Here is a 106,913-nt window from a genome sequence, read left to right as displayed (position 1 = left end):
ATCGTTATTACAGCCCCATTAAACAAAAGCCCCGGTCTTACGACCAGGGCTTTTGAAGGTACTTTGTCAGCAGTCTGAGCCGGCTTGAAGCCGGCTTTTTTGTTTCTGCGCCAGTACTGCCTACTTCTGCCTACCGCCCCCGACAGGCAGGGGCGGCCGCGGTGACTCAGCTGGCCTTGCGGGCATCCTCCTCGTCCTTCAGGGCGTGGAAGTTCTCCACCATGCTCTGCTCGTAGTTCTGGGCCTCCTCGGTATCCAGCGGGCGCTCCAGCGCCGCCCAGTCGATATCGCCATCAGTGGCGGCATTCTCGAACTCCAGGATCCCCAGTTCCTCGAACTTGGGCCGGATACGGTCGGTGAGCAGGCCGATACGCTTGAGATTGGGAATCACCCGCTGGAACAGCAGGTTGCGGAAGGTGGACATCACAAAGCCTTCCAGCACCTGTTTGCGGGTGGCCTCCACGTCCCAGCCAAAGTGGCGGAACACATCGGTGGCCACCAGTCGCTCGCGGCTCACTACGCAGGCCTCATAGGCAAACTGGGCGCGCTCCTCGCGCTCCTCATCCGACAGGGTTTTGACGAACTCCTCCAGGTAGTTCACGCCGAAGGTCACGTGGCGGGCCTCGTCCCGGGTGACCAGGTAAACCACGTCCTTGAGGACCGGGTCCGGGGTGGTTTCACGGGTGGTGTTGAAAGCCGACAGGGCCAGCCCCTCGATCACAATCTGCATGCCGATGAATTTCATGTCCCAGCGGGCATCGGTGAGAATCTTGTCGATGATGCTCTTGAGGTGGGTATTGACGGGATACATCAAGCCGATGCGCTGCTGCAGGTACTTGTTGAACACCTCGACATGGCGGGCCTCGTCGAAAGTCTGGGAGCCGGCGTAGAGCTTGGCGTTCAGCGTCGGCGCACAGGAGCAGAGCTGGGAGGCCACCAGCAGGGCGCCCTGCTCGCCGTGGAGGAACTGGGACAGGCTCCAGGCGTTCATGTGCAGCCAGAATTCCTTGCGCCCTTTTTCATCCAGGTCCAGGTAGGGCTGGTAGGTGTGCAGGTTGAACAGCTCCGGCATCCGCTCCTCTTCCGGCCAGGGGCGATCCCAGTTGATGTCCATTTCCGGATCCCAGTTGAGCTGCTTGCCGAGGTCGTAGAGTTTCTTGATCCGGTCGTCCTGCACCTTGTAGTCCCAGTTGTAGGACCCGGTCAGGGGGGTCTGGAAAATCTCGGCGATGTGGTCCACGTCACCGGCGGTCAGCAGGTCCTCCAGGTCGGGGTTGTCGCTGGGGTAGTCCGCCCCGGCAAACTTCTGGATCTTGCGCGGACTCTGGTCCTTCCATTCAACTTTCATCGGCCATCTCCTTAGCGTTATCGAAGCCTGTCACCACTATGGGTGAATCACCGACCTGGCAGCAAGGTGAAGTCTTGTCATTATAGGGTCATTTATGGCCAAATGCCCCCATGCCCAAGACCAGCACCCCAGCCCAGTACATCCTGATCCTCATCGACATGGTCGAAGAGCAGGGATTTGCCCGCGATGCCGTGCTGGCGGGAACGACACTGGCCCGCACCGGCCTCCAGGGCATCGGCGCCAGGGTCAGCGAGGAGGACTTCGCCCGCCTGGTCGGCAACGCCTTCCAACTCACCGGCGACCCGGCGCTGGGGCTCAAGCTGGGACTGCGCTGCAATCTCAGTGCCCACGCCGTGCTGGGACAGGCCTTCATGACCTGCCGCGACCTGCGCCAGGTGATGGAGCTGTTCCTCAAGTACTACCACCTGCTGTCGCCCGCGCTGTACCTGGAGTTCGAAACCCGGGATGGACGCTGCTACCTGACGACGGTCAGCACCCCGGTGGAAAATCCCCTGACCTTCGCCTACGAACTGATGTACTCCGCGATCCTCAACACCCTGCGCGGCTTGCTCAACCTGCCGGAACTGGCGTTGCGCATCGAGGTCCCCTACCCCGAGCCGGGGCACAGCGCCGAGTACTTCCGGGTGTTTGGCGAAGACGTGCACTTCAACGCCGTGCGCGGCCGGATCTCCTTTGACGCCGCCCTGCTGGAGACCGCGCTGCCCTCCTCCAACGCCGCCCTGCGGACCCTGTACGAAGAGGAGTGCGCCCGCCTGCTGGCCGACCTGGAGGAAGAGGACGCGGTAGCGGAACAGGCCCTGCGCCTGCTGCGCAAGCTGGAGGGGCAGTATCCGCAGATGCCGCAGATTGCCCGCATGCTGAATTTCAGCCCCCGCACCTTCCGCCGCCGGCTGGAGCAGGAGGGCGTGTCGTTCCAGCAACTGCTGGACAAGGTGCGCGCGGAGCACGCCACCCGCCACCTGCAGAACAGCCGCCTGCCACTGTCCACCATCGCCTACCTGGTGGGCTTCAACGACGCCTCCAACTTCCGTCGCGCCTACCAGAAATGGACCGGCCGCTCACCCCGCGAGGTGCGCGGTGGCGGTTAGGGCACTCTCGCTATACCTCGGCAGCAAAGCGGCGCAACGCATTTCCCGGGAGGGCTGGAATCCCGACCTGTTCAGCCTGCTGCTGGGCGCCTCCGGCGGACCCAAGTGGTTCATCCTGAGCGAGCTCGACAAGGTACTGTTCGGCGACTTCCTGCAACGCGGCTCGGCCCGGCTGGCCACCCTGGGCTCCTCGGTCGGGTCCTGGCGCAATACCTGCCTGGCCCTTGAAGACCCCGCTGCGGCAGTCACCCGCCTGCAGCAGGCCTACCTCTACCAGCAGTACTCTGCCAAACCCGACATCGCCGAGGTCAGCACCGCCAGCGGACGCATCCTGCAGGAGTTGCTGGGGGAACGGGGCGAGATTCAGGTGGCGGCAAACCCGCGCATTCACAGCCATATTGTCACCGCCCGCGGGCGCGGCCCCGCCGCCGCGGACGCCGGCCCCCTGCTGGCCTCGGCCATGGCGGCCGCGGCACTGGGCAACACCCTGCACCGCCAGGTGCTGCGCCTCGGTTTTCAGCGCGTGGTATTCCACAGCGACAGTCGGCCGGCCCCCGGGCTCCGTCTGGCGGACTTCCAGACCCGCTACAGCCCGCTCGGCGAAGACAACCTGAAGGCGGCGCTGCACGCCAGTGGCGCCATCCCCTTCGTGCTGACAGGCGAGCGCGACATTCCCGGCGCCCCCCGTGGTCAGTACTGGGACGGCGGCATCATCGACTATCATTTCGACCTGGCCCAATACCGCGGCGACGGCCTGCTGCTGTACCCGCACTTCCGCCCCGACATCACCCCGGGCTGGTTTGACAAGTTCCTGCCCTGGCGCACCCGCCCCCTGCAGCGCCAGGCGGTGGACAACCTGGTGCTGCTGTGCCCGAACCCGGACTGGGTCGCCCAGCTGCCGCTGGGCAAGATTCCCGACCGCAGTGACTTCCAGCGCCTGCCCGCCGAGGAGCGGGTGCGCTACTGGGAAACCTGTGTTGAACAGAGTCGTGCGCTGGCGGAGGAATTCGCCGCGCTGGTGGCGGGCAGTGACCCGCTGGCAGGCGTTACGGTACTGGAGCCGGGCGCAGGCGCCGCCTGATCAGCTCACGTGCTCGTCGAGGTAGCGCTGCACCTCGGCCTGCAACATGCCTTTGAAAGGCGATGCCAGCAGGCCCAGGCGCACCGAGACATCCACCACCCCGCCGGCGAAGGACAGCTCACCATCGACCCCTGCACCCTTGATGCGGACACAGTCCCCCTCCCAGCTCGAGCGCACACCGTGTTGCCGTTCGAGTTGCCGGGCCAGGCCTTCGGCGGCCTCCCGCAACTGCTCCTTGGGCATGGTGTAGTGCTTGCTCAGGCGGAATCCGGCCACAGGTATCGTCCTTTGTTTCTTTTTGCGTAGTATAAGTCAGGCGGCCCCGCGGCGCATGACCAGCCAGTTCCCGGCCAACACCAGCGCCAGCCCCAGTAGCGCCAGCACGCTCCACTGATAACCCTCCGCGAAGGTGGATATCAGCAGTGCGACGACCGGGAACAGCAGGGAGCTGTAGGCGGCGCGATCCGGGCCGATCCGGCCGATCAGGGTCACGTAGGCCCAGAACGCCACCACCGAACCGAACACGGCCAGGTACAACAGCGACAGCAGGTACTGGGGCTGCCACTGCAGGCGGATTTCGTGGCCCAGCACCACCGCACTCAGGTAGAGCGCCACGGCGCCGTAGAACATCCCCCAGGCGTTGCAGACCAGCACCGGCAGACCGGCCCGGGTATTGCGGGCGGCGAACAGGTTACCGACGGACGCGCAGCAGGTGCCGGCAAAGCACAACAACAAGGCCCGGAAACTGTTGTCCGAGAGGCTGAAGACCTGCAATTCCGGCAGGAACAGGGCCGCCATACCGGTGAGGCCCAGGGCGCCGCCCACCGCCACCATGGCGCTGGCCGGAATCCCCAGGAACAGGGCTCCGCCCACCATGTTGAGAATCACCATGGTCGAAAACACCACCGCCACCAGGCCGCTGGTCAGCTCGGCGGTGGCGGGATAAATGAACACGTAGTTGCCGCTGAACAACAGCAGGCCCTGGGCCAGGACAAAGGCATGCTGACGCAGGGGCAGGCGCAGTGACTGGCGCCGCAGTAACAGGAAAGCGAACACCAGCAGGGCCGCCAGCATGGAGCGGTGACCGATCGATACCAGCACCGAGACTTCGCCAAGCTGGTATTTGATGGCAATCCAGGTGGACCCCCAGATCAGGACCGTGAGGATGTAGAGCGCAACGTTGTTCATGGCCACCGTGTCAAAGGCCGCCATCGTTTAAGATTCCGGGGCCCCGGCAAAAGACGCACTTTAGCACCGGGGCACGGGAAGCCGCGGGGCTTATTTTGTGATGAATTCCCCGGCGTACCAGTTGAGCATGGCGATCTTTTCGTCCAGAGGCTTGTCCGGCTCCATCTCGTAAACGTTGCGGAACCCGATGATCACATCGGTAATGCCAATGGACTCAAGCTCCTCGATGCCCTCCCGGGTGAAAGCGTCCTGGCCGGTGGTATAGAAACGGAACGGACGGTCCGCTGTACCGTACTCATCGCGCAGGTCGTTGATTCGCCCGATGTACCCGCGCAGGTCATCCATCGATGCCCCCGCACACATCCAGCCGTCACCCACCCGGGCCGCACGCTTGAGCGCCACCTCGGCGTGACCGCCGATCAGCAGGGGCGTTGGCTTGCTCGGCGCCGGGCACATCTTGTTGGCCGGCATGGAAATCAGCTCGCCCTCGTAGCCGAAGAACTCCCCGGTCTCCAGCCCGCGCAGGATATCGATCTGCTCGTCAAAACGCTTGCCACGCTTTTCCCAGGGGATATCGCAGACCGCGAAATCCTCCTCCCACGGGCTGATGCCGATACCGAAGTCGAAGCGGTTACCGGAGAGCACCTGGATACTCTGGACCTGCTTGGCCACCACCGCGGCCTGGCGTACCGCCAGCTTGTAGACGAAGGTGGCAAAGCGAATGTTCTCCGTTACCGCCGCCATATGGGCCACCGCGATCAGGCTCTCCACGAAGGGCACCGCTTCGAGGAACTCCCGGCTGCCATCCTTGTTATAGGGGTACTTGGAGCTGGCCTCCTTGGGGTAACAGATGCTATCGGGAATGCTAATGCCATCGTAGCCCGCCGCTTCTGCAGCTTTGGCCAGCGGCAGGTAATGCTCCGGTTCGCTCATACCCACCTGGTAGCTGAATCTCATAGTTTGGCTCCTGTAAAATCACGCTGTGTCGATTGAGGCCTACAATGTAGCGGCAGGCTCCCCCCCGGTCATGGTTCCCTTGAATTTTCAGCACCCTGGCCTCAAATACTGAACCCTTCGAGCATGATACGATCACCCTCCGTGCCGGGATCACCGGCAGGGCAGCACAAGGCCGCAGCAATGACCGACAGCAGCACCCGACATCCCGCCGACAACACCCTGCGATTCCTGTTCGAGGAGGCCGATCTGCGCGGCGAAATCGTGCAGCTGGACCGCGCCTACACCGACATCCTGGCCCTGCATCACTACGGGCCTGGCGTCAGCCGTCTGCTGGGTGAATTCCTGGCGGCCGCGGTACTGCTGGCCACCACCCTCAAGTTCGAGGGCAAGTTGATCCTGCAGGCCCGCAGCGAGGGCCAGATTCCGCTGTTGATGGTGGAGTGCAGCAGCGACCTGGAAGTGCGCGGTATTGTGCGCGGAGCCGAGCAGGCCACCGCAGAGCGCTTCGACATGTTGCTGACCAATGGCCAACTGGCCATCACCATCGACCCCCTCAAGGGCAAGCGCTACCAGGGCGTGGTACCACTGGACGGCGACAGCCTGGCCAGCTGCCTGCAAAACTACTTCGAGCAGTCGGAGCAGCTGCGCACCCGCCTGTGGCTGGCCGCCGACGGGCAGCGCGCGGCCGGCCTGCTGCTGCAGCAACTGCCGGCCCAATTGGTGTCCGAGAGCGCGGTGCGCGACGAGCAGTGGAACCATGCCTGCACCCTGGCCCATACGGTCGGCGAAGAAGAACTGCTGGGGCTGGTACCGGCCGACCTCCTGCATCGTCTGTACCACGAGGAGGCCCTGCGCCTGTTCACCCCCCGGGATACCCGTTTCCGCTGCAGCTGTTCCCGTGAGCGCACCCTGAATGCGCTGGCCTCGCTGGGCGTCGACGAGCTGGAGTCCATTCTCGAAGAGCAGGGCGCCATCACCATGGACTGCGAGTTCTGCAACACCCGCTACGAGTACCTGAGAGATGACCTGTCGGCGTTGCTACCGGGGGCGCAGGACGGCCCGCTGCACTGATGACCCGGATGCGGCAGCCGTTCCTGTAAAATGGCCGCGAGATCGACGATTTTTTCACCAGTCAAGTTCGCAAAAAGGCCGGTTTCTGACATAATGGCGCCCCCCCGAGCCCCAACACATTGGCAGTACCGGTCCAATGCAGGCTGGCACGCTGAACACAGGAAACACGATGACCGCCGACATTAAAGCCCCCCAGGAACTGGTTGACCTGGGTACCTCGCAACTGATTGAAGAGTCCCTGAAACGCAACGAAGGCATTCTCGCCGACACCGGCGCACTGCTGGTTACCACCGGCAAGCGCACCGGGCGCTCCCCCGCCGACCGCTTCGTGGTTCGCGAACCCAGCACCGAAGAAGCCATCGACTGGGGCCCGGTCAACCGCCCCTTCGACGGCGACCAGTTTGACGCCCTCTGGGATCGCGTCGAATCCTATATTGCCGAGCGCGACCGTTTCGTTTCCCACCTGCACGTGGGTGAGCACAACGACCACTACCTTCCGGTCAAGGTCATCACCGAGACTGCCTGGCAGGGCCTGTTCGGCCGCAACATGTTTATCCGCCCCCAGCAGTACAACGTGGGTCGCAAGCCGGAGTGGACCATCCTCAACTGTGCGGGTTTCGAGTGCGACCCCGAGCGCGACGGTACCAACTCCGACGGCGTGGTCATCATCAACTTTGCCCGCCGCAAGGTCCTGCTGGCCGGTATGCGCTACGCCGGCGAAATGAAAAAAGCCATGTTCTCCGTGCAGAACTTCCTGCTGCCCGAGAAGGACGTGATGCCCATGCACTGCTCCGCCAACGTCGGCGACGAGGGCGACACCACCCTGTTCTTCGGCCTGTCCGGCACTGGCAAGACCACCCTGTCTGCCGACCCGGAGCGCTACCTGATTGGCGACGACGAGCACGGCTGGGCCAAGGGCTCCGTGTTCAATATCGAAGGCGGCTGCTACGCCAAGACCATCGACCTGAGCCAGAAAAACGAGCCGGTGATCTGGGACGCTATCCGTTTCGGCAGCATCATCGAGAACGTGGTGCTGGACGATAACCGCCACGCCGACTACTGCGACACCAGCCTGACCGAAAACGGCCGCTGCTGCTACCCGCTGGAGCACGTGGAAAAACGCACTGAATCCAACGCCGGCGGCGAGCCGAAGTGCGTGATCTTCCTGACCTGTGACGTGTCCGGTGTACTGCCGCCGATCTCGATCCTGAGCAAGGAAGCGGCGGCCTTCCACTTCCTGTCCGGTTACACCGCCCGCGTGGGCTCTACCGAACTCGGCGCCGAAGCCGGCATCCACCCGACCTTCTCCACCTGTTTTGGTGCGCCTTTCATGCCGCGCCCGGCCAGCGCCTATGCCGAGCTGCTGATGAAACGCATCGAGGATTTTGGCAGCCAGGTTTACCTGATCAACACCGGCTGGACCGGTGGCTCCGGCGCGCCCGGCGGCAATGGTGCCCGCTTCCCGATCCCGGTCACCCGCGCGGTGGTGGCAGCGGCCCAGAGCGGCGCCCTGCTGAATGCCCCGACCGAGCACCTGGACATCCTCAACCTGGACTTCCCCACTGCCATCCCCGGTGTGGATCCGAAGTACGTCAACCCGCGCAACAGCTGGGGCGACGTGGCAGCCTACGACGAACAGGCACGCAAACTGGCGGCCCTGTTTGCCGACAACATCGGCAAATTCGATGTCTCCGCTGCGATTGTCGAGGCCGGCCCCCAGGCCAGCTAAGCCCCGGGGTGGCCGCCAGCGGCGGTCACCCTCAACTCTCTTCTACCACCAGCCCGGCATTGCGCGGCCGGGACAGGCGCCGGGCCACCTGTTCTCCCATCAGGTACAGGCAGGGCACCAGCAACAGCGTAATACCGGTGGCAAACAACACGCCAAACGCGAGCGATGTCACCATGGGTATGAGGAACTGGGCCTGAACGCTGGTTTCGGACATGATCGGGACCAGGCCGATAAAGGTGGTTAACGAGGTCAGGATGATCGGCCGGAACCGGTCCTGACCAGCCTGGCCAAGGGCTTCCAGCACACCGTGCCCGGCGGCGCGCAGCTGGTTGATCCGGTCGATCAGCACCAGGTTGTCATTCACCACCACCCCCGCGCAGGCGATCACTCCCAGCAGCGAAAACATGCTGATCTGCCAGTTGAGTATCAGGTGGCCGAAGATGGCACCCATCACCCCGAACGGCACCGCCGTGAGCACCAGGATGGGCTGGAAATAGGAGCGAAAGGGAATTGCCATCAGAGCATAGATGGCCAGCATGGCCAGGGCGGTGTACTTGAGCATGGCGCCCATGAAGGCGCCCTCCTCTTCCAGTTCGCCGTCCAGCGCGAGCGTGAGCCCGGGGTAGCGCTGCTGCCACTGGGGCAGGTAGCGCGCAACGATGTCGTCGACCACGGCCCGCGGATCCGACGCCCCCTCGGTGACATCGGCACTGACCTCTAGCGTGCGCTTGCGATCCAGTCGTTCGATGGTCATGTAACCCGGTTCAAAACGCATCTCGGCGACGGTCGCAAAGGGTACCTGGGCACCGGCGGGCGTGCGCACCCGCAGTTCCTGCAGGTTGGCCACCGAGAGCCGCTCCTCCTCGGGGTAGCGAACCATCACCCGCACGTCCTCCTTGGTACGGGGAATACGCTGGGCCTCGGCACCGTAGAAGGCTTCCCGCACCTGCCGCGCCAGATCGGCCAGGGTGATGCCAAGGTTTTCCGCCGCGGGCTTCAGGTCGAGCACAATTTCCTGCCGCGGTGCCTGCAGGCTGTCGTTGACGTTGAATACGCCAGGGTAGGACTCCAGCACCTGGCGCAACTCCTCGGAAACGGCGTTCAGTGCAGCGACCTCCGGGGCCGCCAGCACCAGGCGGATAGGCTTGCCGCGCTCGTTGATGGTGTAGTCCATGTTGAAGTCTTCCACCGGGCCCAGCTCACCGATGGCATCGCGCCAGTCGCGCGCCAGGGCGGCGGTATCCACCCCCTCCGACTGGGTCTCCATCACTACCTTGAGGCTGCTTTCATTGGCCCTGGAGTCAATATGGCCAATGGCCTGCTGGCCACCATAGGCAGGGTCGGCGTTGTAGCGGGTCTTGACCCGCAGGGCGGCAGACTCGATCTGGCGCAGCGCCGCCAGGGAATCGGCAAAGGCCCCGCCCTCAGGCAGTTCCACCTCGGCCTCCACGTAGTCGGAGTTGACCGACGGAAAAAACCCGGCACGGATCCAGCCACCGGCGTAAATCGCCAGGCTCACCAGCAGCAGGCAAAGGAACAGGGCACTCACCAACACATTGTGCCGCAGGCAGCGCTCGAGAAAGGGGCGGTAGCGTTCGCTGGCAAAGCGGGTCATGCCATCGGCGCAGCGCAGGCGCAGTGACTCCAGGAACCGCAACAGGGCGAACCGGCTGGGGCGTGGTGGGCGCATGTGCGCCAGGTGCGGCGGCAATATCAGCAGGCACTCCACCAGCGACAGGGCCAGGGCGATAATCACCACGACCGGGATGGCCATGGCTGCCCGGGCCATATCACCGGGCATGAAGAACATGGGCACGAAGAAAATCATGGTGCTGATCACCGCGAACATGACCGGCTTGATCACACTCTGGGCACCGGACAGGGCGCCGTTGGCGCCCGCCTCCCCAACGCTCTGGCGGGAGTGAATGGCCTCACCCACGATGATGGCGTCATCCACCACGATGCCCAGGATCAGCAGGAAGGCGAACAGCGAAATCATGTTCAGGCTGACGCCCGTGTATTGCAGCAGGAACAGGGTACCCATGAAGGCCACCCCAATACCGACGCAAACCCACATCGCCAGCAGCGGGCGCAGGAAAAGCACCAGCACGGCAAACACCAGTACCAGGCCGCCGAGGCCGTTTTTCAGCAGCGTATCCACCCGGGCCTTGAAAGGGTCGGAGGAGTCGCGCCACATTACCAGTTCCACCCCCTCCGGCAAGCCGGCTCGGGTGGACTCGACCCAGGCTTTTACCCGCTCGGAGGTCGCCAGGGTGTTGGGATGGGACGTTACGAACACATGCATGTTCAGCGAGGGCTTGTCGTTGAAGCGGTTGCGGACGTCCACATCCTGGAAACCGTCCACGATGGTTGCCACCTCGCCCAGCAGCATCTGGGTGCCATCGCGGCGGGTCATCAGGGGAATGCGGGCGAAGTCACTGCCGGTATAGGCCTGGCCGCGGGTCTGCAGGCGGATATCCCCCCCCTCGTCCTTGATGGCGCCGGCGGGCAGGTTGAGGGACGCGGCGCGAATGGCGTTGGCGACGTCATCGAAGGTCAGGCCGTAGCGCCGCAGGGTCACCTCGGAAATCTCCACCGCCAGCTCATAGGGCCTGGGGGTATCCAGTTCCACCACCGACACGTCCGGCTGGGCGGACAGGTCATCCCGCAGGCGCTCCCCCAGTTGCTTCAGGTTGCGCTCGCCGATGTCTCCCGCCAGGGTCACGATAGCCATGTGATGGCGGAAGGCCATCTCGGTCACCACCGGGCGCTCGGCATCTACCGGAAAGGTATTGATGGCATCGACCCGGGTTTTCACCTCGGCGGTGAGGCGCTGCATGTCGTAGCCCGGCTCGGCCTCGACCACCACCTCGCCCATCCCCTCCCGGGCCTTGGAACGAATCTCCTTCACGCCGGTGAGGTCGTGCACCGCCTCCTCGATGCGCTGGCAGATCTGCTCCTCGACTTCCCTCGGCCCCGCCCCCGGATAGGCCAGGCTTACCCGCACCTTGTTGATCTCGAACTCGGGGAAAAACTGCTTGTCCAGCGCCGGCAGGCCAAACAGGCCTCCGATCACCAGGAAGACCATCAGCAGGTTGGCGGCTATCGGGTTGTGGATGAACCAGCGCACGGGCCCGCCCATCATCAGTACTTCACTCCCGCCACCGTGCTGACCTCCTGGGGGGTCACCACGTTACCGGCGGTGAGGCTTGGCGGCTGGCGTACCACTACCCGCTCGCTCCGCTCGAGACCCTGCACCCATACCTGCCCGGGGGACTCCTGCAGAATCTGTACCGCCCGCGCCCGCACCCGGTCGCGGCTGTCGACCACCAGTACCCCGTTGTCGTCGCGCAGCGCACTGCGCGGCAACACCGTCACCCCGGACAGTTGCCGCCCCTCAATCGTGGCGTGCACGAACAGCCCCGGGGCCAGCGGCGGGCGCCGACTTCCGGGCTCGCGACTGAAGGGCCTGGGAACCTCAACCACGGCGTAAACCATGCGACTGTCGACATCGATACTGGCGTCGGTGCGCACAATGCTGCCCTGCCACTGCCACAACTGATTGCCGAACCGGGCCTCGAGGGTCACCGGTACTGGCGCCGCGGAGGAATCCGCCTCCTCGGCATAGGTCAGGGGGAGATCCAGCAGGGCAATCTGGCGATCCGTCAACGGCAGGCGCACCTGGACCACATCAGTCGCGTAGGCCTCGGCCACCACAGTACCGGGGGTGACGTACTGCCCCACATCGACGTGCTTGGCACTGATCCTGCCATTGAAAGGCAGGCTGATACGGGTCCGCTCCAGGTCCAGCCGGGCCGACTCCAGATCAGCGCGGGCCGCTGCCAGCGCCGCCTCCGCAGCCGTCACCTGGGGCTCACGCAGGAACAGGGCATTGGCCTCCTCGGTACCGAGATCGCGCCATTCCCGTTGCGCCTGCCGGGCGCGACCACGCTCCTCGGCGAGGCGCTGCTCCGCCGCGGCAACCTGCGACCGGGCGCGGGCAATCGCCAGTTCGTAATTAACCGTTTCGACCAGCAGGAGCTGTTCACCCGCACGGAAAAAACCGCCAGCGGCAAAATTTTCCGCTGTCTGCTCGACGCGTCCAGCCACCCGGCTCACCAGGCTGACCATGCGCAGGGCTTCCACCGACCCCTGCGTGCGCACGGCGATGGCGCGGGAGGCCGGCTCCGCCGCCACCACGTCCACCGCCGGCGGGGGCAGTTCCGGCATCACCTGGGGCACCGGCGCGGGCTTGCCCACCAGCAACAGCCAGGATAGACCGAGGCCTACCGCCAGTGCGATCGCCGTCAGCAGCGCCTGTTTTCGGCCGGATTCAATCATGGGAACGGGTTCCTTGGGCACGGTACATGCCAGTCTGTCGCCTCCGCCTTAACCATCGCTGAAAATGCCGCGTTATGGCGCATCTGGTAGCGGCAGGAATTGACCACATTCTAGTATGTTTATTCTAATTTTCTTACGTAGTCTGACGGCCAATGGATGAGTACAGCTCGTCCCAATACCACGACACAGGAGTCGAGACATGGCCGAAGAAACCACCGCCAAGGTAGCCCCCAAGCGCAAAGCCGCTGCTCGCAAAGCACCCGCGAAGAAAAAAGCTGCTGCCAAGCGCAAAAGCACTGCCAGCAAGTCCACCGTGCGCTCAACCGTGCGTAAAGTGGAAAACAAGGCTGCCGCCTACGAGCGCGATGTGCGCAAGGCTGCCAAGAAGGCAGAAAAAGAGATCGACGCCGCCGAGAAGTCGATGGCCAAGTTCGCCAAGAAAGCCCAGGAAACCAGCCGCAGCGCCTTCCTGGCCGGCCTCGGCTTCTACGGCAAAGCCTTCGACCAGGCCCAGGAGCAGATCGAAACCCTGCAGGGCCGTATCGATGCCCGCCGCAGCAAGGCTTCCGACATGTACGCTGACCTGGTCAAGCGCGGTGAGAAGGTCGAAGCTGACGCTCGCGAGGCCATCGACGACATCGAGCTGCCCACCATCGCCGATCGCAAGGCGCTGGAAGCCAAACTGGAGAAGGCCCGCGAGCGCTTCACCGAGCTGAAAGAAACCATCAGCGCGAAGATCGCAGCGTAACTTCGAGCACACTTTTCCCCGGAGTTTCCGGGGTACTTTTTCAGGGGCCGCGAGGCCCCTTTTTTTATGTTCATACCACCCTCTCCCCCAAACCTGCTTTAATGCCAGCACACGCAAGTCAGACTGCAGGAGGCTTTACCGAATGAGCGACGAAAAAGGCAAGGTGGGCGATATCGCGAAAAACATCTGGTTGGCCGGTGTTGGCGCCTACGGCCGCGCCGTGGACGAAGCCCAGGAGCGGCTGGAAAAGGCGGGAGTGGAAACCCCCAAGCTGTTTCGCGACCTGGTCAAGGCGGGGGCCGCCCTGGAAGAAGAGGCCCGCAGCGCCGGCGAAGAAGCGAGGAACTCGGTGGAGGAGCGTATCGCGAGAGTGCGAGAGAACTTTCGCCTGCAACGGCAGGGCGATGACCTGCAGGCCCTGCACGACAAAATTGACCGCCTGACAGAACAGGTGGAAGCCCTCACCGCCACACTGGCCGGTGCGAAGACGAGCGGACGCAAAGCCGCAGCAACGAAGAAAAGTCCCACGGGCAAGAAGGCCCCGGTGAAACGCAAAGCCGCCGCAAAAACCGGGGCGGCGACAACTGCCACGCCCACTCGGAAAAAGGCCACTGCCAAGCGCAAGGTGGCCGCCAAAAAAACCACGCGCCGCAGTTAATAACGCGTGAAAACCCGGGACCGGATTCTGTTCACCAGCCTCGCCCTTTTCAATGAGGAGGGGGAAGCGCACACCACCACGGTGGACATCGCCAATGAGATGGACATCAGCCCCGGCAACCTCTACTACCATTTCAAGGGCAAGGAACAGATTATCACCGAGCTGTTCGAACAGTATCAGCTCGCCCTGGGTTCGACGCTTTCCGCCCCGATTGAACAACCACTGTCGGCCGAGGGCCGCGATGTTGAAAGCAACTGGTTCTTCCTCTACGTGGTGATGGAGGAGATGTACCAGTACCGCTTTTTCTACCACAACCTGGACAACCTTCTGCAGCGCTACCCGGATATCCGCCGCGGCTTCCAACGGCTGGTACAGCTCAAGCGGGCAGCCCTGCTGGCCATCTGCGAGGCGCTACTGGAGCAATCGGTGATAGATACCCGCGGCCAACAGCTGGCAGGTCTGGTGGAGAACATGACCCTCACCCTGAATTTCTGGCTCAACTACGACCAGCTCATGTACGGCAATCGCCGACCCCAGCTCACCATCCACCAGGGCGTGTTGCAGCTGATGACAATGATCGCGCCCTACCTGGGCGATGAGGAGCTGAGTTTCTACCGGGACTGTGAGCAGATCTACGCGACAATGCTTGAGCAGGCGGGTTAAACCGCGGACTTTACCTTGGGGTGCCTTACATCCCACATGAATTTCAGGCCGCCAAGGCCGTGAAATAAACGGACACCCGGCCCATCATCAATTCCTGGTGATGACTCCGGCAGGAAAGCCCGGGACGGGCGCTAGGATAGCCCTGCGCCTGGAGGGTCCGTTGCCTTCCCCAGGAACCGATGGGCCACATACAATACGACCGCACCGGTGGCCAGCAGCATCCACCAGGGCAAGCCGTAGCCGGCCGGCAACGTGCAGATGACCACCGCCACAGTCCCACCCAGCAACGCATAGGGTAGTTGTGTGGTCACGTGGTCCATGTGGTCACAGCCCGTCGCCAGCGACGACAACACGGTGGTATCCGAGATGGGAGAACAGTGATCCGACCAGACGGCGCCGCACAGGACACAGGCGATGCAGGAATAGAGAATATGCATGTGCGCGGCGTCAGCGATGCCGTTACTCTGCAGTACCGCCCAGCACAGAGGAATAACCAGCGGCATCAGGATAGCCATGACACCCCAGCTCGAACCGGCGGCAAAACCGGCGCCCGCCGCCAGCAGAAACACGATGGTGGGCAAGGTATAGGGTGAGAGCGTATCACCCAGGATCGATATCAGATACGGGGCTGTCTGCAGGACACGGGTGACATCCGCGATGGCCCAGGCCATCACCAGCAAAAGCAGGCCCGCAAGCATAAACTGCGCGCCGGCTATCCAGGCCTGCACGCATTCTTCCAGCCGCAATATTCCCTGGCCGAGGGATAGAAAAAAAGCCACCATGCACGACAGCAGCGAGGCCCAGATCAGCACTACGTATGCGTCCGCGCTGCCGACAATTTCCTGCAGCGAGTCCCCTTCCCCGCTGATGTACATCCCGCCAATAACACCGGCCACAAGGCAGACTATGGGTAACACGGCGTTTCTCGCCCGGCACGGAATACCCGGTTCATGCCCGAATTCGCCCGAAGACTGGTCTGTCGACTGAAGCGCAGCGTCCCGCGTAACCCTGCCCGAGGACCGTGCGCGCCTTTCAGCACGATACATAGGGCCGAAGTCCTTGCCGCTCAACACGATCAGGAACACGAAGAACACCGCCAGGAACGGGTAAAAGCTGTAGGGGATGGACTGCAGGAACAGGCTGTAGGCCGGCTGGTCGATACCCGTGAGACCTGCCATGGCATCCTCGATCAGGCCGACCTGGAAGCCTATCCACGTGGTGATGACGGCGACGGTGGCGACGGGAGCGGCAGTGGAGTCCACCAGGTAGGCTAGCTTTTCCCGGGATATCTTCAGATGGTCACTGACCGGCCGGGCGGCGTTACCGACGATCAGGGTATTGGCGTAATCGTCGAAAAAGATGCCGAGGCCGAGGCAGGCGATGACGGTCTGGCCGCGCTTGGGCGTTCTGGCTATGGGCAGGACCCTGTTGACGATTCCGACCATGCCACCGTTGCGGGAAACAATACCCACCATGCCGCCGATCAGCAAAGTGAACAGGATAATGGCGCCATGATCCCGGTCGATCATGGCATTGAGAATATAGATCGTCATGGTGTCGAAAACACCGGTAACGGCGCCCTGCCAGGTCATGCCGTTAATCATCCAGGCTCCGAGAATGAGCCCGGCAAACAGAGAGGGAATGACGGAACGCAGCAGGAAGGACAGTAAAATGGCCACCAGGGGCGGCAGGACTGAAACCCAGCCCGGCACCACGTGAATCTCCTGCGAGTGTAGCAACTGGTCGTGCCGGGTGACTTCGAGTCTGACGACTCCCGTTGCATCCTCGGCCAGCACGGCAGTGGTCAGGTCGTCACTCTCCACCCGTGACGGAAGCGCCCGGCCATCGAGCGTTAAACCAATGCCGTCCGTGCCCGCAGTATCGACCGAAATGCCCGCGGGAACACCCGTCAGCAGCACGCGGGGGGAATCGACGATGATATCGGCGGCGAACAGGGCCGGTGCTGACGCCAGCAGTAGTAAGGCAATACTGAGTATTCGACCTGGCAATCGGATCATCCCTGTTTTTCCGTCGTGTTCCTGATCGTACTCAAGGCGCCAATGATTGCTTCAATTGCTTCGTTGGCGCCTCAATGGCTCAATAGTACCCCAGCGTTGTTGAGCCGCACCACGCTTTTCACTGGTGGCTGCACGACTGCAGGTGGTGGAGAAATTTATGGCCCCGGAGCGCTGCCCACTGGCTTGTGCAGTAACATCACATCCGCACCAATGAACTCCAGCAACGCGCCCTGCTGCGCCGCCCACCACCGCCAGGTTGCTTCGCTGTAGAAACACACATGGGTTGGGTCATTTTTGTAGTGCCATCCGGCAAAGGCCTCCCGGTCGCGCACCAGCTTGGTCATCACCCCCAGCCAGCCATCGGGCCGCAGGCATTGCCAAAGTCGCGCCAGTTCCGCACCCGGGCGGTGCAGGTGCTCCACGACTTCCGTCGCACAGATGAAATCGTAGTCGCACTCCAGCACGGTTGAATCGGGGGCATAGAACACGTCGTAAAGCGCCACTGAATGTCCTGCCTCCTCCAGCATGGCCGCCAGCGCCGGGCCGGGGCCACAACCAAAATCCAGGCCGCGGGCATTGAGCGGCAGGCGCTCCAGCAGGGGCCCGGCCAGGCGCGACAGGAAGCGCCGGTAGCCAGGGTCATCCACCTGATTGTCGTGCAGGTCGTACTCGGCTTTTTCTGCGTCCCGGTCCAGGTAGTAGGCCGGCGGCACGAACACCAGCTCACAGCGGCTGCATCGCCGGTAGGGGCGGCGCCGGTCCCGATAGAACAATTCCGTCGTTCCGTTATCGCAAAGTGGGCAGTGCACGCTGTCACTCATCTGCTATGCTTGCCGGCGTTCCATAACAATGACCTCATCCAGCAATCCAGGAGATACACCATGACCATCAAGGCCGGTGACACCATTCCCGCATGCACCCTGAAAACCATGGGTGCCGAAGGCCCCGTGGACATCACGACCGACGAGATTTTCAAGGGCAAGAAGGTCCTGTTGTTCGCCGTACCCGGCGCCTTTACCCCCGGTTGCAGCAAAGCCCACCTGCCGGGCTATGTGGTCAACGCCGACAAGATCAAGGCCAAGGGCGTCGATACCATCGCCTGTATGGCGGTCAACGATGCCTTCGTGATGGACGCCTGGGGCAAGGCCCAGAACGCCGAGGAACTGCTCATGCTGGGCGACGGCAACGGTGACTTCACCGCGGCCCTCGGCCTGGAACTGGACGGTAGCGGATTTGGTCTTGGCAAGCGCAGCCAGCGTTTTGCCATGCTGGTGGAGGATGGCACCATCACCCACCTGAACGTGGAGCCGGGCCCCGGCATCGACGTCAGTTCCGCCGAAACCATGATGGCCCTGCTGTAGGGTCATCAGCCGCTGGCGGGCATTACGGTCACCCTGCCCGCCAGCCGTTCCCGGTCTGCATCGGTGGCCGGTTGCCCCGTTTCGTAGTAGTAGATCAACCCCGCCAGCACCCCGGTTAGCTCCTGTTCCATCGGTGCTCTGGCAACACTCTCTCCCAGCACACTGCCCAGCGCACCGAAGGGCAATTCCACCACAATCGCCAACGTTACCCGGGTCGCCTGATCCGTCAGTGGCTCCATGTGGTAGCGGAATTCCGCCTGGCGGAAGGGGCTCATCGGTTCCTCACCCTTGTGCAGGCGAATAACGAATCCCTCACCCTCGTTCCATGCCGTCACGGTCTCCTCAAGGTAGTTGCTACCGCTCTGGTATACCTTGCGCGAGGCGCCAACCCCCGTGGCGTAGGGTGTAGTGATTTCAGTCGCGGTCAGGCCCGGAACATAGTTGTGGGCTACGGACAGGTCACTCATGCGCTGCCAGGCCTCGGTGTGGGGGACTTCCACCTCGGCGCTGACCACCACTTCGATCGGTTTTCCCGGTCGCATGGCAGCCACCGCCATGGCAGCGACAATGGCCACCAGGCACAACAGAATCCATTTCACGACTTTAGGCATTGGCGTACTCCCGACGCACCAGGGCGGAAGCCCCGATGGAAAACAGACAATAGGCGAGGAAAAACCAGAATCCCGGCTGCAACTGCGCCTCCATGATCAGCAGGTCACCCATCTGGCCCGAGGCGGCGCCGGCCATGTAAGCCACCAGCATGGCCATCACGAAGACATCCGCCATGGACCACTTGCTCAGGGCGGCATTGAAAGCCAGCAGGGGCTGGCGCAGGTTGCCCACAACAGGGGTCAGGGCAAGCGCCTGCAACAGCAGCTTGAACACGGGAATCACCAGGCTGAACAGCACAATCAGCAGGGCGACCAGCAGGTTGCCGGTGCGGGCCAACTCGTTGACCGTGCCCCAGATAGAACGGGTATTGTCATACACCGTGACCTGGCCTTCGATCTGGTCGAGCCCGAGGAACCGGGAAAAGGCCCCCAACATGTTCCGGCTCTGGGTATCGGCCTGGTCGCCGGCCAGCAACTCGATACCGAGGTTGGCGATTTCGGATTTTTCAATGCTGCCGGTCAGGGTCAACACCGGCTGTGTCACCCCCGGGTACAGCAGGGCGATGGACACCGCCATCAGCAACAGGACCGTCAGGCCGCGGGATCTGGTCATGGCTCCTCCTCAATGAGGGGGCATGATACCGGAATGCCGCCGGCGGGAAAGCGCCGGCGGCGAGTGCCATTACATGTTGGCGGCGTCGAAGCTGGAGTAGAACTGGCCGTACCACTTGCGGAACTTGGCGATCGGGCCGTCGCCGTCACACAGCACCGGCAGGGGACGGTAGATCTTGTGCTCCCAGATGGGCTTGTCTTCCTCCAGCTGGCCGACGATGTTGGCGATGATGGCGTCATTCACCCCGCTGCTTTTCACTTCGCCATCCACCTTGGGCTGGGTGAAAGCAAAACGCAGCTGCACGTTTTCCTCGTCGATAGGTGTCACCAGGCCCATGAGGAAGGTGTCGGCGATGCCCTCGAACTTGGTAAAGCCCTGCCCCGGCCCCTGGGACCCAGTGTGAATGGCACCGTCCACTTCACCGCGTGGAGTGGGCATCTTCGCCCGCTGGATACCACGAGCGGTGGGGCCGTCGTAGGTGGTTTCCCATTTGGGCATATCGGCGGTGCGGTGGACGAAGAGGAAGTGGGCCGGGTCGGCCGCGTTCTCCGCCATTTCCTGGGTGTGGGTGGCCAGGTGCCACTCATAGCGCTTGAGGGGAGCCCAGTCCTCGCTGTTGGCCTCCTCGTGCTCGATAACCTCCCACAGCGGGTCGATACCATCGGGGTGATACCAGGCCCAGATCACCTGGTTGAGCTCGGTGACGGGGAAGGATTTCAGGCACTGCTTGCCCTGTACCTTGGGCGGCATATTGCGGGCGTAGGGCACTTCGGTGCACTCACCCTCACCGTTGAACTTCCAGGCGTGGAAAGGGCAGACGATGGACTCGCCCTCGATGCGACCGCCGCCGCCGGTATTCTCGTGAATGCCGTAACCCAGGTGGGCGCCCAGGTGCGGGCAGTAGGCGTCCAGCAGGCAGGCCTGGCCCGATTCGGTGCGAAACAGCACCAGGTCCTGGCCGAAGTAGCGGACTGCGCGGGACTCGCCCACAGCGAGTTCATCGGAATAACTCACGGCGAACCAGCCGTGGGGAATGGGCATGGGATAGCGTTTGCTCATGGCAGCGGGCCTCTAGTGATTCTTGTGTGCACAAGGTATCGCCCACAGCCACAATAACAATGACTCAATCAGTCACCGCAACTGGCATCAAGCGTCAGCCCCCAACGACAACGCCGGCGGTTCAAGCCAGTAACAGATAGCTGACCGAGCTGATCACCACGACACCCAGCAGATTGAGCAGGAAGCCCTCCCGGGCCATGCGCGCCGTGGTGATATAACCGCTGCCGTAAACCACCGTATTGGGTGCAGTGGCCACCGGCAGCATGAAGGCGCAGCTGGCACTCATGGCCGCTGGCACCATCAGCAGCATCGGCTCGATGTCCGCCGCCATGGCGGCGGCCGCCAGCACCGGCATCAGCAGGGTCGTACTGGCGGTGTTGGAGGTGGCCTCGGTCATAAAGGTGACGAGGAAGCAGACCACCACAATCAGCAGCCAGGGGCTCAACACCGTCAGGCCCGACAGCCACTGCCCCATCTGGTCGCTCAGGCCAGACGCCACAAACCCCCGCGCCAGGCATATGCCGCCGGAAAACAGCAGCAACACGCCCCAGGGGATGGTGCTGGCGCGCTCCCAGGTCAGCAATTTGCCGCCCTTGCCATCACCGATCATGAACATCAGTACCACCGCCAGCATCGCCACCGAGGCATCGTTGGCGCTGGGCAGGTCGAGCCAGACGCGCCAGCCCCCGAAAGGTTCGGCGCGGGTCATCCAGGCCAGGGCGGTGAGGCCGAAGATCAGCAGCACCCGCTTCTCCTCGGTGCGCCAGGCTCCCACGGCGGGTAGATCCACCTGCAGTCTGGACTCCATACCCCGGGTCAGCACCAGCGCCATCAGGGGAATCATCAGCACCACCACCGGCACGCCCCAGCTCATCCACTCACTGAAGGTGACGATCTTCCCGGTCACCTCGGTGTAAACCTGCATGAAGATCAGGTTGGGCGGGGTACCGATCGGGGTGCCAAGCCCCCCCACACTCGCCGCGTAGGCCATGCCCAGCAGCAGGGGTACCGCCAGCCGCTCGCGCTGTCCCGCCCCCTCCAGCACCGCCAGGGCCACGGGCAACAGCATCAGGGTGGTGGCGGTATTGGAGATCCACATGCTCAGGGCGGCAGCAGCCACCATGAAGCCCAGTACCAGCCGGCGTCCGCTGTTGGCCCCGAACAGGCGCACCATGCCCAGGGCAATCCGGCGATGGGCACCCGAGTGCTCCATGGCCTTGGACAGCAGAAACCCGCCCAGCAGCAGCAGGATCATCGGCGACCCGTAGGCCTGCCCTACCTGCGCCGGCGTCAGCACCCCCAGCAGAGGGAGCAGAGCCAGGGGCAGCAGCGAGGTAATGGGAATGGGTACCGGTTCGAACACCCACCAGATCACACACCAGATGGCCACCGTCGCCACCACCGCCATGTCCGCAGGATAACCCTGGTCATGCAGCAGCCAGCCCAGCAATACGGCCAACAGCGGTCCTGCCGGCAGCGTCAGCCGGTGTAGCAGCGCGAGACTCACGAGGCGGGCTTCAGCGGTACGCGCACCAGGCGGTCGCCGACGTAGGAGCCGACATACACCGCATCCTCGACCTGGACCGCGACGGTGCCCGCCCCCATCGGCGCGCCCTCGTGCCAGAACAGTTCGCGCTTGGCGAGGGTTTCGGGGTCGACTTCCATGACTGCATAGGGCAGCAGGCTCGGCGTGCCGGGGGGCAGGCTGAGGCTGTCGAACAGCGCCAGCAGGGAGCCAAACTGGCTCGCCACCAGTAATTTGCCATCCGGGCTCCAGCTGGCGTTATCGGGCTTGGACACCGACACCTGGCCCAGGGGCTCGCCTCCGGGAAAACTGAACTTGACCACTTTATTACCGAGATACATGTTCACGAAGAAGCTGCCGCCGTCGGGTGAAAGGACAATACCATTGGGAAACCGACCCTTGGTAGCGGGCAGCGTGCGATAACCCTCACCGGCGCTCCACTGGTATACCACACCGTTGTCAAAGCCAATGGCGGCCAGGAACAGCTCCCAGTTCGGGGATTGAGTCGATGTCATCCGGGTCACCAGAAAGCCACCGTCGGGCAGACCAGCAACATCGTTGAGGCTGGCGTCTTCCGGTGCTGCCACGCAGCCGCGCCAGGCCACCGCGGGCGCGCCCGGCCCCGGCAACCATTCGTAAAACTCCACCGATTCGCGACCGCCGTGGTTGACCACCAGCAACTGCCAGCGCCCGTCCTTCCGCTGGCTCAGGTCGATACCGTGGGCCAGCAGGATCTGTGGAGGTTGCCGGCAATCGGCCTGGCCCCAGGCGGTGCTGTCCCGGTCGGCACCGGAATACAAGGGGGTGACGCTGTGGTCGCCGGTGTCCAGCAGGAACAGGCCGCCGGGAGCGTGCATCTGGCCGAACACCAGCCCCTCACCGCCGGGAGCCACCACGATATCCTCCGGGGCGCTGAGACCGCAGACGGGCTCGATGCCGTCGCGTGTCTCACAGGGAACCGCCCGCTCTCCCGGGTCGGCAATTCCGGCACCGGATACGCCGGCCAGGCCGAGCAGGGCGGCCAGCAACATACCGGATACGGCTCTTGTCATTCTGTCTCTCCACAGCAGTGCGCAACTATCCTGTCCCAGCCTCGCCACGCTGTAAACCCCGGGGCTAGTGAGCGACCGCCCGAAGCAGTACACTGAGGGCATCATGAACAGTATCCAGAGTTCCTTTCCGCAGACCCTGGTCGACCGTTTCCAGCGCCGGGTCGACTACCTGCGCCTGTCGGTCACCGACCGCTGCGACTTTCGCTGTGTGTACTGCATGGCGGAAGACATGCAGTTTCTACCCCGTCGGGAAGTGCTCAGCCTGGAAGAACTCTACGAGGTGGCCCGCGCCTTCACCCAGCTCGGGGTGAGCAAGGTGCGCCTCACCGGCGGTGAGCCGCTGGTGCGTCGCGGTATTCTGGGGCTGGTGGAGCAGCTGGGCAAACTGCCCGGCCTGCGCGAACTGGCACTGACCACCAATGGATCGCAACTGACCAAAATGGCGCCCGCCCTGCGCGAGGGCGGCATTACCAGCGTCAATATCAGCCTCGACACCCTGGACGCCGAACGTTTTCGTGAACTCACCCGCACCGGTGACCTCGAGGCAGTACTGCGGGGAATCGAGGCAGCGGTGGCCGCCGGCTTCGACCGTATCCGGCTCAATGCCGTCATCCTGCGCGGGCGCAACGACCACGAGGTCCTGGACCTGGTGCGCTACGCCCGGGAACAGGCCGTCGACATCACCTTTATCGAGGAGATGCCCCTGGGGCATATCGTCGAGCACGACCGCGGACTGAGCCTGGCCAGCAGCGCCGAACTGCAGCGGCAGATCGACGCCGAGTTCCCCCTGCAAAGCCAGGGCGACCCGAGCGGCGCCGCGGGACCGGCCCGTTACTTCCGCATGGCCGACAGCACCAGCCGGGTGGGGTTCATTTCGCCCCACAGCAATAATTTCTGCCACCTGTGTAACCGCGTCCGACTCACCGTGTCCGGCCGCCTGCTGTTGTGCCTGGGCAACGAGCACTCCGTGGACCTGCGGGAAGTACTCCGGCGCCCCGGCTACGACAGCGCGCAGCTGGTAGAAGCCATCGTGTCCGCCATGAACCTCAAACCGGAGCGTCACCACTTCGGCGAAGAAGGCGCGACCGACATCGTCCGCTTCATGAACATGACTGGCGGCTAAGGACAGATTCACCTTGCATACCCAGGACTTCCCCCAGCTCGAGTCCATCGAGCGTATCGAGCAGGGCTTTGAGGCCCTGGGCTATATCTGCAGTACCAAGATCGCCACCGCGGTATTCCTCGCCTTCCAGCTGCGCAAGCCGGTGCTGGTGGAGGGCCCTCCCGGTGTGGGCAAGACCGAGCTGGCCAAGACCTGCGCGGAACTGCTGTCGGTACCGCTCATCCGCCTGCAGTGCTACGAGGGCCTGGACGAGGCCAAGGCCCTGTACGAGTGGAAGTACGGCAAGCAGTTGCTGTATACCCAGGTCCTGAAGGAAAAGCTCGGCGACCTGCTGCACGGCGCGCGCGGCCTGGCGGAGTCGGTGGAACGCCTGCACCAGTTCGGCGATATTTTTTTCTCGGAAGACTTCCTCGAGCCGAGGCCGCTGCTCAAGGCCATGCAGCAGGAGCGCGGTGCGATCCTGCTGATCGATGAGGTCGACAAGTCCGATTACGAGTTCGAATCCCTGCTGCTCGAGATTCTCTCGGACTACCAGATCTCGATTCCCGAAATCGGCACGGTAAAGGCCCGGGTTTCCCCCATGGTGTTCCTGACCAGTAACAACAGCCGGGATATTTCCGACGCCCTGAAACGCCGCTGCCTGCACCTCTACATCCCCTTCCCCACGGTGGAACTGGAGGAGCGTATCGTGCTGAGCAGGGTGCCCGATATCGATGCCACCCTGCGCCACCAGCTGGTGGCCTTCGTGCACAGCCTGCGGGAACTGGACCTGAAAAAGGCACCGGCGATTTCAGAAACCCTCGACTGGGCCCGCAGCCTGCTGCTGTTGCACGCCGGCGACCTGGAAGAGGACCTCGTACGCAGCACCCTCAACGTGCTGCTCAAGTTCGAGGACGATGTCCAGAATGCCGAATCCGGCCTCGGTGAACTCCTGCGCGCCGCCCGCAGTACCCCCTGACCCCCCATGCAGTCCGCCATCACCGGTTTTATCCAGCTCCTGCGCAGCCACGAGCTCAGGGTATCGCCGGCGGAAACCCTCGATGCCATGGCGGTGGCCACGACCCTGGGCTACGGCGACCGCGCTCGCCTGCGCGACGGCCTGGCCCTGAGCCTGGCCAAGAGCGCCAGGGAAGAAGCCATCCTGCTGCGCTGCTTCGACCAGTACTTCGACAAAACCCTCGCCGGGCAAGCCGACCCGGCTCCGGAAGCTGACCCGGCCGCCGCTCCCGAGTCACCGGCCCCGCCGCAGGAAGAGGATGCCACCCTGCTGCAGGAGGCGGCCGGAGAGTTTCCCGAACTCGGCGAAGCCCTCGCTACCCCGCTGCTGCAGCAACTGCTGGACAACGACCGCACCGAGCTCTCACTGGCCATGGGCCAGGCCGCGGCGGCGAGCGGCCTTGGCAACATCCGCATGTTCACCCAGAAAGGGCAGTACACCCGGCGCATGCTGGACGCCCTGGGCGAAGACGCCCTGCGCCGGGCCATCATCGCCCTGGAGCAGGCCGACAGCCCCCTGCTGGAGCTGCTCAAGGGGTACAGCGACAACCTGCGGGAGCAGGTGAGGGACTCCGTCGAGCGTGAATACCTGCTGCAGGCGGAAGGGCACAACCGGCAGTTTCTCGACGATATCCTGAGCCGCACCCGGCTCAACCAGCTGGAACAGCGCTACATGGACGAGGTGCGGGAGCTGGTGCGCAAGATGGCGCGCAAGCTGGCCGCACGTCACTCGCGCAAGCCGAAGGTGCAGAAACGTGGCCAGCTCGATATGGGCCGCACCCTGCGTCGTGGCATCGCCACCGACGGTGTCATGTTCAATACCTACTGGCGCAAGGTACGCCGGGACAAGCCCCAGATTCTCGCCCTGTGCGACGTGTCGGGCTCGGTGGCCGCTTACGCCAAGTTCCTGTTGCTGTTTCTCTACAGCCTGCAGGACGTGCTGCCGCGAGTTCGCAGCTTTGCCTTCTCAAGCCACCTGGGCGAAATAAGCGAGCTGTTCCGCGAACACCCGGTGGAGAAAGCGATCGAGCTCGCCAACTGGCGCTACGGTGGCGCCACGGACTACGGCAGCAGCCTGGAAGACTTTGCCGAACTGGCGCTGAACGACATCAACAGCAGCACCACCGTGATCATCCTGGGGGACGCCCGCAACAACGGCGGCGACCCGCGCCTGGAGATCATGCAGTCGGTGTATCAGCGGGCCCGGCGCGTGCTGTGGCTCAACCCGGAATCCCGTCGCGCCTGGGGCAGTGGCGACTCGGAGATGCTGCGCTACCAGAGCGCCTGTCATTTCGCCGCGGAATGCAATAATCTGCAACAACTCGAGCGGATAATCGATCAGCTGCTAAGGCTGAATCACTGAGAAGAACGACCAGCACATGGCCTATATCTGCAAGGATTGTAGTTATCGGGGGAAACGGGGCGGCGAGATGGGCGGCTGCCCGGCCTGTGGTTCCTTCAACATGGTGCTGGAGGGCGCGCAGAACGCCGAACAGGACGAGGTGCCCGGCAACGCCGCGCTGCGCATGAAGATCCTGATCGGGCTGTGGGTGTTCTTCTTCGCCCTGGTGATCTTCAAGTTGCTGGAGTAGTCCCGCCCCATCCTAAAAAGGACGGGGCTCTTCTTCCTCTTCCTCGATACTCTCCAGGCTCAACTCGACGCTGCCGTCTTCGCTGACCAGCCCTCCCTCCTTGGCAAACTTGATCTTGAGGCGGACGTTGTTGGGGGAGTCGGCGTTACGCAGGGCCTCCTCCTCGGAGATCAGCCCTTCCCGGTACAGGTCAAACAGCGCCCCGTCGAAGGTTTTCATGCCGATATTGCCGGACTTCTCCATGACCTCCTTGATGCCGTCGATATGCCCCTTGAGGATCAGGTCCGCCACCATCGGCGTACCGAGCAGGATCTCGATGGCCGCGCAACGCTTGCCATCCACGGTGGGTATCAGGCGCTGGGACACAAAGGCCTGCAGGTTGAGCGACAGGTCCATCAGCAACTGGGGCCGCCGCTCCTCCGGGAAGAAGTTGATGATCCGGTCCAGGGCCTGGTTGGCATTGTTGGCGTGCAGGGTCGACAGGCAGAGGTGGCCGGTCTCGGCGAAAGCGATGGCGTGCTCCATGGTTTCCCGGTCGCGGATCTCGCCGATCAGGATCACGTCCGGCGCCTGGCGCAGGGTGTTTTTCAGCGCATTGTGCCAGCTGCGGGTATCCACCCCCACCTCGCGCTGGTTGACGATGCACTTCTTGTGGTTGTGCACGTACTCCACCGGGTCTTCGATGGTCACAATGTGTCCGGAGCTGTTGCTGTTGCGATAGTCGATCAGCGCCGCCAGCGAGGTCGACTTGCCCGAGCCGGTAGCCCCCACGAACAGCACCAGCCCGCGCTTGCGCATGATCACGTCCGGCAGGATGGGCGGCAGGCGGAGTTTCTCCCAGTTGGGGATTTCGGCAACGATGTTCCGCGCCACGATGGCCACTTCATTGCGCTGAACGAAAATATTGACCCGGAAACGACCGTAGCCCGAGATGGAGGTGGCCAGGTTCATTTCCAGCTCCTGCTCGAACTCTGCCTGCTGGGTGGAATCCATCAAGCCGTAGGCGATCTGCTTGATCTCACCCGGCTTGAGAATCTCGCTGGCGATGGGGCGCAGGGCGCCCTCGAACTTGGCACAGGGTGGCGCGCCGGTACTCAGGTAGAGGTCGGACCCGCCCTTGCTCGCCAGCAGTTTCAGCCACTCGGTAATTCGTTCCACGCACCTGCTCCCCGTCACTGCGCCGCACAGCGGCACCGATAGTCTGTTGTTGTCGTTGTTTTGTTGCTGCTTTGCTGAATGCCGCCGCGCCAGAATACCGCGCAGCAAGCGGTTACTGTAGCAGCTTCGTCTTTCCGGACAAGCACCCGGGCGAGCCTATCTGGACTTTCTGCCACTCGCGCAGGGCCCGACTATGCTTCCCGTCAGCCCACACCGGAGCACCGCGGACTGGTTCACAGCCAATGCCTATGCTATACACGCGTATAGTCAATAAAAGGAATAACAGACCGTGGAAGAATCCCGCCCCACCCCCGTCCTCGAGGACATCGACGGCACCCGCCGCAAGCTCGCCCAGTGGTTCAGCGCACAGCGCGGCTACCCGATCGAGATTCCCGAACTCACCATCCCCGACGGCAATGGCATGTCCAATGTCACCCTGCTGTTCGACATCCAGTGGCAGCAAGGCGAAGAAACCCGCACCCAATCCTGCGTCGGGCGCCTGCAACCCGAGATAGACCGGCCGGTGTTCCCGAGCTACGCCCTGGAGCCACAGTACCGCGTGATGGAAGCACTGGGTCACCAGGGTCAGATACCGGTCCCGGAACTGCTGGGCCTGGAAACCGACACCCGCCTGCTGGGGGTCGAGTTCTACATCATGGGCCGCATCGACGGCCAGGTACCTTCCGACATGCCGCCCTACAACATGGATGGCTGGCTCCTGAACGACACCAGTGAAGAGCAGCGCGCCACCCTCTGGCGCAGTGCAGTGGACATGCTGGCGCGCTTTCACCAGCTGGACAGCGACGCCCTCGACCTGCCGGAACTGCAGCTCCCCCCCGGCAAGACAGCGCTGCAGGCGCAACTGGATTACTGGCAGCAGTACCACGACTGGGGGCTGGAGGGCCGCACCCACGAAATCGGCCAGCGGGCGCTGGACTGGCTCAGGGCCAACCAGCCGCAGGATGAACCCACGGCCCTGTGCTGGGGGGACTCGCGGGTCGGCAATATGATGTTCGCGCCCTCGCTGGACGAGGTGGTGGCAGTCCTCGACTGGGAGATGGCAGTCGCCGGCAACCCGGTGCAAGACCTGGCCTGGTTCAATTACATCGACGCGACTTTCGCGGAGGGCCTTGGCTTCCCGCGCCTGCCGGGCCTGCCGAGCTATGAGGACACGGTCGCCCAGTGGGAAGCCGCCACGGGGCGCAGCGCGGAGCACTACGATTACTACTGGATTTTCGCCGGCATGCGCTACGGCCTGATCATGTCGCGGATTATGCTGGCGACGGGGCAGGAGCACGAGATCCAGGGGAACTTTGTGTGCAAGATGCTGGAGAAGTATCTGGATGAACTGACCTGAGCCTGCCAACAATCGAGTCTCGAACAGGCCTACTGATTTCCGAGCCATCCATTGTGGAGTACTTAAACCGCCCTCGCCCGCCGGGGGCTACTCCGCGACTCGCTGCAAGTACATCCATGTACGCTCCTAATACGGATGGCCGCCCCCGGCATCCATGCCTCATAGGGTCGCTCCGCAGCCCCCGACGGGCGAGGGCTCGCACCGTGGTTGCCAAAATTGCGTACCACTGTTCTGGAACTAGGCACCACTCTGCGGGCGAGAGCGCCGTGGCGGGGAGGCTGCGTAGCGACCGTCAGCGACCTGGACGGTCGCTGTCGAGCGAGCCATGGATGGCAGGGTTTTCAGCGCGTCGCGGAGCAGCCTCGCCGCCGCGGCGCGGCCACCAGACCCGGTAAGTTTAAGGAACTCAAGGCCAACCATCCTGACTCAAGCAAGACAGGGCCCTAAAAACTAAAACCGCTCCTTCACCGTCAACAACACCTGCATACCATCCACATCGTCATCCCGCATAAACGGAAACGCCACATCCACATGCACCACTGAACTCTTCTCCGCCCGGCTCGAATTCAGCCGCAGACCCAGGCCCGCGTTGGCCAGCACCCCGCCGTTGGAACCGTTGTCCTGGTTCGCAAACCACGCCCGCCCCACATCCACAAAGGCCGCAAACCCCACCCGGATCAGGCGGAAAGGGTGCCAGTCCGAGTAATAGCGCTGCTCCAGATTCCACACCACCGAGCGATCGCCCACCTGGTAATGCAGATCGTAGCCGCGCAAGCCGTTGTGGCCTCCCAGCGTAAGCTGGTTGTCGTCGGTGAGACCGTCGGTGTAATCCACCCGCAGGCCGCTGTACAGCGCCCAGCGCTGGCTCTGCTTCAGTTGGTAGCGGCTCTCCGCCTGCCACCAGAAATTTTCCAGCTCGGCGTCATCGAGCGTCCAGTAGCCGTTGAGCCAGCTCGACACAACCCACAGCTGCCGGTCCTCGGCCAGCAGGGTATTGCGGTAGCTGCCGCGAAAGGCGATCTGGTCGCGGGTGGCGCCCAGGCCCTCGGTGGAATAACCCAGGGCCCATTCGTAGCGCTCGCCAACGAAAATGTCCTCGGTACGGCCGAGGTAGTTGAAGTTGTGCAGCTGGGCGAACTCATCTTCCACCGACTGGTAGCCAATCCAGGGGTAACTGTAGTCACGGTCTTCGGGCAGCTCCGCCGGGGGAATATCGGAGTCGCTGAACTCGAAGGCATTGTTCTCCAGGAAGTAGCCGAACAGCCAGCGATTGACCCGCTTGTCCACTTCCAGCTGCGAAGCGACACCACCATACAGATTGTATTGCTCCTGTTCGTGATCAAATTCCGAGACCTCGTCGCCGCGATACCAGATTTTCTGCTCCAGTTTCTGCTGGTCGAGGCTGGTGCCCACCGACCAGGGTTCGTAGATGGAAAAGAACGGTTTTTCGATACGCAGGCCGTGGTCGTAGCCGTCGTCGTTGTCGGTGTAGCGGGCCCGGACCTGCCAGCGACTGCCCATCACCGCCGGGTCGGCGTAGACAAAGGTGTAGCCGGCGCGCTCTTCGTCGCTGTCGTAGGCCACCAGCACCTGCTTGCCGGTGCCGAGGAAGTTGGCGTCGCGAAAGCCCACCGAGTAGGCGTTCTCCCCGCCGCTGCGGCTGAGTGAAAGGGCCGGGGTAAAGGTCCAGATATCGCGGGTGATCACTTCCACGTCGACGAAATCCCCGCACCAGCGCCAGGGACGCACGCGGGCGTCGTAGATAAATTTCAGGTTGCGCAAGATGCGTTCGGACTCTTCCGCCCGCCGCGGCTCGTAGACGTCACCCTCCGCCAGCAGCAACTGGTCGCGCAGCACCCACTCCCGGGTCTCGCTGTGGAAGTCGTTGGCCCAACGGTAGACCAGCCCGTCCTCTTTCGGGTCCTGCAGGTCAAACACGGAATAGCGCCGATAGCGGATACTGCGAATTTTCACGCCGGGTGGAATTTGCACCTGCAGTGCATCGTGACCGGGGGAGGGTTTGAAGCGAAAGGCGTCGGTATCCTCCTGCAGGGGCGCAGTGAGGCATGCCTCGTCAGGGTCCGGTTGCGCGCCCAGCAGAGGGGCAACGGGAATCAGCAACAGCAAGGGCAGCCACGCCAGTGATCTGCACCACTGCCGCAATGAGGAGGAGAGTCCCCACGCTCCCCGCATTACAGCCTGCACGCTTGTCATAACAACAAGATAGCGTGCCCCGCAGCGCCCGGCAATGCTCGCTGTACCCGGCTCTCTGTACTAGCAACAGAGGGGGCGATACACTTGCCCCCGGTTTGGCACCGGGCCGGCCAGGGGGGGCCGAATCCACAGGCCCCTCGTCCAGGAAAAAGGAGTGCTCAGTGTCAGATCAGTTGCAACAACACCTCAAGACCCTGTCCGGCAACGGCTCGGGGGCGCTGTTGCGCGAAATCCACCGGGGCATCGAGAAAGAAAGCCTGCGCATTTCCCCGGAAGGGCGCATCGCCCAGACCCCGCACCCGGCGGCGCTCGGCTCGGCCCTGACCCACTCCTCCATCACTACGGACTACTCGGAGGCGCTGCTGGAGTTCATCACGCCGGTGGATACCGACCTCGAAGGCAGCCTGCGGACCCTGGCCGATATCCACCGCCACGTCTATAGCCAGCTGAATGACGAAATCCTGTGGAGTGCCAGCATGCCCTGCGTGGTAGCCGGGGATGACAGCATCCCGGTGGCACAGTACGGCAGTTCCAACGTCGCCCACATGAAAACCGTTTACCGCTACGGGCTGGGGCACCGCTACGGCCGCGCCATGCAGGTGATTTCCGGCATCCACTACAATTTTTCCATGCCCCACGCCTACTGGGAGCAGGACTGGCGGGAAGCGGGCTCCCCGGGCGGCCTGAAAGACTGGATCACCGGGCGCTACCTGGCCCTGATCCGCAATTTCCACCGCTATTCCTGGCTGTTGATCTACCTGTTCGGCGCTTCGCCGGCTCTGTGTGCCAGCTTCCTGCGGGATCGCGACACCCACGGCCTGGAAAAATTCGACCCGGAGGGAAAAACGCTCTACCTCCCCTACGCCACCGCCCTGCGCATGGGCGACCTCGGTTACAACAGCGCCGCCCAGCGCGACCTGCAGGTGTGCTACAACTCGCTGGACAACTACGTGGGCGCCCTGCGCAAGGGCATCATGCAGCCGCGCTCCGAGTACAGCCATATCCCCTCGGGGCAGGATGGCGACTACCAGCAGCTCAACGACAGCCTGCTGCAGATCGAAAACGAGTTTTACAGCACCATCCGCCCCAAACGGGTAGCCTACTCCGGCGAAACCCCGCTGAGCGCCCTGCGGCGAGGCGGCATCGAATACGTGGAAGTGCGCTGCATCGACGTGTCCCCCTTCAACCCCATCGGTCTCGATGCGGAGCAGGTGCGTTTTCTCGACAGCTTCCTGTTGTTCTGCCTGCTCAGTGACAGCCCCGCCTGTGACGAAGCCGAGCGGGATCACCAGCAGGCCAACCTGCGCCTGGTGGTCAATCGCGGCCGGGAACCCGGGCTGCAGCTGAGCAGCCGCCAGGGAGAACGCAAGCTGACGGACTGGGCCAGCGACCTGCTGCAACAGATCGATCTCGTGGCCGGCGCGCTGGACGACGCCCACCACAGCGACGCTTACCGCCAATCCGTCGCCGCCCAGCAGGCCAAGGTGGATGACCCCGAACTCACACCCTCGGCCCGGGTGCTGCGGGAAATGCGCGAACGGGACCTGCCCTACTTCCGCCTGGCCCTGGCCTACAGCCAGCAGTGGGCACAGTACTTCCGCGAGGAGCCGCTGGCCGCCGACGCCCAGGCCCGCTTCGAACAGGAGCGGGAGGAATCCCTGGCAGCCCAGCGGGACATCGAGGCCAACGACGACATCAGCTTCGAGCAGTACCTGCAGCGCTTCTACGCCCAATACCAGGCGGTGTAAGCCGCCGCATTGTGAATTTTCTCGCCCACTTCCACCTCGCCTGGCCCGAACCCGGGCTGGTGGCGGGCGCCCTGGAAGGCGACTACCTGAAGGGGCCCCTGCGCGGGCAGTGCTCAGCCGATATCGAGGCCGGCGTCAGGCTGCACCGCGCCATTGACGCCTACACCGACCAACACCCGGTCATGGAAGAGCTGAGAGCGGCCTTTCCCGCCCACCTGCGTCGCTATGCGGGTATCCTCATCGACATCAGCTTCGACCACTACCTGAGCCTCGCTTGGGAGCGCTACCACCAGCAGCCCCTGGATGACTTCGCCCTGGCCGTGTACGACGTACTCGAGAGCCGCCACCATGAACTCGGCTCCGGCGCGCAGCGCATGGCCCGGCGCCTGGTGGACCATGACATTCTCACCCGCTACCACCGTTGGGACGCCGTGACCGGCACGGCAGAGCGGATCGGCGAGCGCCTGCGCCGCGGCAATGCCCTGGCGGGGGTGGAGCCAGCCCTCAGCCCCCTGCGGCCGGCACTGCAGTCGGCCTTTACCGCGTTTTACCCGGAACTCCAGGACTTCGCCGGCAAATACCGCCGGCAACTGAACCAATCCGCTGTCGGCGACTCAAACCAGCGCGGCACCCGCGTTGCGCCGCCCCCGAAAAATGTCTAACGTAGCCGCCGCTGCCCACTGCCAGGATCCTTGATGCCCATGCTGCAAACCCTCTCGCCCCGAACCGTCTTCTTCGGCCAGGCCCTCATGGCGCTGGTCGCCATGCTGTTCGCCTACTACTACCTGCAGCAATACCTGGAGCTGGCCCCCTGCCCCCTGTGCATGACCCAGCGCGTCGCCGTGGTGGCCGGAGGCGTGTTCGCCCTGCTGGCGGCACTGCACAACCCCCCTGGCTGGGGGCGACGAGTCTATGCGGGCCTGTGTGTGCTGGCGGCGGCCTTTGGCTGCGCGATCGCCGGCCGCCACGTGTGGCTGCAGCACCTGCCCGAAGACCAGGTGCCCGCCTGCGGCCCCTCGCTGGAATACATGCTGGAGACGCTGCCCTTCGCGGAAACCGTGAGCATGGTCCTGATGGGCGATGGCAACTGCGCGGACATCTCGTGGACCTTCCTCGGCCTCAGCATCCCCGAGCAGACCCTGCTGCTGTTCGTGGTGATCCTGCTGGTCAGCCTGTGGCAGACGCTGCGCGCTCGCCCCGCCTCCTGAGCACACCTGTCTATTGCCGCCCCTTCGGGGCCGGCTTATAGTAGGAAGCCTCCGACAGCCAAGGTGCCAGCGAGGCCGGGATATGCCACACCGCAGTGAGGACCCCAGGGAACAGTTTGAAGCCGTAGAGCGTCTGCTTACCGCCTGGCTAAAGGAGCGCCGAGCGCTGTTGACCCGCTACACCGCCCTGGTCGTCGCGATGGACGGCGACCCCACCCCCGACAGCCTGCACCAGCGCCAGCTCGACCTGTGCGGCCTGCTGGTGGACTACGTTTCCGCCGGCCACTTCGAGATCTTTCACCAACTGGTCGATGAAGCCGAGCGTTTTGATGACGGCGGCTGCGCCCTGGCGGCGGAACTGATACCGGCCATCAGCGATACCACCGAGGTGATTCTCGCCTACGAGGAAAAGTACACGGGAGAGGAGCCCGCAGACGCCACCCTCGGCAGGGATGTGTCGGCGCTGGGGGAAATGCTGGAAGTGCGTTTTGAACTGGAAGACCGGCTGATTGCCGGCCTTCACAACCGTCACCGGCGCCAGATGGCGCCGGCCCGGTCAGCCTGACCTCAGGACTCGGCCCCTTCCTCGGTCTCGGGCTTGACGATATCGAGCAGCTCGACCTCGAACACCAGTGCGGCGTTGGGGCCAATCATGCCACCTGCACCGCCGGCGCCATAACCCAGGTCAGCCGGGATGTACAGTTTCCACTTGGAGCCCACGGGCATCAGCTGCAGGGCTTCGGTCCAGCCGGAAATGACCTGGCCAACACCGAATTGCACGCTTTCACCGCGGCCGTAGGATGAATCGAACTCGGTGCCGTCGATCAGGGTGCCGCGGTAGTGCACGTCGACCACGTCATCCGGGCCGGGCTTGGCGCCGGCACCTTCTTCGAGCACTTCATACTGCAGCCCGGATTCGGTGGTTACCACACCTTCACGGGCGCCGTTCTCAGCCAGGAACGCGCTAGAGGCAGCAGCGTTGGCTTCAGCTTCCGCGGCCTGGGCGGCTTGCATTTCGGCCTGCATTTTCTGCTGGTAAGCCTGCATTTCAGCCTGGATTTCCTCGTCGGTCATGCGACCTTCCCTGCCTTCCAGCGCATCGCGCATGCCGGCAGTGAAGGCGTCGATGTCCAGCGGTACGGCGTCCGCAGACATGCGCTTGCCGAGACCGTAGGCAATGCCGTAGCTCAGGCGCTGCTGGGTGCTCTCCAGCTTGACTTCCGCGGCTGCCTGCTCAGGTGCCGGAGTCTCCGCTTTTTCGTTACAGGCTGTCAGGCCAACCGCGGTCACAAGGGCCAGCGGCAGTGCATATTTCTTCATAGGGATTTCCATTTATCGATGTATGTGTATTTCTGTGCCCCGCCAACCCGAGGCAGCATCAGTCCCGGACGTGCCGGAGCCGCTACCACAATACTGGCGGGATGCAAACGAAGCGCCCCGAATCATACTACCCCGAGCGCCCCGGGTGCCAGCCCGCATCCATGACAGGGCCGGACAGGGCTGCCGCCAGCACCTGCGCCCGCTGCGACGCCGCCGCCGGCGACTCCCCGGCGAGACGCAGGACCCACTCCAGATTCCCGCTCAGGCTGCCCCCGGAAGCCGGTGCCGGCTGCTGCCGGTGCCAGTCCCACAGGCCATCCTGCAATTCGCGCTCGGCAGCGAGTTCCAGCTGTTTCAGCTGTTCCCGCAGGTCGGCCAGCTCCGGCCAGGCCTTCCACTGGCGCCGCAAAGTGCGCAGGGGACGGATGACCTGCTGTCGCAGCGTGTCGGTACACGCCATGGCAGACCGCGAGCGCCGCTCATCCAGCACCTGTGCCTGGCTCGCGAGCCATGCGGCATAGAGCAGCAGGTTGACGTCGACGCCACACTCATCCTGTGCCTCAAGGCAATGTTGGGCCACGCCCGGGTTGGAGTAGGCGGCCAGGGAATAGTTCCAGAGAGGATTGTCCATTTGTCTTTCGATTGTCTTTCGATTGTCTTTCGATAACCCGCTTTCGATGACCCGCTGGTTAGCGTGCAGTGCAGCGAGTAGAATGCGCCGCCTGATGATCATACTACGCGATATCAGCCTGCGCCGCGGCACCCGCCTGCTGCTGGACAAGGCCAACGTTACCATCCAGCCCGGGCAAAGCCTGGCGCTGATCGGGGCCAATGGCTCGGGTAAATCCAGCCTCTTTGCCATGCTCCTGGGTGAACTGGGGGCCGATGGCGGCGATATCGAGGGCATGAACAACCTGCGCCTGGCCCACATGGCCCAGGAGGTCGAAGCCACCGACCTGCCCGCCGGTGAGTATGTGCTGCGTGGCGATGCCGAACTGGCCCGCCTGCGGCAGGAACTGGCCCGCCACGAGGCGCAGGGGGACTATGCTGCGGCAGCCCCCCTGCACAACGCCCTGGAAGCCATCGACGGCTACAGCGCCGAGCGTCGCGTACAGCGACTGCTGCAGGGCCTCGGATTTGCCGAGGGCGCCTGGGAGCGCCCGGTCAGCGATTTTTCCGGCGGCTGGCGTATTCGCCTCAACCTGGCCCGGGCGCTGATGGCCCCTTCGGACCTGTTGCTGCTGGACGAACCCACCAACCACCTCGACCTCGACGCCACCCTGTGGTTGCAGCAGTGGCTGCAGCGGTATCCTGGCACCCTGCTGATGATTTCCCACGACCGGGACTTCATCGACGCCACCTGCGAGCGCATCCTGCACATCGAACACAGCACCCTCAATGCCTACAAGGGTAACTACTCGGACTTCGAGGAGCAGCGGGCGGAACGCCTGGCCAACCAGCAGGCGAGCTACGAGAAGCAGCAGGCGCGGGTAGCCCAGATCGAGGATTTCGTACGCCGCTTCCGCTACAAGGCGACCAAGGCGCGCCAGGCCCAGAGCCGGCTGAAGGAACTCGAGCGGATGCAGAAGGTGGCGCCAGCCCATGTGGACTCTGTTTTCAGCTTCAGCTTCCCGGCACCGGACAAGAGTTCCGACCCGCTGTTGCGACTGGACGAGGCCATTCTGGGTTACGGCGACACCCCGATCCTGTCCGGTGTGGAAATGATCCTCCGCCCCGGCAGCCGCTACGGCCTGCTGGGCAAGAACGGCGCCGGGAAATCGACCCTGTTGAAATCGCTGGTGGGAGAACTGCCACTGCTGGCTGGCCAGCGCCAGTCGGGGGAGCACTGCCGGATTGGCTACTTCCACCAGCAGACCCTGGAAGCCCTGGACCTGGAGGCCAGCGCCGCCCTGCACATCCAGCGCCTGAGCCCGCAGGCCAGGGAACAGGAAGTGCTGAATTACCTCGGCGGCTTCAATTTCCGCGGCGACACCGCCACCAGCCCGATCCGCCCGTTCTCGGGTGGTGAAAAAGCCCGCCTGGCCCTGGCCCTGGTGGTCTGGCAGAAACCCAACCTGCTGGTACTGGACGAGCCTACCAACCACCTCGACCTGGACATGCGCAATGCCATGGAGGTCGCCCTGCAGGCCTATGAGGGCGCCCTGATCCTGGTCAGCCACGACCGGCACATGCTGCGCAACACCTGCGACGAGCTGCTGTTGGTGAATGCCGGGCAGGTCAGTGAGTACGGGGACGACCTCAAAGCCTATGAACGCTGGGTGTTGTCGAGCTACGACAATACGCCGGGCCAGTCCGACAACGCAGTGGCCGCCGACTCCAGCGCCGACACCGCGGGCAACAAGCGCGAGAAGCGCCAGCAGGCCGCGGCGGCCCGGGCCCAGTTGCGCCCGTTGCAGCAACGCATCCGCAAGCTGGAAACCGAGATGACGCGGACTGAAACCGCGCTGGCCGAGCTGCGCGGGCAACTGGCCGACCCGGCCCTGTACGAGAGTGGCGACACCCAGCAGGTAGCCCGGCTCACCCGGGAGGAAGGCGAGCTGCAACAGTCCCTGGAAAACCTGGAAGCCGAGTGGCTGGAGCAGCAGGAAACGCTGGAATCGCTGAATTCAGCCTGAGTCGGGCTCGCTGCCACTGATCAGGGCCAGCTTCAGCGGCCGGCTCAGGCGCTTGATCGCCGCCTCCCGTCTCAGGGCCAAGGAGCGGTCGGCCGCGCTTTCATTCCAGCGTAAACGCACCGGCCGCCGCCCCCGGGTATAACGCGGCCCGCCGGCCAGTTCGCCGTTGTGCTGCGACAGGCGCCGCTGCAGGTTGCGGGCGATACCCGTGTACAGACTGCCGTCCGCACACTCGAGTATGTATACCTGCCAACTGTCCTGCCCCGTCATGCTCCCCACTCTTCTGCCTGTCTGGCAACGTAATCCCGGCCCGATCGGGTGCTCGCCGGGGCCGGTTCATATAGCCCGCTGCTCTATGGACATGACGAAAAATTCCAGAGCCCTCGGTTGTGCCCTTTCCGGCCGGTGGTATGATAGCAGCCCTTAGTTTCTGGCGGTCACACGCAGGCCGCACGCAATCTGGAGAACACGATGAGCGAACAAATCGTACACGTCAGCGACGCATCCTTTGAAGAGGAGGTGCTGAAATCCGATCTGCCGGTGCTGGTGGATTTCTGGGCCGAGTGGTGCGGCCCCTGCAAGATGATCGCCCCGGTACTGGACGAAATTGCCGCCGAGTACGACGGCAAGCTGAAGGTGTGCAAGGTAGACGTGGACGCCAACCCGGATATCCCGCCGAAATTCGGTATCCGCGGCATTCCGACCCTGATCGTGTTCAAGAATGGCAACGCTGAAGCTACCAAGGTTGGTGCGCTGTCCAAGTCCCAGCTGACGGATTTCGTCCAGGAAGTCATGTAAAACCGCTCCGGGCCCGCTGTTACAGCGGGTCCTGTTTCTGTACAAGGGCGCGCGAGGGATTGCGAAGCCCCGGGAATACGGAATTTCCTGATCTACAATGAAAGCCCGCCAAAAAGCTATAGACGAGCCTATCGGGGCGTGCTACATTTCTTCGCGTTGCACCCTTCCGTGCCAATAATAAATCCGCTACTCACGTAATTTTTACTGCTTGGAATCGCCTGGACCTCCCTCTCGGAGTTGTGCCAACCGGCATGTCGATTCGTAGCGTTTTACCCTTTCCCTATTTAGAAAATCACTCCTATTCCCTATGAATCTGACTGACCTGAAGACCAAATCCACCCAGGAACTGATCGACATAGCCAAAGAGATCGGCCTGGAGAACATGGCCCGTTCGCGCAAGCAGGACATCATCTTTGCGATCCTGAAGCGCCACGCCAAGAGCGGCGAGGATATCTACGGGGATGGAGTTCTGGAAATCCTGCAGGACGGCTTCGGCTTTCTACGCAGCGCCGACAGTTCCTACCTGGCGGGCCCCGACGACATCTACGTCTCCCCCAGCCAGATTCGCCGCTTCAACCTGCGCACCGGCGACACCATCTCCGGCAAGATCCGCCCTCCCAAGGACAGCGAGCGCTACTTCGCCCTGCTCAAGGTTGGCGAGGTCAACTTCAACAAGCCCGAGAACTCCAAGCACAAGATCCTCTTCGAAAACCTGACTCCCCTGTTCCCCAATGAGCGCCTGACGCTGGAAAAGGGCAACGGCAGCTCCGAGGATCTCACCGGCCGCGTCATCGACCTGGTTGCCCCTATCGGCAAGGGCCAGAGAGGCCTGTTAGTTGCCCCGCCCAAGGCCGGTAAAACCATCATGATGCAGAACATCGCCCAGGCGATTATCAGCAACAACCCCGAGTGCTACGTCATCGTACTGCTGATCGACGAGCGTCCGGAGGAAGTGACCGAAATGCAGCGCTCGGTGGGCGCCCGCGGTGCGGAAGTCGTGGCCTCCACCTTCGACGAGCCGCCCTCGCGCCACGTACAGGTCGCCGACATGGTGATCGAGAAAGCCAAGCGTCTGGTGGAACACAAGCGCGACGTGGTGATCCTGCTGGACTCCATCACGCGTCTGGCCCGCGCCTTCAACACGGTGGTACCCAGCTCCGGCAAGGTACTGACCGGTGGTGTGGACGCCCACGCCCTGGAGCGTCCCAAGCGCTTCTTTGGTGCTGCCCGTAACATCGAGGAAGGCGGCAGCCTGTCCATCATCGCCACGGCCCTGATCGACACGGGCTCGAAGATGGACGAGGTGATCTACGAGGAGTTCAAGGGCACGGGCAATATGGAGCTGCACCTGGACCGCAAGATCGCCGAGAAGCGGGTCTACCCGGCCATCAATATCCGTCGTTCCGGTACCCGTCGCGAGGAGTTGCTCACGGGCGAGGAGGAACTGGCGCGCATGTGGATTCTGCGCAAGCTGCTGCACGGCATGGAAGATCTGCCGGCGATCGAGTTCCTGCTCGACAAGCTCAAGGACACCAAGACCAACGACGAGTTCTTCCTGTCGATGAAGCGGAAGTAAGCAAGAGTCGTCACGGCAGTTTCTACCCGGCGCCGAGCCGGGTATGGCCTGCCGGGACTCGCCGTGAATACATCCCTGTAGGCTCGTATCGCGCGTCCCTGCGCTCAACGGTCCCGGCAGGCCATACCCGCCCCGACACCTGACTCCTCCGCGCCTCAAGGGCATTCGGGTTCCTGCAAGTGCAGGGAGCATTGCACCCCTCTCCCGCAAGCGGTACTGTCCCCTCCTCCAATCCCAACAGGCCGGTAGACAGTGAACTACTCCGATCTCCGCAGCTTTCTCGACATGCTGGAACAGCGTGGTGAGCTCAAGCGCATTACCACCGAGGTTGACCCCCATCTCGAGATGACCGAGATCGCCGACCGCACGCTGCGCGCTGGCGGGCCGGCCCTGTTGTTCGAGAATCCCAAGGGTTTCAGTACACCTGTACTGGCCAATCTGTTCGGCACGGAACAGCGGGTGGCGCTGGGCATGGGTGCGGAGAATATCGAGGCTCTGCGCGAGATTGGCGAGATCCTGGCCTATCTGCGCCAGCCGGACCCGCCCAAGGGGATGCGCGACGCCTGGGACAAGGCGCCGATCCTGAAGCAGGTGCTGAATATGGGGCCGAAGCTGGTGCGCAATCCGGCCTGTCAGTACCACGTGAAGGAGGGTGAGGATGTCGATCTGTACCAGCTGCCCATCCAGACCTGTTGGCCGGGGGATGCGGCGCCGCTGGTGACCTGGCCATTGGTCATTACCCGCGGCCCGGAGAAGGAGCGCCAGAATCTCGGCATCTACCGTATGCAGCTGATCGGCCGCAACAAACTGATCATGCGCTGGCTGTCACACCGGGGCGGCGCGCTGGACTACCGGGACTGGCAGCTCAAGCACCCGGGCAAGCGCTACCCGGTGGCGGTAGCGCTGGGCGCAGACCCCGCAACGACTCTGGGCGCCGTTACACCGGTGCCGGATTCGCTGTCGGAGTACGCTTTTGCCGGACTGCTGCGTGGCGGCAAGACGGAGGTTGCCGAGTGCTTCACGCCGCTGTGCAAGGAGCACGGCCTGCAGGTGCCCGCCACCGCCGAGTACATCCTGGAGGGCTACCTTGAGCCGGGGGAACTGGCGGACGAGGGGCCTTTTGGCGATCACACGGGCTATTACAATGAGGTGGAGCGCTTCCCGGTGTTCACGGTGGAAGCCATTACCCACCGCGAGAGCCCGATCTACCACAGTACGTACACCGGCCGGCCGCCGGATGAACCCGCGGTGCTGGGACTGGCGCTGAATGAGGTGTTTGTGCCCATCCTGCGCAAGCAGTTTCCGGAGATTACCGACTTCTACCTACCGGCCGAGGGCTGCTCCTACCGCATGGCCATTGTCACCATGCGCAAGGAATACCCGGGCCACGCCAAGCGGGTCATGCTCGGGGTGTGGTCCTTTTTGCGCCAGTTCATGTACACCAAGTTTGTGATCGTCACCGACGACGACGTGAACGCGCGGGACTGGAACGACGTGATCTGGGCCCTGACCACGCGCATGGATCCGCGCCGGGACTGCACCTTTATCGATGACTCGCCCATCGATTACCTGGACTTCGCCTCGCCGGTGTCCGGCCTCGGCTCCAAGATCGGCATGGACGCCACTAACAAGTGGCCGGGGGAAACCACCCGCGAGTGGGGCAAACCCATCGTCATGGACGCCGCGGTGAAAGCCCGGATCGATGACATCTGGGATGAGCTGGGGATCCCGGGCTGATCAGAGACGCAGCGACAGCGCCTCCCGCGCCTCCCGCGCCAGCTCTTCCCGAAAATCGGGGTGGGAGATAGCCAGCAGGGCCGACGCCCGCTCCTGCAGTGATCGACCGCGCATCTGCGCAATCCCGAATTCGGTCACCACATAATCCACCTGTGCCCGGGTGGTCACCACGCCCGCCCCCTTTGCCAGGCTGGGCACCAGGCGCGATACCGTGCCGTCCCGGGCCGTGCTCGGCAGGGCAATGATCGACTTGCCCCCTTCGGAGTGAGCGGCGCCCAGCACAAAGTCCACCTGGCCGCCAACACCGGAGTAAATCCGGTGGCCTATCGAGTCGGCACAGACCTGCCCGGTGAGATCGATCTGGATGGCGCTGTTGATGGACGTGACCTGCTTGTTGCGGGCAATGTTGACCGGGCTGTTGACGAACTCGACATCGAGGAACGCCACCTCCCGGTTGTCGTCTACAAATTCATAGAGCGCCGGGCTGCCCATGGCGAAGGTGGTCACCACCCGGCCCCGGCCGATTTTCTTGCGGCTGTTGGTTATCACCCCGGATTCCAGCAAGCCCAGCACGCCATCGGAAAACATCTCCGTGTGCACGCCCAGTTCGCGATGCCCGCCCAGACAGGCCAGCGCCGCGTCGGGGATGCTGCCAATCCCCATCTGCAGACAGGCGCCATCTTCCACCAGGGTGGCCACCCGGGCGCCGATTTCACTGTCCACGGCCCCCGGTTCGCGCACCTCGTGATAGATCAGCGGGGCCGCCTCCCGGTAAGCGACATCGATCCGGTCCACGTGAATAAAACCGTCACCCAGAGTACGGGGAACGTTCGGATTGACGTGGGCAATGATGCGATCTGCGACCTCGCAGGCCGCAGCAGTGGCCTCGACCGACATCCCGAGGGAGCAGTTGCCGTGCCGATCCGGCTCGGAGACCTGAACAATGGCCACGTCCACCCGCTGCTGACCGCTGCGCATCAGGCGCGGAATGTCGGACAGGAAGATGGGCACGTAGTCCGCCAAACCCTGGTTGATCAGGTCGCGGGTTTCACGTCCGGCAAAAAAGCAGCGGCAGCGCAAGCGGCCGTCGAGGGCGGGATCGGCCAGTGAATAGGCGTGCTCGAGGTGGAGCTGCAGCAGGGTGAGCCCCTCGCAGTGGCGGGCGTGCTCAGCCAGGGCATCGAGCAACACCAGGGGCGTGGAGGCCATGGAGTGGCTCCAGAGGGTATCGCCAGACCGGATGCCACTGACTGCCTCGGCAGCGGAGTTGACCCAGCGGGCCATAACGCACTCCTCTCCGGCCAGCGAGCCGGAACGGTTGTCGCCCGCTGCGGGAGCGGGCTCGGGTTGGACTCAGGGTTCTGCCGCCAGCCGCCTGGACGCGCCTCTCTGTGGCAAGGCCCGCTCTGGTACGGCCCGCTCGGGCGCGGCCCGCTCAGGCATGGGCAATTCGGGCAGTTTCACATCGCGCAACAGCCCCTCTTCGAAGTAGCGTGCACTGACGGTGGGCTCACCCAGCGCACCCAGCAGGCGCCCGAGCTCGGCACACACTTCCGGCGTGTGTCGCAGCTGGTAACTGGCCTCCAGGTAATCCCGGGCCTTGCCCCACAACTCGCAGCGTGCCGACAGGCGCCCCAGGCACAACAGTAGCTGGGGGTCCCGGGGATGCTCTCCCAGCCAGGCTTCCGCCTGGGTGAGCTGGCGGCCCGGATTATCGCTGTGAACAAAGGCGTAGAGACGCGCCAGTTCGCTGTCCCACTCCTGCTTGAGGGCGCGCAGGCAGACCTTTTCCGCCGCCACGTGGGCGTCCTGGGTCAGCAGGAGAGCCACGTAGGCCCGCAGGAGATCGGGGTCGCGCTTCCAGGTCGGGGGCAGCGTCTGCCAGCGCTCGTATAATGCATCGGCGGCATCGCCGTCGCCGCGGCCGGCGATCACTTGCAGGCGACGCAGGTGCACCCTGCGCTCCAGCGCCTGTAACTCGTCTGCCGGCAGTACTTTGTGCTTTTCCAGGTCCGGCAGCAGGGCCGCGAGGCTATCCCAGTCCTCCAGACCTTGATACGCCTGACTCAGCAGGTCCAGCACATGGGGGTGCCGGGCGGCATTGCGCCGGGCCCGCACCAGGGTGGCGGCCGCCTGCTCGTACTGCCCGGCATCCAGTTTCAATTCCGCCTGGGTGAGTTCCACCGCAATACCGGCCTCGGCATCGGAGCGCTCCGCGGCACCGAGGTACTCCCGCATCTTGTCGCTGTCACCCAGCCGGTAGCTGGCGCGGGCGGCCATCAGGTAATTGAGCAGCGGGGCGTCGTTGTGGGCGGCGCCTCGCAGCAACTGGCGCCGCGACTTCTGCCAGTTGCCCTCGATAAAGGCAATCAGCCCGCGGTTGGTCAGCCGCGCTGCCTGGCGCGACTTGCGCGATCCCATCCAGCTGGCCACCGAGCGCTGCCCGCTGAACAGCTTGCGCAACAGGTGCAGGGTGAAATAAAGCAAGCCGACCAGCAGGACAAACAGCACCAGCCCCACCCAGAGGCTGGTCTCCAGGGTGTAGTTGCCGTAGGCCAGAAGGACATAGCCGGGATCGGTTTCGATCACGGCCACCACACCCACTCCCAGCAGGAGTGCAATCAGGATCAGGGCAAAGGCGCGACGCATGGCTTATTCGCCCGCCTGGCCGGTATCGGCCTCGCGCCGGGCGACCGCCGCTTCCAGCGTCCGCAGGGAGCGGCCGATATCGGGCAACTCCACGGTGACAGTCTCGCCCGCAAGCTGCTCCAGTTCGCGGTCCAGGGCCTGGGCCGACCGGGCGTCGGATTCGGCAAACTGCGCCACCCAGTGGCGCGCACGCTGCAGGCTCTCCCGGTACAGGAAGGCGTTACCCGACAGCAGCGCCACCTGGGCCTGCTCCAGCAACATCCGCAGGTTCTGGCGCACCAGCCCTTCCCACTGCGGGTCCATCAGCGCCTGCATCGGCACTTCCCGACGGCGGATGATGATGTAGTCCGACAGTTTCTGCACCGCGGCGCGATAGCCCTGGCGCAGGCGATCGCGCCAATCCTCCGCCGGGGCTTCCTGCAGCCGTTGCTCGGCCTCGGGCAACTCGAAGATCGCGAGGGCGGCGGCCTGCTCCGTCAGGGCGGACAACCGCAGGTAGAGTCCTTCGACATCGACAGTAGGCACGCCGCGCAGGGCCGCCAGCTCCGAGGCGATCGCACTGCGTGTGGTGTGCAGCCGGGTATCGTCCAACTGGAGAAGAATTCGGTCCGCGCTGCGCAGCAGGGCCCGGGCGGACTCAGTATCACCGGTCATGATCAGGCGCTGGTTGGCGAGCCGCAACAGGTACTCCGCCTCCGACAGCAACCAACTCTCGCGATCGGTCGCGCTGAAGCGGGCCAGCTCCCCCCCCTGCACCGCCACCCGCGACTGCAGGCTGGAGAGATCACCGGAAACCGCGTCCAGGGTCTGGGCCTGCTGCGTCAACCGGGGTTCAAGGCTGGCCAGGCCACTGCGCAGCTCGGACTGCAGTTTACCCTGGAGGTCGTCGCCGATACGGCGAATCTGCGCCTGCTGCTCACTGGCGTCCATCAGCTCGCGCTCGGTTACGGATTCCAGCAGCGCCAGCCGGTCGAGCAACGCGGTCTCGCGGCGCTGCGCTTCCAGCACCGTCCAGCCGGCGGCCGCAGCGAGGGCCAGTACCAGCAGCAGTGCCAGCGTGGCCAGCAGCGGGAAACCACCACCGGCCTTGGCGGGGGCAATCTCCCGTTCAAACGTTTCTGCGGGGGCGGGGACGGGAGCGGCGACGGCCTGCTTTTCCGCGGTATCGTCCGCCGCATTCTCTGGGGGCTGGGGCGCGTTGTTATCGTCCTGCTTGTCGCTCACTCAAGATCTCCGGTCTCTTGCAGCCACTGGTCCAGGGCATCGAGCATGGCGTCGTCAGAGGCATTGGCCGCCAACCGCACCCGCTCGAGTCCGGCGGCACGGGCCTGCTCGGCAACCCGCTCCGAGGGCACTACCACAGTAGTCTGCCATAACTTTGCGGTTTCTTCCGCACTCAACATGGCCAGCAGATTGCCCAGCCCCTCCCCGCTGCTGATCAGCACGGCGTCGATCTGCCAGTCCTCGAAACGGGAGGCCATGAGCCCCTCGGGCAGGCGCACCGGACTGCGGCGATAGCAGGCCAGCTGGTCTACCCTGGCGCCGCGGCGCTGTAATTCATCCCGCAGGAATTCGCGACCACCCAGCCCCTTGACGATCAGGGCACGCTGCCCGCTGAGCTCGCGCAGGCCGGCCAGCCGCAACAGGCCTTCGCTGTTCATCTCGTCGCCGGGTAACCGGGCATCGATACCGTGTTCGGCCAGGCTGCGGCCGGTGGCCGCCCCCACGGCATACCAGCACACCCCGACAGGCCACTGTGGCCAGTAGTCTTCCAGCCAGGGAAGGGCGAAGCGCACCGCGTTGCGACTGATGAAAATAATGTGCTGGTAGAGATCGAGGTCCAGCACACACTGGCGGGAGGCGGGGTCGAGCTCGGTGAGTGCCTGCAGCTGGATCAGGGGCTGGTGATGGGCGCGCAGGCCCCGCTGCTCGAGTGCAGCACACAGTGAATCCGCCTGCCCCTGCGGCCGGGTGACCAGTACGCCCCTGCTCCCCACGCTCAGTACTCCCGCTCAGCGACCATAGACCTCCGCCAGAATGTCTCCTGCGCCCTGGGCCAGCAGATCTTCCGCCACCGCGATGCCCAGGGCCTCTGCCTCGCTGGCAGGCCCCCGGCCCTCGGCCTGCAACAACAGCGAGCCGTCGGGGCGCCCCACCCGGCCCCGCAACCACAGCCCATCACCCTCGAGCTCTGCGTAGCAGGCAATCGGCACCTGGCAACCACCCTCGAGGCGTCGGTTGAGCGAGCGCTCGGCGGTCACGCACAGGGCGGTCGGCTCGTGGTGCAGGGGTTGCAGCAGCGCCAGTGTCGCGGGGTCGTCCGTACGCAGCTCGATACCCACCGCTCCCTGCCCTCCCGCGGGCAGTGACAGGCCATGCGGGATGCGCTGGCGAATGCGCTCTGCCAGTTCCAGCCGCAACAGGCCGGCGGTCGCAAGGATAATGGCGTCGTACTCGCCCTCGTCGAGTTTGCGCAAGCGGGTCTGGACGTTGCCCCGCAGGAACTTCACCTCCAGGTCGGGCCGCTGCTGGCGCAGCTGGCACTCGCGGCGCAGGCTCGAGGTACCCACCACGGCCCCCGCAGGAAGGGCTTCCAGCGTGTCGAAGCGATTACTGACGAAGGCGTCCGAGGGATCTTCACGCTCGCAAATGACACCGAGCTGCAAACCTTCAGGGAACTCCATGGGTACGTCTTTCATGGAGTGCACTGCGATGTCGGCAGAGCCGTCCAGCAGGGCGGTTTCCAGTTCTTTCACGAACAGGCCCTTGCCACCCACTTTGGACAGCGGCACGTCCAGCAACTGGTCGCCCCGGGAGGTCATGCCCAGCAACTGCACATCCAACCCGGGGTGCGCGCCCTGCAGGGCGTCGCGCACAAACTCTGCCTGCCACAGGGCAAGGAGGGATTCACGAGTGGCGATGGTGAGGGTGCGAGACATGGGGAAACGATCCGGAAGCAAAGTGGGCATGATAACAGTCGGGTGAGTGCTCAGCTAATGGAGAGCACTCAAGGATACGAAACCTCTGAGCGTGCGCACGTACGCGAAAAGGTGCTCCGTAGGCCGGGCGTGATCTGGGCGCACGCCTCGCCGGACACGCTGAAAGCATGACATCCATGTCGCGCTCCTCAGCGGCCATCCATGGCCGCTGAAGGTCCGGCGAGGCGTACCCCCAGTTCACACCCTGCTTCCGCGCAAAACTCTGCTCGCCCGGATACGGAGTCACGTGAGACAAATTATCTCCGACGGAGTGCGTCCGCGTGGCGGGGCCTTTCCGGGACCTTCAGCGGCATGGATGCCGCTGAGGAGCCCCCATGGACGGGTTCACGGCGTGTCCCGGAAAGGCCCCGGCAGGCGGGCGCGCGGGTCAAGAGCTCCACCATCCGTAGACGAAAACAAACTCTCTCACCGGGACAGCAACCGCTCCTTCACCGCAGCCAGATGCCGCCGGCTGACCGCGGGGCGCAGGTCGGTACCCTCCAGTTCGACACACCAGCCATCACCGTCACGCGCCAACCGCAGCACATGGGCCAGAGCCACCAGCGCATTGCGATGCACCCGCAGGAAGCGATCGCCAAACTCCTCCTCCAGGTCCTTCAGGGCGTCGGGTAACAGCAGTTCGCGTCCGCTGGCGTAGGCCGTCACGTACTTCTGCTCCGCCACAAAACAGCGAATGTCCGCCACCGGCAGCGTTTCCAGCCCGCGGTGCCCCTGGCTGCTGACCTGGCGCCGGCCGCTCGCGGGCTCCTCCCGCAGGGCCGCGACCTGGGCCCGGTTGACCCGGCCCGCCTGGGCCAGGGCCTGCTCGAGTTCCGCCTCGCGCACCGGCTTGAGCAGGTAGGCGACGGCCTGGTGGCGCAGGGCATCCAGGGCGTACTCGTCGTAGGCAGTGCAAAAAATGACTGCCGGAGGCTGCTCCTGTTCCGCCACTTTGGCTGCCAGGGCCAACCCTCCCATGCCGGGCATGCGCACATCCAGCAGGATCAGCTCAGCGTCAAACCGGGCCAGTTCGGCCACTGCCGACTCCCCGCTGTCTGCAGTGCGGCTCTCGACGTCCGGGCGCACCCGCCCCAGCAGGCGCTGCAGACGCTCCCTGGCCAGGGGTTCGTCATCTACGATCAGTACTTTCACCCGGTTACTCCCGCCGCGCCCGGAGCGAGTCCCGGCTCGGGGCAGGGCGGGCAGGGGTAGTGCAGACGCACCCGGAATTCGCCCCCGTCCCGCGCGAGCTCCAGCCCTGCGTCGTCGCCATACTGGCCGTGCAGGCGCTGTTCGATATTGTCGAGCGCAATGTGCATGCCTCCCACCCCCTCATCCACCGCCGCGGGGTTACTCACCTCGGCCTGTAACTGACCGCCCCGGCAGCTCACGGCAACGGTGATACAGCCCCCCTCACTGCGGCGGGCGATGCCGTGGTAGACGGCGTTTTCCACCAGCGGTTGCAGCACCAGGCTCGGCATGGGGATGTCCCGGCAGGCGTCTTCCACGTCCCACTCCACCTGCAGGCGCTCCCCCAGCCGCAATTGCTCGATGCCGAGGTACAACTCGCACAGGCGAACCTCGTCGGCCACGGTGACCAGCTCGGTGGCTTCCCGCAGGCTGCCGCGAAACAGCTCCGCCAGGTCCTCCACCGCGCGCTCGGCCAGGTCGGGGCGGGTTTCAATGAGGCTGACGATACTGTTGAGGGTATTGAACAGGAAATGCGGGCGGATGCGAGCGCGCAGGGCATCGACCCTGGCCTGGAGCTCTGAGTGCTCCCGCTGGCGGAGCTGCTGCTGCAGGTAGAAGTAGCGCAGCACCACTCCCGCCACCACCAGCGCCACCAGCAGGTTGCGCAGCAGGTTCCAGCCGTCGATGCGGCCGGCCTGCAGGTCGGGGTAGACCCAGCTGCTGGCTGCGGTGCTGGCCGCTGTGACCAGCAGCACCAGCAGCAGGCTGCCGCAGGTCGCGGCGAACACGCCCAGGCGGGCAAAGGGTCCGCGCAACAGGCACAGCAGGGCGGTGCTCAGCAGCACCACCCACTGCACGAACAGGGACGCCTCCCCCAGCAGGTTCCAGTGAAAGTTGGGCAGCCCACTCACCGCCAGGGTGTACACCAGCACCAGCAACTGGGCCAGCAGCACGATGAGAAACACCTGCCGCGTGCCGCACAGGTCCGGAATGAAAAATTCCCCGGGGGCGCCCGCCCCGTTACCCCCGTTCCGACCTTCCCGGTGCCCTGCTGTCTGTCCTGTTACGCCCGGCTGCATGCCCAGCTCCCTCCCCTGGATAGCTGGTATACTTGCATCCCGCTTTCGCACCGACAAGTGCGATCACACCGCGCCACTGTGGCGCCAAGGCCAATCAAGCAGGACTCAAGGGCACCATGAGCAAGGATCAGGACACCAGCAAGCTGTGGGGCGGCCGCTTCACCGAAGCCACCGACAGCTTCGTACAGCGTTTTACCGCTTCCGTAAATTTCGACCAGCGCATGGCGCAAGAAGACATCGAGGGCTCCCTGGCCCACGCCGCCATGCTGTGCCAGGTCGGTGTGTTGAGCAGCGAGGAGCTGGCCCAGATCGAGAGCGGCCTGGGCCAGATTCGCGAGGAAATTGCCAACGGCAGCTTCGAGTGGTCGGTGGAGCTCGAAGACGTACACATGAACATCGAGTCCCGGCTGACCCAGCTGATTGGCGTCACCGGCAAGAAGCTGCATACCGGCCGCTCCCGCAACGACCAGGTGGCCACGGATATTCGCCTGCACCTGCGCAAGGCCATCGACCACATCGCCGCCGAGCTGTCGCGCCTGCAGCTGGGCACCATCGGCCTGGCGGAGCAGCATGCCGACACGGTCATGCCCGGCTTCACCCACCTGCAGACCGCCCAGCCGGTCGCTTTCGGCCACCACCTGCTGGCCTGGAATGAAATGCTGGAACGCGATCACGGTCGCCTGCTGGATTGCCGCAAGCGCCTCAACCAGTCTCCGCTGGGGGCCGCCGCACTGGCCGGCACCACTTACCCCATCCAGCGGGAGCTGACCGCCGCCAGCCTCGGCTTCGACAAGCCCACGGAAAACTCCCTGGACTCGGTGTCAGACCGCGATTTTGCCATTGAATTCTGCGGATTTGCCGCCCTGCTGCTGACCCACCTGTCGCGCATGAGCGAGGAACTGGTGCTGTGGACCTCGGCCCAGTTCAACTTTATCGAGCTGCCCGACCGCTTCTGCACCGGCTCATCCATCATGCCGCAGAAGAAAAACCCGGACGTACCGGAACTGGTGCGCGGCAAGACAGGGCGGGTGAACGGTCACCTGATTTCCCTGCTCACCCTGATGAAGAGCCAGCCACTGGCCTACAACAAGGACAACCAGGAAGACAAGGAACCCCTGTTCGACACCATCGACACCGTGGTCGACTGCCTGCGCGCCTTCGCCGACATGGTGCCGGCGATTCGCGCCCGCGAAGACCACATGCGCGAAGCGGCCCGTCGCGGTTTCTCCACGGCCACCGACCTGGCGGACTACCTGGTGCGCAAGGGCCTGCCCTTCCGCGACGCCCACGAGGTGGTGGGCAAGGCTGTGGCCCACGGCGTAGCCAGTGGCCTCGACCTGGCGGAGATGTCACTGGAAACCCTGCAGGGATTCAGCGCCGACATCGGTGAGGATGTGTTCGAGGTCCTGACGCTGGAGGGATCACTGGCCGCCCGCGACCACCTCGGCGGCACAGCACCGGCGCAGGTACGGGCCGCAGCGGAACGGGCCCGGGCGCTGGTAGAAGCCCGCGCCTGAAACCCGCAAACCCGAAAGCACCGGCCCGGTTAAATGGGTAATGCCCTAACCGGGTCGATGCCTTAACCCGGTCGATGCCTTAACCCGGTCGATGCCCTAACCCGGTCGATGCCCTAACCCGGTCGATAGCGCAGATCAAACTGGAAGGTCACATCGGGAGCCGTTTCCACCGCGATATCCTCAATCACCGTGAAATCCAGCGCCCAGTCGGGGCTCGCGTACCAGCGCAGCCCGCCGCTCAGCAGCACTGCAGTACTGCCCAGGGCATCCAGGGCGCTGTCCAGTGGCGCGGCGTGGGTATCCAGCTGCCCCAGCAGGCGCCAGCGCTCTGCGAATGCCCAGCTCAGGGCGCCGCCGGCAAACCAAAGATTGCGCTCCTGGCGCGGCCCCAACAGATCCACTTCTCCCGCCCGCAGATAGCCCGCCTGGGCATGCCAGTCCAGGGGCAGCCCACCGAGCGCCTGGCCGCTGAGCCGCAGCGCCGCGTACACATCGCCCTCCCCACTGCCGGTAAAATCCCCGGGCTCCCCCGTGCCGAACTTGTAGCCCAGGGCCACGGCGAGATCGAGGCTGTCGTCGCGGTACAGCCGTCGCTGCACGGCCAAGCTGGCGTCGCCGATACCACTGCTCTCCCCCAGCAGGGCAAAGCGGAGCTGTTGCCGGTCGGCATAGCGATAGTCCAGCAGGTCGCTCGCGGCGTCCCCGCGGCCGTTGTCGGGCATCCCCCAGAAATCGTGCCAGCCGTCAATCGCGCTATCGAGCACGCCCTCGTCCTGCTGCAGCCAGGGTAGTTCCAGCTGCAATTCCCAGTTGGAGGCAAAGGCGTAGCGCAGCTCCAGCGCCAGGCGCCGGGTCTCGCCATCCAGGTTCAGGGCTTCCACACCGCTGCGATCACGCACATAGTGGTTGGCCACGCTGCCGTGCACAGCCAGGCTCCACTGACCCGGGTCAGCAACTGCCGCACTGCGCTGGGATGGCAGCCCCAGCAGACCTGCCACCGGGCTGAGATTCTTCACATACAGGGGTTCTTCCGCCTGTGGCGCGCGAGCTGTCTGCGCCTGCGCTGGGCTGGCGATCACCCACGCGAACGCCAGAAACAGCCCCCCGGCCGCGGCGGGAATTCGTCCGGCCATGATGGTTCCACTCTTATACTCGGTCGGTTTCATCATAAGGTCTGCTCGCACCCGTTTCTAGCAATGGCTATAATCGGCCGCTTTGGCACCAGAGCGGACTCCCATGCGCCAGCTATTCGCGGCTTTTCTTTTCCTCGCTGTCAGCGCACTGTTGCAGGGTTGCGGCCAGACCGGACCCCTGTACATGCCCGACCAGCCCCCCGCGGACGAGGATAGCGAGGCGGCCGGGTACAGCCCGACTCCCAGCAACTGAAGACGATCATGAACCACTTTCATTACAAGCAGGGCGAACTCCACGCTGAGGGCGTCAGCGCCAGCCGGATCGCCCGAGAGTTTGGCACCCCCTGTTATGTATACTCACGGGCGGCGCTGGAAACCTCCTTCGCCGCTTACCAGCAGGCGCTCGCGGACGTGCCTCACCTGATCTGCTATGCGGTAAAGGCCAATTCCAACCTGGCCGTGCTCGATATCCTCGCCCGCCAGGGCGCCGGTTTCGACATCGTCTCGGTGGGCGAACTGGAACGGGTGGTTGCCGCCGGTGGCGACCCGGCCAAAACCGTGTTTTCCGGGGTCGGCAAGACCGCGGGAGAGATGCGTCGTGCGCTGGAACTGGGCATCCACTGCTTCAACCTGGAGTCCGCCGCAGAGCTCGAAGTACTGAACCGGGTGGCCGGCGAACTGAGCCTGGTGGCGCCGGTCTCGGTGCGGGTGAACCCCGATGTGGACGCACGTACCCACCCCTACATCTCCACCGGCCTGCGCGAGAACAAATTCGGCGTCACCATGGACGAGGCCCTGCGGGTCTATCGCCGGGCCGCCGAATTGCCGAACATCAATGTGCAGGGCCTGGATTGCCATATCGGCTCCCAGCTGACCGATCTCAGCCCGTTCATCGATGCCCTGCACCGCCTGCTGGGGCTGGTGGACCAGCTGGCCGCCGAGGGCATCGAAATCCGGCACCTGGACCTGGGCGGCGGCCTGGGCGTGCGTTACCGCGACGAGGAACCGCCCGCCATTGCCGATTACGTAGCGGCCATCCGCGCCGAGCTCGGCGACCGCGAATTGACCCTGGTACTGGAGCCCGGCCGCTCCATCGCCGCCAATGCCGGCCTGCTGCTGACTGCGGTGGAGTACACCAAGCCCACCCCCGAGCACAATTTCGCCCTGATCGATGCCGGCATGAACGACATGATCCGCCCTGCCCTGTACCAGGCGTGGCTGGACATCCAGCCTGCCCGGCACGTGGCCGGCCGCGAAGCGAAAACCTGGGACATTGTCGGCCCGGTGTGTGAAACCGCCGACTTCCTCGGCAAGGGCCGCGAGCTAGCCATCACCGACGGCGACCTGCTGGCGGTATTCGGCGCCGGTGCCTACGGCTTCACCATGAGCTCCAACTACAACAGTCGCCCGCGCGCCGCGGAGGTTATCGTCGACGGCGAGCAACTGCATCTCGCTCGCCGCCGGGAAACCCTGGAAGACCTGCTGCGGGGCGAACAGCGCCTGCCCGACGGCGGCTGAGGCCCATGATTCTCCGCTTTACCAAAATGCACGGTGCCGGCAACGATTTTGTCGTGATCGACCTGGTCAGCCAACGCTGCAAGTTGCGCTCCAGGGACATCCGCAAGCTGGCGGACCGTCGCTTCGGTGTGGGCTGTGACCAGGTGCTGGTGGTGGAGCCACCCAGCCGCCCCGATGTGGACTTTCGCTACCGTATCTACAACGCCGACGGCGGCGAAGTGGAGCAGTGCGGCAACGGCGCCCGTTGCTTTGCCCGTTTCGTCAGGGAGAAAAAACTCACTGCCAAGAAACGGATTTCAGTGGAGACCGCCTGCGGTGTCATCGTGCTGAACGCGCGCGACCACGACCAGGTCGAGGTCGACATGGGTGCCCCCCGCTTCGAACCGGCGGACATTCCCCTGCGCGCGGAACAGCGCGCGGCATCCTATGTTATCGACCTCGGCGCCCAGCAACTGGAGGTGGGAGCGGTTTCCATGGGCAATCCCCACGCCATCCTCCGCGTCGACAACGTGGACACCGCCGATGTCGAGGGCCTCGGCCCGCAGATCGAGCGCCATCAGGACTTCCCCCAGCGGGTAAACGCCGGCTTCATGCAGGTCGTGGCCGAGGACACTATCCGCCTGCGGGTATTCGAACGCGGTGTGGGCGAAACCCTGGCCTGCGGCACCGGCGCCTGCGCCGCAGTCGCCTATGGCCGCAGCCGTGGCTGGCTGAGCGAGACCGTGACAGTTCAGCTGCCGGGCGGTAAGCTCTCTATTACGTGGCGGGGCGAAGGACACAACGTGATGATGACCGGCCCTACCGCGGTCGTGTTTGAAGGCACAATAAAACTCTGACCGCCGGGCGGCTTGCTACTCCCCGGCGCAGATAGAAAGACAGACCAGGGGAGAACAGGCCATGTCCGCCACCAACGACGCCGTCGCCCACAGCGACAGCATCTCGCTGGACGATGAACAGGTGCGCGAGTACCTGAAAACCCACAGCGATTTTCTGCAGCGCCACCCGGACCTGCTGGACCACCTGCACGTTAACCACGCCTCTGGCAGCGCTGTATCACTGGTCGAGAAGCAGGTGAGCGTACTGCGCGAGCGCAACATGGAAATGCGCCACCGCCTCAACGCCCTGACCATGAACGCCCGCGAGAACGACAAGCTGTATGAGCGCACCCGCGCCCTGGTGCTGCGCCTTCTGGACGCGAAGGACCTGCCCGGCCTGTGTAACGCCTTCATGAACAGCATGCGCGAAGACTTTGAAATCGAGTACGCCAGCATCATCCTGTTTGGCGACCCCGCGGAGTCCCGCGGCAACCTGCGCTACGAGGCCAATGAAAAGGTCAAGCTGGAAATCGGCGGCCTGCTCAAGGGGCGTAAACCCCTGTGCGGGGCACTGCGCGAGGATGAGTTCAGCTTTATTTTCCCCCGTGCGGGCGAGCCCGGTTCCGCCGCCGTGATGCCCCTCAAGGGCGACGACCGCCTCGGCTTTATCGCCGTCGGCAGCAGCGACGCCAACCGCTACTACACCGGCATGGGCACCCTGTTCCTGCTGCACATTGCCGATGTCCTGGTGCGCCTGATCGAGCGCCTGCCCGACAGCGACGAGCACTGAAGCGGCGAGCACAGGCGTCGTGGAAACCCCGGCCCGGAGACAGGAACACCCACCGCTGTCTGCCACCAGCCTTGAGTTTCTGGATTACCTGCGGGACGTACGACGCCTGTCACCCCACACCCTGAGCAACTACCGTCGCGACCTGGTGTCACTGGAGCAGTGGTGCCAGCAGCGGGACATAAGCGACCCGGGGGACCTGGTGGAGGCCGACATCCGCGGCTGGGTCAGCTACCTGCACCGTCGCGGACTGGCGGGCAACAGCATCCAGCGCTCTCTCTCCGCCTGCCGCGCCCTGTTCGATTACCTGGGCCGTCACCACGGCCTGCCCAGCAACCCTGCCCGGGGGGTTCGCGCGCCCCGCTCACCGCGCAAGCTGCCCCGCACCCTGGACGTGGACCAGGTCAACCGCTTTCTGAGCACCGGGGACGATGACGCACTCGTCCTGCGCGATCTCGCCATGGCCGAGCTGCTGTACTCCTCCGGCCTGCGCCTGTCGGAACTGGTGGCGGCCAATATCGAGGACTACGACCGCAGCGCGGGCCTGATCACGGTCACCGGCAAGGGCAGCAAGACCCGTACCCTGCCCGTGGGTTCGATGGCGGCGCAGGCAATCGAGCGCTGGCTGGTGCTGCGAGCGCCGGCGGCGGAGGACAGCGCGGGCACCCACCCCCTGTTCACCAGCAGCCGCGGCAGGCGCATCAGCCAGCGCAGCGTACAGCAGCGCCTGCGCCTGCTGGGACGGCGCGGCGGCATGGACCGGGACGTCCACCCCCACATGCTGCGCCACTCCTTCGCCAGCCACATGCTGGAGTCCAGCGGCGACCTCCGCGCGGTACAGGAATTACTCGGCCACGCCAATATCGCCACCACCCAGATCTACACCCACCTGGACTTCCAACACCTCGCCAAAGTGTACGACAATGCCCACCCCCGGGCCCGCCGCAGTGCCCGCAGCGATGAGGAAGAGACGTGAGCATCGAAGTCATCACCTTCGATCTGGACAATACCCTGTGGGACGTGGAGCCGGCACTGCTGCGGGCCGAGGACGCCCAGCGCGACTGGCTCCTGAAGCACCGACCGGGGAGCATCGAGCATCACGACCACGCCAGCCTGTGGGAACTCAAGAAGAGCGTATTCAAACGCCACCCTGAACTGGCCCATCACGTCAGCGATTTTCGCAGGCAGACCCTGATTGAATTACAGACCGCCGCCGGCTTTAGCGAGGCCGAGGCCCGAGAGGGCGCCGAAGCCGCCTTCGCGGCATTTCTCGCCGAACGGCAGCGGGTAGAACTCTACGCCGAGGCGCTGGAAGTGCTCGAGCACCTCGCCGGTCGCTACAGACTGGGGGCGCTCACCAACGGCAATGCCGATATCTACAAGACCGACGCCGCGGAATACTTTGACTTTGCTTTTCTGGCGGAGGATGTCGGGGCCAGCAAGCCGGCCCCGGACATGTTCCACGCGGCCCTGGAACTCACCGGCGCATCACCGGCCAGTGTCGCCCACGTGGGCGACAACCCGGAGCACGATATCAGCGGTGCCAAGGCAGTCGGCTTCCACACCGTATGGATGAACCCGCTGGGCAGCGAGTGGCCCGGCGGAGAGCCCGCGGACCGGGAAATTGCCAACCTGAAAGAGTTGCCGGCGGCCGTGGCGAGCCTCCGGGCAAAGACCGGCCCCGGCTAAGCCTTAATCAGTTCCCCTTGAGAATCTGTTTCTTGGTTTTCTCGTACTCTTTCTCGGTGATCACGCCCTTGTCATAGGCTTCTTTCAGGTCCATCAACTGCTGGCCCTGGGTTTCCGTCTGCTCGACCGTGGTGGTGCTGCCACCGCATCCTCCCAGGACCAGGGTCGATGCGACCAATGCCGCGCCCACTAATGTTTTGTCCCACATGGTTTTCTCCTTCTTGTGATCGAGGGCGAGAGGTTCGCTAGATCGCGTCTTCGCCAGTCTCCCCGGTCCTGATCCGGATAACCTGCTCCAGTTCGGACACGAAAATCTTGCCGTCACCGATTTTGCCAGTGTTGGCTGAATTGACGATGGAATCAATCGTGGCCTGGAGCTGGCCCTCGCCCACGGCGATTTCCAGCTTGAGCTTGGGCAGGAAATCCACCACGTACTCCGCCCCGCGATAGAGCTCCGTGTGACCACGCTGACGCCCGAAGCCCTTGACCTCGGTCACCGTGATGCCCTGAACGCCGATCTCGGACAGTGCCGAGCGCACATCATCCATCTTGAAGGGCTTGATGATAGCGGTAACCAGTTTCATAGCTGTTGGCCTTTGCCGGGAATGAGCTATCTATTATGGAGGGCGGGAGCGGATTCGCAATAGGTTTGGTTGGGCAGTGAATTTGAACGGATCGCTACCGGCTTCCATGCCTCTCGCGATCTACCGTACATCCTGTACATAAAAAAAGGGGGCCCAGAGGGCCCCCAAACACGCATCCGAAAATGCGCCCGCAAGACTATTTCTGGGTGACGAACTCCGGGTAGGCCTCGAGGCCACACTCGGACAGGTCCACACCTTCGTACTCTTCCTCTTCGCTGACGCGCAGGCCAATGATGAGCTTGATGACGTACCAGACGATGAAGCTGGTGATGAATACCCAGAAGAAGATAACCAGCGTACCGACCAGCTGCCCCATGAAGGTGGCGTCGCTGTCGGACAGCAGTACCGCGAAGATACCCCACAGGCCTACCACACCGTGTACGGAGATGGCGCCCACCGGATCGTCGATTTTGAGTTTGTCGAGGAACACGATGCTGAACACTACGATCACGCCGCCGATGGCACCGATGATGGTGGCCAGCAGGGGTGAGGGATCAGCCGGTTCAGCGGTGATGGCAACCAGGCCAGCCAGCGCGCCGTTCAGGGCCATGGTCAGGTCGGCCTTGCCGAACATGACGCGGGCCAGCAGGAGAGCGGCGATCAGGCCACCGGCAGCCGCCGCGTTGGTGTTCAGGAACACGTTGGCCACTTCGTTGGCGACGCCGATACCGCCCAGTTTAAGGGTGGAGCCACCGTTGAAGCCGAACCAGCCCATCCACAGGATGAAGGTACCGAGGGTTGCCAGCGGCATGTTGGCACCGGGGATGGCGCTCACGCTGCCGTCTGCCTTGTACTTGCCTTTACGTGCGCCGAGCAGGATCACACCGGCCAGGGCCGCTGCCGCACCCGCCAGGTGCACAATGCCGGAACCGGCGTAGTCGCTGTAGCTCAGGGCACCGATCAGCGGTACGTCCTTGCCACCCCAGGTCCAGCCGCCCTCGATGGGGTAGATGAAGCCAGTCATCACGACCGCAAAGGTCAGGAAAGCCCACAGCTTCATACGCTCGGCCACGGCACCGGACACGATGGACATGGCGGTGGCCACAAACACCACCTGGAAGAAGAAGTCGGACGCACCGGAGTAGACCGAGTCGCCGTCAAAACCCGCTTCGGCGGAATCCGCCAGCACCTGGGCGATTGCGGCGTCATCCATCTGGGCAACCGTGGTTACACCGGACAGGAACAGGCCACCGTCATACATGAAGTGGTAACCACAGATCAGGTACATGGTGCTGGCAATCGCGAAGAGTGCCACGTTCTTGGTGAGAATTTCAGTGGTGTTTTTGGCCCGGACAAGACCGGCCTCGAGCATGGCAAAGCCTGCTGCCATCCACATCACAAGCGCGCCGCACACCAGGAAGTAAAAGGTGTCCATTGCGTACTGCAATTCGTAAATATTGTTTTCCATGGGAATCAAGTCTCTCTAATTTGTGATCCTGGGAGCTTAAATGGCGTCTTCGCCGGTCTCGCCGGTACGAATACGAATCACCTGTTCCAGGTCGGAGACAAAAACCTTGCCGTCGCCGATCTTGCCGGTGTTCGCCGCCTTGGTGATGGCATCGATGGTCTGATCGACCACGCCGTCAGCCACTGCTACCTCGATTTTTACCTTGGGCAGAAAATCGACCACATATTCCGCACCCCTGTAGAGCTCTGTATGCCCCTTCTGGCGGCCAAAGCCCTTGACCTCGGTGACGGTGATTCCTTGCACCCCGATCTCGGACAGTGCTTCACGCACGTCGTCCAGTTTGAATGGCTTTACGATTGCCGTGATTAGTTTCATGGAACACTCCCGGTGTTATTAAAGGCGCCCGCTCGGGGCGCCGGATTTTGCTTAAAGCGCCTGTCGCCTTACATGCTCTTGGAGACCGAGAACACCAGGGTGTCGTCAACCAGGTCATCCAGGCCGAAGTACTCTTCGCCGTCGAGGTCAGTACCGACCCACGCCAGGCTCCAGTCCACTGCCCAGTAGGAGGCAGTCAGGCCAACTGAGTAATCGATGTAGGAGTCGGCTCCATCAGACAGATAGCCGCCATCCTGATCCAGGTCGTTGTAGCCGATGTGCAGGTCGAGTGAGAGGTTTTCCCCGAGACCCAGGCTGTAGTCGCCAGAGTAATAGAAGAACTTTTCAGTCTCCGCGTAGTAATCGTCGGAGTAGGCTATGCCCAGCGTGATATCCCAGAACGACACGCTGCCGTAGATTTCCTGGAAATCCCCTTCCAGGCCATCGTCACCGGGATAGTCGTAGTACAGGTAACCGACATCAATCCCGACACCGCTTTCGGTTTCCATGGCCCAGCCGACGTAGTAGTCGAGCTCAAGTGACCCATCAACGCCTTCCCCGTCGGCGGTGAGGAAGTCGACCGAGGACCCCCATGTTCCAATGTAGATACCGTTATCGAAGCCAAGGTCGAATCCGCCCTGGATGGCGATATCGTCGTTGGACTGGGAAATGCCGCGGAAGCGATAATCGCTGGTCAGCGTGACGTTCGCGCTGATCTCAGGCGCCGCCATGGCGGAAGATACGCCTGACAGCAGTACAGCTGCGGCAGTTGCGGAAAGCAGTTTCTTGTTGAGCATATGTAGTTCTCCTTGTAATAAATCCCCTGCCGCATTTATGGGGTGTAGCTTGCTGCGAACGGCTTTGGGAACGTTGTATAACCTGCGCCACCAAAATTGCACGGCCTGTGCCAGAAAGATTTTTATTCTTTAAAATCAACAGGATAAACAAAACATGTCCGCCAGAAGCAGAATAACCTCGCGCTCAGGGCACCTGATCGTGATCTTTTTTGGTGCGCCGCTCACAAATAGTGCACCCAAATGACCTGTGCCCTGCCGCCAATTTCCACTAGACTCCCCCGCATCACCCCGCAATCTCCACAGGTACAGCACATGGCGCTTAAACCGCCGCCCATCGGCGATGTCATCCAGCAGGTTAACGACCTGGTCGGTTCCAGCGGCCTCCGGGATGAGGTGGATCGCGGGGTACGCACCCTGACCCAGGCCGCCCTGGCGCGCCTGGACGTGGTCAGCCGCGAGGAGTTCGATGCCCAGGCAGCAGTGCTAAAGCGCACCCGGGCACGGGTTGCCACCCTGGAAGCCGAACTGGAAGCGTTGACAAAGGAACTGGAGGCCTTGGAAACCGCGGCGCAAAACCGCCGATAGGCGCAGAATTACTGCACCGCGCTCACGGATGAGCAATGGAGTTATCACTGGTTTACAGCCGGGCCTCCGCTGGCATGGCGGCGCCCCTGGTCCAGGTGGAAACCCACCTGGCCAATGGTTTGCCGGCCTTTCATATCGTGGGGCTGCCGGAAACAGCGGTGCGCGAGAGCAAGGACCGGGTCCGCTGTGCCCTGCTGAACTCTCACTTCCAGTTTCCCGACCGCCGCATCACGGTCAACCTGGCCCCGGCCGACCTCCCCAAGGAAGGCGGCCGCTTTGACCTCGCCATCGCCGTTGGCATCCTCGCCGCCTCGGGCCAACTGCCTGCCGAAAGTGTGACCCAGTTCGAATTTCTGGGAGAGCTCGCCCTCGACGGACGCCTGCGCCGTGCACCGGCGGTGATTCCCGCCGCCATTGAGTGCACCAAAACAGGGCGAACCCTGGTAACAGCCAGCACCAACGCCTCTCTCGCCGCCCGCGCACCCGGCAGTTGCGTGATCCCCGCACCGGACCTGCTCACCCTGTGCGCCCACCTCAATGGCAGTGCACCCCTGGCCCCGGCGCAACCGCCACGCAGCGAGGCGACCAGCCCCGGCGTTGCCGACCTCGCCGATGTGATCGGCCAGCCACAGGGACGCCGCTGTCTGGAGATCGCCGCCGCTGGCAGTCACTCGCTGCTCCTGTGCGGCCCACCCGGCACCGGCAAGACGCTACTGGCCAGCAGGCTGCCCGGCATCCTGCCCCCGCCGAGCGACGAGGAGGCCCTGTGCATCGCCACCCTGCGCAGCTTTTACGACGACAACGAGGCCGGCGATGAGCGGCGCCCGTTCCGCCACCCCCACCACAGCGCCAGTGCAGCCGCCATGGTGGGGGGTGGCAATCGCCCCCGCCCGGGAGAGGTCTCCCTGGCCCACGGCGGCGTGCTGTTCCTCGACGAGTTACCCGAGTTCAGCCGCCATGTCCTGGAGACTCTGCGCGAGCCCCTGGAATCCGGTGAAATGACCCTGTCCCGGGCCAACCACAAGTACACCTTCCCCGCACGCTTCCAACTGGTTGCGGCCATGAATCCGTGTCCCTGCGGCTACCTGGGCGACCTGGCCCACGCCTGCCGCTGCACGCCGGACCAGGTCAGCCGCTACCACCAGCGTATCTCCGGCCCGCTGCTGGACCGCATCGACCTGCAACTGGATCTGCGACGGATACCCGCGGCAACGCTGCTGCGCGATACCCAGGCGGGGGAACCGTCTGCATCGGTCCGCGCGCGGGTGGTGAGCTGCCGGGCTCGCCAGCTGGCGCGGCAGGGCTGCAGTAACAGTCAACTCGGGGGAAGCCAGTTGCTCGCGGCCTGCGCCATGGAACCTCCGCCACAACGGGAACTGGAGCGGGCTGCCGACCGCTTGCGGCTGTCCATGCGGGCGGTACATCGCTGCCTGCGGGTTGCCCGCACGCTGGCGGACATGGCACAGGTCGAAGCGGTGGCCCTGGAGCATGTACAGGAAGCCCTGGCCTATCGCGGACACGGCAGTGACCTCACCCCATCATGCTGAATGCGCCGGCGGCCTCAACGTGACAGGGCTTTTCTCAGTTCCATGGCACCCAGAAATACCAGTGCCGCGAGCGCGGGCCACAGCCAGTCGCGAGGCCGCAGGGGCTCGAAGCCAAACCAGCTGCCAACGCCGGGGGCCGTGGTAATAATGGCGACAAACAGGAAGGAGAACAGCAGCGCTAGCCCGAGTGGCCGGTTGCTGAACAGGTAGCGGCTGAACAGGGAGCCGGCGCTGCGTCGCGACAGGATATTCATGTACTGCACCAGCACAATACCGAGGAAGGTTGCCGCCTGGGCCATGGCGGTACTGCCGCCGGTGGCGAGCACCATGTAGAAACTGAAGTAGCCTCCCAGGCCCATCAGCGTGCCGAACAGGACCAACTCCAGCAAGCGCCTGCGATCGATGATATGGGCCCCGGTTTTCCGCGGCGGCTGTTGCATCAGCCGGGGCTCCGCCGGGTCGAAGGTCAGCGCCATGAGCGGCAGCATTTCCCCCATCAGATCGATGGACAGTATCTGCACCGCGGTGATGGGAATGGGGAGGCCCACAGCAGCCCCGCCGAAACCGATACAGACACAGCTCAGCTCCCCGATATTGGAGGTAATGGAGGAGAGGATCACGCTCCTCAGGTTCTGGTAGATAGTGCGCCCCTCGCGAACCGCCAGCACCAGCGTGGTCAGGTCGTCGTCGGTGAGCACTATCTCCGCCGCCTCCTTGGCCACATCCGAGCCCTGTTCGCCCATCGCCACCCCGATGTCGGCACTTTTCAGGGACAGGGTGTCGTTCACGCCGTCACCGGTGACAGCGACCACCTCTCCCAGCGACTTGAGCAGTTTGACCACGCGATACTTGTCCTGGGGAGAGACCCGGGACATGATCAGGGACTCCCCGGACAGTACCTCACGCAGTTCCCCGTCGGGCATCCGCGCGAGCTCGTCGCCGGTCAGTACCCGCCCCTCCGGCATACCGATACGCTCGGCGATGGCCGCGGCGGTGATCGGGTTGTCGCCGGTCAGCATGAACAGTCGCACCTGGGCGCCCAGCACCTCGGAGACCGCCCGGCGCACACCTTCCCGCGGCGGGTCGAGCATGGCCACCAGGCCGGCGAATACGAAGTCCTGTTCCGACGCCTCGATGGAAAATTCCACCTCGTCTTCACCAAATTCGCGGTAGGCCAGGGCGATCACCCGCAGGGAATCGGCACTGTAGGCGGCCACCTGCTGCTCGACCGCTCGCCGTTGGGTGTCGTCGAGTGGGACGACGACCCCATCGAGCTGGCAGCCAGTGCAGGTCTCGAGCACACTGCCGGTCGCCCCTTTCATGAATCCAATGGTGCGGCCGGCATGGCTGCGCACCAGGGTCATGCGCTTGCGCTCGCTGTCGAAGGGCAGCTCGGCGACCACCGGGTACGCACTGCTGCGTTCGTCGGGATCGAGGCCGGCCTTGATGGCCAGCGGCGTAAAGGCGGCCTCCGTGGGATCCCCCAAGGCATACCAGGCGGGATGGCTGTCGTCGGGTTCGTGGGTGCGCCCGTTACTGGCCAGCAGCCCATGCTGAAAGAAAAATCCGGCACGCCCCAACTCCTGCGACTCGAGGGCGCGACCCTCGCGCTGGATGGCCCCTTCCGGGTCATAACCCTGGCCGGTGATGTCGTAGCTGATGCCCGGCACCCAGGCCCGCACGATGGTCATCTGGTTTTCGGTGATGGTCCCGGTCTTGTCAGAGCAGATCACCGAAGTACAACCCAGGGTTTCCACCGCCGACAGCCGCTTGACCACGGCGTTCTCCCGCGCCAGCCGGCTCACCCCGAGGGAAAGCGCTACGGTGATCTGGGCCGGCAGCCCCTGGGGCACGCAGGCCGCCGCCACGCCGATAGCAAACAGGATGCTGGCGTTGACCAGCGCGGCGGTGTCGGCGTATTCAGCGCCGCGCAGCAGCAGGTTGAAGGCGAAGACCCCCAGCGCAATCACCGCCGCCATCTTCGTCAGCAGGCCCGCCAGCGCGTTCATCTCACGCTGCAGGGGCGAGCGGTCACGCTGAATGGTCTGGCCTACGCGAGCAATCTCGCCGATGGCACTGGTCATGCCGGTGGCGACCACGACTCCCCGGGCACTGCCGCGCGCCACCGTGGTCCCCATGAACACGAGGTTGTCCTGTTCAGACAGACCGCTTTCCGCCTCGAGTACCACGGCGGCATCCTTGTCCTGCGGCACCGACTCGCCCGTGAGGATGAAATCGTTGGTGGCAAGTTCCCGCGTCTCAACCAGCCGCAGGTCGGCTGCCACAGCGTCGCCTTCATCCAGCAACACGATGTCGCCGGGCACCAGGTCCTCGGCATCCACCTCGCGGGTTTCACCGCCGCGCACCACCCGCGCCCGACTGCGGATCATCAGGCGCAGACGCTCCAGCAGGGCTTCCGCGTGGTACTCCTGGTACAGGCCAATGGCGGCATTGGTCAGAATAATCACCAGCAGCACAATAGCGCCGCGAATATCCCCCAGGTACCAGGCCAGCGCTGCGGCCACGAACAGCACGACGATCAGCAGGTCACGAAACTGGTGAAGGAAGAGTTGGTAGAGCGGCTGGCGGCCACTCTCCTCGAGCAGGTTGGCACCAAAACGAGCGCGGCGTTCCGCTGCCTCCGCCTCGGCCAGCCCGTTCATGGCATCGCTGTCCAGACGGGCGATGACGTCCTCCGCCGACAACCGGTAGGCGGGCTCTTCCAGTCCTGCGGTACCGCGCTCTGTCCCTTGCTCCATCCCTTACCCTCGGCCCATCACCTATCAGCAAAGGGTAGCTCAATGCTGCGAGATCAGGTCCTCACCCCGCACCCAGGTGGCATGAAAACCGAAGGGAACACGTTGCGGCAGCCGCACACGGGCAACCGGACCGCCCTCTATGTCGCTGGCAGCAAACACCAGGCACCAGGATTGCCAGGACTTGCTGTCGGTAACCAGCGTCACCACATAGCCATCGTCCTCCCGGTCCGCCGACGTCGCACCCCGCCTGGGGGCGTAAACCGCTTCGCTGCCATAAACCCCGGCGCCGTAGTCCCATTGCCAGCGACGGCCGGTTTCGTTGTCGTACTTGACCAGGCCCGTGAATCGCAGCGTGTGGCCGCCTTCTCGTAAAAGGGGAATTCGCTGGTGGTAGGCGTAGCGACTCTTGAGCCCCAGATAGAGCGGATTGGTTTTGTTGAATTCGGTATTGAGGTCGTCGATATCCCCTTCGCGCACCTCACCGGTGCGCAGGTTAAAACGCCAGCGGTAGTTGTTGGCTTCCAGGCGCATGTAGGCGAGCATCGACGCCAGCTCGCCCTCGCCGGGCCGGGCCTCCGGCATCGGGTTGGTCGAGCGACAGCCATCCATCACCAGCCAGTCGCCCTCTTCCCAACAATTGCTGGTATGCAGGATGTAACCCGGCTCACATTCAAACCAGCGCACTTCATGCCCTTCGCCAAACCGGGGAATGACACCGAAGCGAATCGGCATATCGCGGTGAAAGGTCAACACGCGATACCGGTGTCGACGCAGTACTTCCATATCGTGGAAAAATGGCAGGTCGTGCAGAATGGTGTAGTGTCGACTGACCCCGATGTCGTGGGGTAGCCGCGGCCCGGGTAGATCGATTGCCACTTCATGCAACCGTTCACCGCGCATGTTCGCCACACCGTAGGTCATGTAGGGCGGCTCGTCACCGTAGGCGAAGAACAGCAACTCACCTGTGTTGAGGTCGACTTTCGAGTGGGCTGACAGTCGTCGCTCGCCACGCCCTGGCAACTCAAAGAAACCCCGGGTCTCAAGGCTCGCCACATCAAGCCGGTAGGGATCACCCGCGTTGTACCAAAGGCTGACGAGATCACCGTCGCAAAAGAACACATCCGTATTCGAGGTGTCCTTGATACCAAAACGCGACACACTGTAGTCAAAGGGGCCCATCACGCCGGGCGAAATAGAGTACCCCTCCTTGCGCTCCGCGCACAGCGCTGCCGTATCCACATAGCGATTGCAGTAACGTGCGGTCCCGCTGGAGAAATACACCCCGTGCAACATCCCATCGCCGTCAAAGGGGTGGTATCGATTGCGGGGTTGGAACCGGGGGTTAGGGCCATTGCGGAAATACGCACCCTCCAGGTCTGCGGGTAATTCACCCTCTACGTACAAACCACTGACATTCAGTTCATTGCATGTCGGCGCATACACACCATGGAGATACGGATTATCGAACTGATAGATCCAGGGCTGGGTATCAGAAAATTCCTCCACCCCTCCAAGGCACCGTTCGACAGAGGGGTACTCAAGGAGCTTGCTGAGTGATTGCATGCCTGACACCTGTTGTTATGTGATCTCGCTTGTCCGATGCTCGGGAAACGTAGTCGTTCGTCGTTCACTCTGATAAGGAGCCTTAAACGGACAGCCTCATCCTGATAGTAGAACGCCGCGTAATTGCACTCCACTGCAAAATGATCCAGCCGGTATCTGGACCTGCTTTGAACTGGCGGCTCACTGAATCGGTGCTGCGCGCTCCACTGGCAACTGCCACGCCGTAACCGGCCAGTAGCGCCCCAATTTCTCCCGCCGCCACCACGCGCCGGTCGCCTGTCGCTCCGGCCCCGTGGTGAATTGATAACGATAGAGCGAGGCACGCACATAACGCGGGGGAGCTTCCGGAAAAGGATTGACGGAAAACAGCGCCAGGACCGGTGGCGAACCTTGCAACAGCCCCTCGACCAGGCGCCCCACCCAGGGGTTGTTTTGCGGTTGCTGCAGCGCCGCAAACCAGAGCTGCCAGTCCAGCCGCGGCTGCCTCGGCGTTGCCCATCCGGGCCTGCGGAGCGGATCACCCGGTTTATAGGGGAGCTCGTACTCGATCCAGTGCCTGCCGTCATGCGAGCCCTCGAACACAATTTCACGACGCTGGGTGGTCATCACCGCGAACGGACCGTAACTGTTGGCGATCTGCCAGGGTGAACTCCAGTACAACAGCGTATAGCCCGTACTGTCACCCGGGATGCGCTGCATCGTGTTCACCAGTAGCAGTGCGCCGAGCAGCGCCTGCAATCCCGCCAGGGGATAGATCAGCCAACGCGCCCTACTCAGCCGAGGTGTGAGACCTGCTGCAGAACGGCCCAGCTTACGAGGTAGCCAGCGCTCGACACAATGGTCATCGAGAAGCATCAGGCACAGGCCGACGGTGAGCAAATTGAAGAAGTTGTAGCTACCGGTCAGGGTGATCGCCAACTGAAAGATCACCACCAGCGTGGCTGCCCACTGCCGCGGTCGCCGCGGCATCAGTATCAACCAGGGCACGATGAGCTCTACCAGCAGGGTAAAGCCAGCCCCCACACGCAGGAGGGCATCGGGCAACTGGTGCGCGTACCAGGCCAGGACGTTGGGTAATGGCTGGGTCTCGAAGTGATAACGCAGCGCGCTGAGATGACGCCAGGCCGGGTCACCGCTGAGTAGCTTGACCAGCCCGGACTGCAGCAGAAAACGAAACAGCACCCAGCGGTAGAGCCAGCTGACCAACCGTGGGCACCAGGGCAGCAAGATCGCCAGAAACCCGACCTCCAGCAACAGGGCATCCCACTGATAGCTGGTGAAGCGCTGGCCGGCATGGTAGAGGCTGAGATAAAACAGGTACAACAGCGGCAATACCACTCGCGTAGCCCGGCCAGCCAACAGGGCGAGACTCAACAGGCAGCCGGCAGCCCCCAGGGCAATAAAGGCTGCTGTGGAAGCGCCGAGCCAGAAAAAGGAGGGGACCAGAAAATACTTCTGCTTACCCAGGGACATATCCAGTGCGGCAAAGTAATCCTCTGTCGGCAGGATACCCTGCTCCCCGATCAAGCCACTGGCCTGCCAGGTCAGCGAGCCAAATGCCGCCAGGTACACCAGGGCCAGCAAGCGCAGAAACAGCCCTCCTACCAGTACCTGGCGGGCCGGTCGCAACTGCTCACCGAACATCCAGCGGGAAAACCGGGCAGCCCCTTGCCGATGGTTCGCGACGCGCCGGTAGCACCATTCACTGATCACCGCGAAAAGCGGCAGTGCGCGATACAGGCGCGCCCACAGACCGAGGTAGCCGCCCAGTTCCAGGGTGCGGAAGGCCGCGCCGGCACCACGACTCATCCTTCCGTTATCCTCTACCAGGTAGATCGCTTCACGAAAGCGCTGCTCGCCAATTTCCGGGAAGCGGCTGCCAACGTCCTGGAACGGCTGGTATTGCACACGCTCACCGGTGACGGCGCGAGCGTAGTCAACGCAGTAACGGCAAAAGCCGCAATCACCGTCGTAGATGAGTAGCGGCCTGTCTGGTGCAGGTGTCTTATCCAAGTCCCGGGCCCCGTGGTTCTGGCAACCACAGTCTAGAAAACGCTGGGGGCTCTGTCATAACAAACCGCTCGGGGCCCTGTCATAACAAACCGCTCGGGGCCCTGTCATAACAAACCGGATGCCCGGCAGCCCGGGTGCACGGTACACTGCAGGTTGACGCCAGGAAACAGGGAGTAACATGAAACCGGTTGATGCCGCTTCGCTGGTAATCGTACGTGATCGGCGCGAAGTGTTGATGGGGCTGCGCAGTTCGCGCCACGTCTTCGCACCGCAGCAGTACGTATTCCCCGGGGGCAGGGTAGACGCCGGTGACTCGCGGGTACCGGCCCCCTTTACACTGCCGGTTCCAGTGCAGCGGCGGCTGAGCCGCAGCGTCACTGCAGCGCGGGGAAGAGGTATCGCCATGGCGGCCGTGCGCGAAACCTGGGAGGAGACCGGCCTGTTGCTCGCCCGTCCGCTCGCATCCCCCCTGCGTACACGCTCTCCTGGCTGGCGCTCCTTTTACAACAAGGGCCTGGCACCGGCGCTCGACCGCGTCAGTTACTTTGCCCGTGCCATTACCCCACCCAACAACGTGCGCCGCTTCGACGCGCGCTTCTTTGTCGCTGACGCCTGCCACTGTGTGGGCTCCCTGCGCGGCAACGGCGAACTGGAGAACCTGCACTGGGTCAGCTTCGCCGATGCGGACAACCTGCCCATGTTCGGTATCACTCGGGCGGTGCTGTCGCTGGTGCGCTGTGCCCTGGACACCGCGCCGGTACCAGGAACAGCCCCGGAGGTGGCGCCAGAAGTCATCGAGAGGGAACTGGTGGAACAACACCCGGTGACACTGCCCTCCACCTAGTCCTGTCTCCCCGGTTGCACTGGTAAACCGTTCCCCACCGCCCCACATCAGCCCGGCAAAATCTTGATCTGGATCAAGTGCCCGCCAACTTCCCGGCCCTATAACGCAATTGTGGTATGAGCGCCTGCCTCGGTGCAGGCCATTCTGCACAGCAGAGACAACGACATACCAGGAGAAGGGCCATGACTGCACCGCAAATGACCGACACAGAACGACTGATTCAGGCCGCCCGGCAGATGATACCGGCCCTGCGCGAGCGACAGAGAGAGGCGGCCCGGCTGGGCAAACTGCCCCAGGCGACCGTCGACGAGATGCAGGCGGCCGGTTATTTCCGCATTCTGCAGCCAGCCCGCTACGGCGGTTTCGAACTGACCCCGGAGGTCTTTTTCCGGGTGCAGATGACGCTGGCCGAAGGCTGCATGTCCACCGCTTGGGTACTTGGCGTGGTCGCTATCCACAACTGGCAGCTCGCGCTGTTTGACGACCGCGCCCAGCAGGATGTCTGGGGCGAGGATAGCGGTGTGCTCATTTCCTCCTCCTACATGCCCGTAGGCAAGGTAACCCGGGTTGAGGGTGGCTATCGCCTGAGCGGGCACTGGGGGTTCTCGTCCGGCTCGAAACACTGCGGCTGGGCGTTTCTCGGCGCGATGGTGCCGCCGGAACAGGAAGGCGACGCGCCAGATTACCGGACCTTCCTGGTCCCACGGGAAGACTACGAGATTGTCGACAACTGGGATGTCAGCGGCCTGGAAGGAACGGGCAGCCACGATATCGTCGTCAAGGACGCGTTCGTACCGGAGTACCGTACCCATCGCTCGGCGCACGGATTCGAATGCAACAGCCCCGGTAACGCGGTGAACACTGCCCCGCTCTATCGCCTGCCCTTCGGCCAGATTTTCGTGCGCGCCGTGTGCAGTTCGGCGATCGGCGCTCTCCGCGGTGTGACCGACAGCTATATCGAGGTGAACCGCAACCGCGTGGGTCTCAATGACGGCAACAAGATTGCCACCGATCCCGATGCCCAGATGGCCCTGGCGGAGGCGATGGCCACGGTCGACGAATGCGAAACCATCATGTTCCGCAATTTCGACCGCATGCTGGGCAGCGCCAGCCAGGGGGAAACGCTTCCCATCGAGGAACGCATCAGGATGCGCTATGACGCCGCCAGGGTCGGTGCCCGTTGCGCCGAGGCGATCAACGCCCTGTTCATCGCCTGCGGCGCCCAGGGTATCCACCGGGGCCACCCCCTGAACCGTGCATGGCTCGACATCAACGCGGGGCGCACCCACGTGGCGAACAACCCCTTCAAGTTCGGACGCAATTTTGGCGGCACCCTGATGGGCCAGCCCAATTCCGACTACTTCCTGTAACCGGTACTGCGAGGAAATCACCATGACCGCAGAACAGAAAATTTCCCCCTACATCATCAAGGCCGAGCCCCGTCCGGAACGTTACGCCCGCGGCTGGTACGTGATCGGCAACAGTGCCAGCGTTACTACCACTCCGCGCATGCTCGGCGTGTTCGGGACCAAGCTCGTTGCCTACCGGGGCAGGGATGACGGTACAGTGCATATCCTGGACGGTTACTGCCCCCACATGGGTGGCGACCTGAGCAAGGGGGAGGTTTGTGGCGACTCCGTGGTCTGCCCCTTCCATCTGTGGAGTTGGGGCGCTGACGGGGTCTGCGACGGTATTCCCTACGCCAATAAAATCCCCGCCAAGGCAATCATCAAGTCCTGGCCGGTGCTGGAGAAAAATGGCCTGGTGCTGGTCTGGCAGGACCCGGAAAACCGTCCCCCGATCCCGGAGCAGGAACCCGAAGCGATTGCCGACTGGTACAGCGGCGAGTGGACCGACTGGGAGATGCGCGCCATCCCCATCCAGTCACAGGGCCGGGAGCTGGTGGATAATATGGCGGACATGGCCCATTTCGGACCCATTCACTATTCCACCGTGAAATCCTTCCGCAACACCATGGAGGGCCACAAGTTCGTCCAGTACATGGTAGGCGGCCATCAGATTCTGACCGAGGGCGATGACAACCTGCTGACCAGCGTGGCCACCTACGAGGGCCCCGCCTACATGACCACCACCATGACCGGGAGCATGGACGGTCACCCGATGAAGGTGCACCTGCTGGTGAGCCACATCCCGGTGGACATGGAAAACTTCATCATTAACTTCGGGGTGATGATGAAAAAGGATCCCTCACTCAGCCCCGAGCAGAACCAGGCCATGCTCGACGATTACACGGAGAAGAACATCGAGTCCTTCCACCAGGATGTGGCCATCTGGAACAACAAGTGCATCATCGACAACCCGCTGATGTGCGACGGCGACGGCCCCATTCACATGGTGCGCAAATGGTACAGCCAGTTCATGACCGACGTGGCCGACATCCGAGAGGACCAGGTCCGGCGCCGGGAGCACGTTACCGTGGAAGGGCCCAGTGTCGAAGAGGTGCTGGCCGCCCAGGGGCACTGAGCAGGCCCAGCCTGCGCGAAGTGCCTAACGCAGCTGCCGCAATCCCAGCCAGTCCGTGTGGAACGTCTCACCCCGCGGCCTGTCGGTGCGCTCGTAGGTGTGCGCGCCGAAATAATCGCGCTGGGCCTGTAGCAGGTTGGCCGGCAGGCGCGCCTGGCGGTAACCATCGTAGTAGGTCAGCGCCGCGCTCAACCCGGGCACGGGGATACCGCACTGAAACGCTGTGGCCACCACCCGGCGCCAGCCAGCCTGGGTACGATCGATTGCGTCCCGGAAGAATTCATCCAGCAACAGGTTCTCGAGCCCCGGGGCCTTGTCGAAGGCGCGCTTAATGTCCTCGAGAAATACCGAGCGGATGATGCAGCCGCCTCGCCAGAGCATGGCGATAGCGCCGTTATCCAGGGTCCAGCCGAACTCCCGGGCGGCAGCGTCGAGCTGGACATAGCCCTGCGCATAACTCACCAGCTTGGAGGCGTACAGCGCGCCCCGCAGGTCCTCGATGAACTGCGCCGGATCACCCTCGAAGGTACCTTCCGGGCCGGAGAGCTGCTGCGACGCACGTTCCCGCGCGTCCTTCTGGCCCGACAGGCAGCGGGCGTACACCGCCTCGGTGATCAGGGTGGTGGGCACGCCCAGGTCCAGAGCGTGCTGGCTCATCCACTTGCCGGTGCCCTTCTGCTTTGCGGTGTCGAGTACCTTGTCCACCAGGTAGTCGCCGGTATCGGGGTCGACCACGGTGAAAATATCGCGGGTGATTTCGATCAGGTAGCTGTCGAGCTCCCCTGCATTCCAGTCCCGGAACACCTCATACAGCTGGGCGTTGTCCAGGCCCAACAGTTCCCTGAGCAGGAAGTAGGCCTCACAGATCAGCTGCATGTCGCCGTATTCGATGCCGTTGTGCACCATCTTCACGTAGTGCCCGGCACCCTCTTCCCCCACCCACTCACAGCAGGGGATGTCGCTGTCGGGACCGACCTTGGCGGCGATCGACTGGAAAATGGGTTTGATGTGGGGCCAACCCGCCACGTCGCCCCCGGGCATGATGGACGGCCCCTTGAGGGCCCCCTCCTCGCCACCAGAGACACCGGCGCCGACAAATATGAGACCCGCTTCTTTCAGGGTAGCCGCGCGGCGGTTGCTGTCCACGAAATAGGAATTACCGCCATCGATGATGATATCGCCGGGTTCCAGTAGCGGCTGCAACTGATCAATGACCGCGTCCACGGCGGGCCCGGCTTTGACCATGAGCATGATCCTGCGGGGGCGCTGCAGGCGGGAGACGAAGTCGGCGAGACTGGTGTACCCGACCAGCCGCTCCGGCGTTCCGTCGGCGACCCGGTCCGACGGCGCTTCCGCCAGACTGTCGATAAACGCTGTGGTGACGTCGGGGCTACGGTTGTAGACCCCGATGGAAAAACCGTGGTTGGCGATGTTGAGCGCAAGGTTCTGGCCCATCACTGCCAGCCCGATGAGCCCGATGTCGTGATCTGTCATCAGCAGTACCTCTTCACAGTTTGCAGGCCGGGTGTCGGCGCGGGAGTGGCTGTTCAATCCTAGCGGATTTTTTCCACTCGCGCGCCGCCTGCCGGCCGTACAACCCGTTCACGGCACCGCCGCAAGGGGCGTTAGCTGAAGGTCTCGCCGCGCTCGGCCATGTCCAGCAGCAGTTGTGGCGGGGAGAAAACGTCACCGTACTTCGTTGCCAGTTCTGCTGCGCGCACGGCAAAGGCCTGCAGGCCATAGGCATTTACACACTGGAACACGCCGCCGGTATGGGGCGGAAAGCCGATACCCATGATGGAGCCGATGTTGCCATCGGGCACGCTGGTAAGCACCCCCTGCTCCATGATCCTGATGGCCTCCAGCACCTGGGGGAACAGCAGGCGATCGCGCACGTCCTGGAAGTCGATATCGACATAGCCGTGTGGCGCGAAATAGTCCTTCAGGCCCGGCCAGGTAGCGATCTTTTTGCCCTTCTCGTTGTAGTCGTAGAAGCCCGCACCCGCGCGTTGGCCGGTGCGCTTGCAGTCTTCAACCATGACCCGGATAACTTCGGAAACAGGACCACCATCAAAGGTCTCGCCACGCGCCTCGGCATCGGCCTTGCGCCCCTGCATACCGTGGTAGGCCGTCTCGATGGAGATACTGTCCAGGGTTTCCAGCGGCCCCATCGGCGAGCCGTTGAATGCTGCGGCATTCTCGATCAGGGCCGGATTGACGCCCTCCGCCAGCATCAGCTGCCCCTGCTCGATGGTCTGCCCGATAACGCGCGTGGTGAAGAATCCCGGGGCATCCTTGACCACAATGGGCTTCTTGCCCAACTGCTGCGACAGGTCGAAGGCCAGCGCCAGGGCCTCATCGGAGGTCTGCTCACCGGTGATGATCTCCACCAGCGGCATGCGCTCGGCCGGGGAGAAAAAGTGCATGCCAATGAAGTTTTGTGGCCGCACCGAGGCCTCGGCCAATTCGGTGATCGGCAGTGCGGAGGTATTACTGGCGAAAATCGCGGACTCACCGAGTACGGTCTCGGTTTCCTTCGTCACCGTGGCCTTGACCCGACGGTCCTCGAACACCGCCTCGATCACCAATTCACAATCCGCCAGGTCCGCTGCCTCACCCGTGGCGTGGATACGCGCCAGCAGCGCTTCACTGGCAGCCTCGTCCAGACGCCGGTCCCGCTCACAGGCGGTAACCGCATACTCTTTACCCTTGTCAGCCCGTTCCTGGTCGATGTCCTTCAGCACGACTTCGATGCCTACCTTGGCCGCATTGAAGGCGATACCGGCACCCATAACCCCGGCGCCGAGAATCCCGAGCTTCTTAACCTCGCGCTTGGCGATGTCATCGGGCCGTGATGCGCCGGCGTCCAGCTGGTTCATCTGCACGAAGAAGGTGGTCATCATGTTGCGCGACACCTGGTCGAGGAGCAGGCGCTGGAAATAGCGCGCCTCCACCTTGTGGGCGGTGTCGTAATCCACCCGGGCGGTATCCACCACCGCGGCAAAAATCACCTGCTGGGCGGGCATGTTGCCGTGGGTCTGGTTCATCACGTTAATCGGACCGAAGTAGGTCAGGCCCTGGGCCGCCGGGTCGTCCGGCAGGCCACCGGGCATGGCGTACTCCGGCTTTTCCCAGGGCTGGCAGGCCTCCGGGTTGGCCTTGATCCAGGCCTTGGCGTGGGCTGCCATCTCTGCCTCGTCTTCAGCCAGCGCATCGATCAGCCCGGCCTCCAGCGCTCGCTCCGCCCGCAGGCGCTTGCCCTGGGCAATCAGCGGCAGGGCCTTCTCCATCCCCAGCAGGCGCACCAGCCGCACCACACCACCGGCACCGGGCATCAGGCCCAGCATGGCCTCGGGCAGGCCGATCTGCACCTTGCTGTCGTTCAGGGCCACCCGGTAATGGCAGGCCAGGGCGATTTCATAACCACCGCCCAGGGCTGCGCCATTGATGCCTACCGCCACCGGCACCCCCAGGGCTTCGAGGCGCTGCAGCGGTTCCTTGCTCTTGAGCAATTCCTCGAACATGCGCTGGCGCTCGGCCGGCTCCGGGTTGAGGTCCATCTCCAGCATCTGGGTAATGTCGCCGCCGGCAAAAAACTGCCCGGGCTTACCGGAGCGGATGTACACCCCGGTGATGTCGTCCTTCATGGCCTCGAGTTCATCCAGCGCCTTCGGCATGGCCTCGGCGTAGTCGTCGCCCATCACGTTCACGGACTTGCCGGGCTGGTCGAAAATCAGTTCCACGATGCCGTCGGCGTCTTTTTCCAAACGGATATAGTTGCTCATTGTGTTTCTCCTCAATCCGTCCGTTACACGCGCTCAATAATGGTGGCAATGCCGATACCGCCGCCCGCACACAGGGTGACCAGGGCGGTGTTCAGGTCGCGGCGCTCCAGTTCATCGAGTACCGTGCCCAGGATCATGGCGCCGGTGGCGCCGATCGGGTGCCCCATGGCGATGGCGCCGCCGTTGACGTTGATCTTGTCGTCGGGAATGCCCATCAGGCGCTGGTAACGCAGCACCACCGAGGCGAAGGCCTCGTTGAGTTCGAACAGGTCGATGTCGTCGACCGTCATGCCGGCAATTTCGAGTGCCTTTTGCGAGGCCGGCGCGGGGCCCGCCAGCATGATGGTAGGCTCGGCCCCGGTGAGGGCACAGGCGCGAATGCGAGCCCGGGGGGTGAGGCCGAGGTCGCTGCCCACCTGCCGGTTGCCCAGCAGCACCAGGGAGGCGCCGTCCACCACCCCGGAGCTGTTCCCCGGGGTGTGGATGCAGGTGAGCTTCTCCACCTGGGGGTACTTGAACTTCAGGAACTCGCCGTGGCCATACTGCTCGAACAGCGTGAACGAGGGCTTGAGGGACGCCAGGTCCTCCATAGAGGTCGGGCGGATCAGTTCATCCCTGTCCAGTACGGTCACCCCGTTGAGATCCCTGACCGGTACCAGGCCCCGGTCGAAATGGCCGCCGTCCCGAGCGGCCGCAGCCCGGCGCTGGGACTCACAGGCGTAACGGTCCACATCTTCCCGGCTGAAGCCGTCGAGGTGGGCCATCAGGTCCGCGGCCAGCCCCTGGGAAATACCGAAGCTGTGCATGGCCACCCAGGGGTCACCCGCCGCGGCGCCGCTGGCGCCAATACCCAGCCGGGACATGCTCTCGACCCCGCCGGCCATGCCCAGGGACTCCATCCCCGACATGATCTTCATGGCCACGGTATTCACCGCATCCAGGCCGCCAGCGCAGTAACGGTGCAGCTGGGCTCCAGTGGTTTTTTCACTCCAACCGCTGTAGACCAGCGCCGTCTTGGCGATGTTCTGGCCCTGCTCCTTCACCGGTTCGCCGGTGGCCAGCACCACGTCCTCCACCCGCTCTTCCGGCAGGTCGTTGCGTTCCTTCATCGCCGCCAGCAGGTTGCCGACCAGGTCGACGGGTTTCACTTCGTACAGGCCGCCACCCGCTTTCCCCTTGCCCCGGGGAGTGCGGATGGCGTCGTAGATCAGCGCCTCTTGGTTCATGAGTGCCCTCACAGTAAAGTTGTAACCAAAATGTTTCCAAGGGAGGATATCTTCCAAATCTGCGGCGCCCGCGGCCATAGCGGGAGAGGCCAGCAAGCGCTGACTTAATCATTCAGCCCCCCTCCCGCGGAACCTTCGCGGGAGTGTGCTAATCTTCCGGCGTCAATACGCGGAGAGCATCCGGCATGGTGATTGAGGGTTTCGGGGCCATACTTCAGACGTTGGCCCAGTACGGCAACCTGGTCCTCCAGGGCCTGCTAATCATGTTTGGCGGCATGATCGCCATCTTCCTGCTCTACCGGCTCGTTGCCGCCTTTATCAAGCCGTCCGGGATCTGGGCGCGCCTGCTCAAGGTGGCCTTCGGTACCTTCTATGCCCTGATTCTGGTCATCACGGTGCTACTGGCCGCCAACCGGCTGGGCTACAACGTCCAGGGCATCGCCGGCATCGCCATCCTGGTGGTCCTGGTGTTGGCCACCATCGTGTTTTTCCTGATCCCCTTCCTGCCGCGGCTGCCCTTTGTGCCGGGGAACACCATCGAGGTCCGGGGGGTGTTCGGCACCGTAGAGGCCATCACCGCCTACCAGACGGTGATTCGCACCTTCGATGGCCAGGTGGTGTTCATGCCGAGCGCCCTGGTCATGGCGTCGCCTATTTCCAACTTCTCCACCCTGCCCACCCGCCGGGTCGCCCTGACCCTGCCGCTGGCACCCGGCAGTGATATCGACGCCGCCAGCGAGGCGATCACCGGCCTGATGGCCCGCCACGACAAGGTGCTGCCAGAGCCGCCCCCGGCGGCCCTGGTGACGGGACTGGACCGCAACGAGATCAGCCTGCTGGCCTTCTGCTGGGTGAATACCCCGGACTGGTTCGGGGCCCGGGACAGCCTGTACCGGCAGGCGATGAAGGCCGTGGCCGAACTGCCCGGGGTTGCCCTGGCGGCGGAGCGCATCCAACTGTCGCGGGACGACTGATTCCCCCGGGAGAATCCTGCTACACTGGCCGGCCTGATTCTCCCAGTGTTGTACCCGTGACCCAACTCAACCCCCGCCAACGCGAGGCCGTGCGCTACATCGACGGCCCCCTGCTGGTGCTGGCCGGCGCCGGCAGCGGCAAGACCAGCGTCATCACCCGCAAGATCGCCTACCTCGTGGAGCAGTGCGGTATCGATGCCAAACGCATCGCCGCGGTGACCTTCACCAACAAGGCCGCCCGGGAGATGAAGGAACGGGTGGGCAAGATTCTCGGCAGCGGGGGTGACGGACTCACCGTGAGTACCTTCCACCAGCTGGGCCTGAACATCATCCGCCGGGAGCGCAAGCACCTGGGGCTCAAGGACGGCTTCTCCATCTTCGACGGCGAGGACAGCAAGAACCTGATCAAGGACCTGCTGATCCAGGAACACGGCTCCGACGGCGACCAGGCCGGCACCGTCCAGCAGCGCATCTCCAACTGGAAGAACGACCGGGTATTGCCGGAAGAGGCGGTGGCCCGCGCCACCAGCCCCGCGGATATCCTCTGCGCCCAGGCCTACCTGCGCTACCAGCGGGCACTGCGGGCCTACAATGCCCTCGACTTCGACGACCTGATCCTGCTGCCGACCATCCTCTTCGAACACCAGCCCGATGTGCTCGAGAAGTGGCAGAACCAGCTCCACTACCTGCTGGTGGACGAGTACCAGGACACCAACTCCAGCCAGTACCTGCTGGTGCGCCAGATCGTGGGGCTGCGCGGCGGGCTCACCGTGGTAGGCGACGACGACCAGTCCATCTACGCCTGGCGCGGCGCCAAGCCGGAAAACCTGGCCCTGCTGCGGGAAGACTTCCCGGCCCTGAAGATCGTCATGCTGGAGCAGAACTACCGCTCCACCTCGCGCATCCTCAAGGCCGCCAACACCCTCATCGCCAACAACGAGCACGTGTTCGACAAGCAGCTGTGGAGTGAGCTGGGCATGGGCGACCCGCTGCGGGTGATGCGCTGTGCCAACGAACAGGACGAAGCGGACCAGGTGGTGGCGGAAATCCAGGACCACCGCCTGCGCAAGCGCACCCGCTACGGCGACTACGCCATTCTCTACCGCGGCAATCACCAGTCGCGGCTGATCGAGCTGGCCCTGCAACAGAGCGGCGTGCCCTACCACCTGAGCGGCGGCACTTCCTTCTTCGCCCGCAACGAGGTGAAGGACATCATGGCTTACCTGCGCCTGCTGGTGAACGCCGATGACGACAACGCCTTCCTGCGCATCGCCAACGTGCCCCGGCGCAAACTCGGCGCCAGCACTCTCGAAGCCCTGGGCGAGTTTGCCAACGAGCAGCACTGCGGCCTGAGCACCGCCTGCGAGCGCCTCAGCGAGGGCGTGATGCCCGAAGCGGGCCTCAAGCGCCTGAAGCAGTTCCACCACTGGCTGGAAAGCATGCGCCGCCTCAATGAGACGGAGGCTGGCGTCACCGGCATTCGCCAGTTACTCAGGGACATCGACTACGAGGACTGGCTGCTGCAGCTCAGCTCCAGCGAGGAAGTGGCCGAGCGCCGTATGAGCAACGTCCACTTCCTGGTGGACAGCATCGACCGCCTGATGCGCGACGAGGACATCACCCTCAAGGATGCCATCAACCGCCTGATCCTGCGCGACCTGCTGGAACAGCAGGACGAGGAAGAAGCGGGACCCGACTGCGTACAGCTGATGACCCTGCACGCATCCAAGGGCCTGGAGTTCCCCCACGTCTACATCATCGGCATGGAAGAGGGTTTTCTGCCCCACCGGGTGAGCGTGGAAGAGGACAACATCGCCGAAGAGCGGCGCCTGGCCTATGTGGGCATCACCCGCGCCCGCCAGACCCTGACCATGAGCCTGGCGGAAAAGCGCCGCCAGTACGGCGAGACGGTACCCTGTGAGCCCAGCCGCTTCCTGGCGGAACTCCCCGAGGAAGACCTGGTGTGGCAGGGCGGCGGCGAAGCCAGCCCGGAAGCCAACCAGGAACGCGCCGCGGAAACCCTCAGCGGGCTGAAAGCACTGTTCGCCTGACGGCGCCTGGTAATAGCGGCAGCGAACACCGCCATTCCCGGGCCCGGTCAGGCGCAGTTATTCTGCACTCGGCGCCCCCGGCGTGATCCCCAGCTTTGCCTTCATCCGCTCCCGCGCACTCTGCACAATTACGTAGAACCCCGGAATAAAGAAGGTGCCTACCAGCAGGGCTGCCAGCATACCGCCAAACACGGTGATCCCCAGCGACTGCTGCCCCGCCGAACCGGCGCCGCTGGCAAACACCAGCGGCAGAATCCCGAGAATGAAGGAGATCGCCGTCATGCACACCGCGCGGAAGCGCAGCCGCGCGGCCTCCCGTGCCGCTACGGGAATCTCCTCCTTCATTTGCTCGCGCCGGGTGCGGGCGAATTCGACGATCAGGATGGCATTCTTGGCCGCCATACCAATCAGCAGCACCAGGCCAATCTGGGCATACAGGTTCAGCGAGTGGTTGGTGAGCAACAGCGCCACGATGGCGCCGCCGATGGCCATCGGCACCACCAGGATAATCGCCGCCGGAATCGACCAGCTTTCGTACTGGGCCACCAGGAACAGGTAGACAAAGATCAGTGCCAGGGCAAAGGCCAGGGTTGCGGCGCTTCCCGCCTGCTGGGACTGGTAGGCCATACCGGTCCACTCGATGCGATAGCCGGCGGGAAGAATGTCCCGGGCCAGTTCTTCCATGGCTTTCATGGCCTCACCCGTACTGTAACCGGCAGCCGGGCTGCCATTGACGGAAGCGGCGCGGAACATGTTGTAGCGCGTGCCCACATCCGGCCCCAGTACCGGGCGCATCGATACCAGAGTGGCCAGCGGCACCATCTCGCCGGAGGAAGACTTCACGTAAAAGTGATCGAGGTCGGTGAGGTCGGAGCGGAACTGCGACTGGGCCTGCATGATCACCCGGTAGGTCTGGCCGAACTTGTTGAAATCGTTGACGTAGAGCGACCCCATCTGGGCCTGCAGGGTGGAGAAAATCTCGCTCAGGGGCACCCCCAGGTTCTTGGCCTTGACCCGGTCCACGTCGACAAAGAACTGCGGCACGTTGGCGCGGTAGGTGCTGAACACCCCCTGCAGTGCCGGGTGCTGGTTGGCCTCCACCACCAGGCGATTGAGCACGCCGGCCAGCTCTGCCGGGGAGCGCGCCAGGGTATCCTGCAGCAGCATTTCGAGGCCGCCTACGGCCCCCATGCCCGGGACTGCGGGTGGCGTGATGGCCATCACCTGGGCCTCGGGCACCTCCATGAACATGCGCCCGTTGGTCCGCCGGGCGATACCGAACACGCTGTTTTCGGCCTCGGGCCGATCGTCCCAGTGCCTGAGCTCGACAAACAGGGTACCGCCATTACTCGCCAGGGCGCCGGTCAGCACGGAAAAGCCGGTAATAGCCGTTACGCTCTCGATTGCCGGGTCTTCCGCGAGCTTGTTGCGCACCTTGTCCATCACGTCCTTGGTGCGATTCAGCGAAGAGGCGTCCGGCAACTGGACCGCCACCAGCATTGCGCCCTTGTCCTCCAGCGGGACAAAGGCCGTAGGCACCTTGATCACCCCGAAGGCGAGGCCGCCCATCCACACCAGGAACACCACCCCCACCACCAGCAGGCGACGCAGCAACCACTGGACACCGCCATCATAGCGGGACGTGATACGGCCAAAACCGGCGAGGAAGGCCTGGTACCAGCGCGCCTCCTTCGGCTTGCCGGGCTTGAGCAGCAGCGCGCACAGCGCCGGGCTCAGGGTCAGCGCATTGATGGAGGAAAAGACCACCGCGACACAGATGGTCACCGCGAACTGGCGATACATCTCGCCGGTAATCCCCGGCAGGAAGGTCACCGGCACAAACACCGCCAGCAGCACCAGGGTGGTGGCGATCACCGCCCCGCCCACTTCCTGCATGGTCACCAGGGCGGCATCCACCGGGCTCATGTCCTGGTCTTCCCGCAGGTGCCGGTCGCAGTTTTCGATCACCAGGATGGCGTCGTCCACCACGATGCCAATGGCCAGGATCAGGCCGAACAGGGTCACCGTGTTGATGGACATGCCCATGGCGAGCAGTACGGCAAAAGTGGCAATCAGGGATACGGGGATCGCCACCGTGGGCACCAGGGCCGTGCGCCAGTTGCCCAGGAACACAAAGGTCACCGCCACCACCAGCAGCACGGCGACAAACAGCGACTCCACCACCTGGTTGACGGCGGTGGATACGTAACGCGTGGTGTCGTAGCCGATCTGGTAGTCCATCCCCTCGGGGAAGCTGTGGGACACCTCCTCGATCAGTTTGTCGACAGACTCCCCGGCGGCCAGGGCGTTGGCGTCGGCCATCAGGTAGAGGGCCACGTTCACCGCGGGGGTGCCGTCCACCTCACCGTAGAAGTTGTAGCCGGCCTGCCCCAGTTCGACCTTCGCCACGTCGCGCAGGTAGATGGCGGAGCCATCCTCCCGGGCCCGCAGCACGATATCCTCGAACTCGCTGACCTCGTTCAGCCGGCCCTTGGTTTGCAGGGTGAATTCAGCCTGCAGGGGCCCGTCAAAGGGCGGGGCGCCGATCTTGCCCGCCGCCACCTGCACGTTCTGCTCGCGCAGGGCGGCGGTCACATCGGTCACCGACAGGCCCAACTTGGCCATGCGGTCCGGGTCCAGCCACAGGCGCATGGAATAGTCCGCCTCGCCGAGAATATCCGCCGAGGAAATACCGTCCAGGCGGGCCAGGGCGGCCTGCACGTTGATCTTGACGTAGTTGGAAATGAACTTGTAATCCAGCGACTCGTCGGGAGACATGAAGCTGACGATCTTGAGAATATCGGGGGAGCGCTCGTCGATGTTGAGGCCGCCGGCGGTCACTTCCTGGGGCAGGGCGGGCTCCGCCAGCTTGACCCGGTTCTGCACCCGCACCAGTGCCATGTCGGCATTGGTGCCTACCGCAAAGGTGACGGTCAGGCGGTAGCTGCCGTCGTTGGCGCTCTTGGACGACATGTAGATCATGTCCTCCACACCGTTGACCGCGTTTTCGATGGGCGTACCCACCGTGGCCTCCACCACTTCGGCCGAGGCGCCGGGATAGCGCCCGCTGACCACGATGTTGGGCGGCGAAATCGCCGGATACTCGGTGACAGGGAGGGAGTAGATGGCAATCCCGCCCACCAGGGTCATGACGATGGCAACCACCAGCGCGAACTTCGGCCGGCGGATAAAAAATGCACTGAACACGATGCCTCCTCAGCCCTCTTTTACGCCGGTGCCGGGAATGTCGTCGTCGACTCCCACCGGCATCGCGGTAACCTGGACCGTCATACCCGGCCGCACCTGCTGCAAACCCCGGACCACCACAGGCTCGCCCTCCTCAACCCCGCGGCGCACCAGGATATGCAGGCCGAAGCGGTCACCCAGTTCCACGTTGCGGCGCTCGATGATGTTGTTGCTGTTGACCACCAGGACGAAGGGCCCCTGCTGATCGGCCTGGACTGCCGCCTGGGGCATGAACAGGCCCTGCAGCAGGTTGGTGTCCTGCAGGATAACGCGCACATACTGGCCGGGCACCAGGATGGAGTCGGGGTTGGGTATCTCGGCGCGGGTCTCCAGGGTGCCGGTGTTGGCGTCAATGCGGTTGGCAAAGTAGTCGATCCGCCCCACTTCGGGATAGACCACACCGTCAGTGAGTTCCAGCGTCACCTCGATGCTGTTGAGTGATTCCGGCGTGAGCACGTTGCCCTCCTGATGGTCCAGTGCCGAGACATAGGTTGCCTCGCTGATCTGGAACAGGGCCTCGATGGGGTCGATGCTGACCAGGGTGGTGAGATTGCCGGAGTTGGGGCCGACGAGATCACCCGGGCTGGCACTGCTGCGGCCGATACGGCCGCTGATCGGCGCCTTGATGACGGTATAGCTCAGGGAGACCTCGGCACTGGTGACCTCGGCCCGGGCGGACTCTATCTGGGCGTCAGCGTCGAGTTTGCGGGCCAGCAGGTCATCCATTTCCGCCTGGGAAATGGCCCCCTTGGGCAGCAGCTCCTGGCCGCGCTTGAAGTTGCGCTCGGCATTGGCCTGGGCGGCCGTGGCCGAAGCCATCAGCGCCTTGGCCCTGGCGAGTGCGGCACGGTACTCGGAATCATCAATGGTGTAGAGCACGTCGCCGGCATCCACCCGCTCGCCCTCGCGGAACTCCCGGGAAGACAGGTAGCCGGTGACCTTGGCCTGGATGGCAACATCGTCGCGGGCCTGCAGGCGGCCCACATAGGTCGACTTGGGCTGGTAGGGTTCCGCAACCACCTCGTCCACCACCACGTTGATCGGTGGCGGAACCGCCGCCTCCTCGCTACAGCCCACCACCAGCAGGACGCTGGCAACCAGCATCAGAACTCGAAGTTTCACGGACTTCCCCTTAACTGGACGTTCAAATAAGTGTACCAGACAGACTGTGACAGCCCGGGAAGGTTGCATTAAAGAATGGCAACTTGTGGCCCGTGAGGGAGTGTGCACCAAGCGCACAGACAGAAAAGCCGCGGCGCCAGGGGCAGCCGCGGCTTCAGGGGGTTTGGAGCCGGGCCTACTGGCTTTCTTCTACCATGTAGTCCACTGCGGCGATCACTTCCTCGTCGGAGCAGTTGACGCAGCCACCCTTGGCCATCATGCCGGTACCCGGGATACCTTCAATGCCGTGCTGGTGCAGGGTGTCGATACCCTTGGCGATACGCGCCGCCCAGGCATCCACATCACCCTTGATGGGTGCACCACCGGCGCCGGTGGAATGACAGGCCATGCAGGCGGCATCGAAGACTTCCTGGCCGGAGCGGGGGCCGCTGCTCACAGCCACGGCCGGGCCGCCACAGCTGGTGTCGCCCTGCAGGCAGACATCCCCGATCGGGGCAATGCGTTCTTCGATGGCGGCGCGCTGGCTGTCGCTCAGTTCAACCGCGGAGGCAGCTACAGCGACCAGCAGGGTCGCCAGGATTGTCAGGGTACGGATCATACTACCGGTCCTTTTCTTGTGTGGCGCGCATTATAGCCAGATATAGGACGGGGGAAAACTCGCCTCTGGCCAGCTCCCCGGATTGTCCCTAGGATAGATGCCCACTCTCGACAGCACGGATAACAGAGGCCCTGCATGAAACTGTACACCTACGACCCCGCCCCCAACCCCAAACGCCTCCAGCTCTTCATCAACTACAAGGGCATCGATATCGAGACCGAGCAGGTCGACCTGATGAAGCTGGAGCAGTTCAAGGACGAATTCCGGGCGGTCAATCCGGTAGCCACGGTACCGACGCTGGTCACCGATGAGGGCGTCGTACTGGCCGAGGTGATCGGCGCCTGTGTGTACCTCGAGGAAAAATTCCCCGACAAACCCCTGCTGGGCACCACCGCCCTGGAGAAAGCCCAGGTCATCAGCTGGGACCACCAGATCTTCAACACCTGCCTGACGGCCGTGGCCGAGATCCTGCGCAATGGCAACCCGAACTTTGCCGGCCGTGCGCTTCCCGGCGGGCTGGACATTCCCCAGATCCCGGAACTGGTCGAACGCGGCAAGCTGCGCCTGGCACCAGCCTTCCGGGCAATCGATGCCGCACTGGCGGATTCCCCCTTCCTGGTGGGCGACAGCGTCACCCTCGCCGACATCGACCTGCTGGTGTGCACCGAATTCTGCGGCTGGGTGAAAGAATCCGTCCCCGAGGACTGCGCCAACATCCACGCCTGGCTGCCGCGTGCCCGGGAGGCACTGGGCCTGTAACCACCGTCAGAACCAGGCCCCGAGCTGCAGGAACAGGCCGGGGCCGGTAGCCAGCGTGCCCGCTGGGGAGACCTCCAGGCCACCGTACTCGGTCCCCGAGGGCCCCAGCGGAACGTTGAGCGCCGCCAGCAGTTGCCAGTCCTGCGCCATATCCCAGTTCAACACCACTTGCGCCAGCCCCGAGCCGTCGCCCACATTGGCGTACAGGGCGGGCTGCAGGTGCAGCAGCGGGGTCAACTCCACCTGCAGCGAGCTGGCCAGGTAGTGCCGGCCGATGGCGAACAGGTCGCCCCGCGCCAGGCGCATTCCCAGCGCCGTATCGGGTGCCAGGCCAGTAAGTGAGTAGTCACCCTCGCGCAGGCCGAAACCGTTGAAGTAATACTCGGCCACCGCGCTGACATTGTGGCCGCCCCAAACCCAGGACCAGGTCCAGTCCAGCACCGCACTGGTGACCCAGCCATCGGCGCTGTCGGTGCTCACGACATCGCCCCGCAGTACTGCGTCGCCGAGGTTGGTGCTGCCGCCGATGGCCAGCATGGTGTCACCGTAGTGCTCGGCCACCAGCAGGTCGTACTCCCGCTCCAGGGCAAAGCCGTGGAATTTGAGCGCGGAGGAGCTGACGTCACTGTTCACATCACCCGCCCCGTCGCGGCGTTCGACCCGCACCAGTTGCCAGTCGCTGCCGCTGTCCAGCAGGTACTGGCCGCTCAGCATGTCGTCGCCCACCTTGTATTCGGTGTCTACCGCGGCGGGGTCGAAGGGGTTGAAGACATCCACCGGATTGAAGATAAGCCCGTTGCCCCAGCTGATGGCCTGGCGCCCGAAGCGCCAGACCACGCGCTCCCCGGTATAGCCCACGCTGAGCCGGTCCAGTCGTTGCGCCACCGCGTGGCGGCTGCCATCACTGAGGGTGTCGGTCAGCTGCCACCAGCGCCGCTCGTCGTCCGGCAGCGTCGACGGCACAGCAGTATCCTGCAGCGCCGCGGGGGTATTGACGGTGTCGCCCCAGCGCCCCAGCAACTGGTAGTCCGCCTGCACATCCCAGGCGCCCCGGCGGCCGGCAAAGCGCAGGCGGAATTCCGCACCGGCATCGACGCTCTCGGGGCCATAGGCCTGGCGCAACAGGCTGTCACCGGGATAGTGGCTGCCGAACAGCTGGGTTTTCAGGTGCCCACCCTGCAGGCCGGGTATGTCAGCCCAGCTGGCCTGCGCTACCAGCAGGCCCATGGTGAGCAGGAGATTGCGTGTCAGTGCGCCCCTCATTCGACGGCTTCGGGGGTCCGCTGGTCGCTCTCGATACGACCATCCTGCAGGCTGACCACCCGGCGGGCATAGCGCATCACCCGGGTGTCGTGGGTGGCCATCACAAAGGTCACCTTGTGCTCGCGGTTGAGGTGGACGAACAACTCCATCAGCTGGGTGGCACTGTGGCTGTCGAGGTTGGCGGTGGGTTCGTCCGCCAGGATGAGCTGTGGTTCGCTGGCGATGGCCCTGGCCACCGCCACCCGCTGTTGCTGGCCGCCCGACAACTCTGCCGGTCGGCGCCCGGACAGGCCCTCCAGGCCAATTTCCGCCAGCACGGCTTCGGCCCGGGCCGCCCGCTCCTGAGCGCCAACCCCCTGAAGCTGCATGACAAACTCCACGTTTTCCCGGGCAGACAGGACCGGCACCAGATTGTAGGACTGGAACACAAAGCCGATACGATTGAGCCGCAGATCGGCCAGCTCGCCCTGATCGAGGGTATCGATGCGGGTATCGCCGAGCACGATCTCGCCGCTGTCCGGCCGGTCGAGCCCACCCATGGCGTTCAGCAGAGTGGTCTTGCCGGAACCGGAGGGGCCGACCAGGGCGACAAAGCTGCCAGCCTCGATATCCAGGCTGACATGGTCGAGCCCGGTGATTTCCTCCTCGCCCTGGTGGAAGGTCTTGCACAGGTCGCGGCAGTGGATGGCACTCACTCGTCTTCTCCTACTAGCATCCCGTCAATGCGAATTCAGGGCGCGGATCGGGTCCAGCCGGGCGGCCCGCCAGGCGGGTATCAGGCTGGCCAGTACCCCCAGCCCCAGCACGACCACCGTAGCCAGCACCATGTCGCGCCAGTACAGCGCGGGGTACAGGGTGGCGCCCATGGCGAACATTTCCATGCCGCGGGCCACCGACGACAGTTCGATCCCCGATTCCAGCGGCTTGATGGTCAGCCAGGCGGCGCCATTGCCCACCGCCAGGCCGAGCAACAGCAGGTACAGGCTTTCCAGCAGTACCTGGCGCAGGATCAGGCCCGGCCGCATGCCCAGCGCCTGCATCAGGCCAATCTCCCGGATGCGCTCGAATACCGCCATCGCCAGGGTGTTCACCAGGCCGAAAGACAACGCCAGGAACACCACCACCATGAACACCAGGGAAAAGCCGTCCTGCAGATCCAGCATGCTCGACAGGAAGGGATCGAGTTCGGTCCAGGGCAGCACTTCGAGCTGCGGCCCGGCGGCGCGGGCCAGGTGTTCCACCAGCGCCTGCGGCCGGCGGTAGTCGGTGGCCATCACGGCGACTTCCGACACCTGCCCGGGCACCTGCAGCAATTCCTGCAGGGCAGCGCGGCCGGCGTAGGCAAAGCGCTCCTCATCCCCCGGCAAGCGGGCCTTGTAGATGCCCACCACCCGCACGCCGCGATCCGCCACGTCGTTTTGCGGGTCCTGGCTCATGATCACCACCCGCTTGCCCAGGTCGGATTCCAGGCGCTCCACCAGGCGCTGCCCCAGCACCACGCCGCGGTCGTGCTCATCTTCCAGGAAGCGCCCCTCGCTGATGGTGGGCGGCACCGAGCCCAGCGCGCGCTCGGCAGCGGGGTCCACCCCCAACAGGGTCAAGCCACGGCTGGCGCGGGCACTGGCCACCATGGCGGGCACCCGCACCCGGGCGGCCCAGGCGGTCACGGGCGGTTCTGCCAGCGCTGCCTGCAAGGTACCCTCGGGCGACGGCATACTGTTCACCACGCTGGGATCGTCGCGGTAGGCGCGCTGGTGGATTTGCACCATGCCGGGCAACTGCTCCAGGCCGCTGCGCACCATCTCGTCCACCATGCCGCGCATCATGGCGCTCATGAACACCATGGCCCACACCCCGACGGCGACTGCCGCCAGCATAATCAGGGTGCGGCGCCGGTTGCGCCAGAGGTTGCGCCAAGCCAGGCGCGAGATGCCCGCTCCCATCACACGGCCCTCATGGCGGCAACCGGTTGCAGGCGCAGTAGCCGCAGGGCCGGGTACACTGCGGCCAGCAGCGCACCGAGGAATACCGTAAGCGGCCCGAGAAACAGCGACAGCAGACTCACCTGGGGATAGATGCGCGGCGGCAGGTTAAACCGCGCCGCCGCCTCGGCCATTCCGGGGTAGCTGAAACCGTAGGCGTCAAAGTAGAGCACCACCAGGGCGCCCAGGGCCACGCCCAGCAGCAGCCCGATCAGGCCGAGAAAGATGGTTTCCAGCAGCACCAGCCGCCCCAGGCGCTGAGGCCTGAGCCCCAGTGCCAGCATCACGCCGAACTCCCGGGTGCGCTCCAGCACCGACATCAGCTGGGTATTCAGTACACTGAGCGCCACCAGCACAATGAGCACGCCGTACATAAACCAGGCGCTGACCATGTCACTGCGGATGGCTTCCCGCAGCCCCGGCTGCAACTGGTCCCAGTCCAGGGCCACCAGCGACTCGCCAACCGGCAGGCTCGCCTGAATCTGCGGCACCAGCATGGGTGCCCGGTTGACGTCGTCGAGGCGCAGCACCACCGAATGGGCCCGGTCACCCAGGGCAAACACCTGCTGAAACCAGGCCAGGGGCGCCTGGGCCACGCCGCGATCCACCTCGGCCAGGCCACTGTCGATGATGCCCACCACCGTCGCCACACCGGCAGCCACCGACCCGTCGTATCCGCTGCCCAGCAGCGTCACCTCATCCCCCGGCGCCACCTTCAGGTTGCGGGCCAAGATACTACCCAGGACAATGGCCGCGTCATCGCCCTGCTGCAGGTAACGGCCGCGACTGACCAGCCCCGGGTAGCTGGACACCTGCGTTTCGAGCGCCGGTTGCACCCCGGTGAGCTGGATTCCGAAAGAGCGCTGTTCACTGGAAGCCAGGGCAAAGGTTACCGCCCGAGCTGCCGTGGCTTCCACGTGCGGTTCCTCCGCCAGGCGGGAGGCCAGGGCGGCAGCCTCCGGCACTGTCTGGCGCATTTTCTGCTCCTCCAGATAACCGAGGTGCTGCACCTGCAGGTGGCCGGTAAAGGCGCTCAGGGTGTTGTCGATCATCATCCGGTAGGAACCCAGCTGGATTGCAATCAGGAACACCAGCAGCGTGTTGCAGAACACCATGGCCCCTACCGTGAGCCAGGTGCGGCGGCTGTGTCGCCACAGGTTACGCCATGCCAGCAGGCCGGTGATATTCACTGGCGGGGATTGCGCAGGTTGGACAGAGTGAAGAGGTTGGCGGCCACGTCCACGTCAAACTGGATGGCGCCGGTGCGCAGCTCGGTCCACTCCTCGGGATTTTCCTGCTGGCTCATGCGCATCACGGTGGCCACGTTACGGCCGGACATGGGCTGTATTTCGAGGGCCCGCAGCGTTTTCACCAGCACATCGTCCTGGTCGCGAAAATCCTGCTGCAGCAGCACCCAGTCATCGCGCACCGTGAGCACCTCGCGCCCCCAGACGACCGCGGCTTCCTCGTGGGGAACGGACTGGATGACATAAACCGTGTGCCCGTCCTGCTCGCGGGTCTCCAGCAGGCTGTGGTCGTACTGGTCGATGATGTCAGTGTCCTTGCTGACATCCTTGTTGGAAAAGTCACTGCCCATCCAGTTCTGGCTCATCATCGAAGCGGGTATCTTGATCACCCGGTTGATACTGGGGGTGAAGGTCCACATATTGCCGTCCACCGTGAGGGTGCCGTTGCCGGCGTCCTTGCGCGGCGCCGTGACCCGCACCAGGGTGTGCTTGTCCCCCTCGGTCCAGGCCCGCATGGACATACTGCGCTCCCAGTCGGGGCGGTGGATGACCATGGTCATCTCGCTATAGGAAGTGGTACCGCGATAGTGGTCGATGGCGCTCCGGATGATCTCGCTCGCGGTGGGCGCGTCCGCCCCCAGGGCCCGAGTACACAGCAACGGGCTCAGCAGCAGAATAAGCAGCAGTCTTGCGGGCATGATCGACCTCCGCACGGCAGGGATGCACAGCAACTTATCACACCCGCCCTACCCCGCACACCGCGACTGCAATGGATGCAGCCCACCGCCGCGAACTGGGGTATAAAGGGCGCATGAAGAAAGGGCCTCTCCTACTGTTAGGTGTTCTGGCGTTGGCGGCCTGCGCCCGCCCGGGGCCGGAGGCGCTGTTCGACACCTATCTCGAACGCCTCGAGCGCACCCTGGACGTGGCGCGCCCTCCCGTCGATCGCCCACAACTCCCCCGCCAACCGGACAGGGCCGGGCTGCGCCTGGTGTTCGAGTCCACCAAGCTCGACACCCTCGACTTCCTGTCTCTGAGCGGTTGCGAGGTACAGATCACTATCGGCAAGCGCAACAGCAGCCTGGGCCGCATGGCCAGCGCCTCCCAACGCCTGCTGCTGGACCTGGAATACCTGCGCCTGGCGCCCGAGTGCATCAACTGGCAGCGGCAGAAGGGCAACGACGAACTGGCGCTGGTCCTGCGTGAGGCCTACCTCCAGAAACAGGCCCAGCTGCCCCGGCGCATATTCCTGGCCACCCTCGGCGGCCCCGAGTATCGCGCGCTCTGGCAGCGCCCGCACGACCTGACCGGCTACCCCGCCAATACCGGCCCTGCCGTGGTGACAGCGCTGGAAGCGATCACCACCGAAAGCGAGCGCTGGCTGGCTGGCGACTATCGCGCCGACAACCTGAACCTCGAGTTACTGCTCAGTGAGGTCAACAAGGGTGACGGCGGCGCCCTGTTGCTGGCCCTGGCAACACAATCCAGCTGGCTCGGGGTAGCCGACCGCATGCTGAATGCCCGGCAGGCACGAGGCCCCCTGTGCCTGCCACCCCTGCGCCCGGCGGTGGCCGATATCCTGCCGAACGTGGTGGCACGCTTTTTCGCCGGGGAGATCCAACCGTGGTCAGCGGCGGTCAACCGGCGCCAATACCAGCTGCTTCCGCCGGTGCTTGCGCTCGAATCACTGCTGCAATCAGCACTGCCGCCCGCCTACACCCAATGGCAGGCACAACGCGATGCGCTACTGGACCAGTGGCGACTGGCACCCAAGCGACACGTTCACGCGGTACAGGAACTGTTGGCGCCCTGCACAGCCTAATACGGGTGTAGGTCGCGTCGTGATCCCGGGTATACTCCTGAACTGGTCACGCATGCTTTACGAAACTTTTAATACGCAGTACCCAATACGCAATACCCAATACGCCCCGAGGAGATCGATAATGTTGAACGCCATCCGCCAATCCAGACGCGTACTGGCTGTCGTCGCCGCGAGCCTGCTGGTCACTGCCTGTGCCAGCAAGCCACCCAAGCCCGACGTGGACTACATGAACGACTACGATTTCTCCGGGGTCAAAACCATCGCGTTCTACGATGAGTCGGGCCAGGTCAGCGGTGACAACCCGATGCAGCTCAGCGATATCCAGATCGATCGCGTGGACGACGCACTCACCTACGCCCTGAAGCAAAAGGGCTTCCAGATTGTGGCGGACGCCAGCCAGTCGGACATGTTGTTGAGCTGGCACCTGGTGACCCAGTTCAAGACCGACGTACAAACCTATAACAGCCCCGGTATGTACGGCCCCTACTACGGTTACAACCGTTACTCCATGTACAACTGCTGGTCCTGCATGCCCGGCGGCACCGAGGTGGTAACCCGCAACTACACCGATGGCACCTTCATCGTCGACATGATCGACCCCGGTATGAAGCAGTCCGTCTGGCGCGGCACCATCCACTCCCGCATCAAGGACAAGGATCAGCTGAAAAACCAGGAAGTGGTCAACGCGGCCGCAGTGCGCATTTTCGCGGCCTTCCCCCCCGGCATGGCTGCGGCGCAGTAAGCGTACACCCCCACCGGCATAAAAAAACCCGCGACAGGCAACCTGTCGCGGGCGCGGGCGGCCACCCGGCTTAACTCTCTTTGGACAACACCAGTTTGCCCTCTTCCACCGGGATGCTGTCACCCGGGTGATAGGCCATGCGGATGGTGTCCTGTTCGCCGTCCAGGCTGTAGGTCACCTCGTAGCCGCTGACTACCTCGCGGGTATCCACCACGGTTTCGCAGCGTGTTTCGGTGGTGACGTAGGTATCACCGGCCTGCATCTGCTCCTGGGTCTTGTTACCGGCGTAACCACCGGCTGCGGCACCGGCTACCGTGGCAATCTTCTTGCCGCTGCCACCACCCACCTGGTTACCCAGCACACCACCGATCACGGCACCGGCTACCGTGCCGAGCACCCGGTGCTGGTCCTGCACCGGCTTCTGGCGGGTCACCGCCACGTCCTTGCAGACCTCACGGGGATCTTCCACCGTCTCACGCACCTCGGTAACCTCGAGCACTTCCGCTTCGTTGGCTCCTGCCCCCCCCGGGAGCAGGCCATAACTGGCCAACACGCCACCCGCTGTAGCCAGGGACACACCCAGTACCGCACCGGTCAACATCGACTTGTTCATTTTTTAACCTCCATCTATTGTTGCGCCAGGCCCTGTCCAACCTGTTGAATTTGAACAATTTTTCGCCAAGGGCCTTATCGCTTTGTCACCCGGTTGACGACTTTAGGCGCAGAGATATTCCCGTCAAGGATATTATTTACCTTTATTTACAATCACCGCTTATATCTAAATGACCTAAGCACAGCCTCCAACGCCCTGATGGCTGGGCCTGACCCGGCCACGGCGCTACAATCAAGCCCCCAATTGCAACCAGACTCACACCATGTCCGGATCCCTGAAAGACCAGTTGCTGCAAGCCGGCCTGGCCGATGCCAAGCGCGCCAAGCAGTTCGACAAGGAAAAACGCAAGGCCTCCCGGATCGCCCGCCGCAGCGGCGAGGTGATCGAGGACGAAATCAAGGTGGCCGCCCAGCAGGCCCGCGCGGACAAGGTCCAGCGCGACCGCGAACTGAACCAGCAGCGGGAAGAGAAAGCCCAGCGCAAGGCGATCAACGCCCAGATTCGTCAGCTGATAGAAACCAATGAAGTGCCGCGCAAGGGTGGCGATATCAACTTCAACTTCACCGACGGCAAGCAGGTGAAGAAGTTTTACGTGGACGCCATGCAGCAGAAGCAACTGGCGGCCGGCCGCCTGGCCATTGCCAAACAGGGCGACCAGTACGCACTGATCCCGGCCGCCGTGGCCGACAAGATCGCCGAACGGGACGTAACCCGGGTGATCCGCTGCCAGGAATCCGACGCCGCCAAACTTACCGCGGAAGAGGAAGAGTGGTACAAGGACTACGAAATCCCCGACGACCTGATGTGGTAAGAGGAAGCAACATGCTCGCAATGCGCCTGAAAGCCCCCGGCGGCCTGGACCAACTGACAGCCGCTGAGTTAAGCCCGCGCGACCCCGGCCCTGGAGAAATCCAGGTGGAAGTGAAGGCCAGCTCCCTCAACTTTCACGACTATGCCGTAGTGACCGGACTGATCCCCAGCGAGGACGGCCGCATCCCCCTGTCGGACGGTGCCGGTGTGGTCACTGCCGTGGGCGAGAATGTCGACCGTTTCGCGGTAGGTGACAGGGTGCTGAGCTACTTCTTCCCTCACTGGCAGGATGGCGCCCCTGCGCGGCCCCGAATGGGCGGTGTACCCGGCGACAACGTAGACGGTTTTGCGGCCGAAACCGTCACCATGCCTGCCACCGCCTTCAGCCGCATGCCCGCCAACCTCGACTTTGCCGAAGCCGCCACCCTGACCTGCGCCGGCCTGACCGCCTGGCGCGCGGTGATGGTGGAGACCCACCTCAGGCCCGGCGACTGGGTACTGGTGCAGGGCAGCGGCGGCGTATCCATTTTCGCCCTGCAACTGGCCCGCATGATGGGCTGCCGGGTGATCGCCACGTCCTCATCCGACGAGAAGTTGGCGCGGCTGGGCGAACTGGGGGCAGAAGCCCTGATCAACTACCGCAGCACCCCAAAATGGGGCGACAAGGTACTGGAACTCACTGGCGGCCAGGGTGCCGACCTGGTGGTGGAAGTGGGCGGTTCCGGCACGATAGCCCAGTCCGTTCGCGCCGTGGCCTTCGATGGCTGCATCAGCATGATCGGCGTCCTCACCGGCGTCTCCGGCGAGGTACCAACAGCAGCGCTGTTCCAGAAAAACGCGCGCATCCACGGCATCACCGTGGGCAGCCAGCAACACCAGGCGGACATGATCGCAGCGGTGGAAGCGAATAACCTGAAGCCCGTGATCGACAGCCACTACCCGCTGGCAGAACTGGCCGACGCCTTCCGTCACCAGGAGAGCCAGCAGCACTTTGGCAAGATCTGTGTGGATATTGGCGCCAGCTGAGGACCCTGAGGGCGCCGGCGAGTGATAGACTCAAGGCGCCTAAGTGGGTATTATGCGCGTCCTCTTGGGCTCCCCAAGCCCACTATAAACACCGCCCGTAGCTCAGCTGGGTGGAGCCGTTAAAAAACTGCGCAGCAGTTTTAGGCGGAACGACCGAAATCTGTGATTTCGGGCTGGCCCCCGAAGGGGGAGCGTTGCCAACGCTCTATCCACCGGAGGTTTGGGATAATGCTGAGACGTGTGAATACACGGACAACTTGTTCAGACCGCCCGTAGCTCAGCTGGGTGGAGCCGTTACAAAACTGCGCAGCAGTTTTAGGCGGAACGACCGAAATCTGTGATTTCGGGCTGGCCCCCGAAGGGGGAGCGTTGCCAACGCTCTATCCACTGGAGGCCTGGGAAAATGCTGGGACGTGTGAATACACGGAAAACTTGTTTAGACCGCCCGTAGCTCAGCTGGATAGAGCGTTGCCCTCCGGAGGCAAAGGTCAGAGGTTCGAATCCTCTCGGGCGGGCCATTTTAGTCCTTACCGATCAGCCACTGGCTCTACGGCTCTACCCCATTAGGGCTTGGAAGTTGCGGCCTCACTCACCCCCTTTTCCCGCAAAATCATGTGCAACAAGTCCGAAGTGGCTTAGATGGCCAGGGATAGCTGTAAAAATTTATTTTCATTATTTATCAATACGTTACGATAACGCCGAGCAAAATATCAGTCAGCAACACCACCAACAAGAAGGCAGACATGAAACTTTCCTTGAGATTGTACGTCATGTTGACGTACATTAGCGCAAATCAAGAGACTTGATCTCTCAGAGGAAGGAGAAATGACCACTTCAGCCCGTAAAGAGCGACTGGACATGAGAGTCGACTCAGAAACGAAGTCCCTGGCAGAAAGAGCTTCTGCGGCACTGGGCTGCTCGTCAGTTACAGAATACATCACTCGCCTGATTAGGCAGGATGCGCCTGAGATTTTGAAACAGCAAGCCTCTATCAAAGTTACGAATGACCAGTTCGATGCCTTCATGATGGCATGCCAGGACACTTCTGCCGTCCCCAGCGCCCGTATCCTGGAGGCCGCCAAGCGCCTTGATCAAGAAGGATTTTGATTGTCAGTTCCGCAAGAGTTTATAGCGCTCAACCCTTCACATTTTGACGTCAAGGCCTTCGATTGCGGAAAGCCTGACATGAACGCGTTCTTAGCCCGCTTCGCAGCAAAGAACATGGGATTGGGTTTGAGCAGCACTTGGGTATTGCCTGCACGCCATCCCGAGGAAGGCGCCAAAACACCAATGGCGGCCTACTACACCCTGGCTTCATCTACCGTCTCAAAAGCGGAAATCCCTGTTGAGGCCAAGCTACCGAATTATCCGGTGCCAGTCGTGCTGCTCGCACGGTTGGCCGTGGATAAGGCATACCAAGGCAAGCGCTACGGAGAGAAAACTCTGGTCAGCGCACTGAGGCATAGTGTGCAACTGACGGATAATGGACTGCCCGCCATTGGCTTGATTCTCGACTTGCTCGACGATGATGCGAAAGCATTCTACGACAGGTTCGATATGTTTCAGCCATTCACAGATGACCCAATGAGACTGTTTGTACCGATGAACGTACTCAGGCAAATTTGACGGGGGGGCCTCGGCCCTGACAACCTGAAGACCGGACTACATCCCGATCACCTGGGGCATTTTGATCGGCATGTCATCAATCCAGACTGCTTCAGCAGGGCGCCTGGGGTTTATGATGATCTGAATCGGATTACCTGTATCCAGTGTGCCGAAACGTCCCGATGAACCCCATGTAGTCTGTCCTCGATACTCCACTCCCTCGTATTCGTACGAATAGACCAAACGCTTCTTGAGAAATGATCCACCATCACTGTTGTTCTTCACCCTGCGCTCTTTGATCTCAGTGACTCTACCCTCCATGGGAACGCCGTGCTTACGGACGACGAGGAAAGGTCGCAGCCGCAAAGCGGCAGTAAGGCCAATAAGCAGCGCAATGGCCAAGGTTGTCGGAGCAACCCAGTCGGGTACAGCCATCAGACTCAAAAACCCGTAGGCGATGAGCGCTACTGCACAGTAGGCACCACCGAGCCGCCCCCAAAGCAGAAGAGTATCTACAGCTACCGCCAGTTGGTAGTCGCGCCTGGACGCCATGGGCTGTCCCCATTGATAACGAGAAGCAGTGAAACGCTATCACACAGTTAGTCAGATTTTAATCGGAAGCAGACTCTAAAACCGGGACTCGCGAATACCCGCTATGGGTCGAATGCGGCATCCAGCCTGAGCGAGGGCCCCGCACTTCAACCGTCCCCGCCAGAAGGTCGCGCATAGCAGTCATTAAGTGCCTGCACAAAGCCGTCCGCCTCAGACAGCACCTTGTCCAGCTGCCGCCGCCGCCAGCGTCCCCAACCGCGCGGGTTGGCATCGGCGAGTGAATTCCACCAGGCCTTGCGGTTCCAATCGAAAGCCCGCAGAACCTGATCACGATCCGGCCCCAGGGACTCGTCCTTCGCCAGTTTGCGTTGTGCAGCTGCGCCAGCAAGCGCTCGCAGGGGGTAGTAGATAAGACAAAGCAGCACAGCGAGTACCGCGCCCACCGTCAACTGTTCGGGAAGTGAGAGTCCGGTAAACGGCAGCAGGTGAAAGCCCTCCCAGTGCCCTCCCCCGATACTCCACCAGAGAAACAACCCAATCAGCAGGGAAAACACCGGCAGGCTGTACCAGAAGGTACGTCGGCGCCAGGCACGGCGGGCCTCGGTCAGGCGCGGCACGATGGTGTCGCGCAGATGGCGGGCGGTTTTGTCCAGTACCCCCACCACGCGATAGGCGCGCTCCACTTCCACCTGGTGAATGCGGGCCTCGATCTCTGCCAGGTCCTCGTCGCGCTTGCGCTCCAGGCGCTGGCGGATCTGATCGTCCTTGATCGGCAGGGCGGCACCCCGGGCGTAGATGCGGTAGAACCGCCCCGCGGTCAGCCCGTGCTGGGCCAGGGCGCGCTGCCAGGCGGCCACCACCTCCTCGGGGTTGTCTTCGCGGGCGGTGTTATCGATCTGGTTGAGGATATACAGGAACTTGGTGGCATCCGGTCGCTTGACCGTTTCCGCCACCAGGTGCTTCAGGGTATCGGCCATGGCCCCCGGTTCCGGGTGGCGGGCATCGAAGAACACCAGCACCAGGTCAGACAGGTTGATGATGTGCTCGGTAATGACCAGGGTCGAGTTGCGCTGCTGGTCGGCGTCGAAGCCGGGTGAGTCGATCAGAATCTTGCCGCGAAGGTGTTCCGCCTGCAGGGTCTTCAGCTGCAGGTAGGAATCCACCCGCCGCCCTTCGCCTTCCGCCACGCGCTCGATATCCAGGCTGATCTGGTAGAACGGGAAGCGTGGATCACTGTCCAGCGCCAGCCCCGGCAGGGAGGTCGAGGCGCCGCCAGTGCCGTAACAGACCACCGTGAACTTGTCGTCTACCGCCTGGTTGCCTGTGCGCTGCAGGTTCTCACCGGCGTACTGATTGATAAACGTGGACTTGCCCGCGGAAAAGGTGCCGAGCAGGGAAATGACCGGCCACCATGACACCTGGGTCGCGTAGGAGCTATCGCGCTCCATCAAACCCAGTTTGCGGGCAACCCGGTCGAGACGCTGAAAACTCTTTACACAACCTGCCAGAATCGGGTTTTCCTGCCGGAGGTGAGCCTCCAGGCGCTTGATCCGTTCCTGAGTGGTGCTTCTGGCCAAGTTTAAACCTCCCGGTTTCCCATTGCCGCCTCTTGGCAGTATAGGACGCATGTGTGAATTGCCACGCAAACCGACACCCGCTATCGCAACCCGGTCGGTTCATGACCCACCCTACCAGCCCGGCACTCCCCGAGGGAAATCGTCAGGTATCCGTCTTGTTCTGCTTGATGCGCTTCACTTCTTTCACCAGCTTGGCAAAGCTTCTCCCCTGGGAACGTTTTTCGGCCAGGGTGGCGGTGGCCAGTGCATTCTCTCGCAGGAGCTTCTGGTAAATAGCAGCATACCCACACGCGTGATGTCACCCGAACCCGGGATCGGTAGCGGAATTCGAGATGACCGGGCTACACTGAAGCCCCCGACAAATGGCGCTGACCAGGCCAATGGACAATCAATTCAACGCCGGCCTGTGGCGCCTGGCAGACCCCAAGATCAGTATCACCTCCCTGGCCGCCATGACCGTGGGCGCGGCGCCCGTTGCCGGGCACCCGGATTTTTCCTGGCCGTGGCTGGCCGTCATGGGGCTGGCCATGTTCTGTATGGAAGTGGCCAAGAACGCCTGGGGGGATGTCTACGACTACGACTCGGGTACCGACCTCGCGGTGCAGCCCGAGGACCGGACCAACTTCTCCGGCGGCAAGCGGGTACTGGTGGATGAACTGCTGTCCCGCCGCCAAACCTGGGGCATCGCCTTCGGTTTCGGGGCGGTGGGTATCGCCCTGGGCGCGCTGATGGTCCTGCTGCGCGAACCCGGCCTGTTCTGGCTCGGCACCACCGGCCTGGTACTGGGCTGGTCCTACCACGGGCCACCCCTGCAACTGGCCTACCGCGGGCTCGGCGAGCTGGACGTGGTGTTGTGCTACGGCCCACTGGTGGCCCTGAGTACCGGCATGCTGATGAGTCACAGCGTCAGCTCTGACGTTTTCTGGCTCTCCCTGCCGCTGGGTATCTTCATCGCCGCCTTCCTCTGGGTGAACGAGTTTCCCGACTTCCACGCCGACCGCAGCGCCGGCAAGTACAACCTGGTGGCACGCCTGGGCAAGCACCGGGCCAGCCGCCTGTTACCCGTGATCTACCTGGCCGGCTTTGGGCTGCTGCTCGTGTACCCGCTACTGGGTGGCCTGCCAAAGCCCGTCTGGCTGGGCTTCTCCGCCCTGCCCAGCGCACTGCTGGCCCAGTACTGGACCTGGCACGAGCCGGACACCTTTCACCGCAACCGGCCAGTGCAGCCCCTGACGCTGCTCACCTTCGTGCTCTACGCCGCCGGAGTAGGGGTCGGCGCTGTGCTGGGCTACTGAAACCAGACCGATGACGTCGCCTCGGCAGCACCGCTGCAAACCCATTGTGGACCTGGCCTGCGCTGCCGCGGCACTCGTGGGCCTGTCACCGCTGCTGTTGGCGCTTGGCCTGTGGGTGGGCCTGGGCAGCGGTCGCCCCATCCTCTATGGCCAGATGCGCCTGGGTCGCAACGGGGTGCCTTTTACCCTGTATAAATTCCGTTCGCTGCAAACGGGTACCGGCGACAGCAGCAGTATCGCGGCGGAAGACGATGCCAGGATCACCCGTCCCGGCCTGTTGCTGCGGCGCTGGCGGCTGGACGAGCTGCCCCAGCTTTACAATGTGCTGCGCGGTGATATGAGCCTTGTCGGCCCCCGGCCCCTGCCCCTGAAACACGCCGCTCACCTGCCCCCGGAGGCGCTCGCCGCGTTGCAGAGCGTGCGCCCGGGAATCACCGGGCCGGCGGCGGTGGATTTTCTTGCGGAGGACGCCGTACTGGCCGGGCGGGACGAGGCAGAATCCCTCTACCTGACCCGCCTGCTGCCAGAAAAAGTCCGTCTTCAGCTGGCGTACCTGGCAGATCCCTCCCCCTGGCGCGACTGGCCGGTTGTATGGCGCACCCTCACCAGCGTGTGGTCGGGTAGGGCGCGGCAGCGCTCTGCGGAGCATATCGCCCGCCTGCTGGAATAGCCGACCCCGCTGGACATCAGGCCCTTCACACGGGCAGTACCGTTTACCGCCGCGCTGATCTAGACTCAGCTCACTATGGATGACGACAACAAGAACCGCAGCGTGCCCCCGCCGGCCCCACCCTTGCAGCGCAAGCAGCGGTTGCCCTGGGAAACGCCAAAGCCAGCACAGCAGGATCCAACCTGCTCAGAGCAGTTACAGGCGATTCTGGAGAGCCCCTCCTACCAGCCCAGTGTCGAAGACACGCACTTTCTCGAGAGCGATGACGCCCGTGGCGTACGCCTGCAGCTGGACTACCTGAAACCGGAACGCCTGATGCGGAAGCACGGCATTCGCCACACCATCGTAGTGTTCGGCAGCACGCGGATTGTGGAACCGCTCGCCGCCCGCCAACGGGTCGTCGAACTGGAACACGCCCTGCAGCACAGCCCACAGGACCCGGAGTTCCACCGCCAGTTGAAGATCGCGCAGCGCATCGAGGAGAACAGCCGCTACTACGAAGTGGCGCGAGCCTTCAGCCGCCTTGTAGCGGAGTCTGGAGAAGGCTGCAGCGACTCCCGGCTGGTGGTCATGACGGGGGGCGGGCCCGGCATCATGGAAGCGGCCAACCGCGGCGCCTGCAACGCCGGCGGCGAAACCGTAGGCCTTAACATCACCCTGCCCCACGAGCAGTTTCCCAACCCTTATGTCACGCCGGAGCTCTGCTTCCAGTTCCACTATTTCGCCCTGCGTAAAATGCACTTCATGCTACGCGCCAGGGCGCTGGTGGCCTTCCCCGGTGGTTTTGGCACCCTCGACGAACTGTTTGAAACCCTGACACTGATCCAGACCCGGAAGATCAAACCCCTGCCCGTGATCCTGGTGGGAGAGAGCTTCTGGCGACGGGCATTCGATGTGGACTTCCTGGTGGAAGAGGGGGTAATCGACAGCGAAGACCGGGACCTGTTCTGGTTTGCCGAATCCGCCGAGGACATCTGGGAGAGCCTGCAGTTGTGGTATGAACGTGCCGGTGAGCCCCTGATTCAGCCCAATGACCCGGCCAACTCCTGCTGAGCGCAGGCAACCGGGCTCAGGGCGACGGCACCTTTTCCAGATGCACCGTGCGCATCAGCAGAAACAGCGGCAGACCCAGTGACACGCCCACCGTGAAGGTGCCAAGCGTGGGCAGCCACAGGTGCTTCATGCCCTTCGCGAGGCCTTCCGTCCAGATGAACACCAGCAGCACCAGCGCCGAGACCATCACGTCCAGCCACGCGAAGGTGCCGATGCCGGTGCGGATGGCATCCGCGAGGAACAACTGGATATCGGGGCCGTTTTCGACAAGCCAGGGCAGCAACGCGCCATAGGGTAAAACCGTGCCGAGGATACACAGCAGGCCGTAGACGTATCTCATGGAGCAATCTCCGTGGGATGGCGGTTGTGGATTCTCTCACGGGCAATGGCCGTTAAGTCGAGTCGGTCTGGATCGGGCTTGAGCATATCGAAGCTACCTGCAGGTCAGTCCACTGAGTTCACAGGATAGACCACTGCACTGCCTTCGTAGCGACTCAGCAAAGTCTCCTGTGACGATCGGAAATGGGTGACGCGCAACTTTTGCCCCGGGTATCCCCAATTATTGAACCAGCCTGCCGGCAGGCGATTTCAGCCCACCTGGTGTTCCGCGTATGCTGACTTTGATGACGGCACATTCATCGAATGCCGCAGCATTCCCGGGCGCGATCAGTAAACCCGGCAAGGCTGAATCCGCAGAGCAATAAAAGGAATAACAGGCGATGACCAGTAACAAGCTTGCGCCCCGCGTGGTCCGCTACGGCGGCGCCATGTACGGACAGGATGAAATTCAACAGGTGAACGCGGTACTGGAAGACCCCAACGGACTGATTCCAGGCACACGCGTCTGCGAATTCGAGGCCCGTGTCGCCGAATTCATGGGTAAAAAACACGGCGTCATGGTGAACTCGGGTTCTTCGGCGCTGATGATTGCCATGCGCCTGCTCAACCTGCCCGCCGGGTCCGAGATCATCACTCCCGCGCTCACCTTCTCCACGGATGTCGCCACCATCTACCAGGCGGGATACACGCCGGTGTTCGTCGATGTGGGCCTGGACAGCTACCAGATCCTGGCGGACCGGGTCGAGGACGTCATCACGGAAAACACCCGGGCGCTGCTGGTGCCCGACCTGGTGGGGGGCATTGGCGACTGGGACAGGCTGCGCGAGATTGCCGACCGCCACGGCCTGAAACTGGTGCACGACTCCTGCGACACCCTGGGAGGCAGCCTGCGGGGACGAAAGACCGCTACCCGGGCCGACATCTCCGTCACCAGTTTTTCGATCTTTCACATCATTACCGCCCTCGGCAACGGTGGCATGGTGTTTTTCGACGACGATGCCCTGCTGGACCGCGCCCTGATGCTGCGCGCCTGGGGCCGCTCTTCCGAGAAGTACATGTTCGGTACCAAAGTGGCGGAGAGCGACGGCCGCTTCCTGGAGCAGATGGATGGCGTCGATTACGACTCCCTGTTTATCTTTGAAGACCTGGCCTACGGCTTCATTCCCAACGAGGCGGGCGCGGCCTTCGGCCTCGGGCAGATGAACCGGATCGACGAACTCTGGCAGCTTCGCAACGCGCGCTTCCAGGATTATTACGCTTTCTTCGAACGGCACGCCGACAAATTCATCGTGCCCACCACATTGCCCGAGACCGAAACCACCTGGATCTGCTTCCCCCTGCAGATTCGCCCGGAGACCGGCTGGAGCCGCAAGGCCCTGCAAATCCACCTGGAGGACAGCGGGGTCTTCTCCCGGGTAATCTTCTCCGGCAACATCACCCGCCACCCCATGCTCAAGGGAAGGGACTACCGTATTCATCCCGCGGGACTGGGCAACTGCGACCAGATCATGCAGCACGGCGTCATGCTGCCCTGCCACCCCACCATGAGCGGGGAAGACCAGCGCTATGTCCAGCAGGTGCTGGAGGCGTTTATCGAGGCCGACGGCAAGCCGTAACGACCACTCGCGCGAAACGACAATAATCACCACGGGGACTTGTGCCGTCGCGTCCGGCTCTGGAATATGGGCAGTCGGCTGGCCCGCCACCCCAACGCAGCATAAGAACGACACATCGCCACAGGAGACCTCTACCCATGAGCGACCCCCAACTCCGTCAGCAATCGATTTACGACGTATTGCGCCGCACCGCCGCCCGCCACCCGGACCGGGCGGCCATCGCCCAGTTGGAGACACGCTGGACCTACCGCGAATTCAACACACTGTGCGTGCGTGCAGCCGGTGCGCTGGTGAAGCGAGGTATCCAGCCGGGAGACCGGGTGGCGGTGCTGTCGCGCAACTCCAATGCCTTTGCAGTAGCACGCTTTGCCATTGCCGCCGCCGGCGCCGTGCTGGTGCCGGTCAACTTCATGCTCAATGCCCAGGAGGCCGCCTACATTGTCGGGCACAGCGGCGCGCGGCTGCTGCTGACCGGTGCCAGCGAATGCGACAAGGCCCGCGAGGTGGCAAAGCAATGTCCCGCCGTGGAGGGCCTGGTGTGCCTGGACCTGAACAGCGAGGCGCCGGCAGACCTGGAGGCCTTCACCGCCTTCATCGCGGCGGAACCGCTGGCCAATCCACCCGCCGTCGACAGCCAGAGCCCGGCGCAGATCATTTACACCAGTGGCACGGAATCGGCCCCCAAGGGCGCGGTGCTCAGCCACGCCGCCGTGATGTGGCAGTATGGCAGCATACTCGTCGATGCCGAGGTGGCGGGTGATGACGTGCTGCTGCACGCCATGCCCCTGTTCCACTGCGCCCAATTGGACTGCTTCCTCGGCCCCTCAGTCCAGGTGGGTGGGCAAAATATCATCACCGATGACCCCACCCCCGCCAACCTGTTGCGATTGCTGGAGCAGGAGGGCGTGACAGCCTTCTTCTGCCCGCCCACCGTGTGGATATCCCTGCTGCGCGATCCCGGTTTCGACAGCACAGACCTGTCCAGGCTGCGCAAAGGCTATTACGGCGCCTCCATCATGCCGGTGGAAGTGCTGAAGGAAATCCAGCGGCGCCTGCCGGACCTGCGGCTTTGGAACCTCTACGGCCAGACCGAGATCGCCCCGGTGGCCACCATCCTCAAGCCCCAGGACCAGTTGCGCAAGGCAGGCTCAGCCGGCCAGCCGGTGCTGCATGTGGAAACCCGGGTAGTGGACGACGACGGCAACGACGTCGCCACGGGCGAGATCGGCGAGGTGGTACACCGCTCGCCACAACTGCTCACCGAGTACTTCAAAAATCCGGAAAAAACCGCCGAGGCCTTCGCCGGCGGCTGGTTCCACAGCGGCGACCTCGCCACAGTGGACGACGAGGGCTACCTCACCATCGTCGATCGCAAGAAGGACATGATCAAGACCGGCGGCGAGAACGTGTCCGGGCGGGAAGTGGAAGAGACCATCTACCAGCTGCCCTGGGTGGCCGAGGTGGCCGTAATCGGCCTGCCCCACGCCCGCTGGGTGGAGGCGGTTGCCGCGGTGGTGGTGCCCAAGGCCGGCAGCGAAAACGAAGCCGACGAGCAGGCGGCGATTGCCTTCTGCCAGGAGAAACTGGCCGGCTTCAAGGTACCCAAGCGCGTCGTGCTGGCGGCGGATTTGCCGCGCAATCCCTCGGGCAAGATTCTCAAGCGCGACCTGCGCGAGGCCCACGCCGGGCTGTTCGACGAATAGTCCGGGCGGGCCTGGTACGCCCGCCTGAGAGTGAGCTCAGCTGTCGACCGACAGGCCCATGCTCTGCAGGACTTCTTCCGGTAGTGCCGGTTTGGACAGGGTCGACAAGTGCTGGGCCCGGCCCGTAGCCATCTGGCGAGTGATCTCCGGATGGGTGGACACCCAGAACTCTCCGGCGGCAATCTGCGGCAGGATGCGCCGGGCCGCCTCGTAGCCGGAGATCCCGTCTGCCTCCAGCATCGCGTTCATCATGCTGCGGTGGGCTTC

Annotated in this window: 97 protein-coding genes and 1 tRNA gene (1 of these 98 running past the window's edge); 48 read left to right on the top strand and 50 right to left on the bottom strand. The window is 63.7% G+C overall.

The features are described 5' to 3' along the window. Window positions 1–166 precede the first annotated feature (166 nt). Window positions 167–1,348: a ferritin-like domain-containing protein gene (locus FV139_RS11890; RefSeq protein WP_148068626.1), complete on the bottom strand. Its 1,182-nt coding sequence runs from the start codon at window positions 1,346–1,348 to the stop codon at window positions 167–169. A 110-nt stretch (window positions 1,349–1,458) separates the two neighbouring features. On the opposite strand from FV139_RS11890, the gene FV139_RS11885 reads away from it, so the two are divergent. Together FV139_RS11885 and FV139_RS11880 are read left to right on the top strand one after the other, a co-directional pair. Then, window positions 1,459–2,457: an AraC family transcriptional regulator gene (locus FV139_RS11885; protein WP_148068625.1), complete on the top strand. Its 999-nt coding sequence runs from the start codon at window positions 1,459–1,461 to the stop codon at window positions 2,455–2,457. Then, window positions 2,447–3,538 carry a patatin-like phospholipase family protein gene (locus FV139_RS11880; protein WP_148068624.1) on the top strand — a complete coding sequence of 364 codons (1,092 nt, stop codon included), beginning with the start codon at window positions 2,447–2,449 and terminating at the stop codon, window positions 3,536–3,538. Before FV139_RS11885 ends, FV139_RS11880 begins: the two co-directional genes overlap by 11 nt. Here FV139_RS11880 and FV139_RS11875 read toward each other — a convergent pair whose 3' ends face one another. From FV139_RS11875 to FV139_RS11865, 3 genes are all read right to left on the bottom strand, one after another. Continuing rightward, window positions 3,539–3,814 carry a polyhydroxyalkanoic acid system family protein gene (locus FV139_RS11875; RefSeq protein ID WP_235898632.1) on the bottom strand — a complete coding sequence of 92 codons (276 nt, stop codon included), beginning with the start codon at window positions 3,812–3,814 and terminating at the stop codon, window positions 3,539–3,541. A gap of 36 nt (window positions 3,815–3,850) precedes the next feature. Further along, a complete protein-coding gene (locus tag FV139_RS11870) occupies window positions 3,851–4,750 on the bottom strand; it encodes a DMT family transporter (RefSeq protein WP_235898631.1) in 900 nt (299 codons plus the stop codon). Window positions 4,751–4,816: 66 nt separating this feature from the next. Further along, the gene (locus tag FV139_RS11865) at window positions 4,817–5,683 is read right to left on the bottom strand and encodes a TIGR03619 family F420-dependent LLM class oxidoreductase (protein WP_148068623.1); all 867 of its coding nucleotides are present in this window, start codon (window positions 5,681–5,683) and stop codon (window positions 4,817–4,819) included. A gap of 180 nt (window positions 5,684–5,863) precedes the next feature. Between FV139_RS11865 and hslO the strand changes: the two genes are divergently transcribed. Next, entirely contained in the window at window positions 5,864–6,754 is an 891-nt protein-coding gene (hslO, locus tag FV139_RS11860; RefSeq protein WP_148068622.1) for an Hsp33 family molecular chaperone HslO, read from the top strand. A 169-nt stretch (window positions 6,755–6,923) separates the two neighbouring features. After that, window positions 6,924–8,483 carry a phosphoenolpyruvate carboxykinase gene (locus FV139_RS11855; protein WP_148068621.1) on the top strand — a complete coding sequence of 520 codons (1,560 nt, stop codon included), beginning with the start codon at window positions 6,924–6,926 and terminating at the stop codon, window positions 8,481–8,483. A gap of 31 nt (window positions 8,484–8,514) precedes the next feature. Here FV139_RS11855 and FV139_RS11850 read toward each other — a convergent pair whose 3' ends face one another. Further along, window positions 8,515–11,628: an efflux RND transporter permease subunit gene (locus FV139_RS11850; protein ID WP_235898630.1), complete on the bottom strand. Its 3,114-nt coding sequence runs from the start codon at window positions 11,626–11,628 to the stop codon at window positions 8,515–8,517. Then, the gene (locus tag FV139_RS11845) at window positions 11,628–12,824 is read right to left on the bottom strand and encodes an efflux RND transporter periplasmic adaptor subunit (protein WP_148068620.1); all 1,197 of its coding nucleotides are present in this window, start codon (window positions 12,822–12,824) and stop codon (window positions 11,628–11,630) included. Before FV139_RS11845 ends, FV139_RS11850 begins: the two co-directional genes overlap by 1 nt. Before the next feature lie 199 nt (window positions 12,825–13,023). Between FV139_RS11845 and FV139_RS11840 the strand changes: the two genes are divergently transcribed. From FV139_RS11840 to FV139_RS11830, 3 genes are all read left to right on the top strand, one after another. Then, a complete protein-coding gene (locus FV139_RS11840) occupies window positions 13,024–13,572 on the top strand; it encodes a hypothetical protein (protein ID WP_148068619.1) in 549 nt (182 codons plus the stop codon). A 142-nt stretch (window positions 13,573–13,714) separates the two neighbouring features. Continuing rightward, the gene (locus FV139_RS11835) at window positions 13,715–14,230 is read left to right on the top strand and encodes a phasin family protein (protein WP_148068618.1); all 516 of its coding nucleotides are present in this window, start codon (window positions 13,715–13,717) and stop codon (window positions 14,228–14,230) included. Window positions 14,231–14,236: 6 nt separating this feature from the next. Next, a complete protein-coding gene (locus tag FV139_RS11830; RefSeq protein WP_148068617.1) occupies window positions 14,237–14,893 on the top strand; it encodes a TetR/AcrR family transcriptional regulator in 657 nt (218 codons plus the stop codon). Between the two features lie 131 nt (window positions 14,894–15,024). On the opposite strand, the gene FV139_RS11825 is transcribed toward FV139_RS11830, so the two are convergent. Together FV139_RS11825 and FV139_RS11820 are read right to left on the bottom strand one after the other, a co-directional pair. Next, complete coding sequence (locus FV139_RS11825) at window positions 15,025–16,911, bottom strand: Na+/H+ antiporter NhaC family protein (RefSeq protein ID WP_148068616.1); 1,887 nt, start codon at window positions 16,909–16,911, stop codon at window positions 15,025–15,027. A gap of 155 nt (window positions 16,912–17,066) precedes the next feature. Further along, window positions 17,067–17,732: a class I SAM-dependent methyltransferase gene (locus FV139_RS11820; protein ID WP_148068615.1), complete on the bottom strand. Its 666-nt coding sequence runs from the start codon at window positions 17,730–17,732 to the stop codon at window positions 17,067–17,069. A gap of 60 nt (window positions 17,733–17,792) precedes the next feature. On the opposite strand from FV139_RS11820, the gene FV139_RS11815 reads away from it, so the two are divergent. Beyond that, complete coding sequence (locus tag FV139_RS11815; protein WP_148068614.1) at window positions 17,793–18,272, top strand: peroxiredoxin; 480 nt, start codon at window positions 17,793–17,795, stop codon at window positions 18,270–18,272. Between the two features lie 5 nt (window positions 18,273–18,277). On the opposite strand, the gene FV139_RS11810 is transcribed toward FV139_RS11815, so the two are convergent. The 5 genes from FV139_RS11810 to FV139_RS11790 all read right to left on the bottom strand — a co-directional run bounded on the left by FV139_RS11810 (window position 18,278) and on the right by FV139_RS11790 (window position 23,132). Continuing rightward, window positions 18,278–18,883 (bottom strand): SRPBCC family protein, encoded by a 606-nt coding sequence (locus tag FV139_RS11810; RefSeq protein ID WP_148068613.1) that lies wholly within the window; start codon window positions 18,881–18,883, stop codon window positions 18,278–18,280. Beyond that, the gene (locus FV139_RS11805; RefSeq protein WP_148068612.1) at window positions 18,876–19,496 is read right to left on the bottom strand and encodes a paraquat-inducible protein A; all 621 of its coding nucleotides are present in this window, start codon (window positions 19,494–19,496) and stop codon (window positions 18,876–18,878) included. Before FV139_RS11805 ends, FV139_RS11810 begins: the two co-directional genes overlap by 8 nt. 69 nt (window positions 19,497–19,565) lie before the next feature. Further along, a complete protein-coding gene (locus tag FV139_RS11800; RefSeq protein WP_148068611.1) occupies window positions 19,566–20,555 on the bottom strand; it encodes a Rieske 2Fe-2S domain-containing protein in 990 nt (329 codons plus the stop codon). Window positions 20,556–20,676: 121 nt separating this feature from the next. Then, the gene (locus FV139_RS11795; RefSeq protein ID WP_268939938.1) at window positions 20,677–22,014 is read right to left on the bottom strand and encodes an SLC13 family permease; all 1,338 of its coding nucleotides are present in this window, start codon (window positions 22,012–22,014) and stop codon (window positions 20,677–20,679) included. Between the two features lie 44 nt (window positions 22,015–22,058). Then, window positions 22,059–23,132, bottom strand: a complete 1,074-nt coding sequence (locus FV139_RS11790; protein ID WP_187276505.1) for an SMP-30/gluconolactonase/LRE family protein — start codon at window positions 23,130–23,132, stop codon at window positions 22,059–22,061. 103 nt (window positions 23,133–23,235) lie between these two features. Between FV139_RS11790 and moaA the strand changes: the two genes are divergently transcribed. The 4 genes from moaA to FV139_RS11770 are packed head-to-tail and all read left to right on the top strand — an operon-like array spanning window position 23,236 to window position 26,843. Beyond that, a complete protein-coding gene (gene moaA / locus FV139_RS11785) occupies window positions 23,236–24,255 on the top strand; it encodes a GTP 3',8-cyclase MoaA (RefSeq protein ID WP_148068609.1) in 1,020 nt (339 codons plus the stop codon). 13 nt (window positions 24,256–24,268) lie between these two features. Continuing rightward, window positions 24,269–25,213 carry an AAA family ATPase gene (locus FV139_RS11780; protein WP_148068608.1) on the top strand — a complete coding sequence of 315 codons (945 nt, stop codon included), beginning with the start codon at window positions 24,269–24,271 and terminating at the stop codon, window positions 25,211–25,213. Between the two features lie 6 nt (window positions 25,214–25,219). Then, window positions 25,220–26,614 (top strand): vWA domain-containing protein, encoded by a 1,395-nt coding sequence (locus FV139_RS11775; protein ID WP_148068607.1) that lies wholly within the window; start codon window positions 25,220–25,222, stop codon window positions 26,612–26,614. Window positions 26,615–26,630: 16 nt separating this feature from the next. Beyond that, window positions 26,631–26,843, top strand: a complete 213-nt coding sequence (locus tag FV139_RS11770) for a hypothetical protein (protein WP_148068606.1) — start codon at window positions 26,631–26,633, stop codon at window positions 26,841–26,843. 12 nt (window positions 26,844–26,855) lie between these two features. On the opposite strand, the gene FV139_RS11765 is transcribed toward FV139_RS11770, so the two are convergent. Beyond that, window positions 26,856–28,001 (bottom strand): PilT/PilU family type 4a pilus ATPase, encoded by a 1,146-nt coding sequence (locus FV139_RS11765; RefSeq protein ID WP_148068605.1) that lies wholly within the window; start codon window positions 27,999–28,001, stop codon window positions 26,856–26,858. 289 nt (window positions 28,002–28,290) lie between these two features. Here FV139_RS11765 and FV139_RS11760 point away from each other — a divergent pair, with 289 nt between their 5' ends. Then, window positions 28,291–29,358, top strand: a complete 1,068-nt coding sequence (locus FV139_RS11760) for a phosphotransferase family protein (protein ID WP_148068604.1) — start codon at window positions 28,291–28,293, stop codon at window positions 29,356–29,358. Window positions 29,359–29,808: 450 nt separating this feature from the next. Here the strand turns inward: FV139_RS11760 and FV139_RS11755 are convergent, their stop codons facing one another. Beyond that, window positions 29,809–31,485, bottom strand: a complete 1,677-nt coding sequence (locus FV139_RS11755; protein WP_187276504.1) for a BamA/TamA family outer membrane protein — start codon at window positions 31,483–31,485, stop codon at window positions 29,809–29,811. A 248-nt stretch (window positions 31,486–31,733) separates the two neighbouring features. Between FV139_RS11755 and gshA the strand changes: the two genes are divergently transcribed. The 4 genes from gshA to FV139_RS11735 all read left to right on the top strand — a co-directional run bounded on the left by gshA (window position 31,734) and on the right by FV139_RS11735 (window position 35,093). Beyond that, on the top strand, window positions 31,734–33,320 hold the full coding sequence (gshA, locus tag FV139_RS11750) for a glutamate--cysteine ligase (RefSeq protein ID WP_235898629.1): 1,587 nt from the start codon (window positions 31,734–31,736) through the stop codon (window positions 33,318–33,320). Window positions 33,321–33,331: 11 nt separating this feature from the next. Further along, a complete protein-coding gene (locus tag FV139_RS11745) occupies window positions 33,332–33,982 on the top strand; it encodes an acyl carrier protein phosphodiesterase (protein WP_148068602.1) in 651 nt (216 codons plus the stop codon). A 33-nt stretch (window positions 33,983–34,015) separates the two neighbouring features. Next, on the top strand, window positions 34,016–34,528 hold the full coding sequence (locus FV139_RS11740) for a disulfide bond formation protein B (protein ID WP_328592286.1): 513 nt from the start codon (window positions 34,016–34,018) through the stop codon (window positions 34,526–34,528). Window positions 34,529–34,610: 82 nt separating this feature from the next. Beyond that, complete coding sequence (locus tag FV139_RS11735) at window positions 34,611–35,093, top strand: Rsd/AlgQ family anti-sigma factor (RefSeq protein ID WP_148068601.1); 483 nt, start codon at window positions 34,611–34,613, stop codon at window positions 35,091–35,093. Window positions 35,094–35,095: 2 nt separating this feature from the next. Here the strand turns inward: FV139_RS11735 and FV139_RS11730 are convergent, their stop codons facing one another. Then, entirely contained in the window at window positions 35,096–35,848 is a 753-nt protein-coding gene (locus FV139_RS11730; protein WP_148068600.1) for an FKBP-type peptidyl-prolyl cis-trans isomerase, read from the bottom strand. 127 nt (window positions 35,849–35,975) lie between these two features. Continuing rightward, window positions 35,976–36,479: a TIGR02444 family protein gene (locus FV139_RS11725; RefSeq protein ID WP_187276503.1), complete on the bottom strand. Its 504-nt coding sequence runs from the start codon at window positions 36,477–36,479 to the stop codon at window positions 35,976–35,978. A 94-nt stretch (window positions 36,480–36,573) separates the two neighbouring features. Between FV139_RS11725 and FV139_RS11720 the strand changes: the two genes are divergently transcribed. After that, window positions 36,574–38,484 carry an ABC-F family ATP-binding cassette domain-containing protein gene (locus tag FV139_RS11720; RefSeq protein WP_148068598.1) on the top strand — a complete coding sequence of 637 codons (1,911 nt, stop codon included), beginning with the start codon at window positions 36,574–36,576 and terminating at the stop codon, window positions 38,482–38,484. Here the strand turns inward: FV139_RS11720 and FV139_RS11715 are convergent. Continuing rightward, a complete protein-coding gene (locus FV139_RS11715) occupies window positions 38,476–38,754 on the bottom strand; it encodes a GIY-YIG nuclease family protein (RefSeq protein WP_148068597.1) in 279 nt (92 codons plus the stop codon). The two genes, FV139_RS11720 and FV139_RS11715, sit on opposite strands and share 9 nt — an antisense overlap. A gap of 201 nt (window positions 38,755–38,955) precedes the next feature. Here FV139_RS11715 and trxA point away from each other — a divergent pair, with 201 nt between their 5' ends. The 3 genes from trxA to ubiD all read left to right on the top strand — a co-directional run bounded on the left by trxA (window position 38,956) and on the right by ubiD (window position 42,595). Beyond that, window positions 38,956–39,282 carry a thioredoxin TrxA gene (trxA, locus tag FV139_RS11710; protein ID WP_148068596.1) on the top strand — a complete coding sequence of 109 codons (327 nt, stop codon included), beginning with the start codon at window positions 38,956–38,958 and terminating at the stop codon, window positions 39,280–39,282. A 307-nt stretch (window positions 39,283–39,589) separates the two neighbouring features. After that, window positions 39,590–40,858: a transcription termination factor Rho gene (gene rho, locus FV139_RS11705; RefSeq protein ID WP_148068595.1), complete on the top strand. Its 1,269-nt coding sequence runs from the start codon at window positions 39,590–39,592 to the stop codon at window positions 40,856–40,858. A 252-nt stretch (window positions 40,859–41,110) separates the two neighbouring features. Beyond that, complete coding sequence (gene ubiD / locus FV139_RS11700) at window positions 41,111–42,595, top strand: 4-hydroxy-3-polyprenylbenzoate decarboxylase (protein WP_148068594.1); 1,485 nt, start codon at window positions 41,111–41,113, stop codon at window positions 42,593–42,595. Here the strand turns inward: ubiD and FV139_RS11695 are convergent, their stop codons facing one another. From FV139_RS11695 to FV139_RS11665, 7 genes are all read right to left on the bottom strand, one after another. Further along, window positions 42,596–43,879, bottom strand: a complete 1,284-nt coding sequence (locus FV139_RS11695) for an acetyl-CoA hydrolase/transferase family protein (protein WP_148068593.1) — start codon at window positions 43,877–43,879, stop codon at window positions 42,596–42,598. It lies immediately after the preceding gene. Between the two features lie 69 nt (window positions 43,880–43,948). Continuing rightward, a complete protein-coding gene (locus tag FV139_RS11690; RefSeq protein ID WP_148068592.1) occupies window positions 43,949–45,244 on the bottom strand; it encodes a heme biosynthesis HemY N-terminal domain-containing protein in 1,296 nt (431 codons plus the stop codon). Window positions 45,245–45,247: 3 nt separating this feature from the next. After that, window positions 45,248–46,468 carry a uroporphyrinogen-III C-methyltransferase gene (locus FV139_RS11685; RefSeq protein ID WP_148068591.1) on the bottom strand — a complete coding sequence of 407 codons (1,221 nt, stop codon included), beginning with the start codon at window positions 46,466–46,468 and terminating at the stop codon, window positions 45,248–45,250. Continuing rightward, window positions 46,465–47,241, bottom strand: a complete 777-nt coding sequence (locus tag FV139_RS11680; RefSeq protein ID WP_187276502.1) for a uroporphyrinogen-III synthase — start codon at window positions 47,239–47,241, stop codon at window positions 46,465–46,467. The genes FV139_RS11685 and FV139_RS11680 overlap by 4 nt, the downstream gene beginning before the upstream one ends. 15 nt (window positions 47,242–47,256) lie before the next feature. Continuing rightward, a complete protein-coding gene (gene hemC, locus FV139_RS11675; protein ID WP_148068589.1) occupies window positions 47,257–48,183 on the bottom strand; it encodes a hydroxymethylbilane synthase in 927 nt (308 codons plus the stop codon). A gap of 465 nt (window positions 48,184–48,648) precedes the next feature. After that, window positions 48,649–49,374: a LytR/AlgR family response regulator transcription factor gene (locus tag FV139_RS11670; protein WP_148068588.1), complete on the bottom strand. Its 726-nt coding sequence runs from the start codon at window positions 49,372–49,374 to the stop codon at window positions 48,649–48,651. Further along, a complete protein-coding gene (locus tag FV139_RS11665) occupies window positions 49,371–50,492 on the bottom strand; it encodes a sensor histidine kinase (RefSeq protein ID WP_148068587.1) in 1,122 nt (373 codons plus the stop codon). The genes FV139_RS11670 and FV139_RS11665 overlap by 4 nt, the downstream gene beginning before the upstream one ends. 116 nt (window positions 50,493–50,608) lie before the next feature. Here FV139_RS11665 and argH point away from each other — a divergent pair, with 116 nt between their 5' ends. Then, window positions 50,609–52,009: an argininosuccinate lyase gene (gene argH, locus FV139_RS11660; protein ID WP_148068586.1), complete on the top strand. Its 1,401-nt coding sequence runs from the start codon at window positions 50,609–50,611 to the stop codon at window positions 52,007–52,009. Window positions 52,010–52,122: 113 nt separating this feature from the next. On the opposite strand, the gene FV139_RS11655 is transcribed toward argH, so the two are convergent. Next, on the bottom strand, window positions 52,123–53,142 hold the full coding sequence (locus tag FV139_RS11655; RefSeq protein ID WP_187276501.1) for a DUF3187 family protein: 1,020 nt from the start codon (window positions 53,140–53,142) through the stop codon (window positions 52,123–52,125). A 103-nt stretch (window positions 53,143–53,245) separates the two neighbouring features. Here FV139_RS11655 and lptM point away from each other — a divergent pair, with 103 nt between their 5' ends. The 6 genes from lptM (at window position 53,246) to FV139_RS11625 (ending at window position 57,951) form a co-directional block, all read left to right on the top strand. Next, window positions 53,246–53,395, top strand: a complete 150-nt coding sequence (gene lptM, locus FV139_RS11650; RefSeq protein WP_148068584.1) for an LPS translocon maturation chaperone LptM — start codon at window positions 53,246–53,248, stop codon at window positions 53,393–53,395. An 8-nt stretch (window positions 53,396–53,403) separates the two neighbouring features. Next, window positions 53,404–54,660 carry a diaminopimelate decarboxylase gene (lysA, locus tag FV139_RS11645; RefSeq protein WP_148068583.1) on the top strand — a complete coding sequence of 419 codons (1,257 nt, stop codon included), beginning with the start codon at window positions 53,404–53,406 and terminating at the stop codon, window positions 54,658–54,660. Window positions 54,661–54,665: 5 nt separating this feature from the next. Continuing rightward, complete coding sequence (dapF, locus tag FV139_RS11640; RefSeq protein WP_148068582.1) at window positions 54,666–55,496, top strand: diaminopimelate epimerase; 831 nt, start codon at window positions 54,666–54,668, stop codon at window positions 55,494–55,496. Between the two features lie 61 nt (window positions 55,497–55,557). Continuing rightward, window positions 55,558–56,265: a DUF484 family protein gene (locus FV139_RS11635; protein WP_148068581.1), complete on the top strand. Its 708-nt coding sequence runs from the start codon at window positions 55,558–55,560 to the stop codon at window positions 56,263–56,265. A gap of 19 nt (window positions 56,266–56,284) precedes the next feature. After that, window positions 56,285–57,238 carry a tyrosine recombinase XerC gene (xerC, locus tag FV139_RS11630; RefSeq protein WP_328592284.1) on the top strand — a complete coding sequence of 318 codons (954 nt, stop codon included), beginning with the start codon at window positions 56,285–56,287 and terminating at the stop codon, window positions 57,236–57,238. Continuing rightward, on the top strand, window positions 57,235–57,951 hold the full coding sequence (locus FV139_RS11625) for an HAD family hydrolase (protein ID WP_148068580.1): 717 nt from the start codon (window positions 57,235–57,237) through the stop codon (window positions 57,949–57,951). The genes xerC and FV139_RS11625 overlap by 4 nt, the downstream gene beginning before the upstream one ends. A gap of 7 nt (window positions 57,952–57,958) precedes the next feature. Here the strand turns inward: FV139_RS11625 and FV139_RS11620 are convergent, their stop codons facing one another. From FV139_RS11620 to FV139_RS11600, 5 genes are all read right to left on the bottom strand, one after another. Then, window positions 57,959–58,159 carry an SHOCT domain-containing protein gene (locus FV139_RS11620; protein WP_148068579.1) on the bottom strand — a complete coding sequence of 67 codons (201 nt, stop codon included), beginning with the start codon at window positions 58,157–58,159 and terminating at the stop codon, window positions 57,959–57,961. A 37-nt stretch (window positions 58,160–58,196) separates the two neighbouring features. After that, entirely contained in the window at window positions 58,197–58,535 is a 339-nt protein-coding gene (locus tag FV139_RS11615) for a P-II family nitrogen regulator (protein ID WP_148068578.1), read from the bottom strand. A gap of 196 nt (window positions 58,536–58,731) precedes the next feature. Beyond that, on the bottom strand, window positions 58,732–60,003 hold the full coding sequence (locus tag FV139_RS11610) for an ammonium transporter (protein ID WP_148068577.1): 1,272 nt from the start codon (window positions 60,001–60,003) through the stop codon (window positions 58,732–58,734). Window positions 60,004–60,039: 36 nt separating this feature from the next. Then, on the bottom strand, window positions 60,040–60,378 hold the full coding sequence (gene glnK, locus FV139_RS11605) for a P-II family nitrogen regulator (protein WP_116366988.1): 339 nt from the start codon (window positions 60,376–60,378) through the stop codon (window positions 60,040–60,042). Between the two features lie 68 nt (window positions 60,379–60,446). Further along, window positions 60,447–61,175, bottom strand: coding sequence for a TorF family putative porin (locus FV139_RS11600; RefSeq protein WP_148068576.1), 729 nt, complete (start codon window positions 61,173–61,175; stop codon window positions 60,447–60,449). A 312-nt stretch (window positions 61,176–61,487) separates the two neighbouring features. Here FV139_RS11600 and FV139_RS11595 point away from each other — a divergent pair, with 312 nt between their 5' ends. Then, entirely contained in the window at window positions 61,488–61,760 is a 273-nt protein-coding gene (locus tag FV139_RS11595; protein WP_148068575.1) for an accessory factor UbiK family protein, read from the top strand. Between the two features lie 35 nt (window positions 61,761–61,795). Continuing rightward, window positions 61,796–63,307 (top strand): YifB family Mg chelatase-like AAA ATPase, encoded by a 1,512-nt coding sequence (locus tag FV139_RS11590; RefSeq protein WP_148068574.1) that lies wholly within the window; start codon window positions 61,796–61,798, stop codon window positions 63,305–63,307. Between the two features lie 14 nt (window positions 63,308–63,321). On the opposite strand, the gene FV139_RS11585 is transcribed toward FV139_RS11590, so the two are convergent. The 3 genes from FV139_RS11585 to FV139_RS11575 all read right to left on the bottom strand — a co-directional run bounded on the left by FV139_RS11585 (window position 63,322) and on the right by FV139_RS11575 (window position 69,642). Further along, window positions 63,322–66,066 carry a cation-translocating P-type ATPase gene (locus tag FV139_RS11585; RefSeq protein ID WP_148068573.1) on the bottom strand — a complete coding sequence of 915 codons (2,745 nt, stop codon included), beginning with the start codon at window positions 66,064–66,066 and terminating at the stop codon, window positions 63,322–63,324. A gap of 39 nt (window positions 66,067–66,105) precedes the next feature. Next, entirely contained in the window at window positions 66,106–67,629 is a 1,524-nt protein-coding gene (locus tag FV139_RS11580; protein ID WP_148068572.1) for a carotenoid oxygenase family protein, read from the bottom strand. A gap of 180 nt (window positions 67,630–67,809) precedes the next feature. Next, on the bottom strand, window positions 67,810–69,642 hold the full coding sequence (locus FV139_RS11575) for a lipase maturation factor family protein (protein ID WP_148068571.1): 1,833 nt from the start codon (window positions 69,640–69,642) through the stop codon (window positions 67,810–67,812). A 178-nt stretch (window positions 69,643–69,820) separates the two neighbouring features. On the opposite strand from FV139_RS11575, the gene FV139_RS11570 reads away from it, so the two are divergent. The 3 genes from FV139_RS11570 (at window position 69,821) to FV139_RS11560 (ending at window position 72,970) form a co-directional block, all read left to right on the top strand. Beyond that, on the top strand, window positions 69,821–70,486 hold the full coding sequence (locus FV139_RS11570) for an NUDIX hydrolase (RefSeq protein ID WP_148068570.1): 666 nt from the start codon (window positions 69,821–69,823) through the stop codon (window positions 70,484–70,486). A gap of 182 nt (window positions 70,487–70,668) precedes the next feature. Then, window positions 70,669–71,856, top strand: a complete 1,188-nt coding sequence (locus tag FV139_RS11565; RefSeq protein WP_213004091.1) for a flavin-dependent monooxygenase — start codon at window positions 70,669–70,671, stop codon at window positions 71,854–71,856. A gap of 22 nt (window positions 71,857–71,878) precedes the next feature. Beyond that, the gene (locus FV139_RS11560; protein ID WP_148068569.1) at window positions 71,879–72,970 is read left to right on the top strand and encodes a Rieske 2Fe-2S domain-containing protein; all 1,092 of its coding nucleotides are present in this window, start codon (window positions 71,879–71,881) and stop codon (window positions 72,968–72,970) included. Between the two features lie 24 nt (window positions 72,971–72,994). On the opposite strand, the gene gnd is transcribed toward FV139_RS11560, so the two are convergent. The 3 genes from gnd to FV139_RS11545 form a co-directional block, all read right to left on the bottom strand. Beyond that, window positions 72,995–74,464, bottom strand: a complete 1,470-nt coding sequence (gene gnd, locus FV139_RS11555) for a decarboxylating NADP(+)-dependent phosphogluconate dehydrogenase (protein ID WP_148068568.1) — start codon at window positions 74,462–74,464, stop codon at window positions 72,995–72,997. Window positions 74,465–74,595: 131 nt separating this feature from the next. Continuing rightward, on the bottom strand, window positions 74,596–76,755 hold the full coding sequence (locus tag FV139_RS11550; protein ID WP_148068566.1) for a 3-hydroxyacyl-CoA dehydrogenase NAD-binding domain-containing protein: 2,160 nt from the start codon (window positions 76,753–76,755) through the stop codon (window positions 74,596–74,598). 23 nt (window positions 76,756–76,778) lie between these two features. Further along, on the bottom strand, window positions 76,779–77,981 hold the full coding sequence (locus FV139_RS11545; protein WP_148068565.1) for an acetyl-CoA C-acetyltransferase: 1,203 nt from the start codon (window positions 77,979–77,981) through the stop codon (window positions 76,779–76,781). 185 nt (window positions 77,982–78,166) lie between these two features. Here FV139_RS11545 and FV139_RS11540 point away from each other — a divergent pair, with 185 nt between their 5' ends. Beyond that, window positions 78,167–78,955: a mechanosensitive ion channel family protein gene (locus tag FV139_RS11540; protein ID WP_148068564.1), complete on the top strand. Its 789-nt coding sequence runs from the start codon at window positions 78,167–78,169 to the stop codon at window positions 78,953–78,955. A 56-nt stretch (window positions 78,956–79,011) separates the two neighbouring features. Continuing rightward, window positions 79,012–81,006, top strand: a complete 1,995-nt coding sequence (gene rep, locus FV139_RS11535) for a DNA helicase Rep (RefSeq protein ID WP_148068563.1) — start codon at window positions 79,012–79,014, stop codon at window positions 81,004–81,006. 57 nt (window positions 81,007–81,063) lie between these two features. Here rep and FV139_RS11530 read toward each other — a convergent pair whose 3' ends face one another. The 3 genes from FV139_RS11530 to FV139_RS11520 form a co-directional block, all read right to left on the bottom strand. Continuing rightward, complete coding sequence (locus tag FV139_RS11530) at window positions 81,064–84,213, bottom strand: efflux RND transporter permease subunit (protein WP_148068562.1); 3,150 nt, start codon at window positions 84,211–84,213, stop codon at window positions 81,064–81,066. Between the two features lie 9 nt (window positions 84,214–84,222). Continuing rightward, window positions 84,223–85,374, bottom strand: a complete 1,152-nt coding sequence (locus FV139_RS11525) for an efflux RND transporter periplasmic adaptor subunit (RefSeq protein ID WP_187276500.1) — start codon at window positions 85,372–85,374, stop codon at window positions 84,223–84,225. A gap of 175 nt (window positions 85,375–85,549) precedes the next feature. Next, window positions 85,550–85,972 (bottom strand): c-type cytochrome, encoded by a 423-nt coding sequence (locus FV139_RS11520; RefSeq protein ID WP_148068560.1) that lies wholly within the window; start codon window positions 85,970–85,972, stop codon window positions 85,550–85,552. Between the two features lie 135 nt (window positions 85,973–86,107). On the opposite strand from FV139_RS11520, the gene FV139_RS11515 reads away from it, so the two are divergent. Next, window positions 86,108–86,731, top strand: a complete 624-nt coding sequence (locus tag FV139_RS11515; RefSeq protein WP_148068559.1) for a glutathione S-transferase family protein — start codon at window positions 86,108–86,110, stop codon at window positions 86,729–86,731. Between the two features lie 6 nt (window positions 86,732–86,737). On the opposite strand, the gene FV139_RS11510 is transcribed toward FV139_RS11515, so the two are convergent. From FV139_RS11510 to FV139_RS11490, 5 genes are read right to left on the bottom strand one after another with little or no spacing between them, the layout of a single operon-like run. Beyond that, complete coding sequence (locus FV139_RS11510; RefSeq protein ID WP_148068558.1) at window positions 86,738–87,994, bottom strand: hypothetical protein; 1,257 nt, start codon at window positions 87,992–87,994, stop codon at window positions 86,738–86,740. Further along, a complete protein-coding gene (locus FV139_RS11505) occupies window positions 87,991–88,689 on the bottom strand; it encodes an ABC transporter ATP-binding protein (protein WP_148068557.1) in 699 nt (232 codons plus the stop codon). The genes FV139_RS11510 and FV139_RS11505 overlap by 4 nt, the downstream gene beginning before the upstream one ends. A gap of 24 nt (window positions 88,690–88,713) precedes the next feature. Further along, entirely contained in the window at window positions 88,714–89,937 is a 1,224-nt protein-coding gene (locus FV139_RS11500) for an ABC transporter permease (protein WP_148068556.1), read from the bottom strand. Next, a complete protein-coding gene (locus FV139_RS11495; protein ID WP_148068555.1) occupies window positions 89,937–91,166 on the bottom strand; it encodes an ABC transporter permease in 1,230 nt (409 codons plus the stop codon). The genes FV139_RS11500 and FV139_RS11495 overlap by 1 nt, the downstream gene beginning before the upstream one ends. After that, on the bottom strand, window positions 91,163–91,921 hold the full coding sequence (locus FV139_RS11490) for an outer membrane lipoprotein-sorting protein (RefSeq protein ID WP_148068554.1): 759 nt from the start codon (window positions 91,919–91,921) through the stop codon (window positions 91,163–91,165). The genes FV139_RS11495 and FV139_RS11490 overlap by 4 nt, the downstream gene beginning before the upstream one ends. 113 nt (window positions 91,922–92,034) lie before the next feature. Here FV139_RS11490 and FV139_RS11485 point away from each other — a divergent pair, with 113 nt between their 5' ends. Together FV139_RS11485 and FV139_RS11480 are read left to right on the top strand one after the other, a co-directional pair. Further along, window positions 92,035–93,045: a DUF3080 family protein gene (locus tag FV139_RS11485; RefSeq protein WP_187276499.1), complete on the top strand. Its 1,011-nt coding sequence runs from the start codon at window positions 92,035–92,037 to the stop codon at window positions 93,043–93,045. Between the two features lie 121 nt (window positions 93,046–93,166). Further along, entirely contained in the window at window positions 93,167–93,787 is a 621-nt protein-coding gene (locus tag FV139_RS11480) for a DUF4136 domain-containing protein (protein ID WP_187276498.1), read from the top strand. 70 nt (window positions 93,788–93,857) lie between these two features. Here the strand turns inward: FV139_RS11480 and FV139_RS11475 are convergent, their stop codons facing one another. Continuing rightward, a complete protein-coding gene (locus tag FV139_RS11475; RefSeq protein ID WP_148068552.1) occupies window positions 93,858–94,400 on the bottom strand; it encodes a glycine zipper 2TM domain-containing protein in 543 nt (180 codons plus the stop codon). 262 nt (window positions 94,401–94,662) lie between these two features. On the opposite strand from FV139_RS11475, the gene FV139_RS11470 reads away from it, so the two are divergent. The 5 genes from FV139_RS11470 (at window position 94,663) to FV139_RS11450 (ending at window position 97,862) form a co-directional block, all read left to right on the top strand. Then, window positions 94,663–95,211: a DUF2058 domain-containing protein gene (locus FV139_RS11470; protein WP_148068551.1), complete on the top strand. Its 549-nt coding sequence runs from the start codon at window positions 94,663–94,665 to the stop codon at window positions 95,209–95,211. Window positions 95,212–95,222: 11 nt separating this feature from the next. Beyond that, the gene (locus FV139_RS11465; protein WP_148068550.1) at window positions 95,223–96,236 is read left to right on the top strand and encodes a zinc-dependent alcohol dehydrogenase family protein; all 1,014 of its coding nucleotides are present in this window, start codon (window positions 95,223–95,225) and stop codon (window positions 96,234–96,236) included. Between the two features lie 441 nt (window positions 96,237–96,677). Continuing rightward, window positions 96,678–96,754: transfer RNA gene (locus FV139_RS11460), tRNA-Arg, on the top strand. Window positions 96,755–97,061: 307 nt separating this feature from the next. Further along, window positions 97,062–97,343, top strand: a complete 282-nt coding sequence (locus FV139_RS11455; protein ID WP_148068549.1) for a type II toxin-antitoxin system TacA family antitoxin — start codon at window positions 97,062–97,064, stop codon at window positions 97,341–97,343. Continuing rightward, complete coding sequence (locus tag FV139_RS11450; protein ID WP_148068548.1) at window positions 97,344–97,862, top strand: GNAT family protein; 519 nt, start codon at window positions 97,344–97,346, stop codon at window positions 97,860–97,862. A gap of 36 nt (window positions 97,863–97,898) precedes the next feature. On the opposite strand, the gene FV139_RS11445 is transcribed toward FV139_RS11450, so the two are convergent. Continuing rightward, the gene (locus FV139_RS11445; RefSeq protein WP_148068547.1) at window positions 97,899–98,393 is read right to left on the bottom strand and encodes a DUF3592 domain-containing protein; all 495 of its coding nucleotides are present in this window, start codon (window positions 98,391–98,393) and stop codon (window positions 97,899–97,901) included. A 146-nt stretch (window positions 98,394–98,539) separates the two neighbouring features. Beyond that, complete coding sequence (locus tag FV139_RS11440) at window positions 98,540–99,970, bottom strand: dynamin family protein (RefSeq protein WP_213004090.1); 1,431 nt, start codon at window positions 99,968–99,970, stop codon at window positions 98,540–98,542. 380 nt (window positions 99,971–100,350) lie between these two features. Between FV139_RS11440 and FV139_RS11430 the strand changes: the two genes are divergently transcribed. From FV139_RS11430 to FV139_RS11420, 3 genes are all read left to right on the top strand, one after another. Beyond that, window positions 100,351–101,265 carry a prenyltransferase gene (locus tag FV139_RS11430; RefSeq protein ID WP_187276497.1) on the top strand — a complete coding sequence of 305 codons (915 nt, stop codon included), beginning with the start codon at window positions 100,351–100,353 and terminating at the stop codon, window positions 101,263–101,265. A 10-nt stretch (window positions 101,266–101,275) separates the two neighbouring features. Beyond that, window positions 101,276–101,935: a sugar transferase gene (locus tag FV139_RS11425; protein ID WP_148068544.1), complete on the top strand. Its 660-nt coding sequence runs from the start codon at window positions 101,276–101,278 to the stop codon at window positions 101,933–101,935. 75 nt (window positions 101,936–102,010) lie between these two features. Continuing rightward, a complete protein-coding gene (locus FV139_RS11420) occupies window positions 102,011–102,988 on the top strand; it encodes an LOG family protein (protein ID WP_148068543.1) in 978 nt (325 codons plus the stop codon). A gap of 16 nt (window positions 102,989–103,004) precedes the next feature. Here the strand turns inward: FV139_RS11420 and FV139_RS11415 are convergent, their stop codons facing one another. Then, the gene (locus tag FV139_RS11415) at window positions 103,005–103,328 is read right to left on the bottom strand and encodes a DUF2834 domain-containing protein (RefSeq protein WP_148068542.1); all 324 of its coding nucleotides are present in this window, start codon (window positions 103,326–103,328) and stop codon (window positions 103,005–103,007) included. A gap of 379 nt (window positions 103,329–103,707) precedes the next feature. Here FV139_RS11415 and FV139_RS11410 point away from each other — a divergent pair, with 379 nt between their 5' ends. After that, window positions 103,708–104,943, top strand: coding sequence for a DegT/DnrJ/EryC1/StrS family aminotransferase (locus FV139_RS11410; protein ID WP_148068541.1), 1,236 nt, complete (start codon window positions 103,708–103,710; stop codon window positions 104,941–104,943). A 137-nt stretch (window positions 104,944–105,080) separates the two neighbouring features. Then, window positions 105,081–106,646 carry a fatty acyl-CoA synthetase gene (locus FV139_RS11405; protein WP_148068540.1) on the top strand — a complete coding sequence of 522 codons (1,566 nt, stop codon included), beginning with the start codon at window positions 105,081–105,083 and terminating at the stop codon, window positions 106,644–106,646. 36 nt (window positions 106,647–106,682) lie between these two features. Here the strand turns inward: FV139_RS11405 and FV139_RS11400 are convergent, their stop codons facing one another. Further along, window positions 106,683–106,913 carry the 3' portion of an SDR family NAD(P)-dependent oxidoreductase gene (locus tag FV139_RS11400; protein ID WP_213004089.1) on the bottom strand. 633 nt of this gene lie beyond the right edge of the window, so 231 of the gene's 864 nt are visible here — the last part of the coding sequence; the start codon falls outside the window, past its right edge — the gene reads right to left on this strand; it ends in the stop codon at window positions 106,683–106,685.

Source organism: Parahaliea maris (assembly GCF_008064665.1).
GTDB lineage: Bacteria > Pseudomonadota > Gammaproteobacteria > Pseudomonadales > Halieaceae > Parahaliea > Parahaliea maris.
This window is presented reverse-complemented; position numbering and strand designations above follow the sequence as displayed.

Excerpts from the sequence above, each read along its gene's own strand:
- FV139_RS11500 (WP_148068556.1), bottom strand. The coding sequence starts at position 89,937 with ATGGGAGCGGGCATCTCGCGCCTGGCTTGGCGCAACCTCTGGCGCAAC.
- FV139_RS11715 (WP_148068597.1), bottom strand. The coding sequence starts at position 38,754 with ATGACGGGGCAGGACAGTTGGCAGGTATACATACTCGAGTGTGCGGAC.
- FV139_RS11870 (WP_235898631.1), bottom strand. The coding sequence starts at position 4,750 with ATGGCGGCCTTTGACACGGTGGCCATGAACAACGTTGCGCTCTACATC.
- moaA (WP_148068609.1), top strand. The coding sequence starts at position 23,236 with ATGAACAGTATCCAGAGTTCCTTTCCGCAGACCCTGGTCGACCGTTTC.
- FV139_RS11560 (WP_148068569.1), top strand. The coding sequence starts at position 71,879 with ATGACCGCAGAACAGAAAATTTCCCCCTACATCATCAAGGCCGAGCCC.
- argH (WP_148068586.1), top strand. The coding sequence starts at position 50,609 with ATGAGCAAGGATCAGGACACCAGCAAGCTGTGGGGCGGCCGCTTCACC.
- FV139_RS11885 (WP_148068625.1), top strand. The coding sequence starts at position 1,459 with ATGCCCAAGACCAGCACCCCAGCCCAGTACATCCTGATCCTCATCGAC.
- FV139_RS11580 (WP_148068572.1), bottom strand. The coding sequence starts at position 67,629 with ATGCAATCACTCAGCAAGCTCCTTGAGTACCCCTCTGTCGAACGGTGC.
- FV139_RS11510 (WP_148068558.1), bottom strand. The coding sequence starts at position 87,994 with ATGAGGGGCGCACTGACACGCAATCTCCTGCTCACCATGGGCCTGCTG.
- FV139_RS11805 (WP_148068612.1), bottom strand. The coding sequence starts at position 19,496 with ATGACCAGATCCCGCGGCCTGACGGTCCTGTTGCTGATGGCGGTGTCC.
- FV139_RS11590 (WP_148068574.1), top strand. The coding sequence starts at position 61,796 with ATGGAGTTATCACTGGTTTACAGCCGGGCCTCCGCTGGCATGGCGGCG.
- FV139_RS11730 (WP_148068600.1), bottom strand. The coding sequence starts at position 35,848 with ATGAAGAAATATGCACTGCCGCTGGCCCTTGTGACCGCGGTTGGCCTG.
- FV139_RS11565 (WP_213004091.1), top strand. The coding sequence starts at position 70,669 with ATGACTGCACCGCAAATGACCGACACAGAACGACTGATTCAGGCCGCC.
- FV139_RS11695 (WP_148068593.1), bottom strand. The coding sequence starts at position 43,879 with ATGGCCCGCTGGGTCAACTCCGCTGCCGAGGCAGTCAGTGGCATCCGG.
- trxA (WP_148068596.1), top strand. The coding sequence starts at position 38,956 with ATGAGCGAACAAATCGTACACGTCAGCGACGCATCCTTTGAAGAGGAG.
- FV139_RS11690 (WP_148068592.1), bottom strand. The coding sequence starts at position 45,244 with ATGCGTCGCGCCTTTGCCCTGATCCTGATTGCACTCCTGCTGGGAGTG.
- FV139_RS11620 (WP_148068579.1), bottom strand. The coding sequence starts at position 58,159 with ATGTGGGACAAAACATTAGTGGGCGCGGCATTGGTCGCATCGACCCTG.
- FV139_RS11420 (WP_148068543.1), top strand. The coding sequence starts at position 102,011 with ATGGATGACGACAACAAGAACCGCAGCGTGCCCCCGCCGGCCCCACCC.
- FV139_RS11740 (WP_328592286.1), top strand. The coding sequence starts at position 34,016 with ATGCCCATGCTGCAAACCCTCTCGCCCCGAACCGTCTTCTTCGGCCAG.
- gnd (WP_148068568.1), bottom strand. The coding sequence starts at position 74,464 with ATGACAGATCACGACATCGGGCTCATCGGGCTGGCAGTGATGGGCCAG.
- dapF (WP_148068582.1), top strand. The coding sequence starts at position 54,666 with ATGATTCTCCGCTTTACCAAAATGCACGGTGCCGGCAACGATTTTGTC.
- FV139_RS11475 (WP_148068552.1), bottom strand. The coding sequence starts at position 94,400 with ATGAACAAGTCGATGTTGACCGGTGCGGTACTGGGTGTGTCCCTGGCT.
- FV139_RS11595 (WP_148068575.1), top strand. The coding sequence starts at position 61,488 with ATGGCGCTTAAACCGCCGCCCATCGGCGATGTCATCCAGCAGGTTAAC.
- FV139_RS11865 (WP_148068623.1), bottom strand. The coding sequence starts at position 5,683 with ATGAGATTCAGCTACCAGGTGGGTATGAGCGAACCGGAGCATTACCTG.
- FV139_RS11770 (WP_148068606.1), top strand. The coding sequence starts at position 26,631 with ATGGCCTATATCTGCAAGGATTGTAGTTATCGGGGGAAACGGGGCGGC.
- FV139_RS11635 (WP_148068581.1), top strand. The coding sequence starts at position 55,558 with ATGTCCGCCACCAACGACGCCGTCGCCCACAGCGACAGCATCTCGCTG.
- FV139_RS11490 (WP_148068554.1), bottom strand. The coding sequence starts at position 91,921 with ATGCCCGCAAGACTGCTGCTTATTCTGCTGCTGAGCCCGTTGCTGTGT.
- FV139_RS11845 (WP_148068620.1), bottom strand. The coding sequence starts at position 12,824 with ATGATTGAATCCGGCCGAAAACAGGCGCTGCTGACGGCGATCGCACTG.
- FV139_RS11405 (WP_148068540.1), top strand. The coding sequence starts at position 105,081 with ATGAGCGACCCCCAACTCCGTCAGCAATCGATTTACGACGTATTGCGC.
- FV139_RS11775 (WP_148068607.1), top strand. The coding sequence starts at position 25,220 with ATGCAGTCCGCCATCACCGGTTTTATCCAGCTCCTGCGCAGCCACGAG.
- FV139_RS11570 (WP_148068570.1), top strand. The coding sequence starts at position 69,821 with ATGAAACCGGTTGATGCCGCTTCGCTGGTAATCGTACGTGATCGGCGC.
- FV139_RS11655 (WP_187276501.1), bottom strand. The coding sequence starts at position 53,142 with ATGGCCGGACGAATTCCCGCCGCGGCCGGGGGGCTGTTTCTGGCGTTC.
- FV139_RS11840 (WP_148068619.1), top strand. The coding sequence starts at position 13,024 with ATGGCCGAAGAAACCACCGCCAAGGTAGCCCCCAAGCGCAAAGCCGCT.
- FV139_RS11540 (WP_148068564.1), top strand. The coding sequence starts at position 78,167 with ATGGTGATTGAGGGTTTCGGGGCCATACTTCAGACGTTGGCCCAGTAC.
- FV139_RS11520 (WP_148068560.1), bottom strand. The coding sequence starts at position 85,972 with ATGATCCGTACCCTGACAATCCTGGCGACCCTGCTGGTCGCTGTAGCT.
- lptM (WP_148068584.1), top strand. The coding sequence starts at position 53,246 with ATGCGCCAGCTATTCGCGGCTTTTCTTTTCCTCGCTGTCAGCGCACTG.
- FV139_RS11545 (WP_148068565.1), bottom strand. The coding sequence starts at position 77,981 with ATGAACCAAGAGGCGCTGATCTACGACGCCATCCGCACTCCCCGGGGC.
- FV139_RS11585 (WP_148068573.1), bottom strand. The coding sequence starts at position 66,066 with ATGGAGCAAGGGACAGAGCGCGGTACCGCAGGACTGGAAGAGCCCGCC.
- FV139_RS11890 (WP_148068626.1), bottom strand. The coding sequence starts at position 1,348 with ATGAAAGTTGAATGGAAGGACCAGAGTCCGCGCAAGATCCAGAAGTTT.
- glnK (WP_116366988.1), bottom strand. The coding sequence starts at position 60,378 with ATGAAACTAATCACGGCAATCGTAAAGCCATTCAAACTGGACGACGTG.
- FV139_RS11610 (WP_148068577.1), bottom strand. The coding sequence starts at position 60,003 with ATGGAAAACAATATTTACGAATTGCAGTACGCAATGGACACCTTTTAC.
- FV139_RS11735 (WP_148068601.1), top strand. The coding sequence starts at position 34,611 with ATGCCACACCGCAGTGAGGACCCCAGGGAACAGTTTGAAGCCGTAGAG.
- FV139_RS11720 (WP_148068598.1), top strand. The coding sequence starts at position 36,574 with ATGATCATACTACGCGATATCAGCCTGCGCCGCGGCACCCGCCTGCTG.
- FV139_RS11850 (WP_235898630.1), bottom strand. The coding sequence starts at position 11,628 with ATGATGGGCGGGCCCGTGCGCTGGTTCATCCACAACCCGATAGCCGCC.
- FV139_RS11665 (WP_148068587.1), bottom strand. The coding sequence starts at position 50,492 with ATGCAGCCGGGCGTAACAGGACAGACAGCAGGGCACCGGGAAGGTCGG.
- FV139_RS11725 (WP_187276503.1), bottom strand. The coding sequence starts at position 36,479 with ATGGACAATCCTCTCTGGAACTATTCCCTGGCCGCCTACTCCAACCCG.
- FV139_RS11810 (WP_148068613.1), bottom strand. The coding sequence starts at position 18,883 with ATGCCTAAAGTCGTGAAATGGATTCTGTTGTGCCTGGTGGCCATTGTC.
- FV139_RS11800 (WP_148068611.1), bottom strand. The coding sequence starts at position 20,555 with ATGAGCAAACGCTATCCCATGCCCATTCCCCACGGCTGGTTCGCCGTG.
- hemC (WP_148068589.1), bottom strand. The coding sequence starts at position 48,183 with ATGTCTCGCACCCTCACCATCGCCACTCGTGAATCCCTCCTTGCCCTG.
- FV139_RS11425 (WP_148068544.1), top strand. The coding sequence starts at position 101,276 with ATGACGTCGCCTCGGCAGCACCGCTGCAAACCCATTGTGGACCTGGCC.
- FV139_RS11465 (WP_148068550.1), top strand. The coding sequence starts at position 95,223 with ATGCTCGCAATGCGCCTGAAAGCCCCCGGCGGCCTGGACCAACTGACA.
- FV139_RS11480 (WP_187276498.1), top strand. The coding sequence starts at position 93,167 with ATGTTGAACGCCATCCGCCAATCCAGACGCGTACTGGCTGTCGTCGCC.
- rho (WP_148068595.1), top strand. The coding sequence starts at position 39,590 with ATGAATCTGACTGACCTGAAGACCAAATCCACCCAGGAACTGATCGAC.
- FV139_RS11455 (WP_148068549.1), top strand. The coding sequence starts at position 97,062 with ATGACCACTTCAGCCCGTAAAGAGCGACTGGACATGAGAGTCGACTCA.
- lysA (WP_148068583.1), top strand. The coding sequence starts at position 53,404 with ATGAACCACTTTCATTACAAGCAGGGCGAACTCCACGCTGAGGGCGTC.
- FV139_RS11550 (WP_148068566.1), bottom strand. The coding sequence starts at position 76,755 with ATGAGCAACTATATCCGTTTGGAAAAAGACGCCGACGGCATCGTGGAA.
- FV139_RS11615 (WP_148068578.1), bottom strand. The coding sequence starts at position 58,535 with ATGAAACTGGTTACCGCTATCATCAAGCCCTTCAAGATGGATGATGTG.
- FV139_RS11415 (WP_148068542.1), bottom strand. The coding sequence starts at position 103,328 with ATGAGATACGTCTACGGCCTGCTGTGTATCCTCGGCACGGTTTTACCC.
- FV139_RS11600 (WP_148068576.1), bottom strand. The coding sequence starts at position 61,175 with ATGCTCAACAAGAAACTGCTTTCCGCAACTGCCGCAGCTGTACTGCTG.
- FV139_RS11825 (WP_148068616.1), bottom strand. The coding sequence starts at position 16,911 with ATGATCCGATTGCCAGGTCGAATACTCAGTATTGCCTTACTACTGCTG.
- FV139_RS11430 (WP_187276497.1), top strand. The coding sequence starts at position 100,351 with ATGGACAATCAATTCAACGCCGGCCTGTGGCGCCTGGCAGACCCCAAG.
- FV139_RS11815 (WP_148068614.1), top strand. The coding sequence starts at position 17,793 with ATGACCATCAAGGCCGGTGACACCATTCCCGCATGCACCCTGAAAACC.
- FV139_RS11515 (WP_148068559.1), top strand. The coding sequence starts at position 86,108 with ATGAAACTGTACACCTACGACCCCGCCCCCAACCCCAAACGCCTCCAG.
- FV139_RS11445 (WP_148068547.1), bottom strand. The coding sequence starts at position 98,393 with ATGGCGTCCAGGCGCGACTACCAACTGGCGGTAGCTGTAGATACTCTT.
- FV139_RS11835 (WP_148068618.1), top strand. The coding sequence starts at position 13,715 with ATGAGCGACGAAAAAGGCAAGGTGGGCGATATCGCGAAAAACATCTGG.
- FV139_RS11470 (WP_148068551.1), top strand. The coding sequence starts at position 94,663 with ATGTCCGGATCCCTGAAAGACCAGTTGCTGCAAGCCGGCCTGGCCGAT.
- FV139_RS11485 (WP_187276499.1), top strand. The coding sequence starts at position 92,035 with ATGAAGAAAGGGCCTCTCCTACTGTTAGGTGTTCTGGCGTTGGCGGCC.
- FV139_RS11855 (WP_148068621.1), top strand. The coding sequence starts at position 6,924 with ATGACCGCCGACATTAAAGCCCCCCAGGAACTGGTTGACCTGGGTACC.
- FV139_RS11410 (WP_148068541.1), top strand. The coding sequence starts at position 103,708 with ATGACCAGTAACAAGCTTGCGCCCCGCGTGGTCCGCTACGGCGGCGCC.
- FV139_RS11790 (WP_187276505.1), bottom strand. The coding sequence starts at position 23,132 with ATGACAAGAGCCGTATCCGGTATGTTGCTGGCCGCCCTGCTCGGCCTG.
- FV139_RS11820 (WP_148068615.1), bottom strand. The coding sequence starts at position 17,732 with ATGAGTGACAGCGTGCACTGCCCACTTTGCGATAACGGAACGACGGAA.
- hslO (WP_148068622.1), top strand. The coding sequence starts at position 5,864 with ATGACCGACAGCAGCACCCGACATCCCGCCGACAACACCCTGCGATTC.